This is a genomic window from Nonomuraea salmonea (assembly GCF_042428605.1).
GTDB lineage: Bacteria > Actinomycetota > Actinomycetes > Streptosporangiales > Streptosporangiaceae > Nonomuraea > Nonomuraea salmonea.
Genome location: NZ_JBHMCF010000057.1, coordinates 1 through 104,938, shown reverse-complemented (window position 1 = coordinate 104,938; position 104,938 = coordinate 1). Strand labels below are relative to the sequence as shown.

Here is a 104,938-nt window from a genome sequence, read left to right as displayed (position 1 = left end):
GGGCGCGGACGCTCGGGGCGGGTGGCGGCTGGCCACCAACACGGTTCTGGCGATCGAGAACCCGGCACCCGGCGGCGGGACGAACATGGCGTACCACCAGGAGACGACGCTGGTTTTCGTAGCGTCCGCGCTGGTCAAGCCGGGCGCGTCGGCGGCCTACGAGTACTCGATCGAGGTCGGTAACGGGCAGGGCGACGCCGAGTACGGGCAGGTCCGCTGGGAAGTGCGGGCGCTGATCTTCGGGGGGATGTCGTGAGCGGGGCTGCGGGGACGCGCTACTTCCGGCTCCCCTCGGGCGATGTGTGCTCGCGGGCCTGGACCAGCGGCGGCCCGTTCGAGGTGTCGGCGCTGGTCCCGGCCGGGGCGGTGGAAATCACGGCGGGCCAGTACCAGGTGGAGGTCGCCGCCTACCGTCGCCGGCACGAGGACCGGCAGGCGCGTGACCGGGAGCGGGCCGTACGGCAGACGCGCGAGGACTACCTGGTGTTGTGCGCGCTCGGCGTGCCGGACGCGGCGGCGCGCCGCATGAGCGGGTTCACGGGTGAGGTCGGTGAGGCCGATGGAGATTGACGGCGGGCCCGACGCCCAGCAGGTGACGGTGCTGCACGTCTACCAGCTCTTGGTGGAGATGCGCGCCCAGCTCGCGTCGGTGCTGGCGATCGGTGACCGGCACACCGAGCAGATCGCCGACCACGAGGCGCGGCTGCGCAGGGCGGAGTCGGATGTGGCGGCGCTGACGGCCGGGACGAAAGTCCTCGACGACCACGAGCTGCGGCTGCGGTCGTCGGAGCAGTGGCGGTACGCGGTGCCGGCGGGGGCGGTGGTCGCGCTGATCGGGGCGATCGCGTCGGTGGTGGGCGCGTTCGCGAAATAGACGAGGTTCCGCGTCGCGAGCTCGAGAACGCCGCGGCGGGCGACGCGGGACACGGTTGGACAGGGGGATCGGGGTTGCAGTTCGTAGCGCGCCAGGAGTGGAAGGCGAGCAAGCCGCGCGGGAAGTGGACGAATCTCGCGCGGACGAAGGGCGTGAAGATCCACTACACGGGCGGCAAGGTGTCGCCGAAGCTGGTTGACGACCATGACCGGTGCGTGGCGCTGGTGCGGTCGATCCAGTCGCAGCACCAGAAGGGCAACGGCTGGATAGACATCGGCTACACGTACGCGGTGTGCCCGCATCGGCACATCTTCGTGGGGCGGGGTGCTCATCATCTGCCGGCGGCGAACGGGCCTGGGTTGAACTCGGGCCATTACGCGGTGCTGGCGCTGGTGGGCTCGTCGGGGCTGGTGAAGCCGCCGCCGCTGATGCTGGCGGGCATCTGGGACGCGATCACGTACCTGCGCAAGCACGGGGGCGCGGGCAAGGAGATCAAGGGGCACCGGGACGGTTACGCGACGGAATGCCCGGGGCCGTGGCTGACGAAGTGGATCGCCAAGGGCGCTCCGAAGCCGGACCTGACTCCGAAGCCGAAGCCCGATCCCAAGCCCGAGCCTGTTCCTGTGCCGGAGCCGGAGCCAGTTCCGGAGCCCGTGCCGGTGCCGGAGGTCCCGGCGCCGGAGGTTGAGCCGGTCCCGGAGTGTCCGGGGCCTGATGAGGGGGAGCCCGATGACGACTGATCAGACCACTTCGGAGGAGCCCGCGCCGGAGCCGGCGCCGGTGCCCGACCCGGTGCCCGACCCGGTGCCCGACCCGGTGCCCGACCCGGTGCCCGACCCGGTGCCCGACCCGGTGCCGGACGTGCCGGTGCCCGACGTGCCGGTGCCGGACGTGCCGGTGCCCGACCCGGTGCCGGACGTGCCGGTGCCCGACCCGGTGCCGGGCAAGCCGGGCCCGCTGAAGCTCGCCTTCTGGTACGGCGCCTTCCAGCGGGCGGTGGGCGCGGCGGCTGCCGCCGCCCTGTCGGCGCTCGGTACGGGCTCGGTCCCGGTGGAGCAGTGGGGTAAGGCGATGCTGCTCGCCGCGGGCGCGGCCGGGGTGTCGGTGCTGGCGTCGCTGGCCAAGTGGGGCGGCAAGGCGCGTGTGAAGCGCGCCGCCGCCTGAGAAACGCGATCGGGCCGGCCACCTCGCGCTGGTGGCCGGCCCGTTCTGGCGCTGCCCGACGAAAGGAAGCTGCCTGGGCCTGAGTATGCCACGTCCTTTACCTTTCTGCATCCCCGCATACAGGTGTACGGCCTTTATTGCACGCAAGATCAGCTTGGTGTAGGGTAAGTAATGCAGTCGAGGAAACGAAGGAGGTGGCATGAATTCCCAGGTCCCAGCCCTGGTTGGACCCGTGGAGCTGATCGCAATGTACGGGGAGAAGTCGAGCACGCTTCGCTCGTGGATCAGGCGGAAGCGGTTCGGAGATCCGGACCTAAAGCTGTCCGGGACGGACATGTGGCATCGGGATCGGTTCTTCATGGTCACGCCGGACGGCGAAGTCCTGCGCGACCCCAAGGAGATCGATGCTTCCGCCCGGCCGCCGCTCCCGGTCCTGCTCGGCAGGATCGAGGCCGCGGCGGCGTTCGGGGTCCAGCCGGACCCCGGGTTCGACAAGATCCGCAGCCGCCACGGCCCGGAAGGGTCGGGGCTGTTCCCGGAGCCGGTGATGGTCGTATCGCGCACGCCCATCTGGCTCGCTGAACAGCTCCGGCGGTTCGCTGACCGGACCGGCCGGCCGTTCTCTCCGCCGGAGCCGGAGCCGGAGCGCAAGCCCCGCCGCCGCGCCGGCGGAACCGGCGACGGCGACGTGGCGCTCTGCGCCGAGCCCGCCCCGGCCTGACACCCCGGCACTACCAGCAACGCCCCAGCCAGGGGCGGAGCACGCACCCCACCTGTATGCGGGGGGCAGCAGCACCTGACACCTAGGCAGATCACAGCCCGACGAAAGGAAGACGCCGACCTTGAACAGCACGACGGAGACGCCTCCCCCGGACGCGCCGAACGACCTCGACGCCATCGACGCCATCGACATTGACACGGTGCCCGCCGGGGCGCTGGTCATCGCCGACGACCAGCGTTTCTGGACCGACCAGCAGCGGGCCGTCCTGTACGCGATGGGCGTCGAGAGGTACTGCCCGAAGGCGGAGCTGGCGGCGTTCCTGCACCTGTGCCAGCGGCGCAGGCTGGACCCGTTTCTGAAGCAGGTCTACCTGATCGGCCGGACCGGCAGGGACGGCCGCCGCAAGTACACGCCGCAGACGTCGATCGACGCTTTCCGGCTGATCGCGCACCGCGCCGCCCAGAAGGCGGGCACCAGCTACGGCTACGAGCCGACCGTCTACGTGGACTGGGACGGCACCAAGTACGAAGAGTGGATCTTCGACCGGCCCCCGGCGGCGGTCAAGTGGACGGTGGTCCGCGCGGACGGCATGCGGTTCTACGCGCAGGCCCGCTACCGCGCCTACCTCCAGCTTTCCCGGGACGGTAGCCCCACGGCGACGTGGGAGCGGATGCCGGACGTGATGCTGGGCAAGTGCGCCGAGGCGCTCGCGCTGCGCATGGCCTGGCCCGAGGACCTGGGCGGCATCTACACCGACGACGAGATGGGGCAGGCCGACAACCCGGTCGGCGTCGAGGTCAAGGTCCCGTCCGGCCCGGTGATCCGGGCGACGGCGGAGCGGGTCGACCAGCCGCAGCCGCAGCCGCGCCGCGCTGCTGCCAGGCCGCAGGCCGAGACGCCCCGGCCGCAGGATGAGGCCCCGCAGGCCGAGACGCCGCAGGGTGACGCGGCGGACGTCGAGAGGCTGCGCGCCGCGATGCGCAAGCTGCTCGTGGAGTGCGGCATCGAGACGGAGTCTGCGCAGCAAGCCACCTGCACCGCCCTGGTGGGCGTGCACGTCAAGTCGCTGGACGACCTCGACGAGCAGCAGATCCGGAAGGTCGGCCAGGCGGCGAAGTACGCGTCCAAGCAGGACAAGCCGCGCGCCGCGATCGCCGCCGTGATGAACGCGGCCATGAACCGCAGGAACAAGGCCCAGGGGGAGGCAGCATGACCAGCACGACTACGGATTTCGACGACTTCGAGGGGTTCGAGGGGCTCGACTTCGGGGACCTCGACCCGGAGCTGGCCGCCGCGATGGCGCAGCCGGTGGCCGCCGACGAACCGGCATCCAACGAGCCGGCATCCGACGAGCCGGCCGGGGAGGAGTGCCCGGCGGCGCCCGAGCCGGAGACGGCGGATGACGACGGCACCCCGCCGCTGGAAGGCCAGATCGTGGCCAAGCCCGCCGACGAACCCGCTGACGAACCCGCCGAGCAGCCCGCGGCTGTCGCGCCCGGCCAGGAGGACCAGGACCAGGAGGACGGGGAGGGGGACAAGGAGCCGACGCTCGACCTGGAGGGGGTCAAGGCCGCCGGGGAAGAGCTGGCCACGCTGGACGCGCTGTCGAAGTGGGTGAAGGAGGAGGCGGCGGCCAAGGCGGCGGAGTACGCGCCGATGATGGCTCGGGCCGTCAACGAGCTGGGCATGCAGCGCACCATCGACCTCTACACCCCGGACGGGACCAAGGTCGGCACGTGGAACGTGTCCGAGCCGAAGATCGAGCTGGTGTGGAAGCAGAAGGAGACGCTGGAGTTCGCCCGGAGCGAGGCCCCGCACAACGTCGAGAAGGTCGTCGCTCCGGCCGCGCTCACCTACCCGGACGTGATCGCCTACATCGAGATGACGCACCCGAGCCTGGTGATGGAGCAGGTCAGGCCCGCCTACCTGAAGCTCCTGGCGGAGCGCGCCACCGAGGACGGGCACGTCCCCGACCGGAACGGGGAGCTGGTCAAGCTCGCCGACCGCAAGAAGATCCCGTCCGATGGCAAGGGCCGTTCGGGCTGGACGAAGGCGACCAAGAACCGGCCCGGCGGCCGTGATCTGCTGATCACGGCGTGGCGGATGCGCAAGACCCAGGCGGCCCGGGAGCTGATGCCGATCCCCGACCAGGGCCAGGGCCAGGACGGTTGACCGGGGGGTGGCGGATCACCCGCCACCCCGCCCGGACCGCGTCGCGCCCGGGGCAGCTGCAGGCGGCGCGACGCGAACCCGGGCGCTCGCGTCGCGCCGAGGCCTCCACCACGGCGGGCGACGCGAACCCTGGGGGCGTTCACCGCACCCCCCGCTTTGCTTGTGCGCCTGGCGGTGTTTTCCCAGGTCAGAACCCCGAAACACTCGACGTAGATATGATAGTGAACTACTATAAAGATGCAAGGGAGTTCGGACGACACCCACCCGGAGGGGACCATGATGGACAGCCCGCTCGACGTCATCGACGACATCACCGCCCTGATCGGCCGCCCGCTCGACGACAACGAGCGCTGGCTGGTCGACATTTCGATCGACCGCCAGGGCAGCGCCGAGGCTCTTCTCCTCCTCCTGCACGCCGCCGCCGACAAGGCCGCCGCCAGGACCTGACCGCCCTAGGGCCGGCCCCCGCCCGGGAGGCCGGCCCTCCTACTTCTCGCGTCGCAGCCTCGAGGACCGCGGCCGCGACGACGCGAACCACGTCTCGGCGAATTTCCGCGTAGCGCGCCGGCGAGCTGCGGCCGCCGCGACGCGGACGCGATACTGCACACCAGCACCTGACACCTGCACCGACACCTGGAGGATTCGTGTACCACTACCGCTGCGCCCTGTGCCACGCCGCGTTCCCGCTCCGCCCGTCGAAGTCGCGCGGCCAGAAGCCGCGCTTCTGCTCCACCTCGTGCCGCCAGCGCGTGCACCGCGCCAAGGAGATCGCGGCCCGCGAGAAGGCCCAGATGGACTACCTGCGCAAGCGGCTGGAGGACCTGCGGCACGCTGCGGAGCAGACGTACGCGGCGCTCGACCTGGCGCTGGAGAACTCCTGCAACACCATCGACGACGCCGACAGCCCGGTCGGCGGCTGGATGGGCGGACTGCAGGACGTGTCGCTGACCTTCGGCCGGGTGGGGCCGCAGATCCACTCCGTGTGCCGCTCGTACGCCCAGGCGCTCTACGCCTACCAGGGAGCGGCGCGGGCGGCGTCGGCGGCGAAGGACCCCGAGCGGACGCCGGAGGAGGAGCAGCGGGCGGAGGCGATCCGCGTGCTTGCCGACCGGGTTTTCGCGGTGCTCGGCGCCCAGGCCGGCGGCTGCACGGTGGTCGTGTCGCTGCGGCTGCCGCTCGCCGTCGAGCTGTCCGGGCAGGATCCGCAGCAGTTGAAAGCCGCCGCGACAGCGCTACAGCAGGACGGACTGCACACGGCAGTGCTAGAAAGGGGGGCAATCCTCGCGGTGGCCGCCGCTGAGGGAGATCTCAATCACCGGAAGTGATTCGGGTTGCGAAAGGCAATGCTCGGGGGGACCACGTCTCGTCCCCCCTGGTTAAAACGCTGACCATGCTGACAGCGCACTCTGGTCCTGTATGCATGGACAGCGGTAGGGTGCCCTACTAGGTGATCGTGTCGAACTCACCCCTGATCACCACAGAGCCCCATAAAAAGTTTGGCCCGCCCTCCCCTGGCACGGGGAGGACGGGCGAAGACGAGGCAGCCCTGGCCGGGGCTGATGAACCCTCGGAACGGACGATTGACGTAAGGAGTCGATCCGCATGTTCATTGTACCCTCCGACGAGCCTATGGCACAGGGATACGTCGGCGAAAATCAGGCGCATCCCCCCAGGTCTGAGGCCCTGTATCGGGAGCGCCACGGAAACGTCGCCGCGCTGGAGGTCGAGCGAGAAGCTCCCCCGCCGCGACGACGTAAACCCGTACGAAACACCCCTCCCTTTTCTCTCGCCCGTCCCGCCGATGAGCAGCGGGACCGGCTTTTCGCCCTCGTAGAGGCCGCCGACACCGCGACGAGCTGCGTCGTGTGCGGCCGGCCTCCGGGGCGCGTCCACAAAAACCATTCATTCGTCAGCGCTAAGGCGGCAGGGGGGCGCGCCAAGTGACGCAGCAGAACGGGCCGGTGCCGACAGAGGTCCGGCAAGGACGTGCATTTCCGTACGTCGTGGGCGGCCAGTGGGTCGTCCTGTCGGGTGTCTCCAGCAAGGCCGTGCACCTGTACTTCCTGCTGAGGTCTTTCGTGCGGTCGCAGCAGCCGCGCGAGATCTCCCCGACGCTGGAGGTGCTCGCGGAGGTCTTGGGGCTGAAGAAGTCCGAGCAGGTCAAGCGCTACCGCGACGAGCTGGAGAAGATCGGCGCGGTCGACATCCGGCAGGTCCGGCACGGCCGCAACAACATGCTGAAGAAGATCATTTACACGGTGCATGAGGCTCCGCCGGAGGACTACACGGGCGTGATGTCGGTGTGGCAGTACCTCCGCGCCCGTGACATCGATCCCGACACCTTCACCCAAACCGGGCAGAGCGCGGCGGCGTCCCCGGTACCCCCTTCCAAGGGGGTACCGGTACCCCCTTCCAAGGGGGGTCCGGTACCCCCTTCGGAGGGGGTACCGGACGACCAGGGGTTTTACGCCTCTGGAGGGGGTGAAACCGCAGGTCGCTCGGTACCCCCTTCGGAGGGGGGTTCGGTACCCCCTTCCAAGGGGGTTATAGAAGATAGGAGTGATAGAGAAGATGAGATAGATAGAGAGAGGGGCGCGCGCGCGAGCGCCGCTGCCCCGCCGACGCCACCGCGCGACGACACTCTCGAAGGCATTCATTCCGAGATCATTCGGATCATCAAGGACGCGACCGGGCTCGACATCGGCGCCGAGCACGCCGCCCTCGTCAGGGCGGGCATCCTGGGCCGCAGCAAGAGGCCCGTCACCAGCCCGCTGCGCTACGTGCAGAACAGCGTGCGCCGGGCCATCGCCAACGGCCAGACCGCCACGCTGCTGCCGGACTCGCTGCTGGAGGCGTACGCCGAGCGCACCGGCCGGGCCGCTCCACGCCCCAGGCCCGAGCCCGGCAACACCTCAAAGCGCAGCAGCGGCAACAAGGCGGCGATGGTGCGGCTGCCCGCCGACTTCGAGGTCACCGACGAGATGCAGCGCTGGGCGGTGGCCACCGTCCCCGGCGTCGACCTGGGCTACGAGACCGAGCAGTTCATCCACCACCACCGGTCCAGGACCACCCTGTCGGCGTCCTGGCCGGACGAGTGGATGATGTGGGTGCGCCGGGCCTACCAGAGGGCGACGAAGTCGGCCGGGGCGAACGGGGCCCGGATCCACATCAACGGGGACAGCGGCCCCGTCATCAACGACGTCAACGACGTCAACGGCGTCAACGGCGTCAACGGCGTCCACCTCGGCGGGCTGTCCACCGGCGACCAGCGGCTCATCGAGGGCGAGCTGCTCAAACAGCAGCTCCGGGCCGAACGGGCGATGCAGGAAGGGGCGTAGTCGTGGACGAGTTCGAGATCGTGGATCTGCTGACCACGATGGCCGCTTTCGACAAGCGCAAGTTCGGCAAAACGGAGGTCCGCGCCTGGGAGCTCGCGGTCGGGGACCTGCCGTTCGAGGACTGCAAGCAGGCGGTGATCAACCACTACTGCACCTCGACCGACTACCTGATGCCCGTGCACGTCCGCAAGGGCGCGCAGCGGATCCGAGACCAGCGCATCGACGAGCGGAAGATCCAGCCGCCGCAGACCGACGACCCGCAGGCTTACCTGGTCGACGTGCGGGCGCAGCGCAGGGCGATCGCCGATGGCCGGCCGCTCTACCCGGTGCGCGCCCTGCCGTCCGGCGCCCCGCCGGAGCGGGTGCTGAGCCTGATCCGCGGCGGCGGCGACTACGCGCCGGAAGTCAAGGCCGCCCTGACCGTCCACTGCCCGTACTGCGGCGCCTGGCCGGGCAAGCGCTGCGTGGTGGCGGGCACCAAGAGGCCGCTGACCCACCAGGTCGTGCACGACGCGCGGCTCGACCTGGTGTGCCCGGCCTGCTGGCGGGCGCGCGACGACGACGACCGGCCGGCGTGCGACACGTGCAACCCCGGCGAGCCGGACGTACTGGCGTCAGACACGGTGGATCCGGAGACTTTGGGCAGGGTCCGGCAGCAGCTCGGCGTGCGGCCGGACGAGCTGGAGCAGGCGGAGGGGGCGTAAGACCGGTGTTCTCGGGTCGGCATCGGAAGGCATGCGAAAGTTGCGAGACGGTGTGCTGGCGGGCGCTGACCATCAACGGTCGCTGGCAGCTCATCGACATCCCTGACGACTACCGCGATGACCCGGCCGGGAACGTGGCGGTGTGGCAGGACCGCACCGGCACGCTCCGGGTTCACGCCATCACCGAGGCCCAGCCGCAGATGCCGGTCGAGCACCGGCTGATGCCGCACGCGGCGACCTGCGCCGCGCGCAGGCCGGTGCTCGTGCCCGCCCCGCGCCACCCGGCCGACGACGACACCGGCGACGTCGCCGAGTGGGAGCCGCCGGGCAACGTGATCCCTTTCGTCTCCCGCCGCCCACGAGCCGGTCACTCTTCGTAGCGATTCGACTACCAGTCGGTACGGTCATGGGCGTAGCGTCTGCCCATGATCAGGACACAGCAATGGACACCACCTAAGCGCAGGTGGCGTGTGGTGTGGTGCGTCATGGTGATGGGGCACTTCTGGGCTCCCGACAGCGACGGATGCCTCGACTGCGGCCGGCGACGGCGTGACCGGCGGTGACGGGATTCGGACCGGCCGCAAGAGCGGCGATACGCAGCAGATCGATGGGATTGTGCGAGGTGTGCGGCAAACGCCGCGCCGAGCACCAGCACCACCGGGACCCGCGGGGAATGGGCGGCGACGACAGCGCGCTCGTCAACAGCCCGGCCAACGCGTTGGATCTGTGCCTGTGGTGCCATGAGTGGATCGAGAACCACCGCACGATCGCGTACGGCGTCAAGTGGCTGCTGCGCACCGGCCTGGACCCGCGCGAGGAGCCGGTGCTGCTCGCGTCGGCGTACGGGCAGGGCTGGATGCTGCTCGACGAGCACGGGGGTGCGACATGGGTGACGGGAATGCCGTGGGCCCTGGTGTGATGGGGCGGCGTACCGCCCGCATATAGGACAACCTGGGGCCCTGGTCTCGCGGGGTGCTGGCCTGGGACACTTCCAGCGAGAGGGTGTAGTAGCCGTATGCCAGCCGTGGCGTAGGCTCCCGCACAACCTCCCTCTCAGTGCCCACCTGACACCACAGCATCATGGAGATCCCATGAGTGACCCCCAGAAGCCGCTGAGCGGCTCACAGACGCCTCAAGGGGCGCCGCCGGGACCGGAACGCTACACGGGCCTCCGATGGGGCCTGTACGCGCGTGTGAGCGAGCCGCAGACCGGCTCATCCGGTCTGCGGCCTGACCTGGTGGAGGACTTGCGCCGCGAAGCCCAGAAGCGGCTGGACGAGCAGCTCGACGCGCTGCGCGAGATGGTGGCCGCGCGCAAGGGGACCGTCTCCGGCATCTACCGGGTCACGGGCCCGGCCAACGAACACCCTGAACACCACAAATTCGTCTTCGACGCGATGATGGCCGAGTTCGACCGGGTCGCCGTCATCGACCTGTCCAGGCTCGCCGACAGCCCCGCCGACGTGGTGAACCTCGCGATCCACCTCAACGACGACCGCATAGGCATCACGGTCGTCCAGGGCGACGACGTCCTGGACGACCCCACGCTCGACGCCTCATGGGTCGCCAAAGAGTCGATGGCGTTCATGCGCAGGCACTCGGGGCGGAGGCATACAGGTGGCCTGAACGAGGTAACACACCCGTGACTCCGGCCGGAGCCCTGGCCGGTCCCCTGCCCGAACAGGGGGCCGGCTGTGGACGCCGGCCAGGGTAGAGGGCCGTCCGAAACTGCTATGGCGAGAAGACACTCTCGTGCAACCTCGACCACGCTGCCGCCTCTCGCGGGCGAGCAGCGCACCGACAGCACCCTCAGGGGCACGACCGTCCCTGATGATCGACAAAGTAAAGCCGCGCGCCGGGGGCCATTCCGCTGCTCTGCCGCCACGACAACGACGTACGTGGGGCATCGACGAAACGCAGCGACCGGGGCGGCATCACACCCGTGTGCAAACTGTAGGAGCCGACGTAATGCGATGTTTCGGTTACACCGACGAGGGCCGGCCCCTCCCAGACGAGGCCCGGCTGATCCGGCACATGGCTCAGCAAGCGATCGAGGGCCTGCTTGAGCGGGAGATCGCGGCCGAGCTGAACGCGGCCGGACACGTCACGTCGGCCGGTGGGGCGTGGACCGGGAAGACGGTGTCCAGGCTGCTGGTCAATCCGCGGCTGGCCGGCATGCGGACCTACAAGGGCGAAGTCGTCCAGAAGCGCGCCTACCCGCAGGTCCTCGCCGAGGACCCCGACGACTACGACAGCGCGGAGGCGACGCACAAGCGGCTGGTCGAGACCCTCAACGGGCCGGACCGGGCCAGCACGCCGCCGACGCGGCAGTACCTGCTCACCGGGGGGCTCGCCAAGTGCGGGCTGTGCGGCAGCAACCTCATGGCTCAAAGATCCAACAGCAAGCGGCGGGGGATGGTCTGCCGCGTGAGCGCGCCCTACTTCGGGTGCGGGAAGATCCGGATCGCGGCCGAACCGCTGGAGGAGGACGTCGCCCGGCACGTGCTGGCGCGCTTCGGGTCGCGCCGGGTACGGGAGCGGCTGGCGGAGCACATCGGAGAGCAGGCCGCACAGCGGCTGCGGGAGGAGCTCGACGAGGTCGAGGAGAAGCTGCGCAAGCTCGGTGAGGACTACGTGCAGGTGCCGCTGGAGCGGGAGACTTTCCTGGCGGCGCAGAAGGTGCTGGCCCGGGAGCGCGACAACCTCCAGGCGCGGCTGGCCAAGAGCCGCGAGGTCGAGTCGCTGCCGGAGGAGATCACCGACGAGTCGCTCGCGACGTGGTGGAAGACGGCCGATCTGGAGCGCCGGCGGGCGCTGGTGCAGGTGGTCCTGGACCACGTGAAGGTCGGGTCGGCGACCCGACCGGGCTACACGGGATTCGACGCGGGACGGGTGGCCTATGTGTGGCGCTGAGTGATGGGGCCTGTACGAGCGGGCGTCGGTCTGGCATCCTGGCGGCATCGATCCTGGGAGATCGGACGGCGGCCCTGACGGGTCGAAAGGTATAGCCGGTGTGTGATGTCGCCGCGCTCAAGGACCGGATCAGCGCCCTCAAAGGGGAGTACGAGGGTCAAGATCTCAGCGATGCGCAGATCGCGGAGGCGTCGCGGGTCTTCGGTCCGGAGGTTATCCCCTCCCTAAGCGAAGATCCCGACGTGACTTGAAGTCGGGGCGCGCCCCCTCGCCGCACAGCTCGAACAAGGGCCGGGAAGTCCGTAAGGATTTCCCGGCCTTTGCTTTGCCGGCCTGTTGTCGGATCTTGCCCCCCGCATGTATGGCTGACCTTGATCGGCCCCCGCTCATATGTGTATGGTTAGTTGTGCACCTGACACCTGTGCAGGACCGACCAAGGAGGCAAGCATGCTGAACACGCTGATCTGGTGGGCCGACGTCGAGTCGGCCGACGAGCGGGACGGCGACCAGTGAGCCGCGCCGTGCGCAAGCAGCGCACCGCCGGCGAGCTGAAGACGGACGACTACATCCACGACACCCTGGCCCCGGTCCGGGTGACCGACGTCAAGAAGTGCGGGTCCGGGAGCGTCCGGGTAGAGGGCGTCTTCCACGGCACGACGAGGATGGGGGCCGTCCACCCGGCGGACCGCCAGCTCGACGTGACCCGGATCGAGGACTGACCATCTGGCCCGGCCCGTATACGGGCCTAGCAGAATCCATGCATCTACCCGATAGGTAACAACAGCCTTACCGGCTCACTCTGTCACTCACGTTTCACCTGCAAGATGCGGGATACTATGTGCAACGTGTAGCGCACTACACGTTGCACATAGGTGAAGTGATGAAGCACTGCAAATCCCCCTAACCCCCTATCCCCCAACCTAGGAACGGACTTTCCGGAGCAGAAGATGGACGACGCCACGAAGGCAGTCCCGGACAGCCAGGAAGACCTGGCCGATCCCGCAGTCGGCTACGACGACGCAGAACCCCCCTACCAGGACGTCCGCAGCGAGGACGACGCCGGCGACGAGGACGACAAGCCGCGCCGCCGCCGGCGCAGCACCCACGACGAGGACCAGGAGGACGACCTCGGCACGCCCGCCGGGCAGATCGTCGTCGGCGGCGCTGCCACGTGCACGCTGCTCGGCTATGGCCTGTCCTTCACACCGGCCGGCCCTCTGGGCTGGCTCATCGCCGCCGGCCTGGGCCTGACCGGCGCCGCCGCCTACGGCGTGCACCGCTACCGCATCGCGAACCCTGAGGACGAGACCAGCCGCGGCAGCGACCGCCACTCCGGCACCTCCAGCAGCTCCAGCTCACGCCGGCCCGAGCCCGGCTCCTGGAACCTGCTCTCGCGCCGGGGCCGTGACGGCGGCAACTCCACCGGCTCCGGCCGCAGCTCCGGCCGCAGCTCCGGCCGCAGCTCCGGCCGCAGCTCCGGCCGCAGCTCGGGGCGCAGCACCGGCGGGCTCGGAGCATGGACCGGCCTCGGCGGTCGCAACTCCGGCAGCTCCAGCGGCCGGAAGCCCTCCAGCTCCAGCGGCGCCCGCACCAGCACCGGCAACCGGAGCGGCGGCGGAAGCTCCCGGTCGGGCAGCAGCGGCTCGACCTGGCGCCTGCCCCGCCTGCCCCGCCTGGCCAGCAACTCAGGCGGCCGTAGCTCCAGCAGCGGCGGCACCCGGTCTCGGAGCAGCTCCGGCGGCAGCTCTGGCGGCGGCGCCCGCACCAGCGGCACCACCCGCAAGGGCCACACCGTCCCGCTGCTGCGCACCAGCGCCGCCGCCCGCGCCAAGCACGGCCTGGGCAGCAGCAAGGGTAAGAAGCCCTCCGTCTCCGCCCTAACCACCGGCGGCGGCCGGCGACTCACCCCCACCCAGGCCCAGCGCCTCAAGACCGGGAGCGGTACGGCGGCGACGTTCACCATGCGTCGCGCCGTCAGGGACGCCAAGGGCAAGGTCCGCGACGCGGCTCGCCCGGCCCGCAAGGACGCCACAGGTGAGAAGACCGGCGGCGTCAAGATCCCGCGCGCCACCTCGACCGGCCACAACGCCACCGCCTCGACCCGGTGGGGCAGGCTCCGCGACCGCGCCCGCCACACCTGGCAGCAGGCGCGGGCCTGGGACCAGCGCAAGACGGAAGACGCCATCGAGGCCACCGACCGCACCCGCCAGGGCGCGGCCAGGGCACGCGCCTGGCTGTCCAAGCTCGCCGACCGGGCCCGCACCTGGGAGCGGCCCCCGGCCGACAGCGACTACACCACGGCCGAACTGATGCGCGGCTACGTCGGCGACATCGTCCGCCGCTGGTGGCCCAAGAAGGCCAGCAGCGACGGCACCGGGACCGGCACGGACGCCAACACCGCCGCCGCGACCGAGACCGCGGCGTCGACGGCCGCCGGCAGCACGGCCGCCGGCCCGGCCGAGCCCGTGGCGTCGGCCACGAGCGCGAGCGCCGAGGCCGACTCCGAACCCGCCGCGTCCGGCCGCGGCCCCACCTCGACCACCACCAGCAACAGCACCAGCTACAGCACAGGAGGCACCAGCGTGGCACCCACCAGCCGAATCCTGATCATCGCCGCGGAGGATTTCCCCGTCGCAGCCGCGAAGTGGGGCACCGACGACATGATGGTCTGCGACGACGTGATCGCCAACGCGCACGACATCGCGTACGCGTGGGCGCGAGGGTTCGCGAAGATGGCAGACCTGCTCGGGGAGGACTACCCCGTCCACGGGGACGTGGTCGGCCTGATTCAAGAGCAGTACAGGGCCATCTCCACCCTGGGCGCGGGATGGGACACCATCAGCGAAGCTTTCAGAGCGCGCCACCGCGAGGACATCGAACGCCGACTCGCCCCCCGAATCGCCGAGCGCAAATGGAACGTCGAGGTCGGCGACGACGAGACCGGCGACCCGAAGTCCATGCACATCGCCGCAGAAGAATTCGCCGCTGCCGCCGCGAGGTGGGAAACAGACCACATGATGGAGGCCACAAACGTCCTGCGGGAAATGCACTCCATTTCGGCGGCGTGGGCCAGAGGGTTCTCCATCTGGTCCAGCATCCTGCACCAGTACTACCCGATCGACCATGTCGTCACCGAGCTGATCGCGGACCAGTACACGGCGATCAACAACCTCGGAAACGGGTTCAACGACATTTACGAGGCGTTCAAAGCCCGCCACGAGTACGACATCAAGCGGCACCTTAAGCCGCGCCGCAACGAGCACAGATGGAACCACCGCTAACCACTGCTTTACCGCCACGACGTTTTGAAAGGAAACTCCGCCGTGACAAGCGCAAAGAGGAGAACCGCCACCCCTCAGCGCCGCCTTGACTGGTCCATAAAGCCGCGAGGCACGCTCAACGCCGCCGGCATGGGATATCTCGGCACCGCCGCGCTGTCCGTCGTCGGCGGGGGATTGCTGAACCTGCCCTCGTGGTACGCGGCGGTCGGCGCCAGTCTCGGCGTGGTCGTCACAGCCATCACCGGGCTGAACGCCGCGCCGAAGGTCCTGGCGTGGCGGCTGGCCTCCTGGATCGGCGGAGGCTCCTGGGTGACGGCGACGATGGCGACCGGTCTGCTGCCGCCCACCCCGGAGCCGTGGCTGATCCTGGCCGGCATCACCGGCGCTCTCGCCGGCACCCACAAGTGGGCCCACACCAACAAGCCCATGCCGTCGATTCACGGCCACCACCACAACGGCGTGCTCGGCAACGCGGCGACCGCGACCGTCAGCAACGTGCCCCGCAAGCACGTTCCGCTCGCGCAGGAGTGGGTCAACCGCCTCTACCGCATCTGCAAGCTGCGCGTGCAGATCACGGAGCTGACCATGTGGGAGTACGGCGGCGGGTTCACCGCCCACCTGCTGCTGCCGGTCGGTGGCGACGGCATCGAGAAGCTCGACCGCGAGCGCCTCTCCCTGGCCAACGACGCCAACCTGCCGCACGGCTGCGCCGTCGACTTCCGGCCGGGAGACGCCCGCCGAGAGGTGATCATGGACGTGTCCACCGTCAACACGCTCAAGGAGACGGTGCCCTACCCGCTGGACTTCACGCCGCGCGACGTCAACGACGGCATCCTGCTGGGTCGTTTCCGTCACGTCGCCCCCATGATCGTCCAGGCCCGCGAGCCGCGCACCGTCGTGGTCGGCACCAGCGGCTCCGGCAAGACGAACACGCTGCACGTCGCTGCCGCGCAGCTGGGGCTGTGCTTCAACAACCTCACCTTGACCATGGACCTCAACGGCGGCGGCATCGCCCAAGCCTGGCTGCGGCCGTGGCTGGACGGGCGCGTCGAGGAGCCGTCGATCGACTGGGCGGCGGCGTGCCGAGAGGAAGCACTGCTGATGTCGCACGACCTGCTCGCGATCGGCCTGGAGCGGAAGACGGTGTACGCGCAGCTCCAGATCGACGCCAACTCCGACAAGATCCCCGTGTCGGAGAAGGTCCCGCAGGTCACGGCGATCCTCGACGAGGGTGCGGAGCTGCTCTCCGACTCGATCCGTGACCCGCTCACCAGGGTGATCCGCGGCAACATCGAGGCGACCGCCCGGCAGTGCCGCGCCGCCGCCGTCACCTACCTGCTGTCGTCGCTGCGCTCGACGCAGGGCTCCATCAGCACCGACCTGCTGGCCCTCATGCACAACCGGATCTGGATGGCCGGCGGGGAGGAGAAAGAAGCCCAGTACCTGTACGACTGGCCCGGTAAGCAGATCGACATCAAGGAGTTGGCTGGCTCCGGCTCCGGTTTCGTCCGCCGCCACAACGAGACGCGCGTCCACACCTGGCGCGCGTTCCGGATGACGCCGGCCGACCACATCATCCCGGTGTCCATCGCCGTCTCCGGCATGCGGCCCGGCTGGGACGCTGCAAGCCTGGAGGTGGTGGGGCCGTGGTTCGCGACCCGCCACAAGCGGATGCGGTGGATCTTCTCCACGCCGGAGCAGCGTGACCGCCTGCCCCGGCCGGAGCCCGTCGAGCTGCCCGGCATCATGGGCGGCAAGCTCGGCGACGAGCCCGTCATCTGGCACCCGGACCAGACGCACCCGGCAGCCAAGGACAAGCGCGCCCAGATCGCGGTACGGCCGGCGCCGAAGGCGCCGGTCCGCGGCAGCGAGGACGCCGCCGCTTCCGAGCGCAAGCACCTGTCGCTGCTGCAGGGCGGCGGCTGGGAGGACCCGGCGCAGATCGCAGCCCGCGCCCGCGCCGAGCGCCAGGCCGCGGGCGCGTCTCCCATGCCGCAGACCGCCGCCGCGTCGGCCGGGGCGGTCGTCCACGCCGTCGAGCAGGTCGCCGAACTCCCGCAGCCGCAGACCGTCATGGCCGCCGCCGGGGCCGACCTGCCGGAGATCCTCCAGCGCGTCGTCCGCCGGCTGCGCACCTCCGCCGCCCGCCACCCGCAAGGGCTGGGCCGGATCCACAGCGAGGACCTCGCCGCGTTCGTCGGCGTGCCAGACACCCGGCACCTGTCCCACCTGCTCAGCCAGATCGGGCTCAACCCTGTCAAGAACCCGATCGAGGTCAACGGCGTCCGCAAGCGCGGCTACGACCTGCGCGACGCCGAAGCGGTCGCGGCGAAGATCGCGCGCGGCGAGCAGACCGTGCCGGAAGAGGTCGCCGCCTGGCCGGAAGAGGTGGCCGATGAGCGCGCCGTGTAGGCCGTGTGACCCCCACAGCCGGGGGGTGTGTGACCCCCACACCCCCACACCCCCCACACGAGGGGGTCACACACCCGCCCCGACCAGGGGAAACACGCGGAACCGGGTGATCGTCCGTGGGGGTGTGGGACCCACAGACACCCCCCTCCACAGCCCGGAAACCCGCCCCTGACCCCCCTCCCGCACCACCCCCACACCCCCACAGCACCGCACCTGACACCACCACAGACCAAACGAGGAGATCCATCATGAGCAGCATCAGCGGCCCCCTCGCTCCGGGCGAGCGGCTCGCCGTCATCGCCGGGGCGCTCATCGCCACCGTCACGCTGACGATCACCGTCCTGCACACGCTGCCGGCCGTGGTTTTCGACGGCCTGCTCAGCAACGTGGTCCAGGTCGCCGTCTTCGGCGTCGGCCTGCTCGCCCAGGCCGGGACCTGGATGGCCCTGGTCTTCCACGTGTGCGCCGGATGGCATGTCAACCGGCGCACATGGCTGGGCACCTGCGCCATTCACCTGGCGATGACCGCCCTGGCCGCGACCACCCTCTGACCAGCACAAACACGCACCTGACACCCCCGCACCTGACACGAGAGAGAGACCACTGATGTTCGGCAGGAAGAAGAAGGAGCCCGGCGAGGTCGGGCACGGCCTGGGCCCCATGTGGAGCATCCTGTTCACCGGCATGCTCAGCAGCGCCTACTTCAACGTGCGCGACGCCTTCCTGATCGCCGAGGCCAGCGCCGCGAAGGCCGCCGCCGAGGCGGAGAAGGCCGGCGCATCGGCTGAGGCCATCGCCAAGATCCTCGCCAAGGGCCCGGACCCGTGGATGCTGGGCGGGCTGCTGCTGCTGGCCGTGATGCCGGTCCTGCTGTCCGCCCTGCTCAGCCACACGTTCAAGAACCCGACCGTGGCCGGCACAGCCCGCAACGTGATCTACTGCGTGTTCGCCGTGTCGATGGTGATGAGCCTGCGCGCCCACATCGCCGTGCTCACCCACGATGGCGACCCCTACATGTGGGCGATCGCTCTCGGGCTGTGGCTGATCACGGAAGTGTCGGCTCTGGTGGCGCTGAACATCATCACCAAGACGCTCGGGCAGCAGCGCGACGAGGCGACAATGCGTCGCCTGTCGGCCGACATGCAGGCCCGCCTCGACGCACTGGAGGCCGACAGGCTGGCCGACATCGAGGCGACAGTCCGCGCCCGCGAAGCCGACATCGTGGCCGACATTCTGGCCGACAAGCGGGCCGACATCGACGCCGAAATGTCGGCGTACGAGGCCGACAAGAAGGCCGACATCGAGCGGCGCGTAGCCGACACGGCGGCGGCTCTGGAGGCCGACGCTTTTGCCGACATCGAGCGCCGCGCGGCCCGCCGGGCGGAGGAGCTGGAGACGACATTCCAGAGCCGCTGGCAGGAGATCGACGGCGTGCTCCAGGCCCGCCGCGCGGAGGTCGCCGAGGAGCTGGAGCAGCTCCGCGCGGCTGCCGTGGCCCGGCCCGCGAGCGTGACCGGCCGGGGCCGGCAGAAGGAGATCGGGCCCGGCAGCTCCGCTGACTCGGGCGCCAAGCTGAGCAAGGCGGACCGGCACGAGCTGATCAGCGCCCTGCTCAAGGCCGACCCCAACCTCAAGGGCGCTCAGATCGCTCGCGCGCTGGCCGCGAAGGGCTACAAGGTCAATGAGAGGACCATCCAAAGGGACCTGGACGAGATCGATCCACCGACCGTCCTGAAGGTGGTCCGCGAGGCGTAGCGGCTGGGTGTGGGGGTCCCACAGTCCCCGCCCAACCGACCGCCCGGTATCGCACGTGAATGTCCGAATGGGGGGTCTGTGTGGCCCCCACACAGACCCCCCACAGCAAGAGCCCCGGCCGGCTTCGAGCCGGGCCCGCTCCACCCCCAAGACCCCGATGTCCATCAGCCCCCAGGCGGGGCGAGGAACGGCCCCCGAGGAGGCCCTGAAATGCACCCGCTCCCCGACCCGGCGAGCACCCTCGACGGCTCCGCCGCCCGTCCGGCCCTGCGCCTGGCGGCCACCCCCACCGCGCCGCAGGCCCCCGCCGGCGAGGCGGGCCGCGCGCCCGCAGCAGAGCCCGCCGGGCACCCCGCTGTGGTGGGCGCGCGTGAGGAGTGGGCCCCCGCGCCGGTCCCCGTTCCGGTCCTCGCTGGCGCTGCCGCCGGTGCTTCGCCGGCGGCCCGGATGTCGGTCTCTCCCCGCCTGAATGTCGGCTCGAATGTCGGCCGGATTGTCGGCTCGAATGTCGGTCCGGCTGCCGGGTTGCAGGGTCCCGAATGTCGCCCCGTTGTCGGCCCCGTTGTCGGCCCGGTTGTCGGGTTGCAGGGCCCCGGGTGCCGCTGCAATGTCGGCCCCGGCGACGACGGGATGTCGGCTCCCGGCGGGCGTCCTGTCGGGTCCGTTGTCGGCCCGGTTGTCGGCTCGGATGTCGGCCCCGGCGACGGTGTCGGCGACGCCGGTGTCGGGCCCGGTGTCGGTCGCCCACCGGCGCCGGTGTCGGGCCGGGCGTCGGCCGGCGCCCCCGGCGTGCAGCCGACAGCCGTCTACACTGACCACGTGGACGAAGCGGTACCGGACGAACCCTCCCCCGAGCGCTGGGCCCGCACCCGCCGCAAGCACCGGCGGGTGCTGGAGGTCGAGGCACTGCTGGAGGTTCTGCGCAGTGACCTGTACGGCGAGATCAAGGGCCTGCTGCGGGACCTGCCCGTGCGCGGCGGCCGGCCCCGCGTCGTCAAGGAGCTGGGCCTCGACGGCAGCACCCGCCAGTACACGTGGGTCCGCTGGATCGACCAGCTCGACCTGGCCAGCCGTGAGCGCCGCATGGAAGACCAGCGCGCGGAGATGGGCGTCGCCGTCGAGCAGATCGAGGCACTCAAGCGCCTCCTCGGCTACGACGACTGACTCGCGTCGCGAGCTCGAGTACGCTGCGGCGGACTACGCGACCCGAGGGTTTCGCGTAGCGGCGGCCGCAGCTCGCCGGCGCGCTACGCGGGAAAACAGGAACGGCCCGGCCGCTTTTCAGCGGCCGGGCCGTTCTGGGTCCGGTTGACAGCCGAGACCCGCACCTGACACCCCAGGAGAGAGGCTGACCACAGAGGCGCCCTCACGAGGAGTATCGGGATACACCCTACCTGTCCCTGCCGGGCGGCGCGAGACCGGCTTACGCTGGGGAGGTACCTGACCCCCAGACCTGGAAGGGAATTTCGCGTGAGCGAATTCAACCTTGGGGCCCGCATCGCCGCTTTCCGCGACCAGCAGGGCATCACCCAGGAGGAGCTGGCCCGGCGCACGGGCTTCACGCCGGGCTACGTCCGGCAGATCGAGGGCGGCCGTCGCGCTGCCTCCAACGCGGCCACGCTGGTGCGCTTCGCACAAGGGCTCGGCCTGCGGGACGTCGCCATGCTGACCGGCGGCTACCCCTGGTCGGTGCAGCTCGAAGACAACCTGCGGCTGCTGCACCCGGCCGCCCGAGCGATGGACGACCTGCTGCGCCGCCCGCCGCTCAGCTTCGACGGCCAGGACGCCGAAGCGGTCGACGTCGACGGCATCCGGGCCCGCCTCACCCAGCAGTGGGACACCTGGCACACGCACCCGAGCTTCTACACGGAGGTGGCCCAGACGCTGCCCAGCATCGTGGTGGACGCGCAGCACGCGGTGGCCGCCGGCGGCGGCCGGAGCGAGTGGGCTCTGCTGGCCGAAAGCTACTTCCTGGTGCGGCAGTGGCTGCGCAAGACGAATGAGTCGGAGGCGGCGTCCCTGGCAGCGGAGCGTGCTCTGCACGCGTCGCAGATGGCCGCCGATCCGGTCCTGATCGCCATGTCCGCCTGGAACTTGATCGGGCAGCACAACGCCGCCGGCCGGTACGAAGCGTCGCTGGACGTGGCCAGGGACGGCATCGACCTGGCCGACAAGCACCTCGCCCGCGCCGCCGGCGAGGAGCAGGCGCGCAGGCTGCTCGGCATGAAGGGGGCGCTGTGGCTGTACGCGGCCATCGCCGCCGCCCGCCTGGAGGACCCGGACAACGCCTGGGCGTGCTGGGACCAGGGGGACGCCATCAGCCGCGAGCTGGGCCCGGCCTTCTTCGACCCGTGGACGACCTACTCCCAGGTGAACGTCGCCTTCTACGGCGCCGGCCTGGAGGTCGAGCTGGGCCGCACCCGCAGGGCGATCGACCGGGCGGAGGCCCTCGACGTCGGGGCGATGCCCTGCGTGGAGAGGCAAACGCGCATGCTCATCGACATCGCCCGCGCCTACGCGGAGCGGGGCGACCGCACCGCGGCGGTCGCCGTCCTGCTGAAGGCGGAGACGACGAGCCGGGAGGAGCTGACCTACAGCCTGTATGCGCGGGAGCTGGTCCGCGTACTCCTAAGGCGACAGCGCGGGATCAATCACGACGATCTCGTATCACTTGCGGGACGAATGGCCGTAGCCGCGTAATCAGTCGTGTACTTGCGGTATCTAGCCGGTATATGCTCCCGCGCGGGACGTAATTCCTGACCTGCACACTGTGACGCGGTCCACACGGAGTCCAGGTGGATTACCGTACTTGCTAGCTGGACCCCGCACCTGACACGACGAAATGGCGCGACCAATGCGAGGAAATCAGACAGCACGATCTGCACCTGACAAGCCGCAGTACTCCGGCCTGCTCGCCGAGCTGGCCGGAGTGCTCCACGCCGAACACGGCATCCCTGCACGACCCTGGCGCAGCAGGGCCGGTCACGCCGGGTTGTACGCGATTCAGCCCGGTGTCGGCGGCCCTGGGCTCACCGGCCTTTCGCAGGTCGTGGTGGTGTGCCCCACTGAGGACGGCCCGCAATGGGCGTGGTACTGGCCGGGAGACCGGCACGCGGGCAAGGAAAATAGTCCCGAGCTGGAGCGCTTCGCTCCGGCGGACCCCTCGACCATGGGGGAGACCGCGCGGCTCATCGCCCGCGTGCTCAGCCTGCGCTCCTGATCGGGAGGCAGGCGAGGGGCCGACAGATCTTCCCAGGATCGACGTCCATTTGTTTCGTGGGCGCGCCGTCAACCCCTCGCCTTCCTCTCCTCCCAGCTTTTCATTTCACCCCGGTAGGGGAAAGGCCTTTCACTCGCGGTGAAAGGTCATTCCGGAAAAGATCTTCCCCCTTTCTGTTGATGCTCATGCCGATGGGTCCCGTCCGTGCGCCAAAGCGCGCCGGCGGGACCCATCGGCATTTCCGGTCTTCCACTAAAGGACCCTCTTATATGCCTCGCTTGAGCCAGCCAACCACCTACGTGTACGGTGTTTTATGCATCGGGGTGGAGGAGCCCCCGACAGGTCACCGGAGCAACCATGAGCAGCGCCCGCTTCAAGCTGGCCGGCGTCGTCGCCGCCGGATACGTCGTTCTGGCGTCATACCTCTACGCCAACGGCGTCTTTCAAGACTGGGACCACTTCCGCCTCTTCCTGTGGCAGCTATCCCGCCCCGGCCGCCTGGAGGACCTGGTGCTGCCGGTGGGGGCGTTCGTGGTCTCGAACGTGGTCGCGTGCGACCACGACTGCCCCGGCCCGGGTCCGCACGTCGGGCTCGGCGTGCACCTGGACGACGACGAAGGAGAGACGACAGCATGACGGCACCCCACCACCGGCCGCCCTACCCCCACAGCGACGCACCCAGCGGCCCAGCGCGGCACCGCGCCGAGGACGGTCAGACCCGCGCCGAACGGGCTCGCCACCGCGAAAACACCGCCGCCGAGGTGGTCGACATCCTCAAAGCGGACTTCGCCGCCACACAGGAGCAGCTCAAACGCATCGACGAGAAGGCGAAGTTCTTCCTGGCGCTCGCCGGCGGCGGCATCGTCGTCGGCGCCGACCTGCTCACCGCTCAGCCGGCCCCGCCGCCGACCGCCACCGGATGGCTGATCAGCGGGCTCAGCATGCTCACCGTCTGCGTGCTGATGCTCATGGGTGTCGTCCTGCCCCGCCTCCCCCGCAAGCGCGAACGCGCCTACGGGATGTTCGCCGTCGCCCTGCGCGGGCCGCGGGCCGCGTTCGCCGCCGTCCGCCGCTCTGTCGAGCAGGTCCAGGACGACCTGGTCGACGAGTACGACCGGATGGCCAGGCTCGCCGTCCGCCGCTACAAGGTGCTGCGCGTCGTCGGCTGGTCCATCGGCGCCGCCGTCCTGCAGCTCGTCGTCGCCGTGCTGATCACCGTCTGGCACTGAACCGCGATCACCCTGCCGCGACCCCCTCGGGCCACCCCTCCGTTTGACCACCACCTGAGAGAGGACGGACCACAGATGGGCACCGTGCACCTGCCCCTCATCATCTTCGGTGTGATCTTCGCCGCCCTGATCGTCTACGCCTACTGGTCGGATGAGCGGCGGCGACGCTGACCCGGGCCGCGGCTTAGATGCGAAGACGCCCCTGCGCTCACCGCGCAGGGGCGTCTTGCTATCAACCCACCATCGCGCCGCGACCTGTAACCCCCGTGAACCGGCCGCGGTGATCGGATACGCCGCATCATCGCAGCCCCAGCGGGCTTTCACCACCCCGGACAGCCACGACTTTGCCAGAGGTGTACCAGGGGCAGGGCAATGATCGCGAGGCACCCGTACGCGCCCGCCCTGTATGCCGTACCAGTGGTCGGGTGACCATACTTGCGGCTCTCCTGGCGCTCGGCGCTACCGTCCGGCTGACCCGGCTGGTCACCGCCGACGTGCTCACCATGCCCATCCGTACCTACGCGGCCGACCGGTGGGGAGAGGCGTCCCGCATCGCCTACCTCCTGTCGTGCCCGTGGTGCGCCTCCATGTACGTCGCCCCGCCCGTCATGGCCACAGCCCACGTCTGGGGCGGCACCGTCGTCTGGCAGGTCGCCGCCGGCGCGCTCACCGCCTCCTACCTGACCGGCCTGGCCGCCGAATGGCTGGAGGCGGAGTGAGCGACGCTGACCCGTGGCTGCCCGCACGCTTGCGCGCCCAGCAGGCCATCGTCGACGGCGAGCGCGACGTGGAGCTCGCCGTCCGCCAGGCCATGCAGCAGTGGCTGGAAGGGGTGCGGCGGCTGGCGCTCGACGACCTCGACGCGCTGCAAGCGTCCGGCGAGCTGCAGCCGAGCGAAGCCGAGTGGATGGCGGCGCTGAGCGAGTTCGCCGCCCCCGCGATCGAGAGCCTGTTCGGCGAGTGGTTTCTCACGGTCGCCCGCACCGCTGAGATCAGCGACCAGCTGTACCGCGAACGCTTCATGGAGCAGGTGTGGTCCCGGCTGCGCCTGTTTCCGGCGTCGGCGATGGAGGAGATCCGCGGCGAGCTGCTGGAGGCGCTCAGCGAGGGCGAGGACATCGAGACGATCCGGCGGCGCCTGGCCGCCATCCTCGACTTCGACGCCACCGCGGGCGCGTCCGGCGAGCAGCAGGAAAGCCGCGACATCCAGGCCCGCATCCGCGAGATCGAGCGGCAGCTCGAAGAGGACCTGACGCCGGCCGACCGTACGGTGCTGCGCGGCGAGCGGGCCGCCCTGTACGACGACCTGTACGCCGCCGAGCGGCGCTGGGTGTGGAAGGCGCGCAGGATCGCCCGCACCGAGACGATGGCGGCGCTCAACGGCGGCAGCCAGGCCGGTGCCGAGGCCCGCGCCCAGGTGCTCGGTCTCACCCTCTACAAGCAGTGGTTGTCGTCGCACGACAAGAGGGTGCGGCCCGAGCACCGCGACGCTGACGGCCAGGTCCGGCCCTTGCATGAGGCGTTCCGGGTGGGGGGCTTCCCGCTCGACCACCCGGGCGACCCGAAGGGGCCCGCGTACCTGGTGGTGCAGTGCCGCTGCACCACCTTGTACCTGGACGAGGACGAGCTGGATGCCGAGCAGCGTGCCCGGCTGGCCACCCGCGACCCGGACGGCCCCGTCAGTGCCTCCTCCGCCCTCGACGCCGACGCTCCCGACGCCGGTGGGGACGTCGCCGCAGACACCGGCCCCGGCAGCCCGCCGGCACCCGGCCCGGCACCCGGCCCGGCACCCGCTGCGCAGCCCGCACCGGAACCCGTGCCGGAACCCGAGCCGGAACCCGAGCAGGATCCGGGGCCGGCCCCCGCCCCCGGCGCGCACGCCGCAATGTCCACCACGGGCCCAGGTGGGCCCGTCACCGCCGCAGGAGGCGAGACCGATATGAGCACACCCGACCAGCTCCCCAACGGCTGGCGCGGAGCTATGGGAGCCCTCGACGTCGAGACCGGCGACAGCCGGATCCTCGCGATGCCGCCCGATGGGCTGCGCACCCGCGAAGGCACCATCGTCCTGATGTGGCAGGAGTCCACGTCGGTCGGCCACGACGGCAGCGTCCTGGTCGGCCGCGCCGACAAGGTGTGGACCGAGGAGGTCGACGGCGTCACCTACGTGATGGGCGAAGGACCGCTCGACACCGAAGGCGAGCACGGCCGGGAAGCCGCCCGCCTCATGCATAACGGCCTGCTGACCGGCATCAGCATCGACCCCGACGACATCACCGTCGAGTGGCAATTCCGCGACCAGGACGGCAACGAGATCAACGTCGCCGCCATGGACGAGTACGAGTTCTGGGAGAAGCTCGACAGCGGCGAAATCACCGAGGTCATGGTGATGACCGACTGGCGGCTGATGGGCGGCACACTCGTGCCCTTCCCGGCCTACGACCAGGCCAGGATCGAGCCGGTCTACGACTACGCCTCACCCACCACCAGCGACGGCGACGACGACGCCGGAGACGACGACGCCAGCAGCGGAGACAGCGGGGACGGCGGGGACGGCGGGGACGGCGAAGGGCTGGCGGCGTCGGCCGCCGCCGACGTCACCGTCTACACCGCCGCCGACTTCGCCGACCCGCGCCTGTCCGGCCCGACCCCGCTGACCGTCACTCAGGACGGCCGAGTGACCGGCCACCTGGCCGTCTGGGGCACCTGCCACGTCGGGATCGGCGACGTGTGCGTCACCCCGCCCAAGAGCCGCACCGACTACGCCTACTTCCACGTCGGCGCCGTCCGCCTGGAGGACGGCGCCAGCCTGCCGGTCGGCACCATCACGCTCGGCACCGGCCACGCCGACCCCAAGCTCGGCTACCAGGCAGCCGCAGCCCACTACGACGACACCGGCGCGCAGGTCGCGGTCGTCCGCGCCGGCGAAGACGAGCACGGCATCTGGGTGTCGGGCCGCGTCCTGGGCCACGTGACCGCCGCCCAGGTCGAGGAGCTGATGCGGTCCCCGCTGTCGGGAGACTGGCGCTCCATCGGCGGCAACCTGGAGCTGGTCGCCGCGCTGGCCGTCAACCGTCCCGGCTTCCCGGTCCTGCGCTCCATGGCCGCGTCCTCCGCCGGGCAGCAGATGTCGCTCGTCGCGGCCGGATACGTGCGCCGCCGCCCGCGCCGGCCCGGCAGCGGCCCGGCCATCGACTACGCCCGGCTGGCGCAGATGGTGGCTCGCGAGGTCGCCGCCCAGAACGCCCGCACCGCGCGGGCGCAGAAGCTCGCCCGCCGGATCGGGCGGGACCCCTACAGCCGCGCCGCCACTGTCGCGGCCCGGATCGGACGATAAGGAGGCCCCTCTCATGGGATGCGGATGCAACAGCGGCAACGGCCGGCAGGTCACGAAGTACCGGGTGACGTTCCCGAACGGCCGCCACCAGGACTACCCAACGAAGGCCGAGGCGGAGACGGCCCGCAAGAACGCCGGCGCCACCGCGCCGGTCCGCCCTGTGAAGGTGCAGGCGTGAAGCCGTCCATTGCCCGCATGGTGCACTACCGGTCGCGCGGGTCGGCGGACGGGCAGCACCCGCCCGAGTGCGTGCCCGCGATCGTGACCGGCCTGCTCGACGGCGACGACGAGCCGGTTTCGCTCGCCGTGATCAACAAGGCGGGCTTGTTCTTCAACCCGGACTGCCGCCACGACGAGGGCCAGGCGCCGGGCACCTGGCACTGGCCCGAGCAAAAGCCCAGCCTGGTCGCAGCGGTTCCCGCTCCGCGGCCGGCGGGCGACGCCGTGCCCGACGGCGTGCCCGGCAAGCGGTGCTGCGGAAGGGCAGGCTGCCCATGCAACTGACCAGCGAGCCCGGCTGCGAGCATCTCGACTTCGCCGCCCAGGTCGGCATCAACCGGCTGACCAAGGAGGAAGGCGGCCCGGTGACCGCCTACTCGGCGGACATCGAGGTCCGCTGCGCCGCGTGCGGGGTCCGGTTCGAGTGGATGGGCCTGGAGTGCGGGATGCTGCCGGACCGGCCGATGGTGGACGTGAGCGGCACGATGATGGCCGCTCCGCTGCGGCCGGTCGGCTCCGACCCGTCCTTCGGGATGGACGCGCCCGGCTACCGGGTGCGGGCGTACGTCAAGGACGAGTTGCCCCCTGCCTGAGCTGGGGGAAGGCTTTGCCGGACCATGGCCGGACAGCCGAGCGGGCATAGGTGCGGGCGCACTACCGTCTCCGACATGACATCTGTGCTGAGCGACATCCTCAACGTCCTTCAGGACGCACACCTCCACGACATCCTCGTCTACGTCCCGGTCCTCAGCCCTGTGGGCTGAGCCAGGCACCTGGCGCGGACCGATCTCTCTCTCGATCGTGGCCATTGGAACGCCTCGCCCCTGTTGGGGCGGGGCGTTCTGCTTTCGCGTCGCGCGCCGGCGAGCTGCGGCCGCCGCGACGCGGACGCGGTAGTCTCGGTGGGCACCCAGGGCGGCCGAAGCGGGACGGACCGCCGGGTATGCAGTGCCCCCCGCGCGGCGTCGGGGGATCGCCATAGCGGGGGGTGCTGCGCAAAGCTGCGCATATAGGCGATCGGGTTGTGAGCGGCGGGCGGCGGTGCCATCGTGGAGGCACCTCCCAGGGGCCAGGTGACCACTCCAGGGGGCGATTGATCAACGCGGCGCCCGGGGCGGATCGTCTCCCGTCCCGGGCGCCGCAGGGTGGAGCTCATCCTCCCTTCCGCAGGGCTGTTCCCCCGAGGGCTCCCCGCACATCATGCTGGCCGGTTCCCCCGATCGGCCGGGGCGGTGGGCCGCTTGTCGAAGCCCTCCGCCGGTCCGTCCCCGTGGACCGGCGGAGGGCTTCGTCATGCAGGCGGTCACCGCAGGCCGCGCAGGGGATCACCGCACGTTTGACTGTAGATATGAGAGCGTGCGATCATAGGTGTATGACAGGACGATTGGGCGCGGAGTACGCGCCGGAAGACAACCAGCAGGCAGCGGCTGACCTCGCCGCTGCCCACCAGGCGATTTACGCGGCGGAGGCGGCGGAGGTCCGCGCCGTCGCGGTGGCTCGCGCCAGGGGCGCGAGCTGGGACGCGATCGCGGCGGCCCAGAGCATGGATGCGGCCAACTCCACCCGCAAGTACGGCCCGCTCGCGCAGCAGGTGCAGGAAGCGGAGGGGTTCGACGCCGGCGAGGGCGCGAAGCAGGACGCCTTGGAGGCGGTGAAGACCGCGCACCAGGCGGTCGAGGATGCAGAGTGGGACGAGATTGACGCCGTGGCAGCCGCGCGATTTCGCGGCGTGCCGTGGGATGAGGTTTCCCGGATTGTCGAGATGCGGCAGCCGAACGCTGTCCGCAAGTACGGTCAGTATTTGGCGGAGCCCAAGGTGAGCGTTTCTTTCCAGCGTGCCTCGGACGGAGCATTGGTAATCAAGGAGACGCGCACGGTCCGCATTCCTCGTACGACGCTGCCGACGCGCAGGACGCGGGCGCGGCAGAAGGAGCAGGTCGCGGCCGAGCTTTAGCCGGCGGACGACGAGCGCCCCCGGGGGGAGATCCCCCCGGGGGCGTTTCTTTTTTCGGGGAGTTTCCGCGAACCCGGCCCGCCCCCGACCTGGCGATCCCGGGCAGCGCGAAGGCGATCCGCGCCGGCAGCGCGCTCCGCCGGGCCGTGACCGAATGGAGGATCAAGACGCCTGGCATGGAGGAGCTGGCCATGCTCGCGCTCGGCGGCACGCTCTACTACGGGCCGCGGCTGCGGGTGCTGCTCCACAAGATGGTGGTCACCGCGCCCGAGCGGCGGCGGTTGACGGCCGCGCTCGGGCCCGCGCTGCTGGAGGTGGCCGGCGACGAGTAGCCCCGGACAGCGCAGTCGAGAGCCCCGGCAGGATCCCTCCTGCCGGGGCTCTCGTCGTGTTTCCGCAGGTCAGAACACCCAGCCACGTTGACGTAGATCAGAAAGTCGCCTATCATAAAGACGTAACGGAGAGACGGACTGACCCGAAAGGACCCGCACCATGGCCACCAGCCCAGCCGCCACCAGCTCCGCCGCGCTCGCAGAGAGCACCCTGGACCTCCTGCGGTCGCTCGACCTGGCCGACGACCAGCGGCTGTCCCACAGCGACCACGCCTACGGCCTGGTCCGGCAGGGCCTGACCGCGATCGTCAAGCGGCTGGCGCCCCAGTGCACGGCTCCGCAGATCGACAAGATCATCACGTGGGCGATGATGGAGGGCTGCTCGCTGGCCGACGCGCTCGACTACTTCACCCGCCTCGGCGAGCAGGAGACCCGCCGCGCCGAGGGCCGCTACGTGCAGGCCGCCGCCCGCGCCCTGCTCGCCCAGGCGCACGGCGGCCCCGGCGGTGAAGGCGGCCGGCACGCGGAGGGGGTGGCTGAGATCGCTCTCGCCGAGCTGCGGAGGCTGACCCGCCAGCACGAGAGGGAGATCATGGCGCGGCTGGCCGAGCGAGTCACCGAGGAGTACGAGCGGCTGTGCGCGGCGCTGGAGACGATCGGCGCCGAGTAGCCCCGGACGCCGTAGCCGAGAGCCCCGGGCGGGACCGCCCGCCCGGGGCGGGCCGTACCCAGCCTGACCGACCTCGAAGGAGACCCTGATGACCGAGACCTCCAGCACTGACGGCTTCGCCAGGTGGCACGCCGAGCTGGCCGCCCGCGTAGCCGGCCGCGACCTGGTCGACGCCGCCCGCCGCCTGCGCGCCGTGCTCGGCGCTCCCGCCACCGCCACGACCGCCGTCGTGCTCGGCATGGCCGACATCCGGGCCAGGGACAGCCGGCTCGTGGACCGGCTGCGCGCCGACCACGAGCGCGCCTGCTCGGACTTCCTGGGAGCGGTGACCGACCTGGCAGAGCTGGACCCGCCCGTAGACGTCCGCCCCCTGCTGCCGCCCCGCTGACCCCTCGACCGGCCCGACCTTGGAGGAAGTCCAGATGCACACCGGCCCCGTCGTCCTGCCCGATCTCGTGCACGTCTCCCCGGCCGTGCTGAAGCGCGGCCACATCGTGCGCGTCACCAGCAGCGACACACTGAGCGCGACCGACGCCTACGGCATCGTGCGCGCGTGCAAGAAGTTCCCCAGCGGGTGGCGGATCCGCTGGGACGCCGCCACCACCACCGCCGACGCGACCGGCATCCTGCACGTTCCGGAGGGCCTGGTCTCGTGCGTGCCGGTGCATCAGTGGGTGCGCATGGTCCATACGCGCGCCGCCGAGCTGGGCCGCCGGGGCTGACCCCTCCGATCTCCGCCCCCGCGCCGGTCGATCCTCTTCACCGGCCCGGGGGCGGAGTGTTTCCGCAGGTCAGAACCCCCAGCCGCGTTGACGTAGATCCGATAGTCACCTATCATAAAGATGTAAGCAGTTCGCACGACCGAACGGATCCGCACCATGACACTCCTGATCGACACCCTGACCGTCGCCCTACAGCCGGGCCTCGACCTGCTCCTGCCCGTGGCCAAGGGCCTCCTCGACGGGGCCGCGAACTTCCTCGGCATCGTCGGCGGATTCATCGGCGACCTGCTGAGCGTGTCCGGCGGAGGCTCCCCGGAGGAGGGGTGGCAGAGTGCCGTCGTCGAGGAGGCTCACCGCCTCCTGACGATCGACCCCGGCGACCTGGCCGTGTAACCCCGCCCCGGCCGGGGCCGCGCACCCCGCGGCCCCGGCCACCCGGACCGGACCACACCTACACGCCCAGGGAGGCAGCAACCATGACCATCACCATCGACACCACCGCCGCCGGGCCGCTCCCCGCCCACACCAGCAGGACCGCCCGCCAGGCCCACGCGCTGCGCGTGGCCGCCCACCTGGTGGCCACCCACGACGCGCCGCCCGTGGACTGGCACGTCGCGTCCAGCGCCCGCGACGCCGGGACCTTGCTCGCCGTCGTCATCGGCGGCAGCGAGCTCGACCGCATCGACACGATCGACGCATGGGCCGCCGCGCTCGGCGTCACCCCGCAGTGGCGCCGCTACGTCGCGGATGGCCGAGCCGGTGAGTACCGGATCGACACCGCCGTCAGCGGAGTCCCTGTCAGCCTCCAGGCGTTCCTGCCGGACGAGCCGGCCACCATCCAGCCGTCCGACATCGAGCCCGGCACCGGCCGGGTCGCCGGGCCCGGCCGCGCCGCCGGGGCCGGCCGCCAGGCCCACGCGCTGCGCGTGGCCGCCCACCTGGTGGCCACCCACGACGCGCCGCCCGTGGACTGGGCCGTCGCGGGCAGGGGCCCGGCCGCCGGTACGGTCGCCGCCGTCGTCCACCGGGTCGTCGCCCACGACCGCATGGACGCTCTCGACGCGTGGGCCGCCGTCCTGGAGGCCGCGCCGACCTGGACGGAGTTCCGCCCCGGCTCCGGCGAGTACCGGATCGACACCGCCGCCGCAGGTGTGGACGTCTCGGTCGTGACGTCCCTGCCCGCGAGCCCGGCCGCGATCGAGCTGGCGGAGGTGGGCATCTGATGGCCGCGCCCGCCACGCCCGCGCCGGAGCAGCGCGTATACGTCTACGACCGGCCCGCCTGCATCACCTACGCCATCACCGCGCCCAGCCAGGACGCGGCCGACGACGCCGCCGAGCTGCTCGCCTCCTGGCGGCCGGAGACCCGGCCCGCGCCGCGCGACCTCGACTGGGCCGGCGACCGCGACGCCACGGTCTCGGAGGTCACGGTCGTCGAGTTCGAGCTGTACCCGGCGCTGGTCCGCGTCGAGGACCAGGCGGGCCGGGTCCTCGACGACTGCCCGTCCCGCCCGCAGGTGGAGACCGCGCTCGACCTGCACGAGAAGCTCGCCGCGATCCAGGGCAAGGCCATCGCCGTGGCCAAGGCCCAGGCGGGCGGCGATGCCGCCGCCGTCGCCGCCCTGGTGGAGGAGCTGGTGGAGGAGTGCCTGTGACCGTGGCCGCCCGCCCCTGACCGAAGGCCCCGGCCCGACCTGGCCGGGGCCTTCGGCTGTGCGCGGCCGGCACGGGGATCGCGGTGTTTCCGCAGGCCAAAACCCCAGCAAGATCGACACAGTGGAGAGAGTGAGCTATCATAAAGACGTGCCCGGTTCTGGGCCGCACCTGACACCCGACCGAGGGAGGACCTCATGAGCACGACATCCGCCACCGGCATCATCCGGCGCGGCACCGCCCGCGAGCTGACGAGCATCGGCCGCGCGCTGGCTGACTTCGCCGGCCGAGACCTGCCCGCCGTCACCTGGACCGTCCACGCCGGCGGGGATCTGGCGAACCGGCTGGTCGGGGAGCTGGACCTGGGCTGCCATGCCCAGCTCCACGAGGAGCCGCAGGTGGCCGCCGCGATCCGCGAGTGGGCGGCTTTCCTGGACGGCGAGCCGGCGTGGGAGAGGGACGGCGCAGGGACGGGCGGTCTGTACGTCGTCCGTGCGCAGCATCTCGGCGCGGAGGTCGAGGTCGCCGCCTACCTGCTCAACCCGTCCGCCTAGCCTCCGCCCGCACCAGGCCCCGGCCCGCCATGGCCGGGGCCTTTCGCTTTCCCCGTCCGGGTCGCAGTCGAGCATTTCCGCAGGTCAGAAGCCCGAACCATTCGACACAGATATGAGAGTTCACTATCATAATTACGTGTTCGGGTTTACCCGGGCCGCACCTGACACCCGACCTGCAAGGGGGACGAGATGGACGCCACCGCAAACGAGACGACGGCCGCCGCTGACGAGCCGATCGACTGGCACGCCGCCGCCGCCCGCGTCACCCGGGCCAGCCTCGCCAAGATGCGCGAGGCCACCGGCGTCGAGCTGGACACCTGGGAGACGCGCCTGCTCGTCACCATCGCCCGCGAGGGGGACGTCGAGGCGTTCTGCTCGCTGCTGCGCAAGGTTCGCGCCGCAGCCGCCGCCCCTCCCTTCTGACCGCGCCCGCCCGGACGGATCATGCGTCGGGCCCGCAGTATTTCCGCAGGTCAGACGCATGATCCGCTTGACGTAGATCCGATAGTCCACTATCTTAAAGATGTGAACGGGGACGGTTCCCCGGACGCCGCACCTGACACCTACTGACACCAAGGGAGACAGACCGATGGCCGCCAAGAAGACCAAGAAGACCGCCCCCGCCGCCCCCGCCGCCGCCAAGGGCAAGGCCAAGGGCAAGAGCGCCGCGAAGACTGCCTCTCCCGCCGCACCGGTCAAGTTCGGCCTGCGCTACATCCCCACCGACAAGATCCGCCGCAACCCCGACCAGCCCCGCAAGCACTTCGACCAGGAGAAGCTCAACCAGCTCGCCGCCAGCATGAAGGAGGTCGGGCAGATCCAGGCGATCATCGTCCGCTACTGCCCTTCGACCCGTGACTACGTGCTGATCGCCGGTGAGCGGCGCTGGCGCGCCGCCCACATCGCGGAGATCACCGAGCTGCACGCCGTTGTCACGCACGACGGCGACGACGCGTTCGCCCGGTCCGTCGCCGAGAACTGCGGCAGGGCCGACATGACGCCGATGGAGGAGGGCCGCGGCTTCGACGAGATGCTCCGGCTCGGCTACCCGATCGAGCGGGTCGCCGCGATCGTCGGCAAGAGCCTGCCCTACGTGCAGAGCCGCATGGCGCTGCTCAAGCTGGACCCGGCGGTGCAGGAGGCGGTCGACAAGGGCCACGTCAACGTCGGCCTGGCCGTGGAGATGACGCGGCTGCCCGCCCCCGCCCAGGTCGAGATCCTCGCCCGCTCGCTGCGCGGTGAGTGGAGGTCGGGCCGCGACGCGATCGCCTACGCCAAGACCCGCGCCGACGCCCACGAGGCCGCCGAGCAGCAGGGCGAGCTGCTGGTGGTAGCCGGCGCGCCGACCGAGGAGGAGAAGACGGCCATCCGAGCCAAGCGCGCCAAGGCCGCCGCCAGGTTCGACCGGCTCGCCGCCGCCGCCGAGATTCTGCAGCAGATCATCGACACCGACGCCGCCGAGCTGGCCACCGTCCTGGCCGGGGCTGACGGAGGGATCGTCGGCTTCCAGAAGCAGATCGAGGGCTTCCGCTCGGTCGCGTGGAAGGCCAACGCCAAGCTGCGCGAGGCAGCCGCGATCGCGCAGATGCGCGCCGCCGCCGTCGAGGTCAACCCCGACGCCGCCGCCGAGCCCGCCACCGAGCCCGCCGCCGCCGAGGTGGAGGCCGAGGTGGAGGCCGACGAGCTGGAGGAGTGCGCGCGCTGCCGCACCGCCACCGCGCACACCGAGCAGGACTGCGGCACGTGCGGCCCGGTGACCGCCTGCACGAGCTGCGACGTGTGCCCCAAGTGCGGTGACTTCACCGCCGACCCGGCGGACACCGCCGCCGACGTGGCCGCCGCCTGACCTGACCACCACCGAGCGGGAGGGGCGCTGAGCGCCCCTCCCGGGAACGGAGCCCGCACCATGGCCACCGCCGCCCCGTCCGCAGGCGACTGGATCACCTGCCTGCCGTTCGCCGAACCCGTCCGCGTGATCGCGCTCGCTGAGACGCTGACCGGCGTCGAGATGGTCGTCCGCACCGTGCGCGGCAAGGACTGCCCGGTTTCGCTGGAGGGCCTCGACTGGGCCCCGGCCGACGAGCCCGGCAGCGTCGTCACCGGCCGCCCGGCCCCGCGCCCCCGCACCGTCCAGGACGCCCTGTTCTACGAGATGGGACACGGCGCGGGCGGACGCCCGGACGACCTGTTCGGCTTCTCCGACCAGTAGCCGGCCGACCCGCCTGAGAGGCGCCGAGAGCGTCTCTCAGGCCCGATCACCGCCCCGCCGGGCTTCCTTGCCTTCACCACCTGCCACGAGAGGAACAAGCATGCTCACAGACCCGCGCAGAGGGCCGCTCCCCATCGCCTACCAGCTCGACGACGACCGGATGCTGTGCTCCGGCAACTGCCTGGGGGAGCTGGCCGCCGCCGCCCTGGCCGACGCCGGGCAGCACGTCGGCGACGTCCACCCGTGGACGGTCGACCTGTACCCGGGCGACCCCGCCGTCTGCTGCTCGGGCTGCGGCGCGACCATCCTGCCCGCCCCTCCGTTCGAGCCGGACAGCGACGACTGACCGTTCGCCCCGGCCCGCCCCCCGGCCCGGCTCCTCCTCCTGCGCCCCCCGGCGTGCCACCCGCACCCGGGGGCGGAGCGCCTCCTGACCAGCAGTTTCTTTACCTTCCGGTCACCCGGAAAGATCGACGTAGATACGAGAGTCGCATATCATTAAGACGTAACGAAGCACCTGACACCCAGGAGGAACACCCGATGCGCACTCTCGCCGCCACCACCACCCAGACCACCGTTCACCTCCCGGCCGCCGACTGGCAGCTCATCATCGACGCCATCGCCACCGCCGCCGCCGACGGCGCGGACTGGTGCTGGTGCGAGAGCCTCACCGAGGCCGGTGTGTGCGACTGCGTCGAGGACCACGCCGCCGCCCACGAGTACCGCGAGGTCGCCGACGAGCTGGAGCGCAAGGTCAAGGGCCGTCGCGGGCGCGTCGCCGTCACCTACTCCGCCAGCACCTGGCACCTGATCGCCGTCGCCGCCGCCAAGGGCGCCGCCGACAACGCCGCCACGGTGGGCTTCGACTGCACCCAGGCAGGCCGCCCCACGTGCGCGGACTGCACCGCCCAGCGGCAGATCACCGACCAGCAGGCGCAGCTCGCCCGCCGCGCCGCCCGCGCCGCCCGCGCCGCGTACGTGGCCACGAGCCGCGCGCCGCGCGCCCCGCGCGGCACCCGCCCCCGCTACGCCCGCTGACCACCCAGGGTGCGCGCCCGCGACGGGCGCGCACCCCGCCCACCACCACCACCACGAAGAGGGAGCCTCTGATGGACATCACCATGAGCGGCGACGACTGGGCCAGCCTCATGGAGGGCCTCGACATCGCCCACGACACCCACAAGGCCCGCAGCGAGCAGCAGGCCGGCCGCGCCGTCCAGGCCCTGGCCGGCACCATCGACGACCGCGCCGACTACCGCACCGACGACGACAGCGCCGCCCAGCCGTGCACGGTCACCCTCGACGACGCCCAGATCCGTGCCGCCGCCGACGCCGCCGACCTGGCCGCCGACACCCTGAGGCGCAACGCCGCCCGCTGCTGCGGCGAGGACACCTTCTGCTGCGACGACTGCGACAAAGACGGCGACAAGGCCGACACCCTGGCCTGGCTGGCGGCCCGCCTGCGCGGCTGCCGGATCCAGCCGAAGGCCGGCGACGACTGCCGGGCCTTCGTTCACCACAAGCTCGCCGACGCGATCGAGCGGGACGGCGGCGACCCCAACCCGGCCAGCGTCGCCGACCCCGGCTACCACCTGCGGTATTGGGCGAGCTGCTCCGGCTGCGGCCACGAGACGCCGCTGCGCTCGACCGAGAACGCCGCCGCCGAGGACGGCTGCGATCACGCCTACCCCGGATGGCGAAACAAGCCCGTCATGGAGTACCACCCCTACGACGGCAAGAAGCTCCAGAAGTGGCAGGAGGCGGTGCGGCGCGTCTACGGAGACGCCTGGCTCGACCGCTCCGGCCCCGTGCGCGAGGCCAGGACCGGAGCCGCCAGCAGGCACGTCCCCGAGTTCGCGCCCGGCGGCGGCTACCTGATGGCCGTCATGTGCGACCGCCCCGCCGCCCCCAAGCCGGACCCGGACCCCGTGCAAGGGGCGCTGTTCGGATGACCGGCGACACCTGCCGCGCCCACCGGCGTAGCTGCCGCACCAGCGACCTGCCGCCCGGCGTCGACCCCGACCCGGGCAGCGTCGCCGACCCCGGCTACCCGGTGCGCTTCTGGGCCCACTGCCCCGGCTGCGGCTGGCAGGGCCCGCTGCGCTCGGACGACAACGCGGCGGCCGAGGACGGCTGCGACCATGCCTACCCCGGATGGCGAGACAAGCCGATCATGCGTCACCGGCCCTGCAACGAAACCCAGCTCAAGGAGTGGCAGGACGACGTCCGCCGCGCCTACGGAGTCGCCTGGATCGACCGGGCCGGCCCCGTACGCGAGGAGCGCTACGGCAGAGGCGACCGGATATGGGGAGGCGCGCCGGGCGGCGGCTTGCTGATGCCCGTCATGCGGCCAGGCCAGCCACCCGGAACGCTGTTCTGCGTCTACACCGGCCGCCCGCTGCCCCGCCCAGACGACGCCCAGCAATCCCTGTTCGAGTAAGGAGACACGATGCCGATCCGGCTGCCAGCCCCCCGCCACGACCCGCGCGGCCCGGACGGGCAGGGCTGGAACCGGCTCTCGCTCAACGCGGGACCCGTCTACGCCGCCCAGTGCGCGCTGCGCCCCCTCGCCCCGTCCAAGCTGTTCGAGGCGCACGACACCCGCCGGGCCACGTGGGGAGGGTTCGGGCCGTGCGTCCGCGACAGCGGCGACTGCGCCGCCTGCCCGGTAGCCAGGCGTCCCCGCCGCCGCCTCGCCGCCGACAGCGACCGGGTTCTCGTACGCGAGCGGGAGCGCCACATCGACGCCGGCTTGTTCGGGCGGGTGCGGAGCGAGTACCTGCTCGTCGCCGACCCGGCCGCCGGGTGGGAGTCGCCCGCCGAACGGTGGTCGCTCGACGAGCTGGCCGACGTCGACGGCTGGAGGTACGACCGGCCGCACGCAGACGAGCATTCGCGCGGCTTCTGGCTGCGCCGCACCTGACCAGCACCCCCGCACCCGACACCGCACCTGACACCCGCACCTGACATCCGACACGGAGGAGATCCCGACATGGCCAAGCTGACCCGCCGCGAGGAAGCCGCTCACCGCCGCGCTTGCGAGCTTCTCGCCCTGCCCCGGCCGCTCACCGACGACGAGGCGATGCAGGTCCTGGAGGACTGGCACGAGGCAGCCAGCATGGACCGCGCCGCGCGCGGCGCCTACTTCACGCCGATGGAGATGGCGTACGACTTCCGGCTGAACGTGCACGGGGGTCGGGTGATCGACCTGTGCGCGGGCACGGGCCGGCTGGCGTGGTGGGCGCGCGACAAGTGGCTGCGCCGCGCGAACGGCGAGCCGCCCCGCGAGCTGGTGTGCGTCGAGCGCAACCGGCTGTACGTCGAGGTCGGCCGCCGCGTCCTACCGGAGGCGACGTGGATCTGTGGCGACGTGTTCGACGTGCCCGGCATGGGGCTCGGGCGGTTCGACTGCGCGATCTCCAATCCGCCGTTCGGGCCGATCACGGCCCGCGCCGGGTCAGCGCCCCGCTACAGCGGAGACCGGTTCGAGTACCACGTGATCGACCTGGCGGCGGACCTCGCCCGCCGTGGCGTGTTCGTCATCCCGCAGGGCTCGGCGCCGTTCCGCATCTCCGGCGGCCCGTACCGGGAGCAGACCAGCCGCGAGCTGGAGCGGTTCCACGCCGAGACGGGGATCCGCATGGACTGCGGCGTCGGCATCGACACCACGCACTACGAGGGGTGGCGTGGCGTCAGCCCGGCCACGGAGATCGTGACCTGTGATTTCACCGAGCGGGAAACCCCCGCAGCGCCGCCCGCCCCCGGGGCGGCGGTCCGGCCGGCGGGAGGGCAGATGGAGCTGTTCGCCGCGCTGGCCTGACCCTCGCCCCTCCCCCCGGCCGGACCCCCGGCCGAGGGGGAGGGGCCGCCTGACCAGCAGTTTCTTTACCTTCCAGTCCTCCAGCAAGATCGACGTAGATATGAGACTGCGCTATTCTAAAGACGTCAGGCAGTACTGAACAGGAAGGACCCGCACCATGACCGCCACCGCCACCGCCGCCGCCGCCACCGCCGCCACCGCCGCCGCCGACGAGCTGCGCGCCCAGGCCGCCGCCCACGAGCGCGAGGCGGAGGCGAGCTTCGAGCGCTGCGACACCGACGGGTTCCTGTCCCAGTGGGCCAGCCGCATGGTCGCCCAGGAGGAGCGTCTCCAGGCCGACATCGAGGAGAACGGCGGCAAGGCCATGTTCCTGGCCCTGTTCGACCTGGACGGCAACCTCCTCCCCGCGATCCTCCGCCCGTCGAGGTACTACGGCCGCCCCGACTACTGGACGATCTACGCCGACGACGACTGCCGCGGTCGCGCGGTCGCGTTCTTCACGCCCAGCCAGGCCAAGAACGGCCGCAAGGCCCGCGCCACCGACGCCCGCAAGGGCTACTACGTCGGCTACGTGATGGCGCCGGCCAAGGCCGAGCTGCGCGGCTCCAACGCCGCTTGCGTCAGCGCGGTCCCCGTCCGGACCGGGCCGGAGTTCTCCCGCGACGTCGAGATCATCGACAACGGGCAGCACGGCCCCGAGCTGTCCTGGGAGCAGGGCCGCTACTACCACTCGACCGACGTCGTCTACAACGGCGCCGCCTAGCCGACCGGCGGCCCCTCCGCCCTCAGCCCCCGCCGGACATCCCGGCGGGGGCTTCGCATTGCCCAGGGCATCCCCGGCTGACCAGCAGCTTCTTTACCTTCCGGCCCTCCAGAAAGATCAACGTAGATATGAGACTGCGCTATTATAAATACGTCAGGAAGTACTGGACAGGAAGGACCCGCACCATGACCGCCAAGACCACCACCCTGTACGTCCCGACCATCAACGGCGTCCCGCTGGCCGGCTACAGCGGCTACCGGGTCTTCGACTCGCTGGAGGAGGCCCTGGAGGAGAAGTACGACGCCGCCCGCGTCTACCTCACCAAGGAGGTGGCCGAGGCCCACTGCGAGTGGGCCCGCGGCTACTTCACGGCCGACAGCATGCGCCACGGCTGGGCGGTGGAGGAGCGGGAGGGGCTCGTGCGCCGGTTCGTCGACGGCGTCCGCATCGCCCTCATCTGCGACTAGCCGGCCCAGCCGAAGCCCCCGCCGGGCGCCCCGGCGGGGGCTTCGCATTGCCCGGGACATCCTCGCCTGACCAGCAGTTTCTTTACCTTCCAGTTCTCCAGCAAGATCGACGTAGATATGAGAGTGCACTATTATAAAGATGTAAGGCAGTGCTGAACAGGAAGGACCCGCACCATGACCGCTGACCGCGACGAGATGACCGCCCCGCTCGTGATGTTCCAGCCCGTCGTGATCGACGGCACCACCGGCGTCATCTGCCGCCTGGTAGACGGGGTGGTCACCGTCGCCACCACCGACGAGGAGCCGCGCTTCCTCACCGGCTACCCGCAGGACGTGAAGCCGGCCGACGCCCTGGCCCTGATCGGCACCTGCGACGGCCTCCGCCGCGCCGCCCTCGCGGCCATCGGCCACATCGCCGACCGGCTCACCGGCACCCTCCTGTAACCCACCAGCGGGCCCCGGGCCGGGGCCCGCCCCGCACCTGACACCCGACACAACGCACCTGACACTGCGAGGAGAGAAGCCTTGACCACCATCCGTATCGTCCACACCCGCGCCGAGGGCACGCTGATCGAGGGCAGCACGAAGGGAGACGGCGTCTATCAGCTCGTCCGCGACGCCGCCGGGTTCCGGTGGAGCCGCAACGTCGGCATCTACCTGCCGCACAGCCGCGACAGGGCGGCCAAGCGGTGGGAGATCGGCAAGGCCGCCGACGCGCTGCGCGGAGCCGGGTTCACGGTCGAGACCGACATCGACGACGTGACGGCCGGCAGGCGGTTCGCCGACGCCGAGGCCGAGCGCGTTGAGGCCGCCGAGGCCCGGCACGAGCGGTTTTCCGCCCGCGCCTCCCGCAACGCGGCCAGCAGCGACGCCCGGTGGCAGCGCACCCGCGAGCGGATGAGCCACGTGCCGCCCGGCCAGCCCATCCTGGCCGGCCACCACAGCGAGCGCGGTCACCGCCGCCTGCTCGCCTGGGCGGACCGGCAGGACGGGCTCGCCGTCGAGGAGGGCCGCAAGGCGCAGTACTGGGCGGGCCGGGCCGCCGCCGCCGGAGCGTACGAGCAGCACCGCACCAACCCGGGCCGCACGCTGCGCCGCCTCGACAAGCTGGAGGCCGAGCGGCGCGCCCTGCTGCGCCGCATCGAGACGGGGTTCACCAAGGAGACCCGGCCCGGCGAGCCCGGCCCCGAGGGCGCCGAGCTGGTCCGCTCCTACCCCGGCGGCTGGAAGGTGTGGAAGGTGCAGCCGCCGCAGGAGTGGGCCGACGCCCGGCAGGCCGACCTCGACCAGCTCGACGACGAGATCGGCTACTGGAAGCACGTCATCGAGCAGGCCCAGGAGAACGGCGTCAAGATCTGGTCGAAGGCCGACTTCGCCAAGGGCGACTTCGTGATCACCCGGGGGACCGCCGTCGAGGTCACCCGCGCCAACGCCAAGTCGGTCACGATCCCCTGGTGCCACTACTGGGTGACGTCCGGGCCGCTGGTCACGGTCGAAGCCGTCATGAAGATCGTTAACGGTGACGGCCACATGAGCAACGACCGGATGCACACCGACACTCTCCGCTACGACGACGTACAGGGCCGCATCAGCAAGGACGAGATGGCGGAGCTGCTGGAGCGCAAGGTGACCGTGGCGGAGCTCAAGCAGCTCATCGCCCTCCGGATCCGTGAGGCGCGCGGCGAGCAGCCCGCCGACGCCGACCAGTAGACGCCCAGGCCGGCCCCGCGACCCGCGGGGCCGGCCCTCACCACCCCAGCCCGCATACACACCATTGGAGGCCCTCATGGGCAGGACCACCGTCCGCCACCCCTACCCCGCCCCCGCCGCCGACGAGGTCGGGCACGCGTTCGCCGCCGTCCACCCCGAGGGCGGGCGCAACGTCTTCGTGACCGGCCGCACCTGCACGCGCTGCGACCGCACCCTTGACCCGCACTACCGGCACGGCGTGCCCTGCTACCAGGCGCGCGCGCACGCCGAGCTGACCGTCCGCAGCTACTGGGGGCGGGGCCACGTGGAGCGGATCCCGGTCGGCGACCTTCCCCCCGACCTGCGGCCCTGACCACGCCGCCCCGCGCACTCTCCTGTCTGCGTTTCGGCAGGTCAGAACCACGACACGCTGGACGTAGATAAGATAGTGTGCTATTCTAAAGACGTAACGGAGGGACGAACCGAAAGGACCCGCACCATGACCGTCGCCACCACCGCCACCGCCACCGCCACCCCGGTGGCCGTGATCGGCTCCGCCCTGCGGAGCTGGGGCGCCCGCCAGATCGAGGAGGCCGCCGCCGCCACCGCCGAGCTGGCCGACGCCCTCAAGGGCAGCACGACCGGCGCCGAGATGGCCGGCCTCATGGCCGCCGCCCTCCGCGCCCGCCACCTCGCCGCCCCCTGGGAGTCGGTCCTGACCGGCAACACCGGCGACGACGCGGTGATCGCGTCCGCGACGGCGATGCTCGCCAAGGCGGTCAACCACCTGCTCAACGTGTCGGCCGACAACGGCCACTGGCTGCCGCTGGAGGGCGTCGAGAGGGGCGCGATCAGCGAGGGCTACCGGGCGTTCGCCTCCTACGTCAAGCCGCTGCTGGACCACCTGGAGGGCTGACCACCCCGCCCCCGGGAGGCGCCCGCGCGCCACCCGGGGGCGCACCCGTACACCCCGGCACCACGACGAAGGAGACCCGCACACCATGACGGACCTGACCGACCGGCTCGCCCTCCTGGCAGACCGGACCCGGCAGTTGCAGGAGGACACCGCGCTGCTCGCCCTCAACGCGATCGCCGCCCGCGCCCGCGAAGTCCACCCCGCCGCGCACACCGTGGAGATCGCCATCCCGGAGGGCGGCTGGTCCGGCTTCCCGCGCGGCTGCCACGACCAGGCCGGGACCCGGCTGGTCGCCGACGACGAGACGAGCCTGTACTCCGACCTGATCGGGCTGACGCAGCACCTCACGTACGGCAACATCAACACCTGGTACCAGCACACGGAAGACCCGGTCGTGGACCCGGCCATAAGCCTGCGCGGCACGGTCCGGCGCGTCGTCATCGACCACGCCCTGACCCTGGCCCTGCCCGACGTCGAGCAGCAGCAGGCGGCCACCCGCGACGAGCTGGTCCGCCTGCACGGCGGCAACGCCACCCAGGCCATGCTGGATCTGGCCCGCGATCACCGGATCGCGGTCCACTACCTCGACCGCGCCCAGTTCGACAGCTACCTGGAAGAGCGCCACGGCCGGACACGGCCGCTCACCGATTGGGACTGGTTCGTGCGGCTCGACATCCACCCGGAGGAGTACGACGAGCACGTAGCCGACCACGAGTGCGGCGACGACGGGCCCGGCGCCGTCGAGGTGGCGTTCATGCGCGAGAAGCTCGCCGACGCGGGCCTGATCCCCGACGACGAGGGGGGCGCGCTGGGGGAGGAGTTCGACGCGATCGACCCGCTGGGCCTGTCCGGCGCGCTCGCCGGCGCGGTACGGGCCGGGCAGGTCCTGGACGCCGCCCGCCGGGTCCTGGACGCCGCCCCGGACGGGGAGGTCGCGGATGAGTGAGCCGAGCCCGGCCGCGCAGCCCGGCTGCGACCGGCACGGACCGATGACGCTGCGCACCTCCACGACCCGCGAGCAGGCGTTCTGCGGCACCTGGTACGACTGCCGGTACCCCGGCTGCAGGACGTCGCTCCTGGTGCCGAGCGCCGCCCTGAAAGACCAGCTCGCCCAGCAGGCCGCCGCGCTGGCCGCGTCCGCCTGACCTCCCCGGGCCGAACCGCCCCCGCCCTGATCTCCGGGCCGGGGGCGGTTCGGCGTTTCCGCAGGTCAGACCACCCGAAACCGTTGACGTAGATTCGAGAGTCACATATCATAAAGACATGATCGAGATGACGACGTACACCGTGACCATCAGCGGCTCCGAGCGCTTCGCAGGCGAGAAGCCCTACACGTGGGCGGTCCTCGCCGCCACGCCCGCCGAGGCGGAGGCCCGCGCCCTCGACATCCACCTGTCCCAGGGCCTGGGTCTCGACCCGGCCGACCCGACCGAGGACGAGAGGGTCCTCATCGAGGAGGCTCGGGAGATCCTCCAGGTAGAGGACCTGCACGAGGGCCTGCCGCCCGAGGGCTGCGGCTACCACTGGAACGACGTGCGCGACCTGACCCGCTGACCGGACGGGAGGGGGCTGGGCCGGAGACGTCGCCCGCCCCCTTGCCATGTCGCGTCGCGCCGCCTGCAGCTGACCCGGGCGCGACGCGAACCGCGCCTCTCGCGTCGCGAGCTCGAGAACGCCGCGGCGCGCGACGCGAACCACAGGACCCGCGTCGCGCCGCCTGCAGCTCGCCGGCGCGCGACGCGATCCCGCCCGTTCCGCGTCGCGTCGAGGCCTCCGCCGCGGCGGGTGACGCGAACCCGGGGCGCCTGCCGCCGCCAGGACCTGACCGCCAGAGGGTCGGCCACCCGCCCGGGAGGCCGGCCCTCCTACTTCTCGCGTCGCAGCCTCGAGGGCCGCGGCCGCCGCGACGCGAACCACCACCAGGGGGAGTCATGCGACAGCTCACCATCGACCTGGACCTGCCGGACCAGCCCAGCCCGCAGGACCGAGACAGCATCGACCTGCACACCTTCGACCTGATCGTCATCTGCTCCAGCGGCGGCAAGGACAGCCTCGCCATGCTCGCCTACCTCGCCCGCCTCATCGCCGAACAGAGCTACCGGGGCCGAGTCGTCGTGATCCACAACCACCTCGGCTACTCCCGCACCGGGCAGCCGGTCGAGTGGCCCGGCGCCGAGGAGGTCGCCCGCGACGCCGCCGACCGGTTCGGGTTCGAGTTCGTCGTGCGCTCCCGCCGCCAGGGCGGGCTGCTGGGGCAGGTCCTCCAGCGCGGCAAGTGGCCCGGCCCCGGCCTGGGCCGCTGGTGCACCAGCGACCAGAAGGAGTCGCCCACGATGACGTGGCTGACCGGCGCGGTCGCCGAGCTGGGCCTGCCCCGTACGGCGCGCGTCCTGTACTGCCTCGGGTTGCGCGGCGACGAGTCAGCCGGCCGGGCCGGGCAGCCAGTTCTGTCGGTCAACGAACGCCGCTCGTCTCGGCGCCGGACCATCACGCGGTGGCTGCCCATCCACGGCTGGACCGTCCGCCAGGTGTGGGAGGAGATCAAGCGGGCCGGGCTCCGGCCTCACGCCGCCTACACGTGGGGCATGACGCGGCTGTCATGCCGGCTGTGCGTGCTCGGCGCGCTGGACGACCTCATGCTCGCCGCCGCCCTCAGCCCGGACCTCGCCGCCGACTACGCGCAGGTCGAGGCCGAGGTCGGGCACCGGTTCACGGCGGCGGTGTCGATCGCCGAGGTGCTCGCCGCGCTCGGCGCGGCCCGCGCTGAACGGGCGGGCGATCCTGCCGCCCGCGCCCTGGTGGACGAGCTGGACGCGATGGTGCGCGGCCACCTGGCCGCGACGCCGCAGGCCCGCGGCGAGGGGGAGACGAAGGCGGGACGGCCGCGCCGCCCGTGGACGGCCGAGCAGATCGCGAAGCGGGCGGCGGCGAGCACCAGGCGGCTGATGGACGCCGCCCGCCGTGCGCTGGCCAGAGCGGACGGCGTGGACGCGCAGGAGTGGCAGGCGCCGCTGGTCGATGACGACATGGTCGACCATCTCGCGGCGTGAAAGGAAACGCCGGCCCTTCCCCGCGCGTGGGAAGGGCCTGACGCCCGGACGTCGATCCGGGAATGCCCCCCGGGTCGGTCCGCCCCCAACGTAACGACGGATGGTAACGGAGCGATCACGCTCCGCTGTACATCGGCTGGGAATGATCACCTCCACATGTGACGTAGATCAGAGAGTGCGCTATCATAAAGATGTAAGCGGTGGTGATCGAGCCATCCACGCACCTGACGTCCAAGGGGGACACATGACGACGACCGCGACCCTCCCCGCCATCCCGGTAGGACCCCACCGCGACCGCAGCGAGATCCACCCCGCCGCCCGCACTAGCGGCCAGATCGGCACGATCCTCGGCATCGCCACCCGGCCCGACTTTGACCACGCCCTGGGCAACCCCGCCGACGCCGACACCGCCGCCCGCCGCCGCCGCGCCGGCAGCGACCCGGACGTGTGGTTCATGTGGACCTCCACCACCGGCCGCGTGCACGCCGCCCTCATCACTCCGGCCGGACGCATCGCCTGCGAAGTCGACATCACCTGACCTCCGGAATCGCGTTTCAGCAGGTCAGAACCCCGAAACGCTTGACGTCACACAGATAGTCCACTATCTTAAAGATGTGTCCGGGGGTGGCCCCCGGGACACCGCACCTGACACCAGCAAGGAAGGACCCAGCAGATATGGCGCGCATGCTCCAGGCTTCCCGCATCACCGGCACCCGCCGCTACCGCCAGGAGCGCTACGCGGACGGCCGCCAGCTCACCCGCCGCATCACCCGCCGCTCCGAGAAGCACCAGTGGCAGGCGGAGGCGCAGCGGGAGCTCGCGGAGGAGGCCGCAGAGCTCCAGGCGGGCATCGCCTGACCGAACCGACCGGGCCGGGGCAGCAAGCCCCGGCCCGTCCCATGCCCGCACCCGACACCGCACCTGACGCCCGCACCTGACGCCGGAGGAGATCCCAGCCATGAGCAAGACCGCCGCCCGCCTCACCAGGACCCGCACGACCACGCAGGTCGTCCGTATCGGCTGGCACGACGGCGTGGAGTCGGACGCCGCCTGGACAGACCAGTGGGGCCACCAGGTGGTGCGGGCCCGCGTGCTCGGCGCCTGGGGCTACTGGGTGCGCTGCCAGGACGGCCGCTGGTCCTCCCACCTCACCCTGGACGACGCCCGCGACGTCTGCGCCTGGCTGCAGGAGCGCGGCCGGTGAGCGGGCAGCTCGTGCTCGACGGCATGCCCGGCCTCGACCTGCCAGAGCACCAGTGGACGGCGCCGCCCGACCCGGCCCCGGGCCGGGCGCCCGTCCTGCACATCTCCTGCCCGGAGCCGGCATGGCTGGCCCGGCCCGACATGCCGCCGCTGCTGGTCACCCGCGCCCGCATGGAGCGGCTCGCCCGGCCACCGCGGGCCGTACGCGGATGGATCCTCGACAGCGACGGCTTCCGGCATCTCGGCAAGCACGGCCGGTGGACCATCACCGCCGCCGAGTACGCCGCCCAGGCGGACGAGTGGATGCGCCGCATCGGCCTGCTCAAGGCCGCCGCCGTCCAGGACTGGTGCTGCGAGCAGCACATCTGCGACCGCACCCGCCCATACGTGAGCGGCCTCGCCGGCGCCGACCTGGACCGGCGGGGCGTGATCGACCAGCACCAGCGGCTCACCATCGCCTCCTACCTGGAGCTGCGCAAGCTGGCTCCTCGCGTCCCCTGGATGCCGGTCATCCAGGGGTGGACAGCCGGCCAGTACAGACGGCACGCCGACATGTGGGAGGACGCCGGCGTGGACCTCGCCGCCGCGCCGCTCGTCGGCCTCGGGTCGGTGTGCTCCCGCTCCGGCTCGCAGCCGTCGCTCATCCCCATCAGCCAGCTCGTGCGGGACCTCGCCGAGCGCGGGGTCCGCCTGCACGCCTTCGGGCTCAAGACCACCGCGCTGCCGTGGATGCGCGAGCACCTCGTCTCCGTGGACTCCGCCGCCTGCTTCAAGCAGGCCCGCTGCCAGAACATGCGCGCCTTCCCCGACTGCCCGCACCCGGGCGACTGCCGCAACTGCCCGCGCTGGGCGGCCCACTGGCACCGGGACCTGTCGGACCGGGACCTCGTACGCGCCGCCTGAACCCCGCCCGACCAGCGGTTTCTTTACCTTCTGGCACTCCAGCAAGATCGACGTAGATATGAGAGTGCGCTATTATAAAGATGTAACGGGAAGTCGTTAACACCACCCACCACACAAGGAGGAACCCCCGATGAAGGTCATGGAGATGCAGCAGCAGGTCCGCTTCTACATGCGCCGCGAGGTCGCCGTCGAGCTTCTGGAGATGCGGGACATGGACGCCATCAAGGAGGTCCTGGCCCTGCTGCCGGAGGCGTACGAGGCCGACCCGGAGTTCGGGGGGATGCTGGAGCGGTTCGTGACGCTGCGGGTCCTGGCGATCGCCGCCTTCGGGGCCGGCGTGGTCGCCGAAGCCGCCGAGGCTCTGCACGAGGCGATCGTGGGCATCCACGACGAGTACTGACCGGACGGGGGCCGAACCTCCCGGCCCCCTCCTCCGACCAGCGGTTTCTTTACCTTCTGGCACTCCAGCAAGATCGACGTAGATATGAGAGTGCGCTATTATAAAGATGTAACGGGGTGTTGCCCCGCCCGCACCTGACACCGGAAGGAAAGCCCATGCTCGGCAAGCTCGTCGCCACCGGAAACCCTCACCTCGACGCCTACCTGAAGATCACCCGCGCCACCGTGGCGTTCGAGGGTGACGACGAGACGGTCAACTACATGTGGGACGCCGCCGAGCGGTTCTTCAAGCGCGGTCGCGCTGAGGCGTCGCCCCGCATGGCCGAGCGGGTCGAGGACGAGATCGTGGCCGTCATGGAGGGCCGCGGCACTCTCTGACCGCCGCACCGCCGATCCGGGCCCACGCCCGGATCGGCCCGCCCCACAGTCCCGCCCCACAGTCCGCAGGAGACCCCTCGCCGTGACCGCCAATCTCACCAACCAGCAGAAACACGCACTCGCCCAGCTCCTGTTCATCAAGGCCGGCGATCTCGTGGAGTTCTGGAGCGAAGCGACCGCAGGCCGGCCCGAACTCCACGACGTCACGCCCGGCCAGGCCGCCGCCCAGCTCACCCGCTGGTTCCGCGCCGTCCCCGGCGACGACTGGGACACGCGCCTCGACCAGCGCGACACCTGACCCGCCCCGGGGCCGGGCGGCACGCCCGGCCCGCCCGCACCCGACACCACCTGCACCTGACACCCGGAAGACCACCGCCATGCAACTCGTCCTGCCCACCGCGCCGGCCCCGCCGGGCCGCCGCATCGTGGTCCTGTCGTACGGGCTCGGCGCCGACTCCACAGCGGTCCTGCTGCGCTGGCTGACCGACCCGTATAGCCGGGACTTCGACCTCGAAGACCTGGTCGTCGTGATCGCGCAGACCGGCGACGAGTGGCCCGAGACCGGCCACCTGGTCGAGAAGTACGTCCTCCCGCTGCTGCGCCGCCACCGCATCCGTACCGTGCAGGTCGCCCGCACCGCCCGCACCAAGACCGAGGCAGGCGGCTGCCACTACACCGTGATCGAGGACACCCGCACCCCGACCCGCTGCCACATCGAGGGCGTCTACCGGCTGTCGCAGGAGATGCTCGACAGCGGCACCGTCCCGCAGACCGGCGGGCCTCGCCTGTGCTCCATCCACGCCAAGGGCGAAGTCCTCGACTGGTGGATCTCCGCTTACACCCAGGGCCGCCCCTACACGCACGTGGTCGGCTTCGAGCTGGGGGAGCTGGGCCGCCGCGACACCGACATGCGGCTCGGCAAGCTGCCCGGCCGCCAGCCCGAATACCCGCTCATCGACTGGGGGTGGTGGCGGGCCGACGCGATCGCCTACCTGCGCGAGCAGACCGGCGTCACCGTCTGGCCCAAATCCGCGTGCACGATGTGCCCGTACGCGCTGGACGGGCCCAACCGCGGCGACACCGTCGCCCGGCTGATCGCCGCCCCCCGCCTGGCGATGCGGCCGCTCCTGATGGAACACACCGCCGTCGCCCTGAACGAGCGGCAGGGCCTGATCGCGGGCCGCCGCCTGGCCTGGGAGCTGCGCTCTCACCCCGGCGGGCCCGGCCTGCTCGCCGCGTTCGCCGCCCACCTGGACGAGCAGGAGTGGGCGGTGTGGGAGGTGCGGCGGGCGCTGCTGCGGCGCGCTGACGGCAAGACCCGCGCCGCCCGCTCCCTGACCACGATCGTGCGCGGCGGACGGCAGGAGATGACCGCCGCGCTGGAACGGGTGTCGGCCCGGCTCGGCATCGACGTCGAGCGGGACGGCCCGCACCGCAGGGTGCACGTGGCACGCCGGCAGGCGGCCCCCTCCGTCGAGCACGCGTTCGTGCTGGCGCCGGCCACCGCCCAGGAGAAGACGTCGAAGCCGTTCGCGAAGATGTGGATGACCGCGCTCGCGGAGGTCGACACGGTCGATCGCCAGAAGGAAATACGGCTTTGACCAGCAGAAACACAACAAGTAGATCGGATAGTGTGATATCATAATCATGTTGTTGTAAGTACGAAGGAGCCCACCACATGCCTGCCATCGCCACCGCCACGACCGCCGCCATGCGCTGCGCCTGAATCAACGGGGCCGGGCACCCGCCCGGCCCCCACCGAAAGGAACCACCACCACATGAACCAGCCGCTCATCGCCACCTGCTCCTACAAGGCGTTCCAGCGAGAGATGAAGGTCCCCGGCCACGGCCTCATGCCGTGCGTGCCCGTCCGTACCAGCGTCGGAGCAGGCCGCATGTGGGTCTACTCCTGGTACAAGACCGGCCCCAAGATCGAGTACGTGGAGGAGCTGGCCCCGCACGGCATCTTCGGCAACCCGGCCTACGCGAGCGCCACGATGGACGTCAAGAAGTCCGCCTACTTCGCGCGGCTCGACACCCTGTCCGGCGCGATCGAGGCCCGCCTGGACTCGCTCACCACCAAGCACCCCGGCCACTGCCTGGTGCTGCTGTGTTTCGAGGACGTCTACAGCCCCGACCCGGCCAAGAACAAGTGCCACCGCACGTGGGCCGCCGAATGGTTCCGCGACGCCGCAGGCTGGGAGGTGCCCGAACTCAGCCCTGCCCCCGCCGCCAAGCCCGCCCAGCCGGCCCCGGCGACCCTCTTCGACTAGCCCCTGACCCGGGCGGGACTCGTCGAAGGTCCCGCCCGGGTGAAACCCCGGCCAGGCAGCGGTCAACACTCCGCCAGCCGGCCCGCCGGCCGCGCCCACACCGGCCCGGCTGCCGCTACTGTGCCACCTGCGACATGATCGCCCGGCGGTCGACCAAGTAGGTCACCCGGCTCTCCGCCGGGAGGTGCAGGCTCACTACCTGCCCGCCGGACCAGCCGAACACCCCACCGCAGGCAACCCCCACCCCTTCGGGAGGGGACGCCGCATGGCTGGATCAGCCACTCTGCTGTTCGCCGGGCTCGACCCCAGCCCGGCCCGCGAATACCTCGCCCAGCTCGTCGATCCATCCCGCCACCAGCGGTGGATCCTGCCGTGCGTCGGCCGCTGGTCCACCGCCACCGCGATCGTCGCCAAGCACGGCCACCCCGAACGCGTCGAGGCGTCCGACCTGTGCCTGTACTCGTCGGTGATCGGCTACCTGGCCGACCCGCGCCGCACGCTCGACGAGCTGGAAGTCCGCATCCCCGACGACCTGGCCCGGTTCGTCTCCGGCGCCCGCGACGAGCACGACGTCGCCGCCGGCATCCTCCTCACCGTCAAGTACCTGTCCACCCCGCCCAAGACCGTGCACGCCCAAGAGTGGCGCAACGAGCTGTGGGGCAGCGCCACCGCGATCCGCGACCGGCTCGCGGCCGGGCTGCGCACCCAGACCGAGCTGCTCAAGGGCTGCCGCTACGACGTCGCCGACGTGCGCGACGTCATCACCGACACCGTGGCCGCCGACGACCCGGACAGCGTCTTCTGGTACAGCAACCTGCCCGGCCACAAGGGCGCCTACAGCAAGCAGTATGGCCACGCCGAGACCGCGATCTGGACGTGCCGGCTGCTCGCCGAAGAGTTCGACCCGGCCGACACCAGCACGTGGCTGGAGACGTTCACCGGCTGGAGCGGCGACGCCTTCGCCTACGCCCACCACGGCGACCAGATGCCCGACGAGTGGGTGAAGGTGGCCGCCCTAGCCGCCGGCCACGGCCGGGTGGACTACCTCGTGGCCAACCACGACCCCGGAGATCGGCTGGTCGTCCGCAAGGGCAAGCCCGGCATCCACCAGACATGGCCCGTCTACGCCGACCAGGAGATCACCCCCGACTCGGTGATCTCGTTCGAGCTGGTCGATAAGGACACCTGCCTGCACTACCGCGACCTGTTCGTCCACCGGCTCGGCCAGACCAAGGCCGAACGCTACTGCCTGATGCTCGTCGACGGCCGGGTCACCACCGCGTTCGGGCTGCACTGCCGCGACGTACGGCTCGGCGCCAGCCAGCACGTCGGCGAAGTGTTCGGCATCTCCGTCACCAGCCTCCGCTACGCCCGGCTCGGCAAACTGTTCATGCTCGCCCTGACCAGCGGCGAGTTCCGCCGCTGGCTGCAAGGCCGCTTCTCCGACATGAACCAGGCCGTCCTGGAAGGCATCTCCACCGCGTCCCCGACCCTGCACCACGAGGGCAAAACCGACCGGGGAGTCCTCAAGCTCGTCAAGCGCGAGCCCCGGCCCGGCGGCGGCTTCCAGCTCCTCTACCAGGGGCCTTTCCGCGACGACACATGGGCCGAAGTGATGCGCCAGTGGCACGCCGAGCAGGCGTGGATCTGCCGCGACTCGTGGGACGGGCCCCGCCTGCCCCGGCCCGTCCAGCAGCAGGCGAAGAAGAAACGCAAGGGCCGCGGCGCCGGCCGCGCCACCGCCGGGGAAGGGCCGGCGTGAAGGAGCACTACAAGGAGTACTACCTGGCCTGCCTGACCCGCTCCGTCCTCCAGGTGTACGCCCTCACCCAGGACGAAGCGGTCGCGCTGGGCCGCGCCTACCAGGGGATCGGGTTCGCCTGCCAGGGCGACACGCTGCCCATGCGCGAGCCCGGCCAGCCGGAGCCGCCGCCCCACATCCTCGACCGGGTCGAGCTGGCCGAGCTGTCCGTCGTCGATGTCGCCGACGTGCTCGGCGGCTACGACCCGGACGGCAACCCCATCGACGTCCACCCACTACGTGAAGGAGCCTGACTGTGAGCGATGACGAGCGCCTGCCGCCCGAGCGGATCGCCGACCTCGGCAACGGCCTGGAGCTGTGGCGCGTCCACGTGGACGACCTGTTCGAGCAGGAGCTGAACGCCCAGGCGATGCCGGCCGCCATGTTCGAGCGGCTGTCGGCCACCATCGGCCGCGACGCCCGCCTCGAAAGCCTGCCGTTCTGCGCGCTCGTCGGCGACGGCGACCGCCTGGAGATCGTGTCCGGCCACCACCGGACCAGGGCGGCGCGCGCCGCCGGCGTGCACTACGTGTTCGTCCTGGTCGACGTCACCGGCCTGACCCCCGACCAGATCAAGGCCAAGCAGCTGGCCCACAACGCGTTGCACGGCGAGTCAGAAGAGCAGCTCGTGGCCCGCATCTACGCCCAGATCAAGGACGTGGACGCGCGGCTGGAGGCGTACGTCAGCCCGCCCGACGTCGAGATCGTGCCGCCCCGGGTGTCGCTGCCGAACATCGACCTGGACGTCGAGTTCCGCACCACGCTGATCACTTTCATGCCGCACCAGGCCGACAAGTTCGAGCGGGCCGTCGAGCAGCTCATCGACCAGGCCGACCTGGACCGCGACCACCTGTACCTGGTGGACAAGCAGCTGTACGAGCAGTGGCAGGCCGTCACCCGGCGGCTGCGCCGCGAGTACGACGCCCGCGCCCTGTCCACCGTCATGTCACGGCTGATCGACGCCACAGCCGAAGTCCTCGGCATCGACTCGACCGACCCGGCCGACCTCGACCCGTCCGAGCACAAGCCGCTCGCCGAGCTGCTCGGCACCGCGCTGGTCGATCCCGGCACCGCCGCGCTGATCGAGACCGTCGTAGACGCCGCGATCGACGCCAAGACCGTCACCAAGTCCACCCGTTCGGAGCTGATCGGCCAGGCGTTCAAGGCGTACGCCGCCGCCAACCGCATCAGCCTCGCCTGCGACCTGGACGACGACGAGTAGGAGTCACGTGATGGACACCCAGCCGTGGGACCGGCAGGCCCGCGAGAGCGGCCCCGCCTACGAGGCGTTCTTGGTGTACCGGGACCAGCCGATGGGCAGCCGCTCCTACCGCGACGTCGCCAAGCAGCTCAGCAAGTCCGTCACGATCATCGGCCGGTGGGGCAGCGCTCACGGCTGGCCGGCGCGGGTCGCCGCCTACGACCGGCACCTGGAGGAGCAGTGGCAGCGCGAGCAGTACGTGGCCCGCCGCAAAGCCGCAGAGCGGCACGTGCGCACCGCCAAGCTCGCCCAGTCCAAGGCCGCGCAGGCGCTGCTGGACCTCAACACCTCGCAGCTCTCTCCGGCGGAGCTGACGCGGCTGTGGGACGTCGCGGTCCGCATCGAGCGGGACGCGCTCGCCGACCTGACCACCGCCTCCACCTCGAAGGTGGAGGTCAGCGAGGACGCCTCCGGCCGGGTGCAGGTCGCCGTCACCCGCTTCCGGGAGATGCCCGCCGACATGCGGCGCCGCGCCCTGGCGGAGCTGGCCGAGAAGGTCGCCCGCCGTGAGGCCGCCACGACCGGCGCCGACGAGGAACCCTACGACGAGGGCGCGTGAGCAGCGCGGCTGACCTGCTCGACCTGGAGGCCGCCGGCGAAGACGAGCTGTTCGCGCGGCTGGAGGAGATCCGCGCCCAGCAGGCGCGGGCCCTGCTGAAGGACCCGGCGACGCTCGCCCGCGGGCTCGACCCCACCTACACGGTCCGGCCACACACCCGCGTCATCGCCGACGCCATGACCGGACTCGTCACCGGCGACTACGACCGGCTCCTCGTCATCTGCCCGCCCCAGACCGGGAAATCCACACTGGTGGCGGAATGGGGGGCGTTCTGGTGGCTGGCGCAGTTCCCGACCGACAGGGTCGGCATCGCCTCCTACGGCGACGACCTGGCGCTGCGGCACGGCCAGGCCATCCAGGACATGGTGACCGAGTACGGCGCCGACTACGAGCTGACCATCCGCAGAGGTTCGGCGAGCAAGCAGGACTGGGACCTCACCACCGGCGGCGGCGTCCGTAGCGTCGGTATCGGCTCAGGTCTGACCGGCTTCAGCATCAACCTGCTGATCGTGGACGACCCGCACAAAGACCGCGCCGACGCCGAGTCCGCGCGGTCCCGCAAGCGGGTCCACGACTGGTACTCCTCGACGGCGCTCAAACGCCTCCAGCCGGACCGTAACGCCGTCCTCGGCGTGCAAACCCGCTGGCACGAGGAGGATTGGGCAGGACGCCGCCTGAAGGAGGAAGGCCGCCTGGAGGAGGGCGGCCGGTGGAAAGTCGTCCACCTGCCCGCCATCGCCGACCCCAAGTACGGGCCCGACCCGCTCGGCCGTAAGCCGGGCGAGCCGTTGACGCACCCGAAGATCCCCACCCGCGACAAGAAAGCGCTCAAGGCGTGGTGGGACGACATGAAAAGCACGTCGATCGTGCGGGACTGGTACGCGCTCGGGCAGGGCGACCCGCGCCCGGCCGAAGGCGCGCTGGTGACGGCGGAGCTGATGCGCGGCCTGCGCGCCGACGACTCCGGCGTCACCCCGCAGAAGATCGCCGTCGCTGTGGACCCCAATGGCGGCGGCCGGGACACCGCCGGCATCATCGGCGGCTACCTCGGCGACGACTCCCGGCTGTGGATCACGCACGACCGGTCCGGCGTCATGTCGTCGGCGGAGTGGGCGATGGCCGCCTGCCGTCTGGCCGTCGAGATCCACGCCACGCGGATCATCGGCGAAACCAACTACGGCGGCGACATGGTGGAGTTGGCGCTCAAGGGCGCGTGGAAGCAGCTCCAGGAGGACGACGAGATCCCGGCCGGCATGCTGATGCCGAAGATCGAGGCCGTACGCGCCAAGCAGGGCAAGCTATTGCGGGCGGAACCGGTCGCCCAGCAGATGATGCTGGGCCGCGTCCGGCTGCGCGGCATGCTGCCGGACCTGGAGCACGAGTGGGCGACGTGGATGCCGACCGACCCGGAGTCGCCGGGCAGGATCGACGCGTCCGTCTACCTCGCGTACGGGCTGCTACAGGGCATCGCCGGCCAGTCGCAGGTGATGTCGGTGGCGGGGCAGTCCCGGTCGGTGCAGGAGGTGGGGGCGACGTCGGGGCTGGCCGCGACGCGGATCCGCCGCTGACCACCCGCCCGCCTTTCGCGTCGCCCGCCGACGAGCTGCGGCCGCGGCGACGCCAACCTGGGTTCGCGTCGTCCACCGCGGCGCACTCGAGCGCGCGACGCCAACCCCTACCCGTGGAATCGCGTCCCCCGTCGCCGGTGGCGGCGCGGTGATCCTCATGCTCGAAGGGGGGGAATCCGCCGACCGTGCAGTACGGCGGCATCGACTCGGAGACAGTGGAGCGACCGCTCTACCCGTGCATATGATTTGCCACTATCATAAAGATCGCACCTGACACTATCCACAAGAAAGGCGACCCATGCCGACGATCATCAACAACGGAACCGGCGACGACCACGACGGCGACGCCGGCATCATCATCGAAGGCAACACCGGCCCCATCCACCTGGGCACCGGCAACATCATCACCAACTCCGTCACCGTGACCGGCCCCGGCGCCGTCTACGTCGCCGGCGACCACCACGGCGGCATCAGCTACGGCACGAGCCGGAAGGGCAAGCGCGACGAGGGCCGAACCGGCGAGCAGAACGACAGCCGCGCGAGGAAGGGAAGGCGGCGCTGATGGACGAGCCGATGTGCCTGGTCTACTGCGGGCACTGCGGCGCGGACATGATAGTGCCCGCAAGGGTCTTCGACCCGGACCGTGACCTGTCCGAGGTCTACCGCCAGGAATGCGGAGGATGCCACCGGAACGTCCAGGTCAACGGCTGACCCGGCCCCGGCCGCGTACGGCTGATGTCCGCTCGCCCGGCAAGGTTGAAGCACCCAACTGGCCCACCCTTACCGTCCATTAGCACGGAGACCGCGAGCGAGACCCGTGAGGCTCTTGCGTCCCGGCGCGCGGTCGCGGCAGACTGACGTCGAGTGCCTCCCCGCGCTTGCGGGGATGGTCCCGTGAGAAGAGGGACAGCTATCCGTTCCCCGTGCGTACGGGGATGGCCCATTGGATGGCGCGCACTGAGGCATTTCCCCGCCCCGGGCGGGGATGAGCTTCACCCCGTCACGTACGACGATGGCCGCCCCTGGTCCCATGGGGGCGGCCATCGGCCTTTTCCGCGTCGTCCACCGCGGCGGTGAGCTCGCCGCTACGCGAACTCGCCGATGTTGGGCACGCGGACACTCGCCTGCCCACCGGTGGCCACGTAAACCGACAGCAGCCACTCATGCAGATCCCGGCCGGCATCGAGCGCGGCGTCGACGCCTGGGACCGGCTCCGGCCACCGCTGCCCGCCGATCGTCTCCAGGGCGCGGTCCATGCGGATCCTCACGGCGTCCGCATCCTCTCGTCGTCGTGCTCGTCGCTGTAGACGACGAGACCGGCCAGCACACTGCCAGGGTCGCCGGGAGAGAACGCGCGCGGCCTGGGCGGGTGCAGGTCGCGCACCCGGACGCCGCGCCTGCGCAACTCTTCCGCTACAAGCTCGGCGGACTCGCCGCCGGCGTAGCGGGCGGCGGTCTCGCGGATCACGTCGCAGGGCCGGTAGAGCTCGACCCGCATCGGCGCCGCGCCAGGGGAGGCACAGCCCTGGGCGATGGCGACCCGCGTCCGGTGGCGGGGCGTGGTGGCGGTCATGCGTCGAGTGTAGGGCGGGCCCGTTCCTTCTGTCCGGGCCCGTTCCTCGAACGCCGCCCGTTCGTAGCATGTACATGCTATGAATCGGGTGTGACGTTGACGACGAAAGCGACCGGCAGCCGCATCATCTCCGTGCTGGAGCAGGCATGGCTCGCCGTCCGAGCCCAGCACCCCGAAGTGCCCGACGTCGTGGTCATCACCGGCGCCGGGTCCGAGGGCGCATGGATGACGTGGGGGCACTTCAACGCCTCCCGCTGGAGGCGGGACGGCCGGGCCACGCCCGAGATGTTCGCGTCCGGCGAGCTGCTCGGGCTCGGCGGCCGGCGCGTCATGGAGGTACTGCTTCACGAGGCCGCTCACGCCTTGGCGGCCGTGCGCGGCATCGAGGACGTCACCTCCTCCAACCGCTACCACAACCGGGCTTTCCTGCGGCTGGCCAGCGAGATGGGCCTGAAGGGCCCACGCGAGCGGGACAAGACGATCGGGTGGAGCGCCTGCGTCATCACCGACGCGACGGCCGACCGCTACCGCGACACGATCAAGATGCTGGACGCGGAGAAGCTCCCGTACGTCGATCACCCGTCTGTGGCCGCGTACCGTCAGTGGATGGCGGAGAAGTCCACCGGCGAAGCCCCGGCCGCCGGCGACGCACCAGACGACGACCAGGGCGGCCAGGGCGAGGGCGAGGAGGACGCCCCGGAGCCGCTGCCGCGCCTCCCGCGCACGCCGAAAGGGATCGGCGGGTCGGGCACTGGCCGCAACGGCACCCGCATCAAAGTCGGCTGCGGGTGCCGGTCGACGTGGGTCACGTACGCGTTCTGGGACTGCGGCGGGATCACCTGCGATGCCTGCGGAGAGGCTTTCGACGAGGTGGGCTCCACCTCGTAGGGCTCGGCCCATCCTCCACACACCTATCTTGCCAATCTAGATTGGCTAGATTAGTCTGGTGGTGTGAGTACCGAACCCGAGCCCAACACCCCCGCCCCTGCTACGGCTGCCGGCATCGCCATCGACCTGGCCCTGCTCATCCTCAAAGGGACCATCGGCGAAAACGAGCAGCTCCCCTCGCAGACCAAGCTGATGCAGGCGTACGGCGTGGCCATGGCCACCGCGTCCGCCGCGCTCCGCAGAGTCCAGGACGCCGGGCTGGCCATCGGTCAGCCCGGCCGGGGAGTGTTCGTCAAGCCGGCCCTCTGGCGGACCGGCGACGTGAACACCCTCTACACCGCGGGCCAACTCCTCCAGGGCGTCGCGTGCACCGGCGGCCCGCCCGACAGCGAAGCCACCGTCGAGGTCGGCGGCTACGAACACCCAGCGGACGGCTGGATCACCGGCCGCATCATCCCGGCCGGCCACCTCAACCAGCTCGACCGGAACGTCATCCGCGCGCTCGGCGACACGTTCGTGGCCTCCGCGCTGCGGATCGTCGGCAACGGCCCGCAGCCGGGCGACCGCCGCCTCATCCAGGCCGCCCAAGCGGTCCTGCGCGACGGCGGCCGACGCCCCGACCGGCAGGCCCCGATCGCGCTGTACGGCGGCGGCAACGAGACCCCGTTCGAGCACGGCGCCGCCGTACGGCGCGTCTTCCCCGAACGGTTCACCCGGACGCCCGGCCCGGACGATCAACCCTTCTAACCACCCGCACCTGACACCACCCGCACCTGACGCGAAAACCCAGGAGGACACCACCATGGACGATCAGGAGCCGTCGCACAGCTACACCATCGACGACCTGGACGCGCTCACGCTGCTCATGGCCGCCCACCCGCGCATGGCGATACTCGAAACGCTCTCATGCCCGACCCGCAACGCCGCCCGGGAAGCCGCCGCCGCTTCCCGGGACCCGCGCGACCTGGTCGACGGCATGGACGTGCCCCCGGCGGAGTGGCCGCGCGAGCTGGCCGAGCGGCTGCTGGCCAAAGGCGCCCACCAGCCCACCCTGCGGGTGCTCGCCACCAGCCAGTACCACAGGGTGCGGCTCGCGGTCGCCGAGAACCAGTGGGCGCCCGAGGAGGCGCTGATCGCGCTGTCGCGCCACCCCGACCTCATGCTGTCGGAGGCCGCCGCCGCCAACCCGGCCCTGCCCGTCCAGGAGATCGACGTCATCCAGACGGGCGGGGTGCTCGGTGCGCGCATGGGCGTCCTGCGGCACCCGGCCGCCCGCCGCCGGAACGCCGACTGGGCAGCCACCGACCCGGACGAGCCGGTACGCTGCAGGGCGGCGTGCTCGCCGCTGACCAGCCGCGCCTGGCTGGAGCGGCTCGCCGCCGACCCCTGCGACGGCGTGCGCGGGGCAGCGGCCACCAACCCGCACACCCCGCCCGGCAGCCTGCGCCTCCTGGCCGGCGAACCCCGCTGGTACACCCGCGGCTGCGTGGCCGCCAACCCGTCCAGCCCGCTGGACGCGCTGGCCCGGCTCGCCGAAGACCCGGAATGGTCGGTACGGCGCACGCTCGCCGCCCACACCTCGATCCCGGAGCTGGTCGACCGGCTGGCCGGCGACGACAACGAGATCGTGCGAGCCAAAGCGGCCGGCAACCCGGCCTGCCCGGCCGCGACGCTGGCCCGGCTCGCCGCCTCCCGCAGCCCGGCCCGCGTACGCGAAGCGGTCGCCGCCAACCCGGCCACCCCGGAGGATGTGCGGCGCCGGCTGGCCGAGCACGACCGTTCCCCCTACGTCCGCCAAGCCGCGCGAGCCGCGCAAGCCGCGCGCCCTTGACCCTCTCCGCGCCCGCGCACCGCACCTGCACCTGACACCCGACCGACACCGACATCGAGGAGAGCCACACCATGGAGGACTGGCAGACCGCGACGACCCTGCACGACCTGGGCGAGCTGACCGCGCGCTGGCTGGAAGGCGCAGGCGGCCACCCCGGCTACGACGGCCGCCCCGACGAGGAGACCCTGCCCATCGCGGGACACCTCGCGGCGGCCAACCGCTCCGGCTACGTCACCTACAGCTCGCAGCCGGAGTTCCACGGCCCCGGCTACGACGGCGCCACCTGGTGGCAGCGCGCCGCCGTCGAAGGACTCACCGACCAGGCCGGCCTGGACCGGCTGCGCCGGGCCGCCGCCCGGCACCCGCGACTGCACATCGTCGCCCAGACCGCCGCCCGCGTCCGGACCAGCTACAAGGAGGCGGTGCCGGTCTCCGCGCGGGAGGACGGCGGCCCGCGCGGCATGCTCGGGCAGCCCCGCCTTGAGGAGACGACGTGCGCGTTCGGCGCTCGCCTGCCGGTCCGGGAGCTGGTCCTGATGTTCGGCGGGCAGGTCTCGCCGGCCCTGCGGCGCGTCCTGCGCGGCGCCGTCCAGGTCACCATCGCCGACCGGTACTGGGGGCTGGAGTCGCCGCTGTGGGGCGCGCTGGACGAGTTCGCGGCCCGCTGACCGGCCCACCCCGCACACCTGCACCTGACACCCGTATCCCGACGTCGAGGAGGTTCCTGTTGTTCGACGACCCGCCGGCCCGCACCCTCTACAGCTCGCCGCGCCCGCCCCGCCGCCTGCCGCGCCTCGCCCGGACCGCCCTGCTGTGCGGCGTCGTCGCCGTGGCGGCCGGAGCCGGGACGTGGCTGCTGCTGCCGGGCCGCTCCGCCCCGCACGGCAGGGCAGAGCGGCCCGCGACGACCGCCACCGCGCCCGCCCCGCCGTCCCCGGCGGCTACCCCGGTCCCCGCCCCGGCGGTGACGGTCACCGTGACCGCCACCCCGAAGCCGCACGCCAGGAGGACAGCAGGCAAGACCGCGGGCAAGACGGTGAAGCGGCCGACCACCCGCGCCGCCCGCCCGACTGCTGCCGCCCGGCCGACCCGCCAGGCCCGCCCGCGGCGGGGATCGTCCGCCGCCGCGCGCCGCTGCGACGAGCTGTTCCCGCCGACCAAACAGCAGTACGTGGCCCGCAACTGGGCGTGCCGCCGGCTGTTCCGCTGACCTGCCGGGAGGGGTACCGCTACCGTGGCCACCCCTCCCAGCAAGCACCTGACACCCAGAAGAAGAGGAAGGAAAACGGCCATGCCGCAGTCCAGGCCCGCCCCGCTCGACGGCGTCCCCCGCTACACCCAGTGGGACGCCGTGCCCGAAGGGCTCTACACCAAGACGCAGCTCTCCCGGCTGAACCCGCCCCGCCGTCTGACCCGGGGAGCCGTCCCGGCCGGGCAGGTGCTGTACTACGGCAACAGGTACGCGCCCCTGTACGGCCTGGACCAGACCGTGGAGAAGACGCCGCCGTCCGCCGCGCAGCTCGCCTCCGTCAAGCGGGCAGCGGCAGCGCAGCACATCTGCAAGCGGTGCGACGCCCGAACCCACTCCACCGTCACCGACGACAACCCGCCCGACCCCGGCCTGGACGTGAAGCCGTGGATCGGCAGGCTGTGCTCGCAGTGCCGGTACGCGCTGACCACGCTGCGCAGACACTACGAGAACCAGCAGCTTGCCCGCGAATACGTCCTGGCGACGGCGCGGCACGGCGTGATCGCCGTGATGGCCGACGACCCGGCCGAGCCGCGCCGCCTGGCGCTCGTGCTGTTCCAGGTCCCGCAGCCGGAGGAGATGCCGGAGCTGTCGGTGTGGGACCCGCCCGCATGCCGGGTGTGCGGGTGCACCGACGAGCGCGCCTGCCCGGGAGGGTGCGCGTGGGTGTCGGACCCGTTCGTGCTGTCCGACCTGTGCTCGGCGTGCTGGGAGCGGTCCGGCGGGTACGTCGGCGACGTCCTGGTGGACGTGAAGCTGGCCCCGCCCGGCACCACGCCCGCCGGCGGCGAACACTCCTACGCGGACACGATCCGCATGATCGACGAGGTGATGCGGGGGCGGTGGCCGGACGGCGACACGCCGATGTTCGCCGGCTGGGCGGAGCCGGTGAGGCAGCCGCTGGCGGTGCTGGCCGCCGCGCTCGGCGAGGAGGAGCTGCAGGAGCGCCGCGCGGTGTCCCGGGCGCCGGAGCGGCCGATGCCGTGGGGGGCGCTCGACGCGTTCGGGTGGGCGTGCGCTGTCCCGCGCGGGACCGTGCTGGACGTCGAGGTGGGGAAGCGGTGGCGCTACCACCGAAGCGAGCCGGTCAAGGGCGTGGACTCCCCTGAGTACTACCCGCCGGTGCTCGGGCGGCCGGGGTTCACCGGCGACCTGGTGGAGGACGCCCACCTGCTCGTCGGGATCCTCGCCCGGATCAGCGACGGCAGCGAGCCGGTCAGCGAGCGGGCGCCGTGGCTGGCGTACCCGCCGCAGGACGGCGTCCACGACAACGACCTGTTGAACGCGTAGCGCGCCGGCGAGCTGCGGCCGCCGCGACGCGAAAAAAGGGGGGAGGGGGTGCCTGCCTGATCGCCCGGCACCCCCTCCCTTGTCGTTGCGGCAGGTCTTAGCCGGCGTCGGGGAGCGGCCCGAAGTGGTGCTCGAACCCGGCGCGGGCGCGCTTCACGTCCTGCTCGTCGAGTAGCCCGGACCGGCGCAGCCTCTCCAGTTCGTCCGCCGCCGCCTGCATATCGGCTGCGCTCATGGACGAGCTGGTGGAGGAGTCCGGGGTTGCGCTGTTCTGCTGGTCGGTCATGGTGCCTCGCCTTCCGTGGGGAGGATGGTGGCTTCAGCATAGGTGGCGTGCTGGCCTAGGGATAGAGACATGCAGCCCCCCAGACACATGTCAGTGATTAAGAGAATCTGATATCTTAATGACAACACCTGACGCTCTTTGGGGAGACAATCTGATGCCCGACAACCTCCACACCGGCCAGCGGGCGGCCGACCAGACCGGCCGTCGCCGCCGGATCGAGTTCGCGGTCGAGGTGCTGCCGTACGCCGGCACCGGCCCGGCCCGCCGCTACCTCGTACGCCGCGACGGCACCGCGATCCGCGCCCGGCACGCCGGGCCGACCCCGATCACGGCGGACGCCGTCCGCGCGGTCCACCAGGAGACCGGCCACCTCGCCGACCGCACCGACCTGGTCCGGGTCGGCATCGACCACCTCGACGACGGCCGGACCCAGATCTACCGGTACGGCCTCGACCTCGACGAGGAGCACGTCGATGTCGCCGCCAGGGACGTGCACTGGGTCAGCGAGGCCGGCCTGCTCGCCGCCGCTCACCCGCGCACCCGCTCCCTGCTCGCCCGCCTGACCCGCCACCTGGACGGCGAATGACGCTGGGGGAGTCGACGTGGCTGTTCGACGCGCCGCCCGGCGAAAGGGTCACGACGGCTGCGCAGATCGCGCATGACGACGCCGACCGGGACTCCGGCGGTTAGGCCAGCCCGTGCCGGAGTCCGCCTCGCATGTCTTCCGGCTTGGCTTGGCCGCTCATCTATGACGAATCTCTCGCGAGCAGCCGTGAGGGCACGTAGAGTGACCACCCACGTTGACCCCGCTATCGCGCGGGTTTCTCGTCAGGTGAGGATAGGTAGGCCAGCGGCCCGTCCAGCTCCTCCGCCAATCCGGGATCAGGCGGCGGGGCAGGGCGGGCCGTTCGCATGTCCGGATGCTGCGCACAGGTGTTGGGCCTTCCGACTCCATGCACCTAGGTGTAGGGTAGTTATTGCACGCAGAGAAGAAAGTGCGCTATCATAAGGACATGGTTTTTCGCGTGTACGACGAGTGGGACCGCGACGACTGGAGCAAGCAGGCGCTCGCCGACCAGCTCCACAACGTCCCCAACGAACACGTGCTCGACCTGCGCACCGAAGACGGAGAACCGCTCCGCATCGCGGGGATCTTCTCCGGCCCTGACGGCGCGTCCGTCCAGATCATCATCACCCGCACCTGACACCGACAGAGAGACCGACCAGCAGGAAGGACCACCACGTGCAGATCGGCATCACGTGGACCAGCGCCGGCCCTGGCCTAGGACTGGCCAACCCCAGCTACGGAAACATCGACGACATCGCCGCGTTCGAGCTGGTCACCATCGCAGGGGGAACCCGCGGCTACCACCTCAAGAACCTCCTGCCCGGCGCCTCCGTCTGGGACCGGGACGCCTACCCCGCCCACCTCGGCGAAGCCATGCAGCTCGCCCAGACCTGGGCCGCCCAGTTCTTCCGGAAGGTCGCGCCGATCGTGCTCGACCACCCGGCCGCAGCCTCGATAGACCACGTCCAGCAGTTCGTGTTCAACGGCACGGACGGCTACTGCGCCGGCGACTGCCTGCGCCACGGCGGCACCACCGACCACCAGCCGATCTTCGTGACTCTCCACAGCGAGAACCTGTGGACGGTCGCCCGCGCCGAGCAGGACGGCACCGCGAACGATGTGGTCTTCTACGCCAACGACACCCACGAGTGGGAGCAGCAGCACCGCGACCCGCTGCCCGACCGGTTCCTGTGGACGCAGGAAGACGCCCTCGAAGCCGTCCACGCCTGCTTCGGCTGCCACTAAGGGGGACCGCGTGACAGCCAGCGCCGCCTGCCCGGCCTGCGGCCAGCCAGTGGACGACCACACGGTGGGGGAGCTGGCCACCTGCGAGCACGAAGCCAACCCGCAGGCGCACGCCCGCCCCTCCCGCTACTGCAAGATCTGCGTCCCCATCCTCTAACCCGCACCTGACACCCGACACCGGACACGAAAGGGAGGCAGCCGCGCCCATGAAAAGCCGAAGCACCACATGCCCCCGCTACCTGAAAGCCATGGAAGACAACGAGCGGATGATCTGCAAGGCGATGGAGGCCAACCTGAACGGCCGCCACGCCCGGACCGCCCTCTACACGGTCGCCGCCGTCGCCGCCGCCTGCATCGGCGCGATGCGGCTCCTCGCCGGGGTGCTCATCCACGGCCCCTGCACCTGCGCCGAGCACAGCTCCCGGCCCTGACAACGCCGGAAACCCGACACCGCACCTGACACCTAGGAAGACCAGAACGCACATGCACACGCTCACTGACACCAACAACGCCGCCCTGGAGACGCTCCGCCGGGGCATCATCGCCGCCGGGCACCCGGCCGCCGCCGTCCGGCCGCAGCCCAACCGGCTCGTCGTCGAGTTCGACGGCGTCGTCCTGCATTACGACGCGTCGGGCGCGTTCGAGTGCACCATCGCCAAGCGCATCCCCGGCCGGAGCGGCAGCACCGTCTCCACGTTCGGCACCACGAGCCGCCCCTACAACGTCCGCCAGGCGCTCGCCATCTACCACCAGGTCGCCCGCCGGTACGGGCAGCCGCAACTCGCCACCGCACGCTGAGAAGGGAAACCCGCCATGACGACGACCGCTGTCAACGGCCGCCCCCGCGCCGGCCAGCTCACCACGGAGGACCGGGCGCGGTGGATCGCGCTCCGATACGCCGTGCAGCTCGTCAGCAGAAGCATCAGCAAAACCGTCAGCGATCGAGAGGTCCGCTCCAACTACAACCTCTTCCACCCGTGGCTGGCCGAGGCCGGCAGCGACGACGCCGACCTCGACCTGCGGTGCAAGGTTTTCGACCTGTACCTGCGTGAGCGGCGGGACCACGCCCGCCCCGGCTCGTACAGCCTGCACACCTTCGAGGACCAGCAGGAATTCATGGACGGCGTGATCGGCTTCTACGCCATCATCACCGGCACCACCCACCTCCACGACACCGTCCTGCTGTGGCGGGACCGCGTCACCCGGCACTGCGCGGTCAACATCCGCCGCGTGCAGGTCGACGACTTCAGCGGCGACGCCGAGGGCTGGCGCTTCACCATGCATCTCGTGCACCCCGTCTCCGTGGGCTACATCAAGCCGCACGCGGGCGAGGAGATGGCGGAAGAGGCCGGCCTGCGCGTCGGCAGCGTCACCATCCGCCACCACGCCAGCGGAGACAAGCTGACCGTCCGCATCCAGCAGCCCGCCCAGGACTGACCGGCTGGTCGCGCGCTGCGGGCCGCCGCCAACCCCCCTTCCCCGGGTTTGGCGGCGGCGCCGGGGCACACGACCGCACCACCGCCCCGCACCTGACACCTGACACCTGGAGGAGGGAGAGCCCACCGTGAACGACCAGCCAGAACGCAAGGTCTTCAACCGGGACTGGGTCGAAACCGGCCTGTACGTCCACCGGGTCGAGCCCGGCCTGTACGAGCTGCGCCAGGCCGCCACCGGCCACCCGCGCAGCAGCCAATTCAGGCTTCCCGCCATGCGCACGCTGATCACCAACCGTCGGTGGCGCTGCCCCGACATCGAAAAGAAGAGGAGCTGACCCCTGATGCGTTTCAAGAGGGCTCTGATGTGGGCCGCCGTCGCGTTCGTCGCGTTCTACCTGTTCACCCGGCCCGCCCAGGCCGCCGCAGCGGTCAACGGCGTGTTCGACGGGATCCTGCACGGCGCCGACCGGCTCGCGGTCTTCGCCAGCAGCGTCCTGGCCGGCAGCCGATAACTCCGCCCGTGGCCGCGCCTTGCCAGGGCGCGGCCACCCCGGCATCTGACACCTGGAGGATCTCGTATGCACGTCACCCGCCTGCCCGACCGTATGGCGGCCGTCATGCTCGCCCAGCAGCTCCACATCGCGCTGGAGATGGCCGAGCGCGTCGATGACCTGGGCACGATCGGGACGGTCCGCTCAGCGCTCCGCATGTCGCTCATCGTGGCGGGCGTCCCGTACGACAGGGTCGGCGCCGTCATCGCGCTCGCCGGGCTGACGCGGCTGCCCGCCGCGATGCAGCTCGTGCGCACCGAGCCGGACGGCCTGGCCGACACGGAGTGGGAGCCGCCCGCCGCCTGCCCGGCCTGCCGCTCCTGCGTCGTCGTCATCGGCTGCTACGCCGTGTGCCGGGAGCGCAAGCACGTCGTGGCGGCCAACGGCGAATCCTGGCGCGTCCGCGACCTGGCCGCCGCCGCGGCTGAACCCGACAAGCAGCAGTAACACCCCACGAGAGAGGACACTCACTGTGGCCAGACGAGACCCAACCCTGCCCAGCACCTCCGAGGGCGTCGCGCTCGACCAGCACGTCGCCGCCCACAACCTGACCAAGAACGTCGCGAAGATCGCGCGCGACCCGGCGACGCAGCGCGACTACCGCGAGGCGTGCGACGAGACGGAGCTGGGATCCCGCGTCGCCAAGGCCCTCCGCATGGAGAGCTACCCGAAGCTGGACCGGCGCTGACACCACCGCCGGGCTCGACAAGCACCACCCGCACCTGACACCGACACCCGCAGGACGAGAGAAGAAGGAGAGGGGGCTACCCCGTGGCCACGACATGGAGAAGCCGCGACGGCTCCGGCCGACCGGAGTGGGCCATCACCGACGAGGGGCGCGCTCTTGAGCAGCACGTCGCCCAGCACACGCTGGCCAAGCACACGGCGAAGGTCTCGGCGCACCCGGGGCTGCAACACGACGCCCGCGAGCAGCTCGACCAGGCCGAGCTGGGCAGCCGGGCCGCCCGAGCGCTGCGTTTCGAGAACGGCCCGCGGGAGGACCGGCGCTGACTCAGGCCGTCCCGTCTTCGCGCTCCCTCGTCCATCCCCGGTTTGTCCTGGCGGATGGACGACGGAGCGGGGAGACCGGGGCCCCGCCTGGCCTCGCACCCCCGTAGACAGCATGAAGCCCCAGGGGCACCTGATCTTGACAGGACGCCGGCGCCCCTGGGGTCACCTCACCAATGGAGGAGAACCCAGGATGCCACAGCAGAACAGCAGCAAGACCACGCCCGCCGACGTCTTCAGGGTCGGCCAGACCACCTACCAGCGCGTCTACGACGCGCCCGGCGGCGGCCAGACCAGCGACAAGAAGGACGAGAACAGGCTCGGCTCGCGCATGCGCCGCCCGCACTAGCACCACTGGCCCGCCCCTGCCCTGGGGGCGGGCCCTGACCGTATAGGAGCAGAAAGGCAGAACAGACCGTGAACTACACCGCACCTGACACCTGCCCGCGTGACGGGCTCCCCTGGAGAGACCACACCCCCGGCGAGACGGCTTACTGCTCGGAGTTCATCGCGGACGAGATGATGCAGCTCGTCGCCGCCTCCCGGGTCAGCCGGAACGGGGGCCGACGATGACGCAGCCGCTCCACGACCGCATCCCGGTGGGCAGCGTCTGGGCCGACAACTACCCGGGACTGACCGGCCGCACCCTCAAGGTCAAGACGGTCTGGTCGGAAACGAGCACCGTGGACGTGTACGTGTACACGCTGCCCGTCAAGATCCAGATGGAGGTGGACGCCCGCCCGCCCCACCAGCGCCGCCTCCGCAACCTGCAACTGACCAGGACCGTCACCGGCATCCCGTCCGAGTTCTTCGGTGAGCGGTTCGAGCTGGTGACGCGCTCGACTGAGATCCCCGACGACCTGATCGCCCGGCTGTTCGAACAGCCGGGCAGCGCGATCGCCCTTCCGGCCTGGCGGAACACGTGCCTGCCGGCGTCGACGCTGGAGGACGACGAGCTGCCGCAGCGGGTCCGCTACGCGTTCACCGCGATGTCACCGGCGGTCGGCACGGTCGTCGCTCGTGCCGCACTCGCTGAGCTGGGTATCCGTAACCCGTCCGCCGCTGACGCGCTGTGGCGGGAGATGCGGGACGCCGGATACCGGATGCTGCCGTACCGGGAGCCCGACGTGTGCCGGCGGGCCGGGTGCGGGATGGCGGCGCTCGCCAGGGTCGGGTCCCTGCGCCCCGGCCACGACGCCGTCTACTGCTCGACGGCGTGCCGCGAGGTCGCCGAGGCCATCCGATGAGCGCCCGGCGGGTCAAGCGGCTGGCCGAGCCGCGCTGTGACCACCACATGGCGGCCGCGATCATCCATCACCAGCACCAGGACCGGATCGCGGTCTCGCGCCGTGACGACCCGGTGGGGGAGTACATCCTGCCCGGCGGCCACCTCGACACGTCCGGCGTGCCGAAGACGGTTGCGATGCTGACATGCCGCCACCTGGACGTGCCGGTTAAGAAGGCGGAGCTGCTCAGCTCGGAGGTGCGCGACGACGCGTGCTCCCGCCCTCCCGGCGTCGGCGGGACCGGGCACCGCTGGTGGGTGTTCGCCATCGAGACCGACATCAACCCGTGGCATCGGCTGCCGGACGCCGGCCACATCCCGGGGACGATCGCCACCTGGTGGCTGTCCCGCATCGACGTCCAGGCGGCGGCGCAGAGGTCCGCTGATCTGGCGACCGGGGTTCTGGCTCTCGACGAGTGGGAGGCCAGGCCCGGGTTCGACCCGGCCTATGTGCGGCTGCTGGCCGCGCATGGCTGGGCTTCGCTGACCGGCGGGGAGCTCGAAGCGATCGAACAGCTCGCCCGAGCCGGGCTCTCCGCCTGACCACACACCATCACGAGAAAGGGAACCAATCATGGCTACGACGACGACCGCGGCGGCTGCGGCGCCTGGCGGGTTCGAGCCGGAGCCTCTGCTGACTCCGGCGGAGGTCGCCACGATGTTCCGGGTCGATCCGAAGACGGTGACCCGGTGGGCGAAGGCGGGCCGGCTGTCCAGCATCCGCACGCTGGGCGGCCACCGCCGCTACCGGGAGATGGAGGTCCGGGAGCTGCTGACCGGCAGATGACTGCGGCTCTCGTCTTGAGTAGTGCTCTTGCGGGCCCCCAACCACTTGCATCCTTAAGATAGCGTGCTATCATAAAGATGTGAGGCGGGCGGGGGCCCGCTCCACACGCACCTGACACCCCACGCTCACCCTCGGAGGAGAGCAAATGATCAACCGCAGAATGCTGCGCGCAGCCATGCTCACCACCCTGGCCACCGCAGGCACCATCGCCGTCAACGCGCCCGCCGCCTACGCCGCACAAGCGCAGGCAGTCCGCGCAGCGACAGCAGTGCGATGGGCCAACGGCCAGGTCGGCGACCCCTACAGGTGGGGTGGCGCAGGCCCGCACAGCTTCGACTGCTCCGGCCTCACCATGTACGTGTGGCGCCGCGCCGGAGTCAAACTCCCCCACAACGCGGCAGGCCAGTACCGCGCCGTCCGCACCAAGGTCTCCTGGCGCAACCTCAAGCCCGGCGACCTCATGCTCCTCTACGGCTACGGCCACGTCGGCATCTACGTCGGCGGCGGACGCTGGGTCCACGCCCCCGGCAAGGGCCGGCCCGTCCGCAAGGAGTCCATCCACGGCTGGGTCCGCAGCAAGTTCAACGGCGCAGTTCGTCCCGGCATGTAACACCCAGGGCCGCCGGCCAGCAACCCGCTGACCGGCGGCCCCCGCCATTCCCAGACCCACGCCGCCACCCGGGCGGCGTGCACAGCCCAGGCCCGCCTGGGACCGCAACACACCTGACACCCGGCAGAAAGGACACACCGCCATGGCCCTCGGATTCGGCAGGAAACTCACCCCGGCAGAGATCGAAGCCAACAAGCAGATGGCCAAGAGCGCCCGCTCCGTCGCCAGCAAGTGGTCCGGCAAGGGCGAGCAAGGCGACGAGATCGCCGACGCCTACACGCAGACGGCCGAGCGCGCCGAGCGCCGCGTCCGGCGAGGCCGCGCATGACCGCCCGCCGCACCCCGAAGCAGCACGTCACCGACGAGCAGTACGCCGCCGCCGCCGACACCGCCGCCCAGAACGCCGCCAAGGACGGCCGCCCCATCGACGCGCTGATCCTGCTCATGGTGGCCGACACAGCCAAGAACGGCTGACCCGCAGGGGCCCCGGACACCCGCACCCGGGGCCGGGGCCCCCGGGTTGAACGACCGTTGCACGACCGTGGCACAACACCACCCCACAAGGGGCCGCCCGCGTCGCGAGCTCGAGAACGCCGCGGCGCACGACGCGAACCCGGGGGCCGCACCTGACATCGCCTGAAAGGACGAGAGACCACATGGCCAACACCACCGACCCGCTAGTCCGCGACATCCACGACGCGGCCCGGCACCTGTCCACCCTCCTGGTCGGCGCGGCCGACGAGCAGCGCGGCCACATCGCCGCCGGCCACCTGCGGAAAGCGGCCGACATGGTCGCGACCGCCGTCGAGGTCGCCGAGCTGCTCATCGCCGCCCAGGCGGCGCTGGCCGACGCGCACAGCGACCCCGCCCAGGCCGCCGCCGACCCGTCCATGCGCGCCGGGTGGGAGCGAGCCTCCGGGCACGCGCGAGCGGCGCTGCTCCTCCCGCCCGCCTGGCGGGCCCGGCTCGCGGCGCCCATCGAGGTCGAGGAGTACGCCGGCGACCGTGACGCAGCGGCGTACGCGGCGGCTCTGCAGAAGTACGCCGCCCGGCACGGCGCCGGAGACGTGATGGTCTTCCACGGCGAGCGCTTCCCCCAGATGCCGCTGCCCGGGTCGGCGGGCGCGCTGGCCACCAGCCTGGGGTTCGACGAGTGGGACGCGGAGGTGTGCCTGGAGACAGCGCTGATCCTGATCGCCCTCTCCACCGACCAAGAGTCCGCGTAGCGTCGGCCGAGGCCGACGTCCGCACGACGCGAAACCGCGAAACAGAAACGGAGCCACCATGAGCACGTCCGAGACCGTCGCCCAGTACGAGGGCGACGACAGCCGCACCTACGAGATCGACCACCTGGGCATCGGCACCCCGAGCCATCGCGGCGAGTACGCCGTGTACTGCGAGGGCCAGCAGGTCGCCGACTTCATGGCTTTCGGGACGCTGCTGAAGCCCGAGTGCCAGCCGCCGCTGCCCAGCACGCCCGAGCTGATCGCGATGGCCAAGCAGGCCGTCCGGGAAGCTAAGGAGGACTGACCGTGGCGATCCCGTCCGGATGCCCGCCCAGGGAGCACTGCGCGAACTGCCGCCGCCAATCCCCGCGAGACGGGGTGTGGCAGTCGGCGGACGGCGAGACCGTCTGCTCGATGGACTGCTGGGACGACGTGTCGTCGGGGGACTACGGCCCCCACTACGACGACCACCTGGAGAACAGCGGATCGTCCGGCTACTCGTACGACTACGACTAAGGACCGGGGCCGACACCAGCGCGGGGCCGGCAGCAGGGGCACCAACCCCTCTGCCGGCCCCGCGTCGCGTCGAGGCCTCCACCACGGCGGACGACGCGAACCCCGCGCCCGCCCCGGCCGCCGCCGCTACCGTGACCGGCATGACTTCCGACACCTCCGAGGACCAGGCCCCCGCCGCCCTCCGCCTCATGAAGCTGAACGGCGTGGTGGACGACGACCTACGGCACGCGATCAGCGCGATCACCGCCGCCTACCTGGCCGGCGCGAACGACCCCCAATGCTGGGGGGAGATGCTCGCCCGGCTGACGATGTTCTCCGGCAATCTGGCCGCCCGCTGCCAACTGCTGGCGCGGGACCTGGCCGACGCCCACACCGACAGCGCCGTCCTCGCGGAGGCGGCCGAGCTGGCGACCCTCGGCCCGCTCGTGATGAGTGTCCCCGACCACGTGTACGCCGAGATCGCCGACGCCGACGCCGACACCTACTACGACGAGGTCATGACCCACGTGACCGTGCGGGTGCCGCCGATCCGGGACGTCGAGCACGTCCTGTACGGCAACGGCCGCCGCATCGTCTGCTGGGACCAGGACGCGCAACAGCCCGAACTCGTCGTGTACGGCGGCGCGACGAGCGACGAGATCAAAGCCGACCTGGACGCGGAGGGCTGGGTTCCCCGGCCGCGCTTCTACTCGCCGCAGCCCGGCGTCGAGTCGCGGTTCTACGCCCTCGCCAACGGCGACCAGGTGTACGACGGGTACGGCCGCAAGCTCCCCAGCCTGCCGGTGCCCGGCGGCAGCGGCTCCTGATGGCGGTCACGTACGACAGCGCCTGCGCGGGCGTCTGCCCCGGCTGCTCAACCACGTAGCACCCAGGCCCGCGTCGCGCCGCCTGCAGCTCGCCGGCGCGCGACGCGAACCTCGTCAGGTTTCCCGCCCGCCTGCCCTGGCCGCCCACCTGTCGTACCGGCGGCGTGCTGGACAGCGCTGGGCGGCGGTCGTGGCGTTTCTGGGGTTCGCTGACCCTTGTACGTGGCGGTAACTTCCGGGAACCATGCTTCTCGCAAGTAGGTGGGAGGGTCCGAAAGCGGCCCGCCACCCATACCGATGTTCAACAGCGCGTTGACAACGGCGCGTTGAAGGTGTGCGGTGGGTGGCATGACGACAGCCGACAACCCCCGCACCATCGAGCACGCGATCCGGGAACGCGTCCGCGCCGCCCGCGACGCGCAGCTCCGGCTCATGACCCGCTACGGCGACGAGCACGCCCAGCGATGGGCCTCCCAGCCTGACAACTCGCCCCGCACCTCCCCATACACGCTGCTCGGCGACATCCTGTCCCCCCGGGCGAGGGAGGACGCCCCCGACCCGACCCGGCAGGACTGGAGCGACGCGCTCCGCCAGGTCGGGCCGGCCCGCCGCGACCTCGACGGCCTGGAGACCAACATCCTCATACGAGCCCGCGCGGCCGGGCTCACCTGGCGCGAGATCGCCGACGCGCTGGGCCTCGACAGCCCCCAAGCGGCCCAGCAGCGCGCCCGCCGGCTCGGCGCCACCACCGACGAGACACCCGACGAAACCCGAGAGGTATGAGCGATGCCGCAGCAGGACCGGCCCGGCCCTCCGTTCAACGACCGCGCCGAGTACGAGCAGGCCGTCCGCCTGGCCGCCGCGCGGCAGCGGATCGCCCACGAAAACACCGGACTCCCGGCCTGGGACGACCTGCCCCCGGAGGATCAGAGGCCCGGCGTGGTCGCCGCGCTCCACTACCTGCGCGCCTACCAGCTCGCCGGCCTCGACCACCAGCTCGACCACCGGGACGCCGCCGCCCCCAGCGAGTTCGCTCTCGAAAGCGTCCGCCGCGCCTGCAACGCCTGCACCGGCCTGCACGGGACCACCGTGGTCCTGGAGGCGGCCCGCCTGCTCGACGACCTCGCCGCCACGGCGGAACGGCACGGCCACGACCTCGACATCGCGATAGCCGGCCTCGCCTCGTACGCGGCCGACACCGTCACCAGCAGGTACGACCGGCCGAAGCCTGAGCGGAGCGTCGACGAGGTGAACGCGTTGCTTCGGCACCTCGCCGACGCGTTCACCGACGCCGGCCTCACCACCACGGCGTGCGAGGTCCGGGCAGGCGTGGCGGTCGCGCCGATCCCCGGCGTCCGCGCCTGGGGGCCGGACCGTACGACAGGGCTCGCGGTGTCGATCTTCCTGGACAGCGGCTGGGAGCTGACGGTCAACCGGCCCGGCGCCCCCCTGACGTCCATCTACGCACCCGCCACCAGGGAAGGCGCGCGGGACGTCGCCACCATCGTCAGGGACGTCCTGCACGGCGTCATCCCGGACCCTTTCCGGCCGCGCGGCTGGTGAACAACCCGCGAACGCCTGACAGCGCTTCTCAGCGCCGCCCTCCCGCCCCCATCCCGTCTATCCGGCCATGCCGAGTTAGGTCGTCTCCGGCCATCTCAGCGCCACGAATTCGGGTAGGAGGCGGCTCACAGAGTGAACAGGGCGCTACAACGCCCCGCACCTAAGCGGTGGGCCCGTCCCCCGGAGTAGGAGGGGACGGGCCCAGCTTTTCCCGCGTCGTCCACCGCGGCGTACTCGAGCGCGCTACGCGAACCCGAACGGTTTGCGTAGCGTCGAGCTCGACGCCGCGGCGGACGACGCGAACCTAGATCTTGGGGACTCCGCACTTCGGGAAGCTCTCGCCCCGCCCGCACACGTCCCACACCGCGCGCGGCACCCGCAGAGCCCCCTCCACGCCGCCCTCACCGCGCAACTCCAGCAGCCACCGCTCCGGGCTCTGGCCCGCAGCCCACTCCTTGCACGTCCCGGCCGGCGTCCACGACGTGCACACCAGGCGAGCCCACTCCGGCGGCTCGTACCGGCGAGACACCACCACGCCCGCGTCCGGCGCCGCCGCGCACCCCGCCATCACGCCCAGGGCGGCACCGGCCACCAGCATCAGCCCGCCCCTCACTGCACCCTCACGGTCGTCGTCGAGAAAGCCAGCGGCGCCGCGTTCCTGCCGAGCCCGACGAACGCGCTCACCACGACCTCCTCCCCGGGCTGGTAGCCGCGCCCCCGGTAGACGAGATCCTCGACCTGGCGGCCCTCCCCGTCGTGCCGGGCGTACACCGGCGCGTACAACGTCCCGACCGTGCCGTCCACCATCGCCGACAGCACCACGTCACGCGGGACCGCACACCACAGCGCCACCTGCAGCCGCAGCCCGCCCGGAATCGACGTCGCCGACAGCGCCTCCACCCGGTCCCCGGCCGGGACCAGCGAGTCGGTCACCACGCCCATGCTGCGCAGCAGCCGCAACACAAACCGTCGCACCGCTACCTCACGACCAGCTCGTACGAGCGGGACACGACCATGCCGCTCGTCGCGTAATCCAGCAGCGCCGCCGTCGCCGTCGCCCGCTCACCGGCCGCCCACCGCGCGCCGAGCGCGCCCACCGACGTCGGCAGGACCTGGCGCGGGTCGCAGCGCAGCGGCCCCACCAGCCCGATCACGTGCCGCCCCTCCCGGTTGGACGCCGACACCGCGATCGCCACGTCACGCCAGGACGAGCACCGGTAGCCGAGCCCGACCCGGATCTCGTCGCCGCGCACCGCCACCAGCCGCGACACCGTCACCTGCGGCGGCGTCGAGGCCGCCGCCGACGCGGTGGCGCCAGCGGCCACGAGGAGGCAGCCGGCGACCGCCGCAGCGGCCCGCCCTGCCGCCGCCAGGTAGGACCTGCGTAGATGCACAAGATGTCTCATGGTCATCATCTAAGCGGCGCAGGTGAACGGGACGGCGGAGCGCCGCGCCCTCGACCCGCGTCGTCCGTCGGCGAGCTGCGGCCGCCGCGACGCAAACTCCGGGTTCGCGTCGCCAGCTCGAGACCGCCGCGGCGGCGACGCTCGTCCTTCGGCCACGGTGCGCCCGCCCTACACTGGCCTGCGGTGCGCGGCCCGCAGGCCCGCACCCCGAAAGACGGACGAGTAGGGGAGTGGCCAGGTGGCTGCACGACTGCGCGAATACCTGGTGACGCGCCAGGTCGCCCGCGCCTACTGGGAGGACGACGCCGCCCGCGCCGTCCTGCTGGAGACGATGAGGCAGGCCATCCGCGACCAGGCCGTAGCCGATGGCCACGACCGGCTTTACTACCCGGGCTACACCACCGGCCTGGCCGACCCGCTCGTGATCGTCACGATGGTCGCGCACGGCCGACGCCGCAAAGACGCGCCGCGGACCCCGCGCCCTGCCGCCCTCCCGCAGATGGTCCGCCTGCCGACCGGTGACGTCTGCACCCTCTACTGCACGGGCCTGGCCACCGGCGGGTGCGGCCCGCACTGCCCGATCTGCGACTCCCGCCTGGTCGACCAGGCGGGAGTCGATGGCGCGGCAACTCCTGCTGGCCTACCGTTGACGGCGTGAGCACGGAAGACGCGAGCGCGGAAAGCGCGTCTCGGTCGGCATCACCGTGCCCGGCACTCGAACCTGAAGAAAGGCGGCGCCATGCCTGTCAACGACTCCCAGGTGCGATCCCCGGAGTTCTGGCAGCGGGTCCGTGTCGGATCGGCTGCCTTCGCCGACGCCGACATGAGGGTCGCCATGCTGGGCGAGTTGAAGCGGAAGCTGCGCCAGGAAGCGAGCGACGCCGGATATGACCTGCCGGCCATCGAGCATTCGGCGTCTCGTCTCGGCGAGATGGTGACGGTCACGGTGCGCGCCCGCGGCCGGCGCCGTTTCCCCGAGCCCGCACCGGTCTACTGCATCGGCGGGTGCGGCCCGCACTGCCCGATCTGCGGCTCCGCGTAGCGGCCCGGGCAGCTGCAGGCGGCGCGACGCGAACCCCTTTGAAACGACCGGCGCCCCTCCCGATTCGGCGTCCTGCTCCCGAAGCTGACCCCAGCCCCAAAGTAGCTGTGTGAGTGATCACGATTGCGGTTCGTGATGAATGCGGCGGGCAAGTCCGGGGTCGGCTTGATCGGACGCGGGCGCTCCAAATTCGCTTCCGCAGGTCGGGCCATGGTTTTACCGTTGGTCCATGGGCGCCAGGCGTGAGAGGTCCGAGGAGAGCCCCATGATGGCGGTCGAGAGCTTGAAGTGGGACCCGTACGGGTGCCGGTCGCCTCGGCCGCGCGTGGTCGACTTCGCCACGGTGGGAGCGGCCGAGCTGGAGCTGATGAGCGAGGGCGGGGAGTACTTCATCCGGCTCACGCCGAGCAACGGCGGGACCCCCCTGGAGAGCAAGCGCGGGGTGTCCGCCGAGGTGCGTCAAGTCTGGCGAGACCTGACCGGCCGGACGTAGCCGCGTGCCCGCCGGCCGCCCGGCGTACGTCACCGGATGAGCGGCGGGCGGGTTGTCGGGGTTGGGGTTTGCTGCCGGGGCGGCCTACGAATCCTTGGCGTCTGCGAGGGTCTTGTGGACGACGCCGATGGAGACCTTGACGCCGGCGGCGATGGTGCGGATGGATTCGCCACGCTGGCGGCGGGCGAGGATGGCGGCGCGTTTGTCGTCGTCGACCACGGGGCGGCGGCCGCCGACGCGGCCTCGGCGGCGGGCGGCTTCGAGGCCGTCTTTGGTCTTGCGGACGATGTCGCGGCGGCGGTCTTGGCCCGCTGGTAAGAATCGCGCCACGCGGCCCAAACGAGCGGCATCGCCCCAGGTCACGGCGTGCGACCGTGCCACCCGCCGAGGGCCGGTTTCGGTCCGGACGTTCGGGGATGAGTCAGGCGCGCAGCCGCTCGATAACGCTGGACCGGGCGTTTCCGCAGGTCGCGCTGCTCGCTAACTGCTTTTATGTCAAGCGGTCCGGGGGCTCCCGGTTACGCAGCGCTGCTTTGGGCCGTGCGGCGCGATTCTTACCAGCACCCCGACATGTCCAGTGGTTGAACACATAGGTGCGGGACATTGCTCAGTCCACTACCTATCCCTCTCCATAACCTGTATTATGGAGACCGTTGGATCTTGGTTTCGACCCTTGGAGGACGCCGTTCCATGACCGCCACCCACGCCACCGCCACCCGCCCCCGTCCGGCCGAGCCCGTCCGCAAGCCCCGGCCCCGTCCGGGCGAACTGGCGGAGGACTACAACGAACGCATGATCGCGTGGCGGATCATGGAGCGCGCCGGCGTCGAGATGAAGAGCGTCCGCTCCCGCGCGGCCAAGGCCGCCGAACTCATCCGCCTGATCCGCGACGTCGGCTTGCCCGGCCGGCCCGATACCGCTTTCCCCGCCTCCCAGGAGGCTCGCATCGACGACTGGCTCGCCAAGCTCGCCACCGTTGCGGAACTTCTCGAAAGCGTGGACATCGACGCTTGGAAGCCCGAAATCCTGGCGGAGATAGAGCAGTGAACCGGCTCGGCGGGGCGAGCCGGACACGCTCCCCCGCCGAGCCTCCTGGCACCTGACGCCCACCAAGGAAGGCGCACACCATGACCGCGACGACCGCGACGACCGTGACCGGCGACGCCCTGCCGGACGAGCCCGGCCGGTTCCTCATCACCACCTACCTACGGCTCCGCCCCGACCTGGAGGAGTACCGGCAACACGTCTGGGCCGCGGCCAACGCCGGCGGCGTCCGCGCCCGCCTTGACTGGCTGGACATCCACAAGCCGCTCAGCGTCCCCCGCCGCACCGAGATCACCTACGAGCGGGGGCTGCGGCCGGTGCACGTCGCCTCCGACTGGCAGATCTGGGACGACGGCTCTCTGTCCCGGGCGATCTACACCCGCTGGGACGAGGAGCGGCCGCGCTGCCTGTCCCTCGCCGCCGAGCACGCGATCGGCATGATCGCCCGGTCCGGCAAGACGTTCTCCCGCGACGTGTGGCACCCGCTGCGCGAAGCCACCGCGCACGTCGCGCACCGGCTGGAGAAGGCCGCCACGCCGCCGGACCACCCGCGCAACCTCAAAATGACGGCGTCGGAGGGCTGGCCCGGCGTGGCCGAGCTGGTCCGCCACGACTACACGCTGCCCGGCGGCGCGACCAGCCTGTGGCTGGTGATCGGCGCCGAGCACCCGATCGACGGCGGCGGCGAAGACACCGACTACCTGTACGACGTCCACCTGTACGAGGAGGACGCCCGCGCCTCCTACCAGGCCGCGCTGACGAAGTACGTCGGCTAACACCGCGTCCGGCCAGGAACCGCATCACGAGAAAGAGAGAACCCTCATGACCGATAACCCCGTCCTCGCCGCCCTGCTCCAGCACGCGCGGACCGTCAGCCGAGACGCGATCACCGCCACCCGCCAGGTCAAGGAGCGCAGGGAGCGCCTCGCCGCCCTCGCCGACGACGACCCGGCCCGCCCCCAGGCGCAGGACGACCTCGACACGGCCCGCCGCACCTGGGAGGCCCTCGCGGCGCAGCACGACGCGACCGTGCTCGCGCTCGCCCACGCCCTGTCCGGCCTGGAGAAGCGCCGCACCATCGACGCCTATCAGGACTGGGCGACGGACCTCATCCACGCCGACGACTGGCACCAGCACGTCCGCGATCTGGGCTGGAGCCTCAACACGTTCGACGGCGTGATCGGATGAGCCGCCTGCCCATCCGTAGCCTCGCGCGGCTCGCCGCCGCGTGGGGCTCCCCCGAGGTGGAGCGGCCGGTCTACTGGCGGCCTCTCCTGGCGCGCTCCTCCTGGGGGCTGCTGCTCATCACCCGGGGCCGTCGCGACGACCCGCCGGCCCTGCCCGAGCGCGGGCCGTCCATGCGGCTGTCCGCCGAGTGGACGCGCCGCACCGGCGGCGACCTCACCCCGCAGCAACTCCTGCACGAGCGGATCAGCCAGCATCTGCGCGCCCACGCCGCCGAGCAGGGGCAGCTCGACGTCCCCTACGCGGCGGCGGTCGCGGCCGACGCCGCCGTCTCGGCGCTGACCGAGTGCGGCGTCGATGTGGCCGCCCTGACGATCCAAGACGACACAACGATGAAGGAGGCAGGTCAGTGACCACGAAGAACGCCAACCGGCTCCGGGCCTACTGCGAGCACTGCGGCGGCGTCATCCCGCCCGGCGAGGGCGAGCGGTGCGCGCCGTTCGGCGTGAAGGAACGCGCCAAGCTGCACAGCCTTTGGGTCCACCAGGAGGAGTGCGCGGCGGGCTACGCCGAGCTGCTGCGGTGGATGGCCGCCGCCGCCCACGCCGAGCTGACGGTCAAGGGCCGCAACCCGGACCGGCTGACCGAAGGGGAGCTGCTGGAGGCCGCCCGGTGCAGCAGCACCCTCACGATGCTGAGCGTCACGCCGTTCGACGGGCTGGCACGGCACGTGAACCTGCACCCGCAGTGGGACGTCGAGGCGCTGCCTGAGCAGGGCTGGAAGGAGTACCCGGCGCCGGGCCGCGCCCGCGTGTTCGTCCGCCCGGACACGGGCGCGGCCACGGTCCACCCCGTGGACTCGTTCTTCGCGTCGCCCGGCGACGAGAAGAAGACCATGAGGTCCAACACCGTCTGCGGCCAGTACGTCGTCCTCGACCGTGTCGGCAAGCTGTCCGCGCAGCTCGTCGCCACGATGCTGGAAAGCGCCGCCCCCACCCTCGACTCCGCCCAGGACGGCCGATGAGCCGGCCGCACAACCACCCCGCCCCGTCGCCGGCTCCGGCTGGCGGCGGGTGGGCCGAAACCCAGCCGGGCCTGTGGAAGCACCGCGACGGCCGCTACGTGATCCTGCGTTTCGTCGTGCCGGCGGACCGCCCGGAGCCGGTGTTCGTCCTCCGCAAGCTCATCCCGGGCATGCCCCACCGTCTCGGCTATTTTCTCGGCGAGCACTACGGCCTGGCCGACGCGCAGCAGCACGCGGAGAGGGACGCCTGGGCGGAAGCTCACGGGCGCGACAGCAACGTGCCCGAAACCCTGCCCGGCGCGCTGGCCGTCGAGCGGTTCTTCCTGCCGATCTCTAACGGGACCGAGGTCGCAGGGCTGGCCGTCGTCCGGGAGGAGGGCCGCGTCTACGCCCGCGTCGTCGCGATGGGCCGCGTCACCGACGCCTACGAGCTGAGCACGTTCGCCCAGGTCGACGTCACCGACGTCGCCGAGCAGGAGCGCGCTGCCCTGCTCGCCGAGATCGACCGGCTCAAGGGCCGGATCGACGCGATGGAGGACGACTGCACGCTCCTCTCCGCGCTGCAAGCCGCCGGCGTGGACAACTGGGACGGCTACGGCTACGCGCACGAGCTGATGAGGGAATGGGACCAGGGGGACGGCAGGTGACCGACTCGTACGACGGTCTGCCGGCGCCGGCGGCGGCTCCCGCCGTCGAGCGCCCGCGGGCCGGTATCCGGCGGTGGCTCACCGACGAGGAGCGGGCCGAACTGACCGAGGACAAGGCGGTGCGCACGTCTGTGTTGCGCGCGGTCGGTGAGGGCTCGGAGTCGGCCGGCCTGGTGGCGACGTGGCTGAACACGATCGACTCGGAGAACACCCGCATCAATTACGGCTCGGACCTGCGGGCGTTCGTGGAGTGGCTGCGCGACCGCCACGGCGTCGGCATGGACGACGCGCCGATCAATCTGCTCGCGGTCAATCTCGACGTGGCGAGCGCCTACGCCGACGCGATGCGGGACATGGCCGGCCGGTACGGCAAGCCGCTGTCGGCCAAGACCAGGGCGCGGCGGCTGGCGTCGCTGTCGGCGTTCTACCAGCACCTATGCCAGAGGCGGAAGCTGATCCCGCACAACTTCATGATCGATGTGGAGCGGCCCCGGTACGCGAAGGATGGGGTGACGGCGGCGCGGGAGCACGGCGAGCTGGCCCGCATGATCGAGGCGGCGGCGGAGTGCTCTCTGCGGGACGTCGTGGTGGTGCTGCTCATGTACGTGTCGATGCTGCGCGTCAGCGAGGTGTGCAACGCGCGGGCGGAGAACCTCGGCGTCCAGGAGGGCCGCCTGGTGCTGCGTGCCGGTGTCAAGGGCAGCAAGGAGCGGCACGAGCCGCTCGACCCGGCTGTAGCCGACGCGGTCATGCTGTACCTGGACGGGCGCACGTCCGGGCCGCTGGTGCTGAGCGACGCGGGCGAGCCGCTGCGGCGTCACCATGTGCCGCCCATCCTGAAGCGGGTGGCCAAGCATGCCGGCGTCGCCAACCCGGAGCGGTTGCACGCCCATGTCCTGCGCACGTCCGGCATCACGCGGCTGCTGACCAAGGGCAAGCCGCTGCATGAGGTGCAGCGGAAGGTCGGGCACGCCTCCCCCACCACGACGGAGGGGTATTGGCGGCGGGTCAACGGGCTGGCGACGGACGCCGCGTTGTCGGCGGAGCTGGCCGCTGAGCTGCCGATCGCGGCTGCGGTGGAGCAGGTGCGGGCTCGGCGTGAGGACCAGGAGGCGGGCTGACCCCCCACCACCATTTGACGTAGATAAGAGAGAGCAATATCATTACTACATCGAGTTGAGAAGGAGTTACCCATCATGACGATCGTCCTGTGCGAGGCCCACACCCCCGCCCTCCAGGCCGCCGGCAAGTCCGGCGCCCACCTCGAAACGGCCGACTGCGTCTGGCCGCACGAAGTCACGCCGCCCGGCCCCATCCCCTCCCTCGGCCACCCGCTCCGCGTCACCGACTGAGGGCGAAGAAGAACATGGACGAGATCGCGCCCGGCGCGGCGCTGGCGAGCGAGTCCCTGCGCGTCGGGGTGACGTTCCTGGTGCACGGCGGCATCCTGTGCGACGCCGACCCGGACACGTGCCGGTGCCCCGTCCCGCACCCGGACTTCATGAGCATCGAGGTGCGGCCCGTCACCGTGCTGCGCGAGGACGAGCCGTGCGAGGACTTCTTCGGCAGGCCGATGACCCGGTACTGGTGCCGGGACGACCTGACCGGCCGGGAGGGCTACCAGATGTTCGGCCCGAAGGGGGCTGTCCGCCTGGAGCCGGATCCGCCGGCGTTCGTGCTGGCGGAGGAGGCGGGGATCGAGCTGCCTCCGCTGCCGGATGTCGATCAGTTGATCCGGGAGCAGAACGAGGAGGCGAACCGCACCCCCCACACTTGACGTAGATAAGAGATCTTCATATCATAAGCACCGCACCTGACACTGTGACCGGGAAGGACCCGCACCACATGCCCAACACCCCGCTCGTGGCCACGCTCGACCGCCACGGCCAGTTCCGCGTCCACGCCGCCACCTGCGCGGACGCCGCCGACCCCTACAGGCAGCACACCGACCCGTTCCCCGTGCAGGCCCGCACCCGGCGAGACATCGCCGCCGAGCTGAGCCACGACCTCATCGAGGAGGGCAGCCTCACCATCGACGAGGCGCTCGACTACGTGGACTTCCTCCCCTGCTGCAACCCGCTGCTGCTGGACGAGCCGGAGACGGCCGCCCGGCGCTAGCCGGCGTCTCGCCGGGCCGGGCAGCCCACCAACTCCCGGCCCGGCGAGACCGACACCGCGAGGGAGGTGAACTCGTGAAGTTCCTGGCCCAGTTCATGATGGTCGCCGTCGTCATGGCCGGTCTCGTCGTCCTGCTCATGACCGTCCTGGCCGCCGCAGGAATCGGCGAATGGCCGACCTTCTGACCCCGGACCCATCTACCGCGCCTGACATCCGAAGGAGAAGCACGTGACCGACAGCACGACCAGCGACGCGATCCGGCAACGCATCCTGGAGTGGGCCCGCCTGATGGAGTGTGAGCCCGTCGTGGCGGAGGCCGCCATGGCGGCGCACAGCCTGTCCCCGGTCAGCATCTCCCACGGCTACCCGGAGAGCGACGACGACGTGGCCCGCCTCGAAAAGGTCGCGAAGCTGGCCTACGCCACCGGCCACGTGGCGCTCCGCCGGGGCGGCAACGACTACACCACGTACGTGTTCGGAGGACCGGACTCCGGCCAGACCGCCGCCGAGTTCGCCGAGCAGGTGGTGGCCATGGCCTGCTCGTGGTGGCGCGTCACCCTCACGCCGCAACCCGTCCGGCGCTGACCTCGACCACCCGCACCTGACACCGACACGAAAGACCAGCTAGTGAACGACGAGCACGGGAACGTGATGCTGGCCTCCTGCCAGAGGCCGCGCGCGTTCGACAAGTACGGCAAGCCCACGCAGCTGTGCGGCCGGCCGGGCGCGGTGTACCGGCCGGACCGGCTGGTCGCCTACCTGTGCGGCTCCTGCGCCCGCGAATGCCCCTGAGCACCACCACTGCACCTGACACCACTGCACCTGACACCCAGACGAGAGGACCGAGATGCGAGACACCACGAAGACCGAGACGGAGGGCCTGTCGGAGGAGGCGCTGGCCGCGCTGGACCGGCTCGCCGCCGCGTACGAGGTGGACGGCGACTAAGCCTCCCGCACCTGACACCAACCGAGACCGAGAGATAGGAGGCCGTATGGCCGTCAAGACCCCGCCGAAGAGCAGAAAGCCCAGCGTGAAGATCGTGCGGGTGCACGCCGACGAGTCGGTGTGCGACCACAGAATGAAGCCCAACGGCGGGCCGCAGCCCGGCAGCGGCTGTCCCGGCGCCAGCGGGTACGTGGCGAGATGCGGTTGCGGCTGCGGCTGGAAGAACGCCCAGCCCATCCGCGCGATCGTCGAGGAGAAGCGGTCCACGTACCTCGGCAGCCATCCGCACGAGTACGCCGTCCGCTACACCGACGAGGCCGGCGACACGGTGTACGCCTACAACCCGGAGATGGCCAGCCGGTTCGGCCGGAGCGACGCGTGGCTGCGGACGGGCGAGCTGCGGCTGTGGCAGGAGGACCGGCTGATCGAGGCGGACGCCGCGCTGGTGCGGCGCCGGCCGGGCACCGTCGAGTGGGAGATCGACCCGGAGTGGCAGAAGGATCAGGACACCTACGCCGCTCTGGCCGGCAAGGTCGAGGCGGCGTTCGAGGCGGGCGACCAGGAGGCGCTCGCCGCCGCCCGCGCCGAGCTGGCCGCCCACGCGGCGAAGGTCCACGACCGGGTACGCGCCGCGACCGCCCAGGCGGGCCTTCGGTGACCCGCCACGGGCGGGCCGCCCTGCTCGGGCGGGCCGCCCGTGGCGGTTGAAAGGGGGGTCGGCCCTGCCGGGTCGGCCCCCTCGTGTTTCTGCAGCGTGACCTGGCCATCACAGGTCGCGCGTATCCCGGACCGCGCCCCCACGGGCGTGGTTGGTTAGTCCCACCTACCTACCTAGCACCTGACACCCCTGGACGACACAGAGAGAGGAGACGCTGTGAGGCGCATCTACCCGGACACGGAGTTCGTGCCCGGCATGCCCGGTCTCGCGGGCACGATCAGCATCGGAGCGGTCGACGACACCGGCCGCGAGTTTTACGCGATCAACCGGGAGGTTGATCTCGTCGCGGTGGCGGAGCACCCGTGGCTGATGAGCAACGTCGTCCCGTTCCTGCCGGTCCGCCCGATCGACGGGCTGCCGCACCGGCTGGAGTGGGACCCCACCCACCCCGGCTACGACTACGTGCAGCTCCCGGGCTGGATCTCCGCCCGGCTGGAGGGCTGGATGTCGATCGGCTGGGAGACGCGCGGCGACAACCGGCTCTTCGGCTGGTACGGCGCCCGCGACGTGTGCCGCATCCATGACCTGTGGGGCGATGACTGGTCGGCCATGCCGCCGCAGATCCCCACCAGGATCAGCGAGATCGCGGACCTGTTCGACGACGCCGGCGTTAAGCCGCCGTCGATGGCGGACCTGATCGGGACCGGCCGGATCCCGTTCGCTGCGGGCGAGCACCACCCGCTGACGGACGCCTACTGCCACCGCGAGCTCCACCGGCTCGGCCTGGCCGCGAAAGCGGGGGCGGGCCGGTGAACACGCTGCGGCTGGTGGTGTTCGAGGTGCTCATGCCGGCGGTCGTGGTGTGGGCGGTCGGGTCGATGGTCGCGTTCGTCCTGGCCGCCAAGCGGCTGGAACGCCTCTACAACAACCCCTCCGGCCTGTGTGGGTCGTGCGCGCACGAGCGGAGGGGCCTGGTCTACCCGGAGACGTCGGCGCCGGGGCTCGCCGCCGCCCTGTCCTTGACGGAGGTCGCGTTCCGGCGGGCGCTGGTGTGGCCGGTCTACCCGTGGTGGCGTCGGCGGGTGCTGAACCTCGCCAAGTGCTCGGGCGGGGGCTGCAAGGCTCAGCGCAGGCCAGCCGGTGAGGGGGTGCGGTGATGCGGTGGTCGCGGTCCGCGTTCGCGGTGATGCTGGCTGTCCTGCTCGTCGTCTGGGTCGTGGAGATGGTGGCGCGGTGATGGGCAGGGAGCCGGAGTGGTGGCCGAAGATGGCGGACACTGCGTTCGTGCTGCTCATCGTCGTGTTGACGGTGGCGGCCATCTGGAAGGCCGTCGAGATCGTGCTGACCGGCTGGGGAGTGATCTCGTGACGGGCAGGGAGCGGCGGCTGCCGGACTGCCCGCCGTGGTGCACAGCCTGCCAGGGCCTGGGCCAGGCGGCGCTGATGGGTAAGGACCGCGCCCACTTCGGCTCGGTCGCCACGGTGTCGCCGGCGCGGCAGCCGGGGACCGGTATCGGGGTCGGCATCTACCAGCCGGGCCCGGAGTGGTCGGCCGCCGCTGCCGGGCCGGTGGTGCCGCCGCCGGTCGTGCTCGTGATGCACCAGCTCGGCGGGCCGAAACCCAATCTGCAGATGAGCGCGGAGGACGCCGACACGCTGGCCGGGCTGCTGGAGCGGGCCGACCCGTCGCCCGCGACGGGCGACCTGGCCCGCGGGCTGCGTGAGGCGTCCCGCGTGCTGGGCGACTGGCAGCAGGCTGGCCGGCGGGAGGAGGGGTCGCGGTGACGAGGCGCAGCCAGCAGATGCGGCGGCTCGCGGCGGCGCTCACCATGCGGGCGCTGGTCCCGGTGCGGATGCGGTGGCACCAGGCCCGCTGGGTGGTGTCGTGGATGGACGGCCCGACCCAGCCCGAGATGGAGCAGATGCTCCAGCGGGAGTTGCGCGGCCCGTTCGGCGAGTACGACTACAGCGCGATCGTGCGCGGCCACCCGGTGGAGATCGGCTACCAGAGGGATGCGTCGGCGCTGTCGTGGCCGATGCGGGCCGTGGCGGCGGTTCGGGACGGCCGGCTCGCCGCGCTCGGCGAGCCGGACGCGGACGCGGTGTACGAGTTCGTGCAAGAGCTGGTCGATGCGACGGCTTTCCCGGATCGGCCGTCGCATCCCGGCGACGAGGCCGCCTGCCTGGAGTTGGTCCTGGCGGTGGGCGGCTGGACGAGAGAGATGGCGCGGCTGCTGGCCGGGAGGCTGGCCGTGCCTGCACCTGACACCACAAGCGGGGAGAGGAGATCGAGATGAGTGAGGAGACGGCGAGGGACATGCAGCTTCGGGTCCTGCTCGCGGAGTACGACAGCCTCAAAGCCGAGCAGCGGTCCCGTATTCAGCAGCGCGACCACCTGGTGTACGCCACGCTGACGGCGGTAGCGGCGGTGCTGACGGTGACGGTGGCGGCGGGCCGGTGGGAGCTGCTGCTGCTGGGTCCGCTGGCCTGTACCGTGCTGGGCTGGAAGTACGTGCACAACGACCACATGATCACGGCTCAGGGGCAGTACGTGCGCGGCGGGATGGCGGCGCGGGCGGCTGAGCTTTCCGGGCTGAACGGCGGCGCGCAACGGCTCATGTTCGGCTGGGAGCTGGAGCGGGCGGCCGACCGGTGGAAGGCGTCGCGGCGCCGCTTCCAGCTCGCGGTGACGCTGGCGACGTTCTGCGGGCCGGCGGCGGCCGGGATGGTCGCGGTGTGGGCGCTGACGTCTCGTACGCCGCTCGTGCTGGCCGGGCTGGTGGCTGGAGCTGTGGCTGTGGCCGGTCTGGCTGTGCAGATCGTGCGCTACCGGTAGCGTCTGCTGGCGGGTGTCAGGCCCCGCCTCTTCCCCGAGCGTCGGCGGGAAGGGGCGGGGCCTTTTCGCGTAGCGCGCCGGCGAGCTGCGGCCGCCGCGACGCGTTCGGGTGGTGGTGGGTGGTCTGGTGGGATGGGACGCATGAGCAACGTGACGCTGACGGGCCGTACGGTGCACGAGCCGGGGACGTCGCGGGATCACCGGGGCGACGTGGTGCGGGATGCGGCCTGCCACCAGGCGTTCGGCGGGGTCGATGCGGGTCGGTGGCAGGAGACGGATCAGCCGGTGAACTGCCGGCGCTGCCTGCGGTTGGTGGCGGCGCAGCCCGCTGAGCCGCCGCCGTGGGAGGAGCTGCCCCTGTTCCCCGAGGTTGGGAGCGGAGACATTCCGGCGTCCTCCTCCTAAGAGCCGCCATGCCGTGGCATGGTCGGAGGGTGACTATTCCAAAACTTTCCGTGACCATGGCTGTCTGCGTGCTGGTGCCGGCAGCGGCGGCGTGCACGTCTACCCCGGCGTCGGCGGACCCTCCCGGCGTGCCGGCGACGGTCCAGGTGGCGTTCCGCCGCCTGGACGGGCTGACCGTCCGGGCGGAGACCAACGACGCGCGATACACGCGGGACGCGTTCCCCCACTGGTCGTCGCACGGGCACGGCTGCGACACGCGGGAGCTGGTGCTGATCCGCGAGGGGCGCGGCCGGGACGGCGACGGGCCCGCGGTGGAGACCGGGCCCGGCTGCCGGCCGCTGAAAGGCTCCTGGTGGTCGCCGTACGACGGCGCCACCTGGACCGAGCCCGGGGACGTGGACATCGACCACATGGTGCCTTTGAAGGAGGCGTGGCGGTCCGGCGCCGCCGGCTGGAGCGTGGAGCGGAGGCGCGCGTTCGCCAACGACCTCGACGTCTCGCCGCAGCTTTGGGCGGTGACCGACAACGTCAACGCCTCCAAGGCCGACTCCGACCCGGCGGAGTGGAGGCCGCCCAGGACGGAGTTCTGGTGCCGGTACGCGAAGGCGTGGGTCGAGGTGAAGGCGCGGTGGGAGCTGGCGGCGCAGCAGGAGGAGGTCGAGGCGTTGCGGGAGATGCTCGGCACGTGCGGGGCGGACCAGTGAACGGCGAGTGCGGGCACGTCTTCCACTGCCAGGTGTGCGGGCGCGGCTCAGCGCTGGAAGCAGACCGCGAGCAGGGCTACTGTGCGCAGTGCGGGTTCGCGGGCGGGCCGCTGCGCGAAGGTGTGGCGCGGGTGACGGTGACCGCGCCAGCCGACGTCATCGTCAGGGCGCAGGAGCTGCTGCGGTCCAAGGGCGTTCCGCTCGCCGACGAGAAGCTCGCGCCGTCGCCGGATGGGCGCGGCGTGCAACTGGCTGCTCTGCTGGACGTGGCGGCGTGGTGCCTGGGCGGCTCGGCCGGCGCGGCGGCGCTGGCCGGTGACGGCCACGTGGAGGCGGCCCAGCTCGACAGAGACTTCCTGCGGGTGCGAGGGCACGCCCTGGCGGAGGAGCACGCGATGACCGCGCTGATGGCGGGGTGGGCGTACGGGTACGCGCTGGCGATGCTGGAGGCGGGCCGCGCTGATCTGGCCCGGCCGAAGGTCGAGTGGATGAGGGTTGCCGCTCGTGGCGTTCCGGATGCGGATCGTGTCGGCGGCGGGTAGCCTGCACGCGGTGCGAACGCTTGCACCGCAACTCGTCTGACCTTTCTGGTACGAGTTGGGGGAGAACAGTCGGCGGCCCCCGGAGAAGATCTCCGGGGGCCGCCGTCGTGTGCGCGGGGTGCCGCCCCTCCCCCAGGGGTGTTCGCGTCGCGGCTGCTGCAGCTGCCCGGGCCGCTACGCGGAAGCCGGGGGGTGGGTTAGGAGGGGAGCTTGGTGGCGTCGTCTGTCTTGACGTAGGAGGGGAGGTTGGTGGCGTCGTCTGTCTTGACGCCGGTCAGGTCCGCGCCACGCAGGTCCGCGCCGGCCAGGTTCGCGCCACGCAGGTCCGCGCCGCCCAAAACGGCGTCGCGCAGGTTCGCTTCGAACAGGTACACACGGTGCAGGTCCGCGCCGGCCAGGTACGCGGCGGTCAGTTTCGCGCCGATCAGGTTCGCGTTCTCCAGGTCTGCGTTCTCCAGGTTCGCGCGGGTCAGGTCCGCGTCGGTCAGGTCCGCGCCGGCCAGGTCCGCGCCGGCCAGGTCCGCGCCGGTCAGGTCCGCGCGGGTCAGGTCCGCGTCGCGCAGGTTGTGCCCGATGAGCTGCGCGGCCGGGATGCGTGCTCCCCACAGTCTGCAGGGGCAGGCTGTGCGCGGCCTGGACGGGTCTGCGGCCGATCCGCCGAGGCCGCCGAGGACGGTCAGGGCGGCTTGCACGTCGGTGTCCGGCTGCTCGGGGGTCTTGGCCTTGGGTTTGGGGTCGTGCTCGCGCACGTACGCCGACAGGACGTCGCCGATCGTTTCCCGGTCGCGTTCGGAGTCGTGTGCCAGCCGGCCCAGGGCGTAGATCGCGCCCAGCCGGACGTCGATCTTCTTGGAGCCGAGCTGTTCGATGGCTTTGGTGTACCGGTCGGTTATCTGCCCCTCCTGGGAGGTTTCCAGGGACCTGGCGGTGTAGGCGAGGCTGCCCGCGGTGAACACGAGGCCGAGGGCGACGCCCCAGGTGCTCGCGCGCTGGAGTCGTGTGCTGCGCTCGGCGATGAGCGCGTCGAAATGATCTTTGGGGTTCCGCTTCAGGTCCTCGACCTGGTCCGGCGTGAGCAGCGGCAGCGGCGGGAGGCTCCGGCGGCGGCTGGCCACGACGAGACGGATAGCGCTGGCGGACACGGTCACGCCGGTGAGGACGGCGATGAACGCGAGCGGGTAACGGGCTAACGCGTAGTCCAGGTCTGCGATGCCCTCGAAGTTCTGGAGGATGCGCGCCCACCAGGCGTCGATTTCGGGGCTGAGGGCGAGGATCGCGGTGGCGATGACGGTGGGGATGAGCACGCCGGTCGGCCAGATCAGGGCTCGGTGCAGGCGTGCACGCCGTGGCGTCACGGCGGTCAGTGGGGGGTGTCCCGGTCGTCCTGCTCGCCGGCCAGGTAGGAGCCTGGCGGGATCAGCTTCATCGGCTTGCCCATCGTCATGGTGACGAGGTCGGCGTCGGCGCTGGCCAGTGCGGCGCGGATCGACATGCCGCGGATCGAGTCGGCGACTCGCTCCAGGTCCTCGACGCTGTACTCGTCGGTGCGCCACCCGATCGAGGACATGTGTTCGGCGAGCAGGCGCAGGGCTCCTGCGGCGGCGAAGGCGTGCTGGGCGAGTGCGCCGGCGGCGCGCTCCCGGCCGGCGGCGTCGGGGTTCGGTGCGGGTTCGGGGGTGGTCACCGGTGGGCTCCCAGGGTCGGGGATCGTGTCGCCTTCGACCCTAGGAGGTCGGCTGGCGCGGCGGCGGACGATGACCGGAACCCCTTCCGGGTTCGCGTCGTCCGCCGCGGCGTACTCGAGCGTGCTACGCGATGCGTTAGGAGGGGTCGGTGTTGTGGCGGACGGTCAGGACGCCGCCGGCGCCGCGCCCCTTGATGCAGTTCACGATGACGCGCCGCATGGTGGTCGACGACGGGACCTCGTCCCAGGAGTGGGGCGGGCCGACGAAAAGCAGGGCCTGGCCGGCGTCGATCGCGGTGTCGTACCAGCCGGGCGCGACCTGCCCGCTGTAGGTGTACAGCGGGCTCGGGGACGGCCAGTTGATGGTGTAGCTGGGGCCGGGCCCGATGACGACTTCCCAGCGGGAGTCGTGTGGTTCGTCGAGGGTGGCCACGCCTTCGTCGTCGATGACCATGGGTCGCAGGCCGGTGTTCTTGACGGCGTGCAGGAGGAGCGCGTCGGCGAGCGGCTCGGCGGGCGACAGGTACAGGTATGGGGCTCCGCCGTAGACGATGGTGCGGCAGTCGAGCTTGAGGGTGCCATCGGTGATGGCGGTGGCGGTGACGTTGAGCATGGCGAGACTGTACGGCAGCCGGGGCTGGCATAGGTGGTAGTTGCACGGCGAAGCCCTCAGCTATGGGAGGCGGCCTGCGAGGGATAGCCGGCCAAGGGAGGAGCTGAGGGCTTCGCTGTGACGGGGTTGCGTGTCCGGTGTAGCTGTCGATCGGCCTCCACTCTCGGGGGTTGCTCGCGTGTCTGCCTGCCGTGCAGAACCTCCCCGCCTATGCGACCGCGTAATCAGACGGTTATGTGGTTGTGACTGCCGGTAACGGTGGGTGGTGGTCTGGGCGGGGTGCGGCACCTGCCCCGCCCAGGGGTTTCGCGTCGCCCGCCGTGGCGGTGAGCTCGACATGACGCGGACCTGGCTGGTGTGGGGTGGAGCGTCGGCAAAACCCTTGCCTAGGTGTGGAATGGTGTGCGGCCCTTACACCTAAGCGGGTGGCTGTCGCCTGCCACGATCACGGACATGTCGATCCGCAGCAAGATCTTCCTCGGCAAGTCCCGTCCGCAGACCATGACCCACGTCGAAGAGATCGACGGGACAGGGCGGCGGCGGACGCTGGTAGCGGCGGCGCAGATCATGAACGGTCCGCGGATCGAGCGGGTGACGCCGAAGCACGGCGCGAAGAAGAACGCGGTCAGCCAGGCGTGGCAGATGGACGCGTGGACGCTGCATGACGAGGTCGGCGAGCTGCGGTCGGCGATGGCGTGGCTGGCGGCGGGCGCGTCGGCGGTGCGGCTGGTCGCGGCCCGCCAGTCCGCGACCGGCGGCGACCCGGACCCTCTGCACGAGGGCGAGGTCGCCGAGCTGGTGGCGGACTGGGCCGGCGGGCGGGGCTCTCAGTCTCAGATCGTGCGGCGCGCCGCTCTGCACCTGGCGCTGGTGGGCGACACCTACCTGGTGGGCGAGACGGTCGACGCCGACCAGGTGCCGGCCGGGACGGTCCTGCCCGGCTCCCCCTCCCCCGGCGGGGACGGCGACGGTGTTGCCGGTGAAGGGTCGCGGGAGCAGTGGGAGGCGTACTCGACGCAGGAGATGCGGTACTCCGTGGCGGACGGTTGGCAGGTCAACGACGGGCAGTCCACCCGTGGCCTGGCCGACGCGCTGGTGATCCGCTGCTGGCATCCGCACCCGGCGGTGTGGTGGGAGGCGGAGTCGTCGGTGCTGGCCGCCAGGCCGGTGCTGTTCGAGCTGCGCGGGCTCGGCCAGTCGGTGATGGCGTCGATCGATTCACGGCTCGCCGGCGCCGGCCTGCTGGTGCTGCCGCAGTCGTTGACGTTCCCGGTCGGGCAGGCCGCGCAGGGCGGCGACGCGGAGGACGGCGAGGACCCGTTCGTGGCGGAGCTGATGCAGGCCATGGTGACGCCGATCAAGGACCGGGACTCGGCGGCGGCGGTGGTGCCGCTGGTGGTTAAAGTGCCGGACGACACGGTGGGCAAGATCCAGCATTTGTCGTTCTCGACGCCGATGGACGCCGCCACGAGCACGCTGCGGGAAGAGGCGTTGAAGCGGCTGGCCATCAGCCTGGACCTGCCGCCGGAGATGCTTACCGGCCTGAGCGACTCGAACCACTGGAACGGCTACCTGACCAGTGAAGGCGCGATCAAGATGCACATCAAGCCGCTGGTGGTGACGATCGCGTGGGCGCTGACGGTGGGCTGGCTGCGGCCGACGCTGCGCGCGATGGGCTACAGCGACGCCGACGACTACATGGTGTGGGTGGACACGTCCGAGCTGCTGATGCGGCCGGACCGGGCGGGCCACGCCAAGGACCTGTACGACCGTTTCGCGATCGGGCAGGACGCGCTGCGCCGCGAGGCCGGGTTCGACTCCGACGACGCTCCGAGCGACGAGGAGCTGCTGCGGATGATCGCGTTCCGGCTGCTGGACCGGGCGAGCGACGTGGGGCCGCTGATGGAGGCGCTGGGGCTGCGCCGCATCTCGGTGGAGACGCTCCCGGCCGGCGACAACGACAACGACGACGACGGTGATGGTGGTGATGCTGGTGGGCCTGTGGGGGACGCTCCGGCGCTGGATCCAGCGCCCGGCCCGGACGACAACGGCGACGGCGGCGGCGGCGATGGTGGGCCGTCGCAGGCGGTGGCGGCGGTGATGGCGGGGGCGGCCGACGTGCCGTGCGACGGGCCGCTGTTCGCGGCGCACATGGCGGTGATGCGGGCGCTGGAGATCGTGGGCAAGCGGCTGCTGACCAGGGACCGGCGGGGCGCCTACCAGCATGTGCCGTCGTACCGGCTGCACACGGAGCTGCCGGTGCCGGAGGACGCGATGGACCGGCTGCTGGACGGGGCGTGGGACACGCTGGCGGGGCTGCTCGGCGACGACGCGCACCAGGTGGTGGCGGCGGTGGACGACTACGTGCGGGACCTGCTGCGTACGGGGCAGCCGCACGAGCTGGACTGGTTGCGGGCCGCCCTGAAGCGCACCCGCACCTGACCTATATGCAGAAGCCTTGCTTCCCCCCACACCCGCGTGTATGGTTTGTTGCGCACCTGACAAACCGGCAAGGAAGGAGGTTTCGTGCGTAGACGCAGTTTGACCGAGGCGGAGCAGCGCGAGCTGGGCCAGGACGCGGTGGCGATCGCCGAGAACGGCGACCACCCGGTCACGTCGCTCGCCGATCTCGGCGAGGTGGTCGACCAGGCCCGCGCATCGCAGACCGGCGGTCGGCGATGAGCTGGGCCGACCAGAGCAGCCAGGCCGAGACGCCCGAGGGCCGCGCGCTCGTCGAGCAGGTCGGCATGGACACCTACACCAAGGAAATGGCGCAGACCGCCCCCACCGAGGACGGTCGCCGCGCCTACCTGACGGCCGTCCACAACAAGGAGATAGGCGGCCGAGCGGTGGACGCCCTGTTCCACCGCCAGGAAGGGAGCGCGTGATGGCGCGGAGAGCGTACTCGGGCATCGTCAACATGGGCGGCTCCATGAGCCTCAACGGGGTCGCCGTGGGCGACGGCGCGACGATCGTGGTCAACGGTAAGACCGTCGAGGTCGCCGCCGACGACGACACCACCACCACGGGCGCCGGCGACGAGGCCGGCACCAGCGGCAAGTAGGCCGCATCCTGCAAATCCCCGCCCCCGCGCCTGCGAATGGCTCGGGGGCGGTGGCATGACCCGCACCTGACACCCGAAACGATCAAAGGGACCGATGTTCTACGACTTCTACTCTGTCGCCCACCTGGACGAGCTGCTGGACGGGCCGCTGTCCCGGCTGCCCGACTCCGCCCCGATCATCGAAGGGCTGGCGTGCGGCGACTGGCCGGAATGCTTCCAGCCGGCGAAGTACGCGCACCTCGCGTACTGGTCCGGCGACCAGCGCATCACCGCCGAGCAGGCCCGCATCCACGCGGAGAAGACCGGTGACGCTTCCAACGCCACCAGGCGGGCGCTCGTGATCGTCCAGGACGCGGCGCCTGTCGGCGACCCGGACGGGCCGGTGTTCCCGATAGCCACGCTCGGCGACCTGCGGAAGCTGATCGCAGGGTTGAAGGAGCTGGGGCTGTACCTTGCCGACGTCGCGCCGTTCCGGATCGACCCGAACGCCACCCCGGACCCGGAGTCGGGCGACCCGGCAGGGCCGAACCACCCCGACCGGTACACGTTCACGTCGGACGTCCAGGTGGCGTGGTGGGACGGCAAGGTGGCGTGGGATGAGGAGGGCGAGGGCCGCCAGGAGTGCGTCGTGCTCTGGTAGCGTCGCCGCTCATCCACTCCTGTCAAGGCGGAGCCCCGGCCAGGTTGAACCGGCCGGGGCTCCGCTGTGTCTGAGGTCCGACACGCGGCGAGCCACGGCGCGACCCGACACGCTGGGGCTTTACCATCAGTGGTGATCGACTGATCGATGATCGCCGCTGGTTGCTGGCCGGGCATCTCTCCGCATTTTCGAGGGGTGTGCCCATCCAATGAATCAGCTGCAGGATCTTCTGAACGCTCTGGCCCGCGGCGAGGAAGGCGCGGACGACGTCGCGGAGCTGTTCGCCGGTGTGGAGGACCTGGCGGCGCTGGAGGCGGAGGCGCTCGGCGTTTTCGACGGGCTGATGGCGGCCGACACGCTGTCCGATGAGGACATGGCGTCGCTGGAGGCGCTCGCGGAGGCCGTCGAGGCGATCCGCGGCGAGCAGGGCCGGCGGGACCAGGTCGCCGCCGAGCAGAGGGCCCGCCGGGAGGAGCTCGCGGCCCGGGTCGCGCCGCCCGCCGGCGACAACGACGATGACGCCGCCGGCGACAGCGGCGAGGGCGACGGCGCGGGCGACGACGGCGGCGCCGGTGATGGCGCCGCCGTCAGCGGCGAGGGCGACAGCGGCGGCGCCGGTGATGGCGCTGGCGACAGCGGCGAGGGTGCCGGCGCTGGTGAAGGTGGCGCTGGCGGGGATGCGGTGACGGCTGGCGGGCGTGCTGCCCGGCCGGTCAGGCGCGCCCCGAACATCGCGAGCCTGGCTCGCCGCCAGCCGCAGCCGCCCGCGCCGCCCGCCCAGGCGGCACGCCCTGGCCGTGGAACGCTGGTCGCCGCCGTCAACGTGCCCGACACCCCGGCCGGCACTGAGTTCGCCGGCATGGGCGAGCTGGCGGCTGCCGCTCGCCGCCGCTTCGGCGCGATGCCGTCCGCGTCGTGGGAAGGCCGCTACCAGGCCGGCCTGGCGGTGATCCGCAAGGACGTGCCGGAGGACCTGGTCGCCACCGGCAGCAACAGCGATCTGGACCTGCTGGACCGGGCCGCGGACGAGTCGCGGCTGCCCGGCGGCAGCCTGCTGGCCGCTGCTGGCGGCGGCTGGTGCGCGCCGTCCGAGACTTGGTACGACCTGTGCGAGATGGAGTCGTCGGACGGGCTTCTGTCGCTGCCGGAGGTCGTCGCCAACCGTGGCGGCATCAGGTGGACGCCCGGCCCTGACTTCGCGTCGATCTTCGCGAACACGGGTTTCGTGCAGACCGAGGCGCAGGCGATCGCCGCCGAGGAGAAGCCGTGCTACGAGCTGGAGTGCCCCGAGTGGCAGGAGTGCCGTCTCGACGCGATCGGCTACTGCGTGTCGTCCGGCATCCTCACCCAGCGCGCCTATCCGGAGCTGATCGCCCGGTTCCTGCGCGGCGCGGCTGCCGCGCACGCTCACCGCTACAACGCCGAGACCATCCGCAGGATGGTGGAGGGCTCCACCACGGTCACGCTGGGGGCGGGGCTCGGCGCGGTGCCGACGCTGCTGGGCGGCCTGGAGGTGCAGGCGGAGGACTACCGGTACCGTCAGCGGCTGCCGCGTACGAACGGCCGTCCGGCGACGCTGGAGATCGTGCTGCCGTACTGGGTGCGTGGTCTGCTGCGGGCGGACTGGCTGCGCCGTAACGGCGAGATCTCCGACAAGGCGGACGCGGCGATCGACGAGTGGTTCCGTACCCGCTACCTGTCGCCGCAGTGGGTGTACGACTGGCAGGACGCGTTCACCGACGACGGTGAGGGCATGGGCGGGGAGACGCCGGTGACGGCGTGGCCCGAGACGCTCAAGGTCCTGATGTACGCGGCCGGCACGTGGGTGCGTGCGACCAGCGACATCATCAGCATCGACACGCTGTACGACTCCACCCTTTTCAAGATCAACCGCTACAACGCGGTGTTCTTCGAGGAGGGGATGTGCGTGATCAAGCGCTGCCACGACTCGCGTCTGGTCGAGATCCCGCTGTGCCCTGACGGGTCGACGGGTGAGCAGCGGGCGCTGGCTTGCCCGACCGCCTGACCGGCCACCATCCGAGCGGCCCCGGCCGGCGAGCGTGCGCGCTGGCCGGGGCTCACCACGTCGAGGGACGTTGAGGGGACATCGTGAGCAGCACCTGCCCGCCTATGACGGTGGCCGCGCCCGCGGTCCAGCCGTACGGCTTCGGCCTGTTCTCCGTGGCGCAGTGGCCGGTCGAAGCGGATCCGCACTGGCGGTGCGGCGTCCAGTGGGAGCCGTACGCGTGCGGGCCTGCCCGGCTGTACCCGATCGACCAGTGCGCCGAGGGTGAGCCGCCGGAGAAGCAGGTCGAGGAGGGCACGCCGCTGGTCGAGGCGACTCCTCTGGTCGTCTACGGCGGCTACCACTGCAAGCTGCCGGGCCGTACGGTGCCGGCCGACATCGAGGACCGGGCCCGGCAGTCGCTCGCTCTCGGCGAGCAGCGCGCGGTCGAGGAGGCGGTGTGGACCGGCGCGGCGGGCAACAGCCCGTGGCTGGCATCCCCCGACGCCACGGTGCTCAACGCTGCCGAGACTCCCGGCGCCGGCGACGCGCTGAAGGCGATCGGCGCGATCGCCGCGCTGGAGGCGTACCTCGGCGCGACCTATGGCGGGCTGGGCGTGATCCATGTGCCGCGCGGCGCGGTGCCCGCGCTCGCCTTCTACCAGCAGATCGTGCGGGACGGCAGCGTGCTGCGGACGGTGCTCGGCACGCCGGTCGCCGCCTACGGCGGGTCGCCGAACACCGGCCCGGCCGGCGAGCCGGCGCCGGCGGGGACGGCGTGGGCGTACGCGACGGGCCCGGTGGCGATCCGGCGGGGCGAGGTCCTGGTGACGCCGACGCCGGTCCCGGCCGCCGGGTTCGACCGCAAGACCAACCAGGTGCATCTGCTGGCCGAGAGGGAGTACGTGGTCGGCTGGGACTGCCTGCTCGGCGCGGCCCTGATGGACATCTCGTGCTGAGTGAGGGGATTTCAATGAGCGACCTGGTGGAGCGCAGCGCGCACGACCTGGAAGAGGTCGAGCTGGTGCCCGACCCTGGGGCGGACACGCGCGGGCTGGTGCGTGCGCTGCTGGCGGCTGCCGGGGATCCGCGCCTGGTGCGGACGGTGTCGTACGGCGGGTTCCGCTGTCCGCGCTGGGTGATGGTGGAGGCCGGGGTGACGTGGACGGAGATGAGCACCGTCGCGGCGCCGCGGCCTGCCCCCTCCGCCGCCGCCGTCGATGCTGTCGAGGAGCCTGGTGGGGGCTTCGCGGGGGCTCAGGACGGCGTGGAGGCGGCGGAGGGGCCCACCGAAGGCGACAGGCCCGGGGATGAGGGCGACAGGCCCGGGGATGAGGGCGGCGAGGCTGTAGAGCCCGCTGAGGAGCCCTCCAGCGAGCCCGCAGACCAGTCCGAGCCTGCCGAGGAGCCTGCGGGCCGTCCGGCGCGGGCGAAGGGCAAGGGGGGCAAGACCGCTCGCAAGGGGGGCGCGTAATGCCGTTCGAGCGGCTGCAGCCGCTCCCCTGCGCTGGAAGCGGCACCGGCCCTGATCCCGGCCCCGGCCCTGATCCCGGCCCCGGCCCTGATCCCGGCCCGGGGCCTGGTCCTGGCGGGCTGGGCCTCGACGTCGAGGCGGTCGTGCTGTGCGACTTGCTGCCGGACGGCAGCGTCGCCGGCCACGTGCTCCTGGAGCCCGTCTATGACGCCGAGACCGGCGTGCGCACCTCCACCCGGGTCACGGACCTGGCCACCGGCAGCCCGTACACGCCGCAGGGCGTGCTCGGGCCGTGCCAGCCGTCCGCCGGGGCCGGCGAGGGGACGGGGTGCGCGGCGACGCTCAAACGCTGCCGCTGCGACGACACGGACGGCGACGGCATCGCCGACGCCTCCTTCACGGAGCTGTGGTGTGTGCCGGCGGACGGGTCGCCGGCCCGGCTGCTGCTCACCTACAGCGGCGACGACCCGTCCACCGTCTACGAGCCTGTCTCCCCGGTCGCGTGCGACGCCGGCACCACGCCGCTGCCGCAGGTGACCGGCGTGCGCGCGTTCCGCACGGTGCTCGGGCCGGGCACCCGCTGGAACCTGGCCACCGCTGCGGGGGCTGCGCCGCAGTCGGTGACCGCGACCGCGCTCGACAGCGCCGCCGCCCAGGTCGAGACCGGCAACGGTGTCAGCGTCCTGGCGGCCGGCGAGACGACCACCTGGTCCGTGCTCAAGGACCACGACCACATCCTGCACCCGCCGCTGATCATCACCGCGCAGGCCGGCCGGGTGGCCGTGACCTGGACCGAGGAGGTCTCCTCATGAGCTGCTGTCCACCGCCCGTCATCGTGTCCGGAGGAGGAGGTGGCGGGGAAGGCGGCACGTACGACCCGGGCATGCTGGCCGTGCCGGTCGTGCTGTGCGACGACAACGGCCCCTTCGTCAGGCGTTTCGTGTTCGACGCCGAGACCGGCGCCCCGTCCGGGCCGCCGGTCGATACCGCGCTCGACGGATCGACCGCGTACACGCCGTCCGGGCAGGTCGGGGTGTGCGGCCCCGCTGCTTCCGACCCTGGGTCGCAGGTGTGCCCGTCGCGGATCGTGGAGCGCTGCCGCTGCGACGACGCGGACGGCGACGGCATCGCCGAGGTGACCTACACGGAGCTGCTGCTGATCGACGGCTGCACGGGCGAGATCAAGTCGGTCGGCACCTACACCGCGGACCTGTCGGCCGCGTACACGGCGGTGGCTCCGATGCCGTGCCAGGAGGGCGGGGTGCCGCCCGCGGTGACGGCGCAGGCGCGCCGTGTCGTGCTGGAGGCCGGCCAGACCTGGAACCTCGACGACCACGCCGGGGTGAAGACGCTGTCGCTGACGTCGCTCGGGCAGGCCACGATCACGACCGAGGACGGGGCGACACCGCTGATCGAAGGCGAATCGGTCGGCTGGTCGACGTCGGGCGAGCCCCTGGCGGGGCCGCTGACGGTTGATGTCGAGTCTGGATCGGTGCGGGTCACGTGGACGACCGCCGCCGCAGTGGAGGGGTGACCAAAGAGTGGCTACGAGCGGAGCTTTCGGGGAGCGGACGCGCGTCGTCCAGGAGCGGCTGTGCGACCAGAAGGTGAACGACGCCGGCGAGGTCGTGGAGAGCGTGTCGTTCCTGCGCCGCTACCAGGTGACTGCTGAGGGGGCGCAGGTCGGCGCGGCGACGGACTGGCAGCTCGACGGCCGCACCCCGTACGAGACGGCGGGGTCGATCGTCACCGACTGCTCGTCGTCGGCGCCGGCCGCCGCGCCGGAGCCGTGCGGCGGGGTCGAGTCCGGCAGCTTGGAACCGGAGTGGGAGCCGGTCGCGGACCCGGCCGGCGCGGAGACGGTGTCGCGCACGTCGCCGTTCATGGTGACGTTCGACCGGCAGGTGTCCACCACGGACACGGTGGTTTCGGTCGGCGGCCAGCCGGCGTCGCTGGTGCCGGTCGCCGGGACGACCTACCGGGTGCTGATGGAGTCGCCGCTGCCGGCGTGCGCGCCGGCGACGGCGGAGGTGCTGCCGGTGGCGTTGAACGGCTGCCCCGACCCGGCCGGGAAGTACGTCTCTGCGGCGGTGACCGCGCGGGCGGAGGCTCAGCCGGCGTACGCGTGGGGCTACAACGCGTACGGCCGGCTCGGCGAAGGGTCAACGACGGGGCAGACGACGCCGGTGGAGCAGAAGACCGGCGACCTGGAGCTGGTCCGCATCGAGGGCGGCGTCGACGCGTTCTCTCTCGGCGTGGACGCGGCCGGGCAGATCTGGGCGTGGGGCTACAACGGCTACGGCGCGTTCGGCGACGGCACCACGACCACCTCGTACGAGCCGGTGAAGTCGAAGATGCCGCCGGGCGTGACCGCCGTCGATATCAGCGCAAGCCGGTACGCGTCCGCGTTCGTCGGCAGCGACGGGAAGGTGTACACGGCCGGGTACGGCGGCTACGGCCAGCTCGGCACGGGCGGCACATCGTCGCGGTCCACCTGGGCGCCGGTGCCGCTGTCGGCGGCGGCGGTGCAGGTGTCGTGCGGCAACGACCACGCGATCGCGCTGCTGGAAGACGGCACGGTGTGGGGCTGGGGCTACGACGGCGAGGGCGAGGCGTCCGGGCAGGGCGTCGCGGGCGGCAACGAGCTGACCCCGGTCAAGGCGACCTTCCCCGAGGGGACTGTGATCCGGGAGATCGCGGCCGGCTCCTACTTCAACGTCGCCGTGGACTCGGCCGGCAAGGTGTGGACGTGGGGCATCGACAACTGGCAGCAGCTCGGCAACTGCGACCCTGACGCGGTGGCCAAGCCGCTCCCGGCGGCGATCACCATGCCGGAGGGTGTGACCGCTGCTCATGTGCGGGCCGGGTACGCCAACGGCGCGTTCATCGCCACCGATGGCGCGCTGTGGGTGTGGGGCAGCAACGTGTACGGCAACTGCGGCCAAGGCACCAGCGGCGGGACGGAGACCTGCCCGGTCAAGGTGCCGCTGTCGGCGCCGGTCGTGGACATGGAGTGGGGCACGGACACCGCTGTCGCGCTGCTGGACAACGGCGAGGTCTACGCGTGGGGTTACGGCGGGTCGGGCGAGATGGGCAACGGCTCGACGAACGCGCCGAACCCGACGCCGTTGCAGGTGACGGCGCTGCCTGACCGGGACCCGACCGGCGTCGCCGTCTCGGACTACTCCGTCTTTGTGACCTTCTCTCCGAAAACCTGTTAAGGGAATCTAGAAAGGGAAAGTGATCATGTCTGGGACTCTTGGGAGCATTGCCACGCCCGACGTGGACCCTGTGATCCTGTGCGACGTCCAGGAGGACGGCACCGTCACGCGGTTCATCCGCGCTTTCCGCGCGGACGGCAAGTTCACCGACTTCGGGATCGACGGCGAGGCTTACACCCCTTCCGGGACGGTCGGTGTGTGCGCTGGCGGCGGTGGCGGCGGTGAGGGCGACGGCGGTGACGCCGGCACCCCGGCCGAGGTCACCCCGGCTGTGCAGAGGCAGACCGACGCCGGAACGGTCACGGTCGCCGAGGGCGCGCGCAGCGTGACGCTGATGGTGCTGGCCGGCGCTCCGACCGTGGCGGTCGGCGGCGGCGACGCGGTCGCGTTCCCCGCCGGGTCGTCGGCGTCGTGGGGCGTGGATGCGGGCGGTGAGCGGCTCAAGGGCGAGTTCGTCATCACCGCCGCCGCCGGCGATGACGTGATCGTCATCAGCACGCGTCAGGGCTGAGCCGCCGCCAGGCCGCCGCCGCGCCCGGCGGCGGCCTGGCCGAACCTGAGAGGGGCTGGGGGATGTCAACGGGCGGGTCGGTCGCGCTGCCGACCAGGATGGTGCCGATCACCGGAAGGGCGGCGCTGGCGTCGGCGGTCGATGTGACGTCGTCGGACTGGCAGGACGTGCCGCTGGAGCTGACGCTGCCGGTCCCCGGCCTGTACCGGCTCGGCGGCGCGCTACAGATCATGCTGGACGCCAGCATGGACGGCGCCCGGGAGGTGTGGATGTACTACCGGGTGCTCGACGTCGCCGCGGGCCAGCCGCTTCAGCACGTCGGCGGGCTGGTGCAGGTGCGGGCACCACAGCGCACCTGGTGGACGTCACCGATCGACGGGTTCCACCGGGTCCAGGACACGGCGACGGTGCGGGTGCAGGCGTCGATGGGCCGGCAGGGCGAGGCGGGGCAGGCGATGATCCGGTTCTTCGAGACGTCGGGCTCCTCCCGGTTCACGTTCGAGCGGATCGGCGACTGAGCGGTATGCCGTAACAGCCCTGGCCAGGGGGCTGCCGATACCCTGGCGAGTGCCGCTGGTTCGTGGACCGGGACTCACACAAACGTTGGAAATTGTGAGGTGCCTCGGTGGGCGAGGTCATTTGGCCCAGTGTCCGTGGCCGGCGGATGAGGGCGACGAAGGTCGACGGATGCGGCCGGCCGGTGCCCGGCCCGTGCAGCGTGGTCGTCACGGACGGCTTCATCTCGGTCTCCTACTCGATGGAGATCTCCGAGGGTGAGGAGATCGAGCAGCGCAAGGCGGACGGCACCCTGTGTGTGTCGTCCAAGGGCTGCCCGGAGCTGAAGTGGATCGAGACCGAGATCGAGTTCTGCGGCGTCGACCCTGACTTGTTCACGCTGCTGACCGGCTATGAGACGGTGCTCGACTACAAGGGCGACGGCGTCGGAAACCGCATCGGGTCCAAGATCTTGTGCGATGGCGGTGTGGCGCTGGAGGTGTGGTCCGACGTCCCCGGCGTGGTGTGCCAGGAGACCGGCGCGCAGCAGTTCGGCTACTTCCTGATGCCGTGGCTGAAGAACGCGATCCTGACCGAGTTCACGATCGAAAACGATGCCGCTTCTTTCACGATCTCCGGCCAGAGCTCGAACGGCTCCGGCTGGGGCAAGGGCCCGCACAACGTGGATGCGCAGGACGCAGCCGGTACGCCGGGCCCGCTGCTGAAGCCGATCGAGCCGAAGGACCACCTGGACATGCACCTGGTGACCATCCCGCCGCCGGACCCGTCCGGCGGATGTGCGGAGCTGGCGGGTACTCCCGATCCGGACCCGGAGCCCGACCCCGAACCGGAGCCGGACCCGGAGCCCGACCCAGAGCCGGAGCCCGATCCGGAGCCCGATCCGGAGCCCGATCCGGAGCCCGACCCGGAGCCGGAGCCCGAACCGGAGCCGGACCCGACGCCCGACCCTGACCCGACGCCG

At 71.4% G+C, this 104,938-nt stretch carries 155 protein-coding genes (1 of these 155 cut by a window edge); 145 read left to right on the top strand and 10 right to left on the bottom strand.

The genetic code is table 11. The features are described from left to right. The 76 genes from ACFFR3_RS46345 to ACFFR3_RS45970 form a co-directional block, all read left to right on the top strand. Nucleotides 1-256 carry the 3' portion of a hypothetical protein gene (locus ACFFR3_RS46345; RefSeq protein WP_379485246.1) on the top strand. The gene continues 341 nt to the left of window position 1, outside the view, so only the last 256 of its 597 coding nucleotides appear in the window; its start codon lies off the left edge, out of view; its stop codon occupies nucleotides 254-256. After that, nucleotides 253-570 (top strand): hypothetical protein, encoded by a 318-nt coding sequence (locus ACFFR3_RS46340; protein ID WP_345410383.1) that lies wholly within the window; start codon nucleotides 253-255, stop codon nucleotides 568-570. The genes ACFFR3_RS46345 and ACFFR3_RS46340 overlap by 4 nt, the downstream gene beginning before the upstream one ends. Next, nucleotides 560-874, top strand: coding sequence for a hypothetical protein (locus tag ACFFR3_RS46335; protein ID WP_379485245.1), 315 nt, complete (start codon nucleotides 560-562; stop codon nucleotides 872-874). The genes ACFFR3_RS46340 and ACFFR3_RS46335 overlap by 11 nt, the downstream gene beginning before the upstream one ends. 152 nt (nucleotides 875-1,026) lie before the next feature. Then, nucleotides 1,027-1,614: a peptidoglycan recognition protein family protein gene (locus ACFFR3_RS46330; RefSeq protein WP_379485244.1), complete on the top strand. Its 588-nt coding sequence runs from the start codon at nucleotides 1,027-1,029 to the stop codon at nucleotides 1,612-1,614. Further along, nucleotides 1,604-2,038, top strand: coding sequence for a holin (locus ACFFR3_RS46325; protein ID WP_345410389.1), 435 nt, complete (start codon nucleotides 1,604-1,606; stop codon nucleotides 2,036-2,038). Before ACFFR3_RS46330 ends, ACFFR3_RS46325 begins: the two co-directional genes overlap by 11 nt. Before the next feature lie 334 nt (nucleotides 2,039-2,372). Further along, the gene (locus tag ACFFR3_RS46320; protein ID WP_345410391.1) at nucleotides 2,373-2,759 is read left to right on the top strand and encodes a hypothetical protein; all 387 of its coding nucleotides are present in this window, start codon (nucleotides 2,373-2,375) and stop codon (nucleotides 2,757-2,759) included. A gap of 121 nt (nucleotides 2,760-2,880) precedes the next feature. Further along, entirely contained in the window at nucleotides 2,881-3,972 is a 1,092-nt protein-coding gene (gene bet / locus ACFFR3_RS46315) for a phage recombination protein Bet (protein ID WP_379485243.1), read from the top strand. Further along, the gene (locus tag ACFFR3_RS46310) at nucleotides 3,969-4,931 is read left to right on the top strand and encodes a hypothetical protein (RefSeq protein WP_379485242.1); all 963 of its coding nucleotides are present in this window, start codon (nucleotides 3,969-3,971) and stop codon (nucleotides 4,929-4,931) included. Before bet ends, ACFFR3_RS46310 begins: the two co-directional genes overlap by 4 nt. Nucleotides 4,932-5,168: 237 nt before the next feature. Next, nucleotides 5,169-5,378, top strand: a complete 210-nt coding sequence (locus ACFFR3_RS46305; RefSeq protein ID WP_345410399.1) for a hypothetical protein — start codon at nucleotides 5,169-5,171, stop codon at nucleotides 5,376-5,378. A gap of 197 nt (nucleotides 5,379-5,575) precedes the next feature. After that, nucleotides 5,576-6,256, top strand: a complete 681-nt coding sequence (locus ACFFR3_RS46300; RefSeq protein WP_379485241.1) for a hypothetical protein — start codon at nucleotides 5,576-5,578, stop codon at nucleotides 6,254-6,256. 615 nt (nucleotides 6,257-6,871) lie between these two features. Beyond that, on the top strand, nucleotides 6,872-8,269 hold the full coding sequence (locus tag ACFFR3_RS46295; RefSeq protein ID WP_379485240.1) for a hypothetical protein: 1,398 nt from the start codon (nucleotides 6,872-6,874) through the stop codon (nucleotides 8,267-8,269). Nucleotides 8,270-8,271: 2 nt separating this feature from the next. Beyond that, on the top strand, nucleotides 8,272-8,973 hold the full coding sequence (locus ACFFR3_RS46290; protein ID WP_345410407.1) for a zinc finger domain-containing protein: 702 nt from the start codon (nucleotides 8,272-8,274) through the stop codon (nucleotides 8,971-8,973). 50 nt (nucleotides 8,974-9,023) lie between these two features. Beyond that, nucleotides 9,024-9,353 (top strand): hypothetical protein, encoded by a 330-nt coding sequence (locus ACFFR3_RS46285; protein WP_345410409.1) that lies wholly within the window; start codon nucleotides 9,024-9,026, stop codon nucleotides 9,351-9,353. 227 nt (nucleotides 9,354-9,580) lie between these two features. Further along, nucleotides 9,581-9,892, top strand: coding sequence for a hypothetical protein (locus ACFFR3_RS46280; protein ID WP_379485239.1), 312 nt, complete (start codon nucleotides 9,581-9,583; stop codon nucleotides 9,890-9,892). Between the two features lie 172 nt (nucleotides 9,893-10,064). Then, entirely contained in the window at nucleotides 10,065-10,619 is a 555-nt protein-coding gene (locus tag ACFFR3_RS46275; protein ID WP_379485238.1) for a recombinase family protein, read from the top strand. Between the two features lie 322 nt (nucleotides 10,620-10,941). Continuing rightward, nucleotides 10,942-11,886, top strand: a complete 945-nt coding sequence (locus tag ACFFR3_RS46270; protein ID WP_379485237.1) for a recombinase family protein — start codon at nucleotides 10,942-10,944, stop codon at nucleotides 11,884-11,886. 98 nt (nucleotides 11,887-11,984) lie between these two features. After that, nucleotides 11,985-12,137, top strand: a complete 153-nt coding sequence (locus ACFFR3_RS46265) for a hypothetical protein (protein ID WP_379485236.1) — start codon at nucleotides 11,985-11,987, stop codon at nucleotides 12,135-12,137. Nucleotides 12,138-12,407: 270 nt separating this feature from the next. Next, a complete protein-coding gene (locus ACFFR3_RS46260; RefSeq protein ID WP_379485235.1) occupies nucleotides 12,408-12,605 on the top strand; it encodes a hypothetical protein in 198 nt (65 codons plus the stop codon). 228 nt (nucleotides 12,606-12,833) lie between these two features. Then, complete coding sequence (locus ACFFR3_RS46255) at nucleotides 12,834-15,167, top strand: hypothetical protein (protein ID WP_379485234.1); 2,334 nt, start codon at nucleotides 12,834-12,836, stop codon at nucleotides 15,165-15,167. Nucleotides 15,168-15,209: 42 nt separating this feature from the next. Further along, on the top strand, nucleotides 15,210-17,579 hold the full coding sequence (locus ACFFR3_RS46250) for a hypothetical protein (protein ID WP_379485233.1): 2,370 nt from the start codon (nucleotides 15,210-15,212) through the stop codon (nucleotides 17,577-17,579). Nucleotides 17,580-17,827: 248 nt separating this feature from the next. Continuing rightward, entirely contained in the window at nucleotides 17,828-18,130 is a 303-nt protein-coding gene (locus ACFFR3_RS46245; protein WP_379485232.1) for a hypothetical protein, read from the top strand. Between the two features lie 55 nt (nucleotides 18,131-18,185). Next, entirely contained in the window at nucleotides 18,186-19,334 is a 1,149-nt protein-coding gene (locus ACFFR3_RS46240; RefSeq protein WP_345410432.1) for a hypothetical protein, read from the top strand. Between the two features lie 819 nt (nucleotides 19,335-20,153). Next, nucleotides 20,154-20,498: a hypothetical protein gene (locus ACFFR3_RS46235; RefSeq protein ID WP_345410436.1), complete on the top strand. Its 345-nt coding sequence runs from the start codon at nucleotides 20,154-20,156 to the stop codon at nucleotides 20,496-20,498. A 306-nt stretch (nucleotides 20,499-20,804) separates the two neighbouring features. Continuing rightward, nucleotides 20,805-22,034: a helix-turn-helix domain-containing protein gene (locus ACFFR3_RS46230; RefSeq protein ID WP_379485231.1), complete on the top strand. Its 1,230-nt coding sequence runs from the start codon at nucleotides 20,805-20,807 to the stop codon at nucleotides 22,032-22,034. A gap of 154 nt (nucleotides 22,035-22,188) precedes the next feature. Continuing rightward, nucleotides 22,189-22,554, top strand: coding sequence for a hypothetical protein (locus ACFFR3_RS46225; RefSeq protein WP_345410441.1), 366 nt, complete (start codon nucleotides 22,189-22,191; stop codon nucleotides 22,552-22,554). Nucleotides 22,555-22,911: 357 nt separating this feature from the next. Next, the gene (locus tag ACFFR3_RS46220) at nucleotides 22,912-23,190 is read left to right on the top strand and encodes a hypothetical protein (protein WP_379485230.1); all 279 of its coding nucleotides are present in this window, start codon (nucleotides 22,912-22,914) and stop codon (nucleotides 23,188-23,190) included. Continuing rightward, on the top strand, nucleotides 23,187-23,783 hold the full coding sequence (locus ACFFR3_RS46215) for a Pycsar system effector family protein (protein WP_379485229.1): 597 nt from the start codon (nucleotides 23,187-23,189) through the stop codon (nucleotides 23,781-23,783). Before ACFFR3_RS46220 ends, ACFFR3_RS46215 begins: the two co-directional genes overlap by 4 nt. 425 nt (nucleotides 23,784-24,208) lie before the next feature. Further along, the gene (locus ACFFR3_RS46210) at nucleotides 24,209-24,502 is read left to right on the top strand and encodes a hypothetical protein (RefSeq protein ID WP_345410445.1); all 294 of its coding nucleotides are present in this window, start codon (nucleotides 24,209-24,211) and stop codon (nucleotides 24,500-24,502) included. After that, nucleotides 24,499-27,120, top strand: a complete 2,622-nt coding sequence (locus ACFFR3_RS46205; protein WP_379485228.1) for a phage minor head protein — start codon at nucleotides 24,499-24,501, stop codon at nucleotides 27,118-27,120. The genes ACFFR3_RS46210 and ACFFR3_RS46205 overlap by 4 nt, the downstream gene beginning before the upstream one ends. Nucleotides 27,121-27,133: 13 nt before the next feature. Then, nucleotides 27,134-27,298, top strand: coding sequence for a hypothetical protein (locus tag ACFFR3_RS46200; protein WP_345410449.1), 165 nt, complete (start codon nucleotides 27,134-27,136; stop codon nucleotides 27,296-27,298). After that, nucleotides 27,295-27,624 carry a hypothetical protein gene (locus tag ACFFR3_RS46195; protein ID WP_345410451.1) on the top strand — a complete coding sequence of 110 codons (330 nt, stop codon included), beginning with the start codon at nucleotides 27,295-27,297 and terminating at the stop codon, nucleotides 27,622-27,624. Before ACFFR3_RS46200 ends, ACFFR3_RS46195 begins: the two co-directional genes overlap by 4 nt. Further along, complete coding sequence (locus ACFFR3_RS46190) at nucleotides 27,615-27,932, top strand: hypothetical protein (protein ID WP_345410453.1); 318 nt, start codon at nucleotides 27,615-27,617, stop codon at nucleotides 27,930-27,932. Before ACFFR3_RS46195 ends, ACFFR3_RS46190 begins: the two co-directional genes overlap by 10 nt. A 779-nt stretch (nucleotides 27,933-28,711) precedes the next feature. Next, complete coding sequence (locus ACFFR3_RS46185) at nucleotides 28,712-29,293, top strand: hypothetical protein (protein WP_379485227.1); 582 nt, start codon at nucleotides 28,712-28,714, stop codon at nucleotides 29,291-29,293. Nucleotides 29,294-29,439: 146 nt separating this feature from the next. Beyond that, complete coding sequence (locus tag ACFFR3_RS46180) at nucleotides 29,440-29,625, top strand: hypothetical protein (RefSeq protein ID WP_345410456.1); 186 nt, start codon at nucleotides 29,440-29,442, stop codon at nucleotides 29,623-29,625. A 160-nt stretch (nucleotides 29,626-29,785) separates the two neighbouring features. Next, entirely contained in the window at nucleotides 29,786-30,295 is a 510-nt protein-coding gene (locus tag ACFFR3_RS46175) for a hypothetical protein (RefSeq protein WP_379485226.1), read from the top strand. Nucleotides 30,296-30,383: 88 nt separating this feature from the next. After that, a complete protein-coding gene (locus tag ACFFR3_RS46170; protein WP_379485225.1) occupies nucleotides 30,384-30,683 on the top strand; it encodes a hypothetical protein in 300 nt (99 codons plus the stop codon). Nucleotides 30,684-30,717: 34 nt separating this feature from the next. Next, nucleotides 30,718-31,017 (top strand): hypothetical protein, encoded by a 300-nt coding sequence (locus ACFFR3_RS46165; protein ID WP_345410464.1) that lies wholly within the window; start codon nucleotides 30,718-30,720, stop codon nucleotides 31,015-31,017. A gap of 156 nt (nucleotides 31,018-31,173) precedes the next feature. Beyond that, nucleotides 31,174-31,410: a hypothetical protein gene (locus ACFFR3_RS46160; RefSeq protein ID WP_345410466.1), complete on the top strand. Its 237-nt coding sequence runs from the start codon at nucleotides 31,174-31,176 to the stop codon at nucleotides 31,408-31,410. Nucleotides 31,411-31,493: 83 nt separating this feature from the next. After that, a complete protein-coding gene (locus ACFFR3_RS46155) occupies nucleotides 31,494-32,240 on the top strand; it encodes a hypothetical protein (protein ID WP_345410468.1) in 747 nt (248 codons plus the stop codon). Then, nucleotides 32,240-32,671 (top strand): hypothetical protein, encoded by a 432-nt coding sequence (locus tag ACFFR3_RS46150; protein WP_345410470.1) that lies wholly within the window; start codon nucleotides 32,240-32,242, stop codon nucleotides 32,669-32,671. Before ACFFR3_RS46155 ends, ACFFR3_RS46150 begins: the two co-directional genes overlap by 1 nt. Before the next feature lie 195 nt (nucleotides 32,672-32,866). Further along, nucleotides 32,867-33,223, top strand: a complete 357-nt coding sequence (locus tag ACFFR3_RS46145; protein ID WP_345410472.1) for a hypothetical protein — start codon at nucleotides 32,867-32,869, stop codon at nucleotides 33,221-33,223. A gap of 189 nt (nucleotides 33,224-33,412) precedes the next feature. Continuing rightward, nucleotides 33,413-33,646, top strand: coding sequence for a hypothetical protein (locus ACFFR3_RS46140; protein WP_345410474.1), 234 nt, complete (start codon nucleotides 33,413-33,415; stop codon nucleotides 33,644-33,646). A gap of 166 nt (nucleotides 33,647-33,812) precedes the next feature. Next, a complete protein-coding gene (locus tag ACFFR3_RS46135; protein ID WP_379485224.1) occupies nucleotides 33,813-35,069 on the top strand; it encodes a ParB/RepB/Spo0J family partition protein in 1,257 nt (418 codons plus the stop codon). Nucleotides 35,070-35,129: 60 nt separating this feature from the next. Next, nucleotides 35,130-35,432, top strand: coding sequence for a hypothetical protein (locus tag ACFFR3_RS46130; RefSeq protein WP_345410478.1), 303 nt, complete (start codon nucleotides 35,130-35,132; stop codon nucleotides 35,430-35,432). A gap of 100 nt (nucleotides 35,433-35,532) precedes the next feature. After that, nucleotides 35,533-35,778 carry a hypothetical protein gene (locus ACFFR3_RS46125; RefSeq protein WP_345410480.1) on the top strand — a complete coding sequence of 82 codons (246 nt, stop codon included), beginning with the start codon at nucleotides 35,533-35,535 and terminating at the stop codon, nucleotides 35,776-35,778. A 194-nt stretch (nucleotides 35,779-35,972) separates the two neighbouring features. Further along, on the top strand, nucleotides 35,973-36,470 hold the full coding sequence (locus tag ACFFR3_RS46120) for a hypothetical protein (RefSeq protein WP_345410482.1): 498 nt from the start codon (nucleotides 35,973-35,975) through the stop codon (nucleotides 36,468-36,470). A 71-nt stretch (nucleotides 36,471-36,541) separates the two neighbouring features. Beyond that, entirely contained in the window at nucleotides 36,542-37,384 is an 843-nt protein-coding gene (locus ACFFR3_RS46115) for a DUF6349 family protein (RefSeq protein ID WP_379485223.1), read from the top strand. Further along, nucleotides 37,381-37,872 carry a DUF6349 family protein gene (locus tag ACFFR3_RS46110; protein WP_379485222.1) on the top strand — a complete coding sequence of 164 codons (492 nt, stop codon included), beginning with the start codon at nucleotides 37,381-37,383 and terminating at the stop codon, nucleotides 37,870-37,872. Before ACFFR3_RS46115 ends, ACFFR3_RS46110 begins: the two co-directional genes overlap by 4 nt. Nucleotides 37,873-37,881: 9 nt before the next feature. Further along, complete coding sequence (locus tag ACFFR3_RS46105) at nucleotides 37,882-38,355, top strand: hypothetical protein (protein ID WP_379485221.1); 474 nt, start codon at nucleotides 37,882-37,884, stop codon at nucleotides 38,353-38,355. 69 nt (nucleotides 38,356-38,424) lie between these two features. Beyond that, the gene (locus tag ACFFR3_RS46100; RefSeq protein ID WP_379485220.1) at nucleotides 38,425-39,252 is read left to right on the top strand and encodes a class I SAM-dependent methyltransferase; all 828 of its coding nucleotides are present in this window, start codon (nucleotides 38,425-38,427) and stop codon (nucleotides 39,250-39,252) included. Between the two features lie 157 nt (nucleotides 39,253-39,409). Further along, nucleotides 39,410-40,015: a hypothetical protein gene (locus ACFFR3_RS46095; protein WP_345410492.1), complete on the top strand. Its 606-nt coding sequence runs from the start codon at nucleotides 39,410-39,412 to the stop codon at nucleotides 40,013-40,015. Nucleotides 40,016-40,200: 185 nt separating this feature from the next. Further along, on the top strand, nucleotides 40,201-40,482 hold the full coding sequence (locus ACFFR3_RS46090; protein ID WP_379485219.1) for a hypothetical protein: 282 nt from the start codon (nucleotides 40,201-40,203) through the stop codon (nucleotides 40,480-40,482). Nucleotides 40,483-40,656: 174 nt separating this feature from the next. Continuing rightward, nucleotides 40,657-40,926, top strand: a complete 270-nt coding sequence (locus ACFFR3_RS46085; RefSeq protein WP_379485218.1) for a hypothetical protein — start codon at nucleotides 40,657-40,659, stop codon at nucleotides 40,924-40,926. Between the two features lie 81 nt (nucleotides 40,927-41,007). Next, the gene (locus tag ACFFR3_RS46080; protein ID WP_345410124.1) at nucleotides 41,008-42,192 is read left to right on the top strand and encodes a DUF3560 domain-containing protein; all 1,185 of its coding nucleotides are present in this window, start codon (nucleotides 41,008-41,010) and stop codon (nucleotides 42,190-42,192) included. 76 nt (nucleotides 42,193-42,268) lie between these two features. Continuing rightward, nucleotides 42,269-42,544, top strand: a complete 276-nt coding sequence (locus ACFFR3_RS46075; RefSeq protein ID WP_379485217.1) for a hypothetical protein — start codon at nucleotides 42,269-42,271, stop codon at nucleotides 42,542-42,544. Between the two features lie 126 nt (nucleotides 42,545-42,670). Beyond that, a complete protein-coding gene (locus tag ACFFR3_RS46070; RefSeq protein ID WP_345410128.1) occupies nucleotides 42,671-43,087 on the top strand; it encodes a hypothetical protein in 417 nt (138 codons plus the stop codon). Nucleotides 43,088-43,172: 85 nt separating this feature from the next. After that, nucleotides 43,173-44,033: a hypothetical protein gene (locus ACFFR3_RS46065; RefSeq protein ID WP_379485216.1), complete on the top strand. Its 861-nt coding sequence runs from the start codon at nucleotides 43,173-43,175 to the stop codon at nucleotides 44,031-44,033. After that, complete coding sequence (locus ACFFR3_RS46060; RefSeq protein WP_379485215.1) at nucleotides 44,026-44,232, top strand: hypothetical protein; 207 nt, start codon at nucleotides 44,026-44,028, stop codon at nucleotides 44,230-44,232. Before ACFFR3_RS46065 ends, ACFFR3_RS46060 begins: the two co-directional genes overlap by 8 nt. A 118-nt stretch (nucleotides 44,233-44,350) precedes the next feature. After that, nucleotides 44,351-44,641, top strand: coding sequence for a hypothetical protein (locus ACFFR3_RS46055; RefSeq protein ID WP_345410132.1), 291 nt, complete (start codon nucleotides 44,351-44,353; stop codon nucleotides 44,639-44,641). Nucleotides 44,642-45,018: 377 nt separating this feature from the next. Beyond that, nucleotides 45,019-46,137, top strand: coding sequence for a phosphoadenosine phosphosulfate reductase domain-containing protein (locus ACFFR3_RS46050; RefSeq protein WP_345410134.1), 1,119 nt, complete (start codon nucleotides 45,019-45,021; stop codon nucleotides 46,135-46,137). 244 nt (nucleotides 46,138-46,381) lie between these two features. Then, nucleotides 46,382-46,675, top strand: coding sequence for a hypothetical protein (locus ACFFR3_RS46045; RefSeq protein ID WP_345410136.1), 294 nt, complete (start codon nucleotides 46,382-46,384; stop codon nucleotides 46,673-46,675). A gap of 137 nt (nucleotides 46,676-46,812) precedes the next feature. Then, the gene (locus ACFFR3_RS46040; RefSeq protein ID WP_345410138.1) at nucleotides 46,813-46,995 is read left to right on the top strand and encodes a hypothetical protein; all 183 of its coding nucleotides are present in this window, start codon (nucleotides 46,813-46,815) and stop codon (nucleotides 46,993-46,995) included. 100 nt (nucleotides 46,996-47,095) lie between these two features. Then, nucleotides 47,096-47,341, top strand: a complete 246-nt coding sequence (locus tag ACFFR3_RS46035; RefSeq protein WP_345410140.1) for a hypothetical protein — start codon at nucleotides 47,096-47,098, stop codon at nucleotides 47,339-47,341. Then, nucleotides 47,338-48,243, top strand: a complete 906-nt coding sequence (locus ACFFR3_RS46030) for a deazapurine DNA modification protein DpdA family protein (protein WP_345410142.1) — start codon at nucleotides 47,338-47,340, stop codon at nucleotides 48,241-48,243. The genes ACFFR3_RS46035 and ACFFR3_RS46030 overlap by 4 nt, the downstream gene beginning before the upstream one ends. Nucleotides 48,244-48,373: 130 nt before the next feature. Then, nucleotides 48,374-48,643, top strand: coding sequence for a hypothetical protein (locus ACFFR3_RS46025; RefSeq protein ID WP_345410144.1), 270 nt, complete (start codon nucleotides 48,374-48,376; stop codon nucleotides 48,641-48,643). Between the two features lie 155 nt (nucleotides 48,644-48,798). Beyond that, nucleotides 48,799-49,020 (top strand): hypothetical protein, encoded by a 222-nt coding sequence (locus ACFFR3_RS46020; RefSeq protein ID WP_345410146.1) that lies wholly within the window; start codon nucleotides 48,799-48,801, stop codon nucleotides 49,018-49,020. Nucleotides 49,021-49,102: 82 nt separating this feature from the next. Next, the gene (locus tag ACFFR3_RS46015) at nucleotides 49,103-49,318 is read left to right on the top strand and encodes a hypothetical protein (RefSeq protein ID WP_345410148.1); all 216 of its coding nucleotides are present in this window, start codon (nucleotides 49,103-49,105) and stop codon (nucleotides 49,316-49,318) included. A gap of 79 nt (nucleotides 49,319-49,397) precedes the next feature. Continuing rightward, nucleotides 49,398-50,621: a hypothetical protein gene (locus ACFFR3_RS46010; RefSeq protein ID WP_379485214.1), complete on the top strand. Its 1,224-nt coding sequence runs from the start codon at nucleotides 49,398-49,400 to the stop codon at nucleotides 50,619-50,621. A gap of 177 nt (nucleotides 50,622-50,798) precedes the next feature. After that, nucleotides 50,799-51,293 carry a hypothetical protein gene (locus tag ACFFR3_RS46005; RefSeq protein WP_379485213.1) on the top strand — a complete coding sequence of 165 codons (495 nt, stop codon included), beginning with the start codon at nucleotides 50,799-50,801 and terminating at the stop codon, nucleotides 51,291-51,293. 265 nt (nucleotides 51,294-51,558) lie between these two features. After that, nucleotides 51,559-53,055: a GNAT-like putative antirestriction protein gene (locus ACFFR3_RS46000; protein ID WP_379485212.1), complete on the top strand. Its 1,497-nt coding sequence runs from the start codon at nucleotides 51,559-51,561 to the stop codon at nucleotides 53,053-53,055. Beyond that, nucleotides 53,052-53,348 (top strand): hypothetical protein, encoded by a 297-nt coding sequence (locus tag ACFFR3_RS45995; RefSeq protein ID WP_345410158.1) that lies wholly within the window; start codon nucleotides 53,052-53,054, stop codon nucleotides 53,346-53,348. The genes ACFFR3_RS46000 and ACFFR3_RS45995 overlap by 4 nt, the downstream gene beginning before the upstream one ends. A gap of 2 nt (nucleotides 53,349-53,350) precedes the next feature. Next, complete coding sequence (locus ACFFR3_RS45990) at nucleotides 53,351-54,316, top strand: ParB N-terminal domain-containing protein (RefSeq protein ID WP_345410160.1); 966 nt, start codon at nucleotides 53,351-53,353, stop codon at nucleotides 54,314-54,316. Between the two features lie 10 nt (nucleotides 54,317-54,326). Beyond that, nucleotides 54,327-54,914: a hypothetical protein gene (locus ACFFR3_RS45985; protein WP_345410162.1), complete on the top strand. Its 588-nt coding sequence runs from the start codon at nucleotides 54,327-54,329 to the stop codon at nucleotides 54,912-54,914. Beyond that, nucleotides 54,911-56,482: a hypothetical protein gene (locus ACFFR3_RS45980; RefSeq protein WP_379485211.1), complete on the top strand. Its 1,572-nt coding sequence runs from the start codon at nucleotides 54,911-54,913 to the stop codon at nucleotides 56,480-56,482. The genes ACFFR3_RS45985 and ACFFR3_RS45980 overlap by 4 nt, the downstream gene beginning before the upstream one ends. 298 nt (nucleotides 56,483-56,780) lie before the next feature. After that, complete coding sequence (locus ACFFR3_RS45975) at nucleotides 56,781-57,044, top strand: hypothetical protein (protein ID WP_345410166.1); 264 nt, start codon at nucleotides 56,781-56,783, stop codon at nucleotides 57,042-57,044. Continuing rightward, complete coding sequence (locus tag ACFFR3_RS45970) at nucleotides 57,044-57,193, top strand: hypothetical protein (RefSeq protein WP_345410168.1); 150 nt, start codon at nucleotides 57,044-57,046, stop codon at nucleotides 57,191-57,193. The genes ACFFR3_RS45975 and ACFFR3_RS45970 overlap by 1 nt, the downstream gene beginning before the upstream one ends. 374 nt (nucleotides 57,194-57,567) lie before the next feature. Here the strand turns inward: ACFFR3_RS45970 and ACFFR3_RS45965 are convergent, their stop codons facing one another. Beyond that, complete coding sequence (locus tag ACFFR3_RS45965) at nucleotides 57,568-57,750, bottom strand: hypothetical protein (protein WP_345410170.1); 183 nt, start codon at nucleotides 57,748-57,750, stop codon at nucleotides 57,568-57,570. Beyond that, nucleotides 57,747-58,055 (bottom strand): hypothetical protein, encoded by a 309-nt coding sequence (locus ACFFR3_RS45960; protein ID WP_345410173.1) that lies wholly within the window; start codon nucleotides 58,053-58,055, stop codon nucleotides 57,747-57,749. The genes ACFFR3_RS45965 and ACFFR3_RS45960 overlap by 4 nt, the downstream gene beginning before the upstream one ends. Nucleotides 58,056-58,145: 90 nt before the next feature. Between ACFFR3_RS45960 and ACFFR3_RS45955 the strand changes: the two genes are divergently transcribed. From ACFFR3_RS45955 to ACFFR3_RS45930, 6 genes are all read left to right on the top strand, one after another. Next, a complete protein-coding gene (locus ACFFR3_RS45955; protein WP_379485210.1) occupies nucleotides 58,146-58,943 on the top strand; it encodes a hypothetical protein in 798 nt (265 codons plus the stop codon). A 63-nt stretch (nucleotides 58,944-59,006) separates the two neighbouring features. Beyond that, on the top strand, nucleotides 59,007-59,690 hold the full coding sequence (locus ACFFR3_RS45950) for a GntR family transcriptional regulator (protein WP_345410177.1): 684 nt from the start codon (nucleotides 59,007-59,009) through the stop codon (nucleotides 59,688-59,690). Nucleotides 59,691-59,745: 55 nt separating this feature from the next. Continuing rightward, complete coding sequence (locus tag ACFFR3_RS45945; protein ID WP_345410179.1) at nucleotides 59,746-60,774, top strand: variant leucine-rich repeat-containing protein; 1,029 nt, start codon at nucleotides 59,746-59,748, stop codon at nucleotides 60,772-60,774. A gap of 71 nt (nucleotides 60,775-60,845) precedes the next feature. Continuing rightward, nucleotides 60,846-61,442, top strand: coding sequence for a DUF6919 family putative SAM-binding protein (locus ACFFR3_RS45940; RefSeq protein WP_379485209.1), 597 nt, complete (start codon nucleotides 60,846-60,848; stop codon nucleotides 61,440-61,442). Between the two features lie 59 nt (nucleotides 61,443-61,501). Further along, the gene (locus ACFFR3_RS45935; RefSeq protein WP_345410183.1) at nucleotides 61,502-61,984 is read left to right on the top strand and encodes a hypothetical protein; all 483 of its coding nucleotides are present in this window, start codon (nucleotides 61,502-61,504) and stop codon (nucleotides 61,982-61,984) included. Nucleotides 61,985-62,065: 81 nt separating this feature from the next. After that, on the top strand, nucleotides 62,066-63,313 hold the full coding sequence (locus ACFFR3_RS45930; protein ID WP_379485208.1) for a hypothetical protein: 1,248 nt from the start codon (nucleotides 62,066-62,068) through the stop codon (nucleotides 63,311-63,313). Between the two features lie 97 nt (nucleotides 63,314-63,410). On the opposite strand, the gene ACFFR3_RS45925 is transcribed toward ACFFR3_RS45930, so the two are convergent. After that, the gene (locus ACFFR3_RS45925; protein ID WP_345410189.1) at nucleotides 63,411-63,548 is read right to left on the bottom strand and encodes a hypothetical protein; all 138 of its coding nucleotides are present in this window, start codon (nucleotides 63,546-63,548) and stop codon (nucleotides 63,411-63,413) included. A 205-nt stretch (nucleotides 63,549-63,753) separates the two neighbouring features. Between ACFFR3_RS45925 and ACFFR3_RS45920 the strand changes: the two genes are divergently transcribed. The 25 genes from ACFFR3_RS45920 to ACFFR3_RS45800 all read left to right on the top strand — a co-directional run bounded on the left by ACFFR3_RS45920 (nucleotide 63,754) and on the right by ACFFR3_RS45800 (nucleotide 75,200). Beyond that, entirely contained in the window at nucleotides 63,754-64,185 is a 432-nt protein-coding gene (locus ACFFR3_RS45920; RefSeq protein WP_345410191.1) for a hypothetical protein, read from the top strand. A gap of 427 nt (nucleotides 64,186-64,612) precedes the next feature. Further along, the gene (locus ACFFR3_RS45915; RefSeq protein ID WP_379485207.1) at nucleotides 64,613-64,804 is read left to right on the top strand and encodes a hypothetical protein; all 192 of its coding nucleotides are present in this window, start codon (nucleotides 64,613-64,615) and stop codon (nucleotides 64,802-64,804) included. A 38-nt stretch (nucleotides 64,805-64,842) separates the two neighbouring features. Next, a complete protein-coding gene (locus ACFFR3_RS45910) occupies nucleotides 64,843-65,412 on the top strand; it encodes a hypothetical protein (RefSeq protein WP_345410195.1) in 570 nt (189 codons plus the stop codon). Between the two features lie 10 nt (nucleotides 65,413-65,422). Further along, nucleotides 65,423-65,569, top strand: a complete 147-nt coding sequence (locus ACFFR3_RS45905; RefSeq protein WP_345410197.1) for a hypothetical protein — start codon at nucleotides 65,423-65,425, stop codon at nucleotides 65,567-65,569. Between the two features lie 91 nt (nucleotides 65,570-65,660). Then, nucleotides 65,661-65,843, top strand: coding sequence for a hypothetical protein (locus ACFFR3_RS45900; RefSeq protein ID WP_345410199.1), 183 nt, complete (start codon nucleotides 65,661-65,663; stop codon nucleotides 65,841-65,843). Between the two features lie 52 nt (nucleotides 65,844-65,895). After that, complete coding sequence (locus ACFFR3_RS45895; RefSeq protein ID WP_345410201.1) at nucleotides 65,896-66,210, top strand: hypothetical protein; 315 nt, start codon at nucleotides 65,896-65,898, stop codon at nucleotides 66,208-66,210. A 15-nt stretch (nucleotides 66,211-66,225) separates the two neighbouring features. Next, complete coding sequence (locus ACFFR3_RS45890; RefSeq protein ID WP_379485206.1) at nucleotides 66,226-66,849, top strand: hypothetical protein; 624 nt, start codon at nucleotides 66,226-66,228, stop codon at nucleotides 66,847-66,849. 127 nt (nucleotides 66,850-66,976) lie between these two features. After that, nucleotides 66,977-67,183: a hypothetical protein gene (locus ACFFR3_RS45885; protein WP_345410205.1), complete on the top strand. Its 207-nt coding sequence runs from the start codon at nucleotides 66,977-66,979 to the stop codon at nucleotides 67,181-67,183. A 6-nt stretch (nucleotides 67,184-67,189) separates the two neighbouring features. Further along, nucleotides 67,190-67,360 (top strand): hypothetical protein, encoded by a 171-nt coding sequence (locus ACFFR3_RS45880; RefSeq protein WP_345410207.1) that lies wholly within the window; start codon nucleotides 67,190-67,192, stop codon nucleotides 67,358-67,360. 66 nt (nucleotides 67,361-67,426) lie between these two features. Beyond that, entirely contained in the window at nucleotides 67,427-67,846 is a 420-nt protein-coding gene (locus ACFFR3_RS45875; protein ID WP_345410209.1) for a hypothetical protein, read from the top strand. Between the two features lie 25 nt (nucleotides 67,847-67,871). Further along, nucleotides 67,872-68,087 carry a hypothetical protein gene (locus ACFFR3_RS45870; RefSeq protein WP_345410211.1) on the top strand — a complete coding sequence of 72 codons (216 nt, stop codon included), beginning with the start codon at nucleotides 67,872-67,874 and terminating at the stop codon, nucleotides 68,085-68,087. Nucleotides 68,088-68,170: 83 nt separating this feature from the next. Then, a complete protein-coding gene (locus ACFFR3_RS45865) occupies nucleotides 68,171-68,410 on the top strand; it encodes a hypothetical protein (RefSeq protein WP_345410213.1) in 240 nt (79 codons plus the stop codon). A gap of 190 nt (nucleotides 68,411-68,600) precedes the next feature. Further along, entirely contained in the window at nucleotides 68,601-68,756 is a 156-nt protein-coding gene (locus tag ACFFR3_RS45860; protein WP_345410215.1) for a hypothetical protein, read from the top strand. Between the two features lie 220 nt (nucleotides 68,757-68,976). Next, nucleotides 68,977-69,654, top strand: a complete 678-nt coding sequence (locus ACFFR3_RS45855; protein ID WP_345410217.1) for a hypothetical protein — start codon at nucleotides 68,977-68,979, stop codon at nucleotides 69,652-69,654. Next, a complete protein-coding gene (locus tag ACFFR3_RS45850; RefSeq protein WP_345410219.1) occupies nucleotides 69,651-70,235 on the top strand; it encodes a hypothetical protein in 585 nt (194 codons plus the stop codon). Before ACFFR3_RS45855 ends, ACFFR3_RS45850 begins: the two co-directional genes overlap by 4 nt. Before the next feature lie 31 nt (nucleotides 70,236-70,266). Further along, a complete protein-coding gene (locus ACFFR3_RS45845) occupies nucleotides 70,267-70,479 on the top strand; it encodes a BldC family transcriptional regulator (protein WP_345410221.1) in 213 nt (70 codons plus the stop codon). Between the two features lie 145 nt (nucleotides 70,480-70,624). Beyond that, nucleotides 70,625-71,089: a C40 family peptidase gene (locus ACFFR3_RS45840; RefSeq protein ID WP_379485205.1), complete on the top strand. Its 465-nt coding sequence runs from the start codon at nucleotides 70,625-70,627 to the stop codon at nucleotides 71,087-71,089. 142 nt (nucleotides 71,090-71,231) lie between these two features. Further along, nucleotides 71,232-71,417 (top strand): hypothetical protein, encoded by a 186-nt coding sequence (locus ACFFR3_RS45835; RefSeq protein WP_345410225.1) that lies wholly within the window; start codon nucleotides 71,232-71,234, stop codon nucleotides 71,415-71,417. Next, nucleotides 71,414-71,563, top strand: a complete 150-nt coding sequence (locus ACFFR3_RS45830; RefSeq protein WP_345410227.1) for a hypothetical protein — start codon at nucleotides 71,414-71,416, stop codon at nucleotides 71,561-71,563. The genes ACFFR3_RS45835 and ACFFR3_RS45830 overlap by 4 nt, the downstream gene beginning before the upstream one ends. Nucleotides 71,564-71,745: 182 nt before the next feature. Continuing rightward, nucleotides 71,746-72,315 (top strand): hypothetical protein, encoded by a 570-nt coding sequence (locus tag ACFFR3_RS45825; RefSeq protein WP_345410229.1) that lies wholly within the window; start codon nucleotides 71,746-71,748, stop codon nucleotides 72,313-72,315. A gap of 58 nt (nucleotides 72,316-72,373) precedes the next feature. Next, nucleotides 72,374-72,619, top strand: coding sequence for a hypothetical protein (locus tag ACFFR3_RS45820; protein WP_345410231.1), 246 nt, complete (start codon nucleotides 72,374-72,376; stop codon nucleotides 72,617-72,619). Nucleotides 72,620-72,621: 2 nt separating this feature from the next. Continuing rightward, complete coding sequence (locus ACFFR3_RS45815; RefSeq protein WP_379485204.1) at nucleotides 72,622-72,831, top strand: hypothetical protein; 210 nt, start codon at nucleotides 72,622-72,624, stop codon at nucleotides 72,829-72,831. A gap of 140 nt (nucleotides 72,832-72,971) precedes the next feature. After that, nucleotides 72,972-73,637, top strand: coding sequence for a hypothetical protein (locus ACFFR3_RS45810; RefSeq protein WP_379485203.1), 666 nt, complete (start codon nucleotides 72,972-72,974; stop codon nucleotides 73,635-73,637). Between the two features lie 348 nt (nucleotides 73,638-73,985). Further along, nucleotides 73,986-74,420, top strand: coding sequence for a hypothetical protein (locus ACFFR3_RS45805; protein WP_379485202.1), 435 nt, complete (start codon nucleotides 73,986-73,988; stop codon nucleotides 74,418-74,420). 3 nt (nucleotides 74,421-74,423) lie between these two features. Then, nucleotides 74,424-75,200 carry a hypothetical protein gene (locus ACFFR3_RS45800; RefSeq protein WP_379485201.1) on the top strand — a complete coding sequence of 259 codons (777 nt, stop codon included), beginning with the start codon at nucleotides 74,424-74,426 and terminating at the stop codon, nucleotides 75,198-75,200. Nucleotides 75,201-75,504: 304 nt separating this feature from the next. Here the strand turns inward: ACFFR3_RS45800 and ACFFR3_RS45795 are convergent, their stop codons facing one another. The 3 genes from ACFFR3_RS45795 to ACFFR3_RS45785 are packed head-to-tail and all read right to left on the bottom strand — an operon-like array spanning nucleotide 75,505 to nucleotide 76,606. Next, entirely contained in the window at nucleotides 75,505-75,798 is a 294-nt protein-coding gene (locus tag ACFFR3_RS45795) for a hypothetical protein (protein ID WP_345410237.1), read from the bottom strand. Nucleotides 75,799-75,809: 11 nt separating this feature from the next. Continuing rightward, complete coding sequence (locus ACFFR3_RS45790) at nucleotides 75,810-76,175, bottom strand: hypothetical protein (RefSeq protein ID WP_345410239.1); 366 nt, start codon at nucleotides 76,173-76,175, stop codon at nucleotides 75,810-75,812. Between the two features lie 2 nt (nucleotides 76,176-76,177). Further along, entirely contained in the window at nucleotides 76,178-76,606 is a 429-nt protein-coding gene (locus ACFFR3_RS45785) for a hypothetical protein (protein WP_345410241.1), read from the bottom strand. A gap of 238 nt (nucleotides 76,607-76,844) precedes the next feature. Here ACFFR3_RS45785 and ACFFR3_RS45780 point away from each other — a divergent pair, with 238 nt between their 5' ends. The 3 genes from ACFFR3_RS45780 (at nucleotide 76,845) to ACFFR3_RS45770 (ending at nucleotide 78,141) form a co-directional block, all read left to right on the top strand. After that, nucleotides 76,845-77,264, top strand: coding sequence for a hypothetical protein (locus ACFFR3_RS45780; protein ID WP_345410243.1), 420 nt, complete (start codon nucleotides 76,845-76,847; stop codon nucleotides 77,262-77,264). Nucleotides 77,265-77,345: 81 nt separating this feature from the next. Beyond that, complete coding sequence (locus ACFFR3_RS45775) at nucleotides 77,346-77,648, top strand: hypothetical protein (protein ID WP_345410245.1); 303 nt, start codon at nucleotides 77,346-77,348, stop codon at nucleotides 77,646-77,648. 229 nt (nucleotides 77,649-77,877) lie between these two features. After that, nucleotides 77,878-78,141, top strand: coding sequence for a hypothetical protein (locus ACFFR3_RS45770; RefSeq protein WP_379485200.1), 264 nt, complete (start codon nucleotides 77,878-77,880; stop codon nucleotides 78,139-78,141). Nucleotides 78,142-78,225: 84 nt separating this feature from the next. On the opposite strand, the gene ACFFR3_RS45765 is transcribed toward ACFFR3_RS45770, so the two are convergent. Then, entirely contained in the window at nucleotides 78,226-78,504 is a 279-nt protein-coding gene (locus tag ACFFR3_RS45765) for a hypothetical protein (RefSeq protein WP_379485199.1), read from the bottom strand. Nucleotides 78,505-78,831: 327 nt separating this feature from the next. Between ACFFR3_RS45765 and ACFFR3_RS45760 the strand changes: the two genes are divergently transcribed. From ACFFR3_RS45760 to ACFFR3_RS45660, 21 genes are all read left to right on the top strand, one after another. After that, nucleotides 78,832-79,188: a hypothetical protein gene (locus ACFFR3_RS45760; RefSeq protein WP_379485198.1), complete on the top strand. Its 357-nt coding sequence runs from the start codon at nucleotides 78,832-78,834 to the stop codon at nucleotides 79,186-79,188. Nucleotides 79,189-79,268: 80 nt separating this feature from the next. Then, nucleotides 79,269-79,961 carry a hypothetical protein gene (locus ACFFR3_RS45755; protein WP_379485197.1) on the top strand — a complete coding sequence of 231 codons (693 nt, stop codon included), beginning with the start codon at nucleotides 79,269-79,271 and terminating at the stop codon, nucleotides 79,959-79,961. Between the two features lie 46 nt (nucleotides 79,962-80,007). Beyond that, complete coding sequence (locus ACFFR3_RS45750; RefSeq protein WP_379485196.1) at nucleotides 80,008-80,373, top strand: hypothetical protein; 366 nt, start codon at nucleotides 80,008-80,010, stop codon at nucleotides 80,371-80,373. Continuing rightward, nucleotides 80,370-80,783 carry a hypothetical protein gene (locus tag ACFFR3_RS45745; RefSeq protein ID WP_379485195.1) on the top strand — a complete coding sequence of 138 codons (414 nt, stop codon included), beginning with the start codon at nucleotides 80,370-80,372 and terminating at the stop codon, nucleotides 80,781-80,783. The genes ACFFR3_RS45750 and ACFFR3_RS45745 overlap by 4 nt, the downstream gene beginning before the upstream one ends. Next, nucleotides 80,780-81,394, top strand: a complete 615-nt coding sequence (locus tag ACFFR3_RS45740) for a hypothetical protein (RefSeq protein ID WP_379485194.1) — start codon at nucleotides 80,780-80,782, stop codon at nucleotides 81,392-81,394. Before ACFFR3_RS45745 ends, ACFFR3_RS45740 begins: the two co-directional genes overlap by 4 nt. Then, nucleotides 81,391-82,041: a hypothetical protein gene (locus ACFFR3_RS45735; RefSeq protein ID WP_379485193.1), complete on the top strand. Its 651-nt coding sequence runs from the start codon at nucleotides 81,391-81,393 to the stop codon at nucleotides 82,039-82,041. Before ACFFR3_RS45740 ends, ACFFR3_RS45735 begins: the two co-directional genes overlap by 4 nt. After that, the gene (locus ACFFR3_RS45730) at nucleotides 82,038-83,162 is read left to right on the top strand and encodes a tyrosine-type recombinase/integrase (RefSeq protein ID WP_379485192.1); all 1,125 of its coding nucleotides are present in this window, start codon (nucleotides 82,038-82,040) and stop codon (nucleotides 83,160-83,162) included. Before ACFFR3_RS45735 ends, ACFFR3_RS45730 begins: the two co-directional genes overlap by 4 nt. A gap of 75 nt (nucleotides 83,163-83,237) precedes the next feature. Then, nucleotides 83,238-83,393 carry a hypothetical protein gene (locus tag ACFFR3_RS45725; RefSeq protein ID WP_345410265.1) on the top strand — a complete coding sequence of 52 codons (156 nt, stop codon included), beginning with the start codon at nucleotides 83,238-83,240 and terminating at the stop codon, nucleotides 83,391-83,393. A 14-nt stretch (nucleotides 83,394-83,407) separates the two neighbouring features. Next, on the top strand, nucleotides 83,408-83,818 hold the full coding sequence (locus tag ACFFR3_RS45720) for a hypothetical protein (RefSeq protein WP_345410267.1): 411 nt from the start codon (nucleotides 83,408-83,410) through the stop codon (nucleotides 83,816-83,818). A 68-nt stretch (nucleotides 83,819-83,886) separates the two neighbouring features. Then, nucleotides 83,887-84,159, top strand: a complete 273-nt coding sequence (locus ACFFR3_RS45715; protein ID WP_345410269.1) for a hypothetical protein — start codon at nucleotides 83,887-83,889, stop codon at nucleotides 84,157-84,159. Nucleotides 84,160-84,387: 228 nt separating this feature from the next. Then, on the top strand, nucleotides 84,388-84,744 hold the full coding sequence (locus ACFFR3_RS45710; protein ID WP_345410271.1) for a hypothetical protein: 357 nt from the start codon (nucleotides 84,388-84,390) through the stop codon (nucleotides 84,742-84,744). 42 nt (nucleotides 84,745-84,786) lie between these two features. Further along, nucleotides 84,787-84,951: a hypothetical protein gene (locus ACFFR3_RS45705; protein WP_345410273.1), complete on the top strand. Its 165-nt coding sequence runs from the start codon at nucleotides 84,787-84,789 to the stop codon at nucleotides 84,949-84,951. 200 nt (nucleotides 84,952-85,151) lie between these two features. Continuing rightward, nucleotides 85,152-85,763, top strand: a complete 612-nt coding sequence (locus tag ACFFR3_RS45700; protein ID WP_345410275.1) for a hypothetical protein — start codon at nucleotides 85,152-85,154, stop codon at nucleotides 85,761-85,763. Nucleotides 85,764-85,979: 216 nt separating this feature from the next. After that, nucleotides 85,980-86,576: a hypothetical protein gene (locus tag ACFFR3_RS45695; RefSeq protein ID WP_345410277.1), complete on the top strand. Its 597-nt coding sequence runs from the start codon at nucleotides 85,980-85,982 to the stop codon at nucleotides 86,574-86,576. Further along, nucleotides 86,573-86,920, top strand: a complete 348-nt coding sequence (locus tag ACFFR3_RS45690; protein WP_379485191.1) for a hypothetical protein — start codon at nucleotides 86,573-86,575, stop codon at nucleotides 86,918-86,920. The genes ACFFR3_RS45695 and ACFFR3_RS45690 overlap by 4 nt, the downstream gene beginning before the upstream one ends. A 207-nt stretch (nucleotides 86,921-87,127) precedes the next feature. After that, nucleotides 87,128-87,547 carry a hypothetical protein gene (locus tag ACFFR3_RS45685; RefSeq protein ID WP_345410281.1) on the top strand — a complete coding sequence of 140 codons (420 nt, stop codon included), beginning with the start codon at nucleotides 87,128-87,130 and terminating at the stop codon, nucleotides 87,545-87,547. Beyond that, a complete protein-coding gene (locus ACFFR3_RS45680; RefSeq protein ID WP_345410283.1) occupies nucleotides 87,544-88,059 on the top strand; it encodes a hypothetical protein in 516 nt (171 codons plus the stop codon). The genes ACFFR3_RS45685 and ACFFR3_RS45680 overlap by 4 nt, the downstream gene beginning before the upstream one ends. Next, the gene (locus tag ACFFR3_RS45675; RefSeq protein WP_345410285.1) at nucleotides 88,056-88,598 is read left to right on the top strand and encodes a hypothetical protein; all 543 of its coding nucleotides are present in this window, start codon (nucleotides 88,056-88,058) and stop codon (nucleotides 88,596-88,598) included. The genes ACFFR3_RS45680 and ACFFR3_RS45675 overlap by 4 nt, the downstream gene beginning before the upstream one ends. Nucleotides 88,599-88,739: 141 nt before the next feature. Next, entirely contained in the window at nucleotides 88,740-89,003 is a 264-nt protein-coding gene (locus ACFFR3_RS45670; RefSeq protein WP_345410288.1) for a hypothetical protein, read from the top strand. Between the two features lie 128 nt (nucleotides 89,004-89,131). Then, nucleotides 89,132-89,707 (top strand): HNH endonuclease family protein, encoded by a 576-nt coding sequence (locus ACFFR3_RS45665; protein WP_345410290.1) that lies wholly within the window; start codon nucleotides 89,132-89,134, stop codon nucleotides 89,705-89,707. Beyond that, a complete protein-coding gene (locus ACFFR3_RS45660; protein ID WP_345410292.1) occupies nucleotides 89,689-90,249 on the top strand; it encodes a hypothetical protein in 561 nt (186 codons plus the stop codon). Before ACFFR3_RS45665 ends, ACFFR3_RS45660 begins: the two co-directional genes overlap by 19 nt. A gap of 197 nt (nucleotides 90,250-90,446) precedes the next feature. Here the strand turns inward: ACFFR3_RS45660 and ACFFR3_RS45655 are convergent, their stop codons facing one another. The 3 genes from ACFFR3_RS45655 to ACFFR3_RS45645 form a co-directional block, all read right to left on the bottom strand. Further along, entirely contained in the window at nucleotides 90,447-91,604 is a 1,158-nt protein-coding gene (locus tag ACFFR3_RS45655; RefSeq protein WP_379485190.1) for a pentapeptide repeat-containing protein, read from the bottom strand. Nucleotides 91,605-91,609: 5 nt separating this feature from the next. Continuing rightward, nucleotides 91,610-91,933 (bottom strand): hypothetical protein, encoded by a 324-nt coding sequence (locus ACFFR3_RS45650; protein ID WP_379485189.1) that lies wholly within the window; start codon nucleotides 91,931-91,933, stop codon nucleotides 91,610-91,612. 136 nt (nucleotides 91,934-92,069) lie between these two features. After that, nucleotides 92,070-92,546 (bottom strand): hypothetical protein, encoded by a 477-nt coding sequence (locus ACFFR3_RS45645; RefSeq protein WP_345410296.1) that lies wholly within the window; start codon nucleotides 92,544-92,546, stop codon nucleotides 92,070-92,072. A gap of 453 nt (nucleotides 92,547-92,999) precedes the next feature. On the opposite strand from ACFFR3_RS45645, the gene ACFFR3_RS45640 reads away from it, so the two are divergent. The 14 genes from ACFFR3_RS45640 to ACFFR3_RS45575 form a co-directional block, all read left to right on the top strand. Next, nucleotides 93,000-94,988: a hypothetical protein gene (locus ACFFR3_RS45640; RefSeq protein WP_345410298.1), complete on the top strand. Its 1,989-nt coding sequence runs from the start codon at nucleotides 93,000-93,002 to the stop codon at nucleotides 94,986-94,988. Nucleotides 94,989-95,072: 84 nt separating this feature from the next. Then, on the top strand, nucleotides 95,073-95,228 hold the full coding sequence (locus ACFFR3_RS45635; RefSeq protein ID WP_345410300.1) for a hypothetical protein: 156 nt from the start codon (nucleotides 95,073-95,075) through the stop codon (nucleotides 95,226-95,228). Continuing rightward, on the top strand, nucleotides 95,225-95,434 hold the full coding sequence (locus ACFFR3_RS45630) for a hypothetical protein (protein WP_379485188.1): 210 nt from the start codon (nucleotides 95,225-95,227) through the stop codon (nucleotides 95,432-95,434). The genes ACFFR3_RS45635 and ACFFR3_RS45630 overlap by 4 nt, the downstream gene beginning before the upstream one ends. Continuing rightward, nucleotides 95,434-95,610: a hypothetical protein gene (locus ACFFR3_RS45625; RefSeq protein WP_379485187.1), complete on the top strand. Its 177-nt coding sequence runs from the start codon at nucleotides 95,434-95,436 to the stop codon at nucleotides 95,608-95,610. Before ACFFR3_RS45630 ends, ACFFR3_RS45625 begins: the two co-directional genes overlap by 1 nt. Before the next feature lie 94 nt (nucleotides 95,611-95,704). Next, nucleotides 95,705-96,250, top strand: coding sequence for a hypothetical protein (locus ACFFR3_RS45620; protein WP_345410304.1), 546 nt, complete (start codon nucleotides 95,705-95,707; stop codon nucleotides 96,248-96,250). 208 nt (nucleotides 96,251-96,458) lie between these two features. Then, complete coding sequence (locus tag ACFFR3_RS45615; RefSeq protein WP_379485186.1) at nucleotides 96,459-98,276, top strand: major capsid protein; 1,818 nt, start codon at nucleotides 96,459-96,461, stop codon at nucleotides 98,274-98,276. A gap of 83 nt (nucleotides 98,277-98,359) precedes the next feature. Beyond that, nucleotides 98,360-99,214: a hypothetical protein gene (locus ACFFR3_RS45610; RefSeq protein WP_345410309.1), complete on the top strand. Its 855-nt coding sequence runs from the start codon at nucleotides 98,360-98,362 to the stop codon at nucleotides 99,212-99,214. A 14-nt stretch (nucleotides 99,215-99,228) separates the two neighbouring features. Next, nucleotides 99,229-99,729 (top strand): hypothetical protein, encoded by a 501-nt coding sequence (locus tag ACFFR3_RS45605; RefSeq protein ID WP_379485185.1) that lies wholly within the window; start codon nucleotides 99,229-99,231, stop codon nucleotides 99,727-99,729. After that, entirely contained in the window at nucleotides 99,729-100,541 is an 813-nt protein-coding gene (locus ACFFR3_RS45600) for a hypothetical protein (RefSeq protein WP_345410313.1), read from the top strand. The genes ACFFR3_RS45605 and ACFFR3_RS45600 overlap by 1 nt, the downstream gene beginning before the upstream one ends. Continuing rightward, complete coding sequence (locus tag ACFFR3_RS45595) at nucleotides 100,538-101,263, top strand: hypothetical protein (protein ID WP_379485184.1); 726 nt, start codon at nucleotides 100,538-100,540, stop codon at nucleotides 101,261-101,263. Before ACFFR3_RS45600 ends, ACFFR3_RS45595 begins: the two co-directional genes overlap by 4 nt. A 7-nt stretch (nucleotides 101,264-101,270) precedes the next feature. Then, nucleotides 101,271-102,950, top strand: coding sequence for an RCC1-like domain-containing protein (locus ACFFR3_RS45590; protein WP_345410317.1), 1,680 nt, complete (start codon nucleotides 101,271-101,273; stop codon nucleotides 102,948-102,950). Nucleotides 102,951-103,011: 61 nt separating this feature from the next. Further along, nucleotides 103,012-103,461, top strand: a complete 450-nt coding sequence (locus ACFFR3_RS45585; RefSeq protein ID WP_345410319.1) for a hypothetical protein — start codon at nucleotides 103,012-103,014, stop codon at nucleotides 103,459-103,461. A 62-nt stretch (nucleotides 103,462-103,523) separates the two neighbouring features. After that, nucleotides 103,524-103,979 carry a hypothetical protein gene (locus ACFFR3_RS45580; RefSeq protein ID WP_345410321.1) on the top strand — a complete coding sequence of 152 codons (456 nt, stop codon included), beginning with the start codon at nucleotides 103,524-103,526 and terminating at the stop codon, nucleotides 103,977-103,979. A 146-nt stretch (nucleotides 103,980-104,125) separates the two neighbouring features. Continuing rightward, on the top strand, nucleotides 104,126-104,938 hold an 813-nt coding region (locus ACFFR3_RS45575; protein WP_379485183.1), incomplete at its 3' end, for a hypothetical protein.

Bases quoted from the DNA above. Each gene is read 5' to 3' on its own strand.
- ACFFR3_RS46335 (WP_379485245.1), top strand. From the start codon at position 560: ATGGAGATTGACGGCGGGCCCGACGCCCAGCAGGTGACGGTGCTGCAC.
- ACFFR3_RS46325 (WP_345410389.1), top strand. From the start codon at position 1,604: ATGACGACTGATCAGACCACTTCGGAGGAGCCCGCGCCGGAGCCGGCG.
- ACFFR3_RS46320 (WP_345410391.1), top strand. From the start codon at position 2,373: ATGTGGCATCGGGATCGGTTCTTCATGGTCACGCCGGACGGCGAAGTC.
- ACFFR3_RS46310 (WP_379485242.1), top strand. From the start codon at position 3,969: ATGACCAGCACGACTACGGATTTCGACGACTTCGAGGGGTTCGAGGGG.
- ACFFR3_RS46305 (WP_345410399.1), top strand. From the start codon at position 5,169: ATGCAAGGGAGTTCGGACGACACCCACCCGGAGGGGACCATGATGGAC.
- ACFFR3_RS46280 (WP_379485239.1), top strand. From the start codon at position 9,581: ATGGGATTGTGCGAGGTGTGCGGCAAACGCCGCGCCGAGCACCAGCAC.
- ACFFR3_RS46275 (WP_379485238.1), top strand. From the start codon at position 10,065: ATGAGTGACCCCCAGAAGCCGCTGAGCGGCTCACAGACGCCTCAAGGG.
- ACFFR3_RS46270 (WP_379485237.1), top strand. From the start codon at position 10,942: ATGCGATGTTTCGGTTACACCGACGAGGGCCGGCCCCTCCCAGACGAG.
- ACFFR3_RS46255 (WP_379485234.1), top strand. From the start codon at position 12,834: ATGGACGACGCCACGAAGGCAGTCCCGGACAGCCAGGAAGACCTGGCC.
- ACFFR3_RS46245 (WP_379485232.1), top strand. From the start codon at position 17,828: ATGAGCAGCATCAGCGGCCCCCTCGCTCCGGGCGAGCGGCTCGCCGTC.
- ACFFR3_RS46240 (WP_345410432.1), top strand. From the start codon at position 18,186: ATGTTCGGCAGGAAGAAGAAGGAGCCCGGCGAGGTCGGGCACGGCCTG.
- ACFFR3_RS46225 (WP_345410441.1), top strand. From the start codon at position 22,189: ATGCGAGGAAATCAGACAGCACGATCTGCACCTGACAAGCCGCAGTAC.
- ACFFR3_RS46220 (WP_379485230.1), top strand. From the start codon at position 22,912: ATGAGCAGCGCCCGCTTCAAGCTGGCCGGCGTCGTCGCCGCCGGATAC.
- ACFFR3_RS46215 (WP_379485229.1), top strand. From the start codon at position 23,187: ATGACGGCACCCCACCACCGGCCGCCCTACCCCCACAGCGACGCACCC.
- ACFFR3_RS46200 (WP_345410449.1), top strand. From the start codon at position 27,134: ATGGGATGCGGATGCAACAGCGGCAACGGCCGGCAGGTCACGAAGTAC.
- ACFFR3_RS46190 (WP_345410453.1), top strand. From the start codon at position 27,615: ATGCAACTGACCAGCGAGCCCGGCTGCGAGCATCTCGACTTCGCCGCC.
- ACFFR3_RS46185 (WP_379485227.1), top strand. From the start codon at position 28,712: ATGACAGGACGATTGGGCGCGGAGTACGCGCCGGAAGACAACCAGCAG.
- ACFFR3_RS46175 (WP_379485226.1), top strand. From the start codon at position 29,786: ATGGCCACCAGCCCAGCCGCCACCAGCTCCGCCGCGCTCGCAGAGAGC.
- ACFFR3_RS46170 (WP_379485225.1), top strand. From the start codon at position 30,384: ATGACCGAGACCTCCAGCACTGACGGCTTCGCCAGGTGGCACGCCGAG.
- ACFFR3_RS46165 (WP_345410464.1), top strand. From the start codon at position 30,718: ATGCACACCGGCCCCGTCGTCCTGCCCGATCTCGTGCACGTCTCCCCG.
- ACFFR3_RS46160 (WP_345410466.1), top strand. From the start codon at position 31,174: ATGACACTCCTGATCGACACCCTGACCGTCGCCCTACAGCCGGGCCTC.
- ACFFR3_RS46155 (WP_345410468.1), top strand. From the start codon at position 31,494: ATGACCATCACCATCGACACCACCGCCGCCGGGCCGCTCCCCGCCCAC.
- ACFFR3_RS46150 (WP_345410470.1), top strand. From the start codon at position 32,240: ATGGCCGCGCCCGCCACGCCCGCGCCGGAGCAGCGCGTATACGTCTAC.
- ACFFR3_RS46145 (WP_345410472.1), top strand. From the start codon at position 32,867: ATGAGCACGACATCCGCCACCGGCATCATCCGGCGCGGCACCGCCCGC.
- ACFFR3_RS46140 (WP_345410474.1), top strand. From the start codon at position 33,413: ATGGACGCCACCGCAAACGAGACGACGGCCGCCGCTGACGAGCCGATC.
- ACFFR3_RS46135 (WP_379485224.1), top strand. From the start codon at position 33,813: ATGGCCGCCAAGAAGACCAAGAAGACCGCCCCCGCCGCCCCCGCCGCC.
- ACFFR3_RS46130 (WP_345410478.1), top strand. From the start codon at position 35,130: ATGGCCACCGCCGCCCCGTCCGCAGGCGACTGGATCACCTGCCTGCCG.
- ACFFR3_RS46125 (WP_345410480.1), top strand. From the start codon at position 35,533: ATGCTCACAGACCCGCGCAGAGGGCCGCTCCCCATCGCCTACCAGCTC.
- ACFFR3_RS46120 (WP_345410482.1), top strand. From the start codon at position 35,973: ATGCGCACTCTCGCCGCCACCACCACCCAGACCACCGTTCACCTCCCG.
- ACFFR3_RS46115 (WP_379485223.1), top strand. From the start codon at position 36,542: ATGGACATCACCATGAGCGGCGACGACTGGGCCAGCCTCATGGAGGGC.
- ACFFR3_RS46110 (WP_379485222.1), top strand. From the start codon at position 37,381: ATGACCGGCGACACCTGCCGCGCCCACCGGCGTAGCTGCCGCACCAGC.
- ACFFR3_RS46105 (WP_379485221.1), top strand. From the start codon at position 37,882: ATGCCGATCCGGCTGCCAGCCCCCCGCCACGACCCGCGCGGCCCGGAC.
- ACFFR3_RS46100 (WP_379485220.1), top strand. From the start codon at position 38,425: ATGGCCAAGCTGACCCGCCGCGAGGAAGCCGCTCACCGCCGCGCTTGC.
- ACFFR3_RS46095 (WP_345410492.1), top strand. From the start codon at position 39,410: ATGACCGCCACCGCCACCGCCGCCGCCGCCACCGCCGCCACCGCCGCC.
- ACFFR3_RS46090 (WP_379485219.1), top strand. From the start codon at position 40,201: ATGACCGCCAAGACCACCACCCTGTACGTCCCGACCATCAACGGCGTC.
- ACFFR3_RS46085 (WP_379485218.1), top strand. From the start codon at position 40,657: ATGACCGCTGACCGCGACGAGATGACCGCCCCGCTCGTGATGTTCCAG.
- ACFFR3_RS46075 (WP_379485217.1), top strand. From the start codon at position 42,269: ATGGGCAGGACCACCGTCCGCCACCCCTACCCCGCCCCCGCCGCCGAC.
- ACFFR3_RS46070 (WP_345410128.1), top strand. From the start codon at position 42,671: ATGACCGTCGCCACCACCGCCACCGCCACCGCCACCCCGGTGGCCGTG.
- ACFFR3_RS46065 (WP_379485216.1), top strand. From the start codon at position 43,173: ATGACGGACCTGACCGACCGGCTCGCCCTCCTGGCAGACCGGACCCGG.
- ACFFR3_RS46060 (WP_379485215.1), top strand. From the start codon at position 44,026: ATGAGTGAGCCGAGCCCGGCCGCGCAGCCCGGCTGCGACCGGCACGGA.
- ACFFR3_RS46055 (WP_345410132.1), top strand. From the start codon at position 44,351: ATGATCGAGATGACGACGTACACCGTGACCATCAGCGGCTCCGAGCGC.
- ACFFR3_RS46050 (WP_345410134.1), top strand. From the start codon at position 45,019: ATGCGACAGCTCACCATCGACCTGGACCTGCCGGACCAGCCCAGCCCG.
- ACFFR3_RS46045 (WP_345410136.1), top strand. From the start codon at position 46,382: ATGACGACGACCGCGACCCTCCCCGCCATCCCGGTAGGACCCCACCGC.
- ACFFR3_RS46040 (WP_345410138.1), top strand. From the start codon at position 46,813: ATGGCGCGCATGCTCCAGGCTTCCCGCATCACCGGCACCCGCCGCTAC.
- ACFFR3_RS46035 (WP_345410140.1), top strand. From the start codon at position 47,096: ATGAGCAAGACCGCCGCCCGCCTCACCAGGACCCGCACGACCACGCAG.
- ACFFR3_RS46025 (WP_345410144.1), top strand. From the start codon at position 48,374: ATGAAGGTCATGGAGATGCAGCAGCAGGTCCGCTTCTACATGCGCCGC.
- ACFFR3_RS46020 (WP_345410146.1), top strand. From the start codon at position 48,799: ATGCTCGGCAAGCTCGTCGCCACCGGAAACCCTCACCTCGACGCCTAC.
- ACFFR3_RS46010 (WP_379485214.1), top strand. From the start codon at position 49,398: ATGCAACTCGTCCTGCCCACCGCGCCGGCCCCGCCGGGCCGCCGCATC.
- ACFFR3_RS46005 (WP_379485213.1), top strand. From the start codon at position 50,799: ATGAACCAGCCGCTCATCGCCACCTGCTCCTACAAGGCGTTCCAGCGA.
- ACFFR3_RS46000 (WP_379485212.1), top strand. From the start codon at position 51,559: ATGGCTGGATCAGCCACTCTGCTGTTCGCCGGGCTCGACCCCAGCCCG.
- ACFFR3_RS45985 (WP_345410162.1), top strand. From the start codon at position 54,327: ATGGACACCCAGCCGTGGGACCGGCAGGCCCGCGAGAGCGGCCCCGCC.
- ACFFR3_RS45975 (WP_345410166.1), top strand. From the start codon at position 56,781: ATGCCGACGATCATCAACAACGGAACCGGCGACGACCACGACGGCGAC.
- ACFFR3_RS45970 (WP_345410168.1), top strand. From the start codon at position 57,044: ATGGACGAGCCGATGTGCCTGGTCTACTGCGGGCACTGCGGCGCGGAC.
- ACFFR3_RS45960 (WP_345410173.1), bottom strand. From the start codon at position 58,055: ATGACCGCCACCACGCCCCGCCACCGGACGCGGGTCGCCATCGCCCAG.
- ACFFR3_RS45945 (WP_345410179.1), top strand. From the start codon at position 59,746: ATGGACGATCAGGAGCCGTCGCACAGCTACACCATCGACGACCTGGAC.
- ACFFR3_RS45940 (WP_379485209.1), top strand. From the start codon at position 60,846: ATGGAGGACTGGCAGACCGCGACGACCCTGCACGACCTGGGCGAGCTG.
- ACFFR3_RS45930 (WP_379485208.1), top strand. From the start codon at position 62,066: ATGCCGCAGTCCAGGCCCGCCCCGCTCGACGGCGTCCCCCGCTACACC.
- ACFFR3_RS45925 (WP_345410189.1), bottom strand. From the start codon at position 63,548: ATGAGCGCAGCCGATATGCAGGCGGCGGCGGACGAACTGGAGAGGCTG.
- ACFFR3_RS45920 (WP_345410191.1), top strand. From the start codon at position 63,754: ATGCCCGACAACCTCCACACCGGCCAGCGGGCGGCCGACCAGACCGGC.
- ACFFR3_RS45915 (WP_379485207.1), top strand. From the start codon at position 64,613: ATGGTTTTTCGCGTGTACGACGAGTGGGACCGCGACGACTGGAGCAAG.
- ACFFR3_RS45900 (WP_345410199.1), top strand. From the start codon at position 65,661: ATGGAAGACAACGAGCGGATGATCTGCAAGGCGATGGAGGCCAACCTG.
- ACFFR3_RS45895 (WP_345410201.1), top strand. From the start codon at position 65,896: ATGCACACGCTCACTGACACCAACAACGCCGCCCTGGAGACGCTCCGC.
- ACFFR3_RS45890 (WP_379485206.1), top strand. From the start codon at position 66,226: ATGACGACGACCGCTGTCAACGGCCGCCCCCGCGCCGGCCAGCTCACC.
- ACFFR3_RS45880 (WP_345410207.1), top strand. From the start codon at position 67,190: ATGCGTTTCAAGAGGGCTCTGATGTGGGCCGCCGTCGCGTTCGTCGCG.
- ACFFR3_RS45875 (WP_345410209.1), top strand. From the start codon at position 67,427: ATGCACGTCACCCGCCTGCCCGACCGTATGGCGGCCGTCATGCTCGCC.
- ACFFR3_RS45860 (WP_345410215.1), top strand. From the start codon at position 68,601: ATGCCACAGCAGAACAGCAGCAAGACCACGCCCGCCGACGTCTTCAGG.
- ACFFR3_RS45855 (WP_345410217.1), top strand. From the start codon at position 68,977: ATGACGCAGCCGCTCCACGACCGCATCCCGGTGGGCAGCGTCTGGGCC.
- ACFFR3_RS45850 (WP_345410219.1), top strand. From the start codon at position 69,651: ATGAGCGCCCGGCGGGTCAAGCGGCTGGCCGAGCCGCGCTGTGACCAC.
- ACFFR3_RS45845 (WP_345410221.1), top strand. From the start codon at position 70,267: ATGGCTACGACGACGACCGCGGCGGCTGCGGCGCCTGGCGGGTTCGAG.
- ACFFR3_RS45840 (WP_379485205.1), top strand. From the start codon at position 70,625: ATGATCAACCGCAGAATGCTGCGCGCAGCCATGCTCACCACCCTGGCC.
- ACFFR3_RS45835 (WP_345410225.1), top strand. From the start codon at position 71,232: ATGGCCCTCGGATTCGGCAGGAAACTCACCCCGGCAGAGATCGAAGCC.
- ACFFR3_RS45830 (WP_345410227.1), top strand. From the start codon at position 71,414: ATGACCGCCCGCCGCACCCCGAAGCAGCACGTCACCGACGAGCAGTAC.
- ACFFR3_RS45825 (WP_345410229.1), top strand. From the start codon at position 71,746: ATGGCCAACACCACCGACCCGCTAGTCCGCGACATCCACGACGCGGCC.
- ACFFR3_RS45820 (WP_345410231.1), top strand. From the start codon at position 72,374: ATGAGCACGTCCGAGACCGTCGCCCAGTACGAGGGCGACGACAGCCGC.
- ACFFR3_RS45810 (WP_379485203.1), top strand. From the start codon at position 72,972: ATGACTTCCGACACCTCCGAGGACCAGGCCCCCGCCGCCCTCCGCCTC.
- ACFFR3_RS45805 (WP_379485202.1), top strand. From the start codon at position 73,986: ATGACGACAGCCGACAACCCCCGCACCATCGAGCACGCGATCCGGGAA.
- ACFFR3_RS45800 (WP_379485201.1), top strand. From the start codon at position 74,424: ATGCCGCAGCAGGACCGGCCCGGCCCTCCGTTCAACGACCGCGCCGAG.
- ACFFR3_RS45795 (WP_345410237.1), bottom strand. From the start codon at position 75,798: ATGCTGGTGGCCGGTGCCGCCCTGGGCGTGATGGCGGGGTGCGCGGCG.
- ACFFR3_RS45785 (WP_345410241.1), bottom strand. From the start codon at position 76,606: ATGAGACATCTTGTGCATCTACGCAGGTCCTACCTGGCGGCGGCAGGG.
- ACFFR3_RS45775 (WP_345410245.1), top strand. From the start codon at position 77,346: ATGCCTGTCAACGACTCCCAGGTGCGATCCCCGGAGTTCTGGCAGCGG.
- ACFFR3_RS45770 (WP_379485200.1), top strand. From the start codon at position 77,878: ATGGGCGCCAGGCGTGAGAGGTCCGAGGAGAGCCCCATGATGGCGGTC.
- ACFFR3_RS45760 (WP_379485198.1), top strand. From the start codon at position 78,832: ATGACCGCCACCCACGCCACCGCCACCCGCCCCCGTCCGGCCGAGCCC.
- ACFFR3_RS45755 (WP_379485197.1), top strand. From the start codon at position 79,269: ATGACCGCGACGACCGCGACGACCGTGACCGGCGACGCCCTGCCGGAC.
- ACFFR3_RS45750 (WP_379485196.1), top strand. From the start codon at position 80,008: ATGACCGATAACCCCGTCCTCGCCGCCCTGCTCCAGCACGCGCGGACC.
- ACFFR3_RS45745 (WP_379485195.1), top strand. From the start codon at position 80,370: ATGAGCCGCCTGCCCATCCGTAGCCTCGCGCGGCTCGCCGCCGCGTGG.
- ACFFR3_RS45735 (WP_379485193.1), top strand. From the start codon at position 81,391: ATGAGCCGGCCGCACAACCACCCCGCCCCGTCGCCGGCTCCGGCTGGC.
- ACFFR3_RS45725 (WP_345410265.1), top strand. From the start codon at position 83,238: ATGACGATCGTCCTGTGCGAGGCCCACACCCCCGCCCTCCAGGCCGCC.
- ACFFR3_RS45720 (WP_345410267.1), top strand. From the start codon at position 83,408: ATGGACGAGATCGCGCCCGGCGCGGCGCTGGCGAGCGAGTCCCTGCGC.
- ACFFR3_RS45715 (WP_345410269.1), top strand. From the start codon at position 83,887: ATGCCCAACACCCCGCTCGTGGCCACGCTCGACCGCCACGGCCAGTTC.
- ACFFR3_RS45700 (WP_345410275.1), top strand. From the start codon at position 85,152: ATGGCCGTCAAGACCCCGCCGAAGAGCAGAAAGCCCAGCGTGAAGATC.
- ACFFR3_RS45675 (WP_345410285.1), top strand. From the start codon at position 88,056: ATGAGTGAGGAGACGGCGAGGGACATGCAGCTTCGGGTCCTGCTCGCG.
- ACFFR3_RS45670 (WP_345410288.1), top strand. From the start codon at position 88,740: ATGAGCAACGTGACGCTGACGGGCCGTACGGTGCACGAGCCGGGGACG.
- ACFFR3_RS45645 (WP_345410296.1), bottom strand. From the start codon at position 92,546: ATGCTCAACGTCACCGCCACCGCCATCACCGATGGCACCCTCAAGCTC.
- ACFFR3_RS45640 (WP_345410298.1), top strand. From the start codon at position 93,000: ATGTCGATCCGCAGCAAGATCTTCCTCGGCAAGTCCCGTCCGCAGACC.
- ACFFR3_RS45630 (WP_379485188.1), top strand. From the start codon at position 95,225: ATGAGCTGGGCCGACCAGAGCAGCCAGGCCGAGACGCCCGAGGGCCGC.
- ACFFR3_RS45625 (WP_379485187.1), top strand. From the start codon at position 95,434: ATGGCGCGGAGAGCGTACTCGGGCATCGTCAACATGGGCGGCTCCATG.
- ACFFR3_RS45620 (WP_345410304.1), top strand. From the start codon at position 95,705: ATGTTCTACGACTTCTACTCTGTCGCCCACCTGGACGAGCTGCTGGAC.
- ACFFR3_RS45615 (WP_379485186.1), top strand. From the start codon at position 96,459: ATGAATCAGCTGCAGGATCTTCTGAACGCTCTGGCCCGCGGCGAGGAA.
- ACFFR3_RS45605 (WP_379485185.1), top strand. From the start codon at position 99,229: ATGAGCGACCTGGTGGAGCGCAGCGCGCACGACCTGGAAGAGGTCGAG.
- ACFFR3_RS45600 (WP_345410313.1), top strand. From the start codon at position 99,729: ATGCCGTTCGAGCGGCTGCAGCCGCTCCCCTGCGCTGGAAGCGGCACC.
- ACFFR3_RS45595 (WP_379485184.1), top strand. From the start codon at position 100,538: ATGAGCTGCTGTCCACCGCCCGTCATCGTGTCCGGAGGAGGAGGTGGC.
- ACFFR3_RS45580 (WP_345410321.1), top strand. From the start codon at position 103,524: ATGTCAACGGGCGGGTCGGTCGCGCTGCCGACCAGGATGGTGCCGATC.